The following is an 86,555-nucleotide window of genomic DNA, read 5'->3' as shown; positions in this document are numbered from 1 at the left end:
CCCACCCCCCGCCCCCCCCCCCCCCCCCTCCCACGGCCGTCACCCGGCGCGGGCGCGGCGGGCGGGGGGGCCGCCCGATCGCCCCGGGGGGTGGGGGGGGGGGGGGGGGGGGCGCCCCACCCCCCCCCCCCCCCCGGCCGTTTTCCGTGCGTACGTTTTCTCGGTTCCCGGACATGATGTCCGCCCGAGGGGCTACGGTATGCACCCACAAGGTGACATGCAGCAACGCCGGGAGAAGCCTTGAGCGTTCCGTACGAGACGGCAGCGTACGAGCCAGCCGAGTCGCCCGAGTCTCCGGAGGAGCATCTCGCGCGACTCCTCGGCCGTGCCCTGAACTCCTTCGAGCTGCCGGACGAGACGATACGGCGACTGGACCGGGCGCTGGCCCACGACAGTTCGCTGCACTCCGCGCACCACAGCGCGGGGCTGCACCGCGAGACGTACCGGCACACCTGGCTGCTGGCCGATGGGAGCGCGCTCACGCTCTGGGAGCTCGTCCACAACACCGCACCGAGCCGCGAGACGCAGCACGAGGTGTACGAGGACGAGGAGGAGCTGCGTACGGCGACGGGGCGGCTGCCGCTTCCGGCGGACGCACCGGACTTCGAACTGCCGGTGCTGGTGCGGGTGTCGCACGTCCCCGAGCCTCTGCACGCGTACGTTCCCGACGACTCCGCGGATCACGGGCGGCGGCTGCTGCGGCGCGCGGAGAACTCGGACCGGCCGGGCGAGGACATGGCCGGTCTGCTGCGGACTGCGTTCGCGCACCAGATCACCCAGGCCTTCGGGCGGCCGTGCCGGGCCGGTGAGCGGGGGATGTGTTTCTCGCTCTACGAGCACGCGTTTCTGCTCCACGACGGGCGGGAGCTGTCTCTGTGGGAGGTCGAGCACACGGCTACGCCCGATGGGCGGCACATGTGTGAGGTGTATCCGTCCGAGGAGGATGCGCGGGATGCGATGGAGCGGCGCGCGTCTGCCTCCGGCGGTTAGACGGGATTCGGCCTGTGGGTGATCTGCGGGTTCGTTGTGGCTTGTCGCGCAGTTCCCCGCGCCCCTAAAAGGGGCACGACGGTGGGCCGGGACTTCACAAGTCCCGGCCCACCGTCGTTTTCGTTCCTCAGCGGAGCGTTCAGGCTGCTATCGGTTCCTTCTTCTGGGTGGGCGTCGGGGCCTCGGGGGTCTTGTCCTCGCTGCCGTCCAGGGGTGTCTTGCGCATGCCCTTCAGGACGATGACCAGGCCTGCCGTTACTGCTGTGCCGATGGCGATGGCGAGCAGGTAGAGGAAGGGCTTGCCGATCAGGAAGGTGACCCAGATGCCGCCGTGCGGGGCGCGCAGGGTCGAGCCGAAGGCCATGGTCAGAGCGCCGGTGACCGCGCCGCCCGCCATCGAGGCCGGGATGACCCGCAGGGGGTCGGCCGCCGCGAACGGGATCGCGCCCTCGGAGATGAAGGAGGCGCCCAGGACCCAGGCCGCCTTGCCGTTCTCCCGCTCCGCCGTGGTGAACAGCTTCTTGCGGATCGTGGTCGCCAGGGCCATGCCCAGCGGCGGGACCATGCCGGCCGCCATGACGGTCGCCATGATCTTCATCGCGGACCCGCTCGGGTCCTGGACGGCGATACCGCCCGTGGCGAAGGCGTACGCGACCTTGTTGACCGGGCCGCCGAGGTCGAAGCACATCATCAGGCCCAGCAGCACACCGAGCAGGACGGCGTTGGTGCCGGAGAGGCCGGAGAGCCAGTCCGTCATGGCCTTCTGCGCCTCGGCGATGGGCTTGCCGATGACGATGAACATCAGGAAGCCGACGATGATCGAGGAGACCAGCGGGATCACGACCACCGGCATGATGCCGCGCAGCACCGGTGGGATCTTGATCCGCTGGATGGCGAGGACGACACCACCGGCCAGCAGACCCGCGGCCAGACCGCCGAGGAAGCCCGCGGCGATGTTGGCGGAGATCATGCCGCCGACGAAGCCGGGCACGAGACCTGGCCGGTCCGCCATGCCGTACGCGATGTAACCGGCGAGGACGGGGATCAGGAAGCCGAAGGCGACGCCGCCGATCTGGAAGAGCAGCGCTGCCCAGCTGTCGACCTGGCCCCAGTTGAAGACCTCGGTGACCGGCTTGGCCTCGTTGATCTGGTAGCCGCCGATCGCGAACCCGAGCGCGATCAGCAGACCGCCCGCGGCCACGAACGGGACCATGTAACTCACGCCGGACATCAGCCACTTGCGGAGCTTGGTGCCGTAGCCCTCACCGGGCTCGCCGGCCCGCTGCACCGGCGTACCGCCGCGGGGCCCGGCGGCCGCGGTGACCTCGCCGCGCTCCGCCTTGCCGCGCACCTGGGCGATCAGCTCGGCGGGCTTGTTGATGCCCGCCTTCACGCCGACGTCCACGGTGGGCTTCCCGGCGAACCGGTCCTTCTCCCGTACGGGCATGTCGTGCGCGAAGATCACGCCGTCCGCGGCGGCGATGACGGCCGGGTCGAGCCGGCTGAAACCGGCTGAGCCCTGCGTCTCGACGACGATCTCGACGTCACCGGCGTCGCGCCCCGCGTTCTCCAGCGACTCGGCCGCCATGTAGGTGTGCGCGATTCCGGTGGGGCAGGAGGTGACGGCGACGATACGGAACGGTCGCCCGCCCTTGCCTTCGGCGGCACCCTCGTCGCCGGTACCGGCGGAGGCGGGGGCCGGGGCAGGCTCAGAGGCGGGTTCGGAGACAGGGGCAGGGGCAGTCCTGGACGCCGTTCCGGAGTCGGCCGAGGGGGCACCGGAACCCTCAGAGTCCTCGACACCCGGCTCGGCAGCCGCAGTTGCGGCCGCGGTGGCGGGTGCGTCTGCGGCGGCGGGCTCGTCGCCGCGGATCAGGGCGGCTGCCCCCGCCGCGTCGCCCACCGACCGCAGCGCCGAGGTGAACTCGGCGTTCATCAGCTGGCGGGCCAGTGACGACAGGATCGTGAGGTGGGCGTCGTCCGCGCCGGCCGGGGCGGCGATCAGGAAGATCAGGTCGGCGGGGCCGTCCGGCGCGCCGAAGTCGATCCCGGCAGCGCTGCGCCCGAAGGCCAGCGTCGGCTCGGTGACGTGCTCGCTGCGGCAGTGCGGGATGCCGATGCCGCCGTCGAGGCCGGTCGGCATCTGGGCCTCGCGGGCGGCCACGTCGGCAAGGAAGCCGTCCAGGTCGGTCACCCGGCCAAGGGACACCATGCGCTCGGCGAGGGCGCGCGCCGCCGCTTCCTTCGTATCGGCGGACAGGTCGAGATCGACCAGGTCCGCGGTGATCATCTCGCTCATCGCGGGCTCCTTCGCACGCGTATCGCCCGGGGAACGTTGTGGGCGAGGGTGGGGACGGGGGTGCCACGGTCGAGAACCGCGACGTTTACGGGGACTTCGGGAACTTCGGGAACTGCGGGAACTACGGGGTGTGCCGGGACGGGGCCGGGACTTCGGCCGGGGCCGGGGAGGCGCCGCCTCCGTGCGGCGGCGGCTGCGGCGGGTAAGGGGAGTCCCCGCCGCATCAGGGCCGGTTCATGGGTTGCGCGGAAGTCCGCGCGCGGGAGTGGACAGCCCGTACGCGGACGTGAAGAGCCCGTACGCGGGAGTCGGCGGCCGGTCATGACGCCGGCTCCGTCAGTACGCGGTCCACGGGGATCTCGGAGGTGACGGTCACCGCGGACGGGTCGAGGTCCGCCGGGCTCGGCATCACGCTGCCCGGAAGCTGGACGGCGGCCGCGCCATGGGCCACCGCGGAGGCGAGCGCGCCGGGACCGCTGCCGCCGGCGATGAGGAAACCGGCGAGGGAGGAGTCGCCCGCGCCCACATTGCTGCGTACGACGTCGACGCGCGCCCCCGCGAACCACGCGCCCTCCTCGCTGACGAGCAGTTGCCCGTCGGCGCCGAGGGAGGCGAGCACGGCACGGGCGCCCAGCTCGCGCAGTTCCTCGGCGGCCTTGACCGCGTCGCCGACCGTGGTGAGGGGGCGGCCGACGGCCCCGGCGAGTTCCTCGGCGTTGGGCTTGACGACGTCGGGCCGCTCCCGGAGGGCCGCGAGGAGCGCCGGGCCGGAGGTGTCGAGCGCAATACGGGCGCCCGCCCGGTGGGCGCGGGCGACGATCTCGGCGTACCAGGAGGGGGCGAGGCCGCGCGGCAGGCTGCCGCAGCAGGCGATCCAGTCGGCGTCGCCGGACTGCTCGCGCACGGTCTCCAGGAGCAACTCCTCCTCGGCGGAGGTGAGTTCGGGCCCGGGCGCGTTGATCTTCGTCAGTACGCCGTCGGCCTCGGCGAGCGCGATGTTCGAGCGGGTCGCTCCGGCGACCGGGACCGGTGCGACCTCGATGCCCTGGGCGTCGAGGAGGTCGGCGACGAGCGCGCCGGGCGCTCCGCCGAGCGGCAGCACGGCGACGGTGCGCCGGCCGGCCGCGGCGACGGCCCGCGAGACGTTGACGCCCTTGCCGCCCGGGTCCATGCGCTCGCCGGTGGCCCGTATGACCTCGCCGCGGTCGAGCGAGGGGACCTCGTACGTACGGTCCAGGGACGGGTTCGGGGTGACGGTGAGGATCATGCGCGCACTACTTCCGTGCCGCCGCGCTCGATGGCGGTCGCGTCTTCGGGGCTCAGCCCGCTGTCGGTGATCAACAGGTCCACTTCGCCGAGGTCGCCGAAGCGCGCGAAGTGTTCCTGGCCGTGCTTGGCCGAGTCGGCGAGCAGCACCACGCGGCGCGCGGCGGCGAGGGCTGCCCGCTTCACGGCGGCCTCGGCGAGGTCCGGGGTGGTCAGGCCGTGCTCGGCGGAGAAGCCGTTCGCCGCGAGGAAGACGACGTCCGCACGGATCTCTCCGTACGCCCGCAGCGCCCAGGCGTCGACCGCGGCGCGCGTACGGTGCCGGACGCGGCCTCCGATGAGATGGAGCTGCATGCCGGGGTGGTCGGCGAGGCGGGCCGCGATGGGGAGGCTGTGCGTCACGACGGTGAGCGTCGCCTCCAGGGGGAGGGCCCCGGCGAGGCGGGCGACGGTCGTGCCCGCGTCGAGGATCATCGTGCCCTTGTCCGGCAGTTCGGCCAGGGCCGCCTTGGCGATGCGGTCCTTCTCGTCGGCCGCGGTGGTCTCGCGCTCGGCGAGGTCGGGCTCGAAGTCGAGCCGCCCGGCCGGGATGGCACCGCCGTGGACCCGGCGCAGCAGACCCGCCCGGTCGAGGGCCTTGAGGTCCCGCCGGATCGTCTCCGCCGTGACCTGGAACTCCTCGGCCAGCGAGACGACATCCACACGGCCGCCGTCACGTGCGAGTCGGAGGATCTCCTGCTGTCGCTCCGGTGCGTACATGTCCGTTCGCCTCCGCTCTGTGCCCGAACCTGTGGTTTCAGCGTGAGGCTACGCCCAGATTTCCGCAAAGTAAACAGGTTCGGGCATGGATGTGGGCATGAACGGACATCGGACCGGGCATGGCCGGGCATGCGGCGAGGCCCGACCCCCTGAGGGGCCGGGCCTCGCGATGCCGGATCCGGTCGGCCGCTGTCGTCAGCCGCTGCCGTGAACGGTGTCGTCGGCCACCGTCGTCAGCCGACGAGTTCGGGTGCCTTGTCGAGCGGTGTGATCCCCGGAGTCTCGGCGGTCTCCGTTCCCTCCACGTGCTGGGCGGGCCGCTTCGGAAGGGCGAACATCAGCAGGAAGATGGCCGTCATCACCACGGCGACCCAGATCAGCGCGTTCTGGAAGGCGTCGACGAAGGCGGGACCCACCTCGGGTCGAGGCAGGTGGTCGGACATCGAGCCGAAGAAAACGACGGAGACCAGGCCGAGGCCGAGGGCGTTGCCCATCTGCTGGACCGTGTTGATCAGGCCGGACGCCGAACCGGAGTGCTCACGCGGCACCTCGGAGAGGATCGCGTCCGTCAGCGGGGCCACGATCAGGCCCATGCCGGCTCCCATGACGACCAGCGGAAGCGCCATCTGCCAGGAGGCGATGGACATGCCGTACCGCTCGGCCTCCCAGATGTAGATCACGACACCGGCCGCCATGGTCAGCGCGCCCGCCTGGAGCACCTTCCGCCCGAACCTCGGCACCAGCATCTGCACCGACATGCCCGCCGCCACCGAGACCGCGATCGAGAAGGGAACACCGGTCAGACCGGCCCGCAGCACGCTCCAGCCGAGGCCCACCTGCATGTAGAGCGTCCAGACCAGGAAGAAGATGCCGAGGCTGACCCCGAAGACTGTCTGCACGGCGATGCCCGCGGCGAAGCTCTTCACCTTGAAGAGGGAGAGCTCGACGAGCGGGGATCCGTCACGCGCCGCCTTCCTCTTCTCGTACGCCACCAGCGCCGCGAAGACCACGAGGGAGCCGGCCATCACGACGTACCCCCACGTCGGCCAGCCCAGCTCACGGCCGCGGGTCAGCGGGTAGAGGAGCATCAGCAGACCGAGGGTGACGAGCACGACGCCGACGAGGTCGAGCTTGAGGGCGTGCGGGGCCTTGGACTCGGTGATGAACTTCCGGCCGAGGATGAGGCCCGCGATGCCGACCGGCAGGTTGATGAGGAAGATCGGCCGCCACTCCAGGCCGAACAGGTTCCACTCGGTGAGCAGCGCGCCCAGGATCGGGCCCGAGACCGCGCCGAGTCCCACGATCGCGCCGAACATCCCGAAGACCTTGCCCCGCTCGTGCGCCGGGAACGTGGCGTGCACGATCGACAGGACCTGCGGCACCATCAGCGCGGCCATGGCTCCCTGGAGGATGCGGGAGGCGACGAGCATGTCCGGATTCACCGCGAAGCCGCAGAGCGCGGAGGCGAGCGTGAATCCGCCGATGCCGATGAGGAACAGCCGCTTGCGGCCGTGGATGTCACCGAGCCTGCCGCCGGTGATCAGGCCGGCCGCGAAGGCCAGCGCGTAGCCGGCCGTTATCCACTGGATGTGGCTGAAGGACGCGCCCTCGTCCCGCTGGATCGACGGGATCGCGACGTTGACGATCGTGACGTCGACCAGGTCCATGAAGGCCGCGGTCATCACGATGGCGAGCGCGAACCAGCGCCGGCGGTCGGCCTCCGGCCGGGGGGACGGGAGAGTGCTGCTGGAAGAGGTCATGTTTTGAAGGTAGGGGGGATGTAGGTCAGGTCATGTCCTAGTGCTGAGGCATTCTCGGAGTAACGAGAAACCACTAGAGGGAGACCCCATGAGTACCGACACCCCTGCTCGGCTCCTTCAGTTGCTGTCTCTTCTTCAGACTCCGCGGGAGTGGCCCGGCGTAGAGCTTTCCGAACGGCTGGGTGTCTCGCGGCGGACCGTGCGGCGGGATGTGGACCGGCTGCGGGAGCTGGGATATCCGGTGCAGGCGACGATGGGCGCGGAAGGCGGGTATCGGCTGGTGGCCGGGAAGGCCATGCCGCCGCTGGTCCTCGACGACGAGGAGGCGGTGGCGATCGCGGTCGGGCTGCGGGCCGGTGCGGGGCACGCCGTGGAGGGCGTGGACGAGGCCTCCGTACGGGCGTTGGCCAAGCTCGAACAGGTCCTGCCGAGCCGTCTCCGCCATCGAGTCTCCACCCTCCAGGCCGCGACCACTCCCCTGACCAGCGGCGACGGTGCGAGCATCGCGCCCGAGACGCTGACCGTGATGGCCTCGACGATCGCGGGGCGGGAGTTGCTGCGGTTCGCGTACCAGGCGAAGGACGGGGCGGAGAGCCGGCGCCGGACCGAGCCGTACCGGCTCGTGTCGACCGGCCGCCGCTGGTACCTCGTCGCGTACGACCTCGACCGCGAGGACTGGCGTACGTTCCGGGTCGACCGGGTGGCCGACCCGTTCGCGACCGGGGCCCGTTTCACGCCGCGCGAGATGCCGACGGGGAGTGCGGCCGAGTATCTGCGGCAGTCGATGCACCGGCGGCAGGAGACGTACGAGTTCGCGGTGACGTTCGCCGCCCCCGCCGAGTTCATCGCCGCGCGGCTGCCGGGGTGGCTCGGGGTGCCCGAGCCGGTCGACGACCGGAGCTGTCGGCTGCGGAGTTCCTCCGGGGATGCCGTGGAGTGGCTTGCGGTGCGGCTCGCGATGGTGGACTGCGAGTTCACTGTGCATGAGCCAGTCGAACTCGTGGAGTATGTACGGCAGTTGGGCGGCCGCCTGAGCCGGGCGACTGCGTCGGGCTGAGCGGGTTCGTGTTCGGGGTGCGTGTTCGGGGTGCGGGTGCGTTGTGGCTGGTCGCGCAGTTCCCCGCGCCCCTAAAAGCCAAAAGATTGCGCAGTTCCCCGCGCCCCTTTTAAGGGGCGCGGGGAACTGCGCAATCTTTTGCGGGGGTTCGGGGGCGGAGCCCCTGAGTAGGGATGGGAATGGGTAGGGGCGGCGGGGGCGAAAGAAGCCCCTGTCGGCACCCGTGAGGGCAAGGTTTGCCCGGGTGGCACAATGTGCCACCCGGGTCACCCCGGGGTTCAGGTCCGGGGTGGCCCGGGCAACCATGCCCACGCACCCCCAAAGATGGAGCCGAGCCCCGGCGCCAGGGGGGGGGAGGCGCCGGAGCTCGGCTCTGGGAGAGTCCCGGCGCCGGGGGGGTGTGCGTCGGGACTCGGCTCTGTGGGCCCTGGAGTCTTGTGCCCCGGGGCCGATGTGTTGAAGCGGCGGTAAACGGACTTCTGTACGACTGCGTTCGAGACGTGCCCCGACCGCCCGGCGAGGCACGATCGCCCCGGTCCGTCCGAGGACACATGGCCGGGCAGGGCCCGCCTGCCCCGGCCGAGCGAGGCCAATCCTCCCGACGGCAGTGAGTTTCACCGCCTGACACTGCCAGGTACCGCCCCGGCACTGCCCGGTACCGCCCGTCCGGAACGGGTCCCGCTGCCGTCGCGGGAGGCGTCCCGCCCGCTTCCGGCAGACAGTACACACCCGCCCCCGCGAAACCGGTCACAACCGCCCGGCGCGCGATACGCGCCCCCGGCCGGAGGCCCACCCACCACGGGCAGGCCGCCGGCGGCCGGAGCACCCGGCCGCCAGGGGCGGCCTACGCGGCGGCGTCGAAGCCCGTGTCGCGGGCCAGCTTCTTCAGTTCCAGCAGGGCGTGCTTCTCGATCTGGCGGATGCGCTCGCGCGTGAGGCCGTGCTCCTTGCCGACCTCGGTGAGCGTGCGCTCCCGACCGTCCTCGATGCCGTACCGCATCTTGATGATCGAGGCCGTGCGCTGGTCGAGGCGGCCGATGAGGTCGTCCAGCTCCTCGCTGCGCAGCAGCGTGAGCACGGACTGCTCGGGCGAGACGGCCGAGGTGTCCTCCAGCAGGTCACCGAACTGCGTGTCGCCGTCGTCGTCCACCGACATGTTCAGCGAGACCGGATCACGGGCCCAGTCCAGCACGTCCACGACGCGCTCCGGCTTCGTGTCCAGCTCCGCGGCGATCTCCGAGGGCTCCGGCTCACGGCCGTGCTCGCGGTTGAACTCGCGCTGCACACGGCGGATCCGACCCAGCTCCTCCACCAGGTGGACGGGGAGGCGGATGGTGCGCGACTGGTCGGCGATGGAACGGGTGATGGCCTGACGGATCCACCAGGTCGCGTACGTCGAGAACTTGAAGCCCTTGCGGTAGTCGAACTTCTCGACGGCTCGGACCAGGCCCGCGTTCCCCTCCTGGATCAGGTCAAGGAGCGGCAGGCCGCTGCGCGGGTAGCGGCGGGCGACCGCCACGACCAGGCGGAGGTTCGACCGGATGAAGATGTCCTTGGCCCGCTCGGCGTCGGCGATCAGCGCTTCCAGCTCCTCGCGGGAGGCCTTCACCTTTGTGTCGGTGACCTCGCCGTCGAGGATCTGCTGGGCGTACACGCCCGCCTCGATGGTCTGGGAGAGGTCCACTTCCTTGGCGGCGTCGAGCAGCGGTGTGCGCGCGATCTCGTCGAGATACATGCCGACCAGGTCGCGGTCGGCGATCTCGCCGCCTACGACGCGAACACTGCGTGCCGCGTCGGTCCCGCCCGAGGCGGACTTACGACGGGCGACGGCACGGGTTGCCATGCGTGCTCCCTTGCGATGGTGGGCTTGCGGGTCCTAGTGGTTCTGGTGGTGGCTCGGACACCCTCCCGGGTGCCCTGCATCCGATGGAAACAACGACTGGAATCCGGACAGAATTCCCAACGCGCTACTCGATTTTTCTGATCTTGCAGTACCCTGTGCGGCCACCGAGGGAGGGCAGATGCCGTCGGAACGTACAGAGGTGCAGGTCAGACCGGGAGTCGAGAGCGACCTCGACGCCCTCACGGACATCTACAACCACTACGTGCGTGAGACGCCGATCACGTTCGACACAGCGACCTTCACCCCGGTGGAGCGCCGCCCTTGGCTGCTCTCCCACCCTGAAGACGGCCCGCATCGGCTGATGGTTGCCACGGCCGGGGACTCACAGCGGATTCTGGGCTACGCCACATCCAGCGCTTTCCGGCCCAAGCCCGCGTACGAGACGTCCGTGGAGGTGACGATCTACCTCGCCCCGGACGCCGGCGGCCGGGGTGTCGGCACGCTGCTCTACAAGGCCCTTTTCGCGGCTCTCGCGGACGAGGACCTGCACCGGGCCTACGCGGGGATCGCCCAGCCCAACGAGGCGTCCGTGCGGCTGCACGAGCGGTTCGGCTTCCGGTACGTCGGTACGTACCGGGAGGTGGGCCGGAAGTTCGGGCGGTACTGGGATGTGGCCTGGTACGAGAAGGAGCTCTGAGGGCTCCGCGCCATGGCCCGGGGGCCTGGGGTCCGAGGGCCCCGTGATCGCCCCCGGAGCCCGCCGGGCTCAGCCGAACTGCACCGACCGCTTCGCCAGGCCCAGCCAGAAGCCGTCGATCACCGAGCGCTGGGCGTCAAGTTCGCCGGAGGCGTCCGCGGCGCCCATCGTCACGAAGAGCGGGGCGAAGTGCTCGGTGCGTGGGTGGGCCAGCTGTCCCGCCGGGGACTTGTGGAGGAAGTCGAGGAGGCCGTCCACGTCACCGGAGTCCAGGGCCCGGTGGCCCCACTCGTCGAACTCCGCCGACCAGCCGGGGATCCCGCCCTGCCGTAGGGCCGCCAGGTTGTGGGTGAAGAACCCGGACCCGACGATGAGGACGCCCTCGTCGCGCAGCGGTGCCAGCTTGCGGCCGATCTCCATGAGGCGGACCGGGTCGAGCGTGGGCATCGAGACCTGGAGGACCGGGATGTCGGCCGCCGGGAACATCTCCACCAGCGGGACATACGCGCCGTGGTCCAGGCCGCGGTCCGGGATGTCCTGGACGGGCATGCCGGGGGCGCGCAGCAACTTGCGTACGGACTCGGCGAGTTCGGGTGCGCCGGGGGCCTCGTACCGCACCCTGTAGTAGTGCTCGGGGAAGCCCCAGAAGTCGTAGACGAGGGGGACGGTCTCGGTGGCGCCGAGGGCGAGCGGGGCCTCCTCCCAGTGGGCGGAGATCATGAGGATCGCCTTGGGGCGCGGCAGGTCCTTGGACCAGGCGGCGAGCTGGCCGGGCCAGACCGGGTCGTCCGCCAGCGGCGGGGCGCCGTGGGAGAGGTAGAGGGCGGGCATGCGCTCCACGACGGCACGTTCCTCGGTGGCGGCGGACATGGCGGCGGCTCCCTTGGGGACTCGTTCGGCCCGTTCGACCGATTGTGTTCGACCCCGGCCGAAGGCACTTGCTTGAAGTGTCAACCTCTACAAAGTGAGGATACTCCCCATTTGTTTAACGTTCAAGGAGGGGTCTCGTACAGTAGATGCATGAACATGGCATCCGCTGACGAGCCGCGCTGGCTCAGTGACGAGGAACAGCGCACGTGGCGTGCGTACATTCATGCCACCACCCTTCTTGACGACCATCTCGACCGCCAGTTGCAGCGTGACGCGGGCATGCCTCACATCTATTACGGCCTGCTCGTCGGTCTCGCCGAGGCGCCGCGTCGGCGGCTGCGGATGACCGAGCTGGCGATGAAGGCGAAGATCACCCGGTCCCGGCTCTCGCATGCGATCGCGCGGCTGGAGAAGAACGGGTGGGTGCGGCGGGAGGACTGTCCTTCGGACAAGCGGGGGCAGTTCGCGGTGCTGACGGATGAGGGGTACGAGGTTCTGATGCGGAGTGCGCCCGGGCATGTGGCGGCGGTTCGGCAGGCGTTCTTCGACCGGCTCACGGTTGATCAGCAGAAGGCGCTCGGGGAGGCGTTGCTGATCATCGCGGAGGGGTTGCAGCCGGAGGGGGCCGGTGCGGACCTGCCCTGGCTTCGGTAGGGATTCGCGGGGTTCGTTTTCGGGTGCGGGTGCGTTGTGGCTGGTCGCGCAGTTCCCCGCGCCCCTAAAAGATTGCGCCGTTCCCCGCGCCCCTGAAAGCTGCGCCGTTCCCCGCGCCCCTGAAAGCTGCGCTGCTCCCCGCGCCCCAAAGGACTGCGCAGGTCCCCGCGCCCCTAAAGGTCCCCCCGCACCCTTGAAGGCTGGGCAGGTCCCCGCGCCCCCGAAAGACTGTGCCGTTCCCCGCGCCCCTTGCGGGGCGCTCATGCGGCCCCGGGCATGGATCTGCCCCGGCTCCACCGCTCTCGGAGCCGGGGCAGATCCCGGTTCGTACGTATGAAGGCGTCCCCACCCCTGCATACGTACGAGGTCAGTGGGTGACCCCATGCGGGTCCGGTCTCGCGCCACGCGATTCGCTGGGGGCGCGCCCCTTAGGGGCGCGGGGAACTGCGCGACCAGCCACAGCGGACCCGCAGTCTCATGACCGCGCCCCCAGCGGAGCGCCTGGGCGGAGCGCCTAGTGGGCGATGACCGGGACCTTCACGTCGTCCTCCGCGCCTTCGAGGGCGTCGGAGGCGCTCATGTCGGGGCGGCCGACGTTGATGAAGGTGAAGGCGATCACCGCGGCCAGGACGAGGATGCCGACGGCGAACCAGATCGCGTTGGTGTAGCCGTGCACCTGGGCCTGCAGCTGGACGAGCTGCTGCTGGGGCTGGGTGGTGGCACCGGCGATGTGGTCCTTGATGTACGCGGTGGTGGCCGACGCGGCGATCGTGTTCAGCAGGGCTGTACCGATCGCGCCGCCCACCTGCTGCGAGGTATTGACCATCGCGGAGGCGACACCGGCGTCACGCGGCTCGACACCCGTGGTGGCCAGCGACATGGCCGGCATGAAGGCCGTACCCATACCGAGGCCGAGCAGCACCATCGACGGCAGGATCGTGCTGGCGTACGAGGAGCCGATCTCCAGCTGGGTGAGGAGCAGCATTCCGAGTCCGGCGACCAGGAAGCCGGGAGCCATCAGCAGACGCGGCGCGACCCGGGTCATCAGGCGCGTGCCGATCTGCGTGGAGCCCACGATCATGCCCGCGATCATCGGCAGGAAGGCGAAGCCGGTCTTGACCGGCGAGTAGCCCTTGACGAGCTGCAGGTAGTAGGTGAGGAAGAGGAACAGGCCGAACATCGCGATGATCGCGAGACCGAGGGAGAGGTAGACACCGCCGCGGTTGCGCTCCGTGATGACGCGCAGCGGCAGGAGCGGGGCCTTGACCTTGGACTCGGTGACGACGAACGCGGCGAGCAGCACCGCCGAGGCGACGAACAGGCCGACCGTCACGGAGTCGCCCCAGCCCTCGGACTCGGCACGGGTGAAGGCGTAGACGAGAGTGACCAGACCGAGGGTGGACAGGACGACGCCCGGGATGTCGAGCGGCGAGCGGTTGCGGCCCTCGGCCGGCTCACGGATGACGAAGTACGCACCGGCGGCGGCGACGATCGCGAACGGGATGTTCACGAAGAACGTCCAGCGCCAGTCCATGTACTCGGTGAGAACACCGCCGAGGATGAAGCCCACGGCGCCGCCACCACCGGCGATCGCGCCGTAGATGCCGAACGCCTTGGCGCGTTCCTTGGCGTCGGTGAACATCACCGCGAGCAGGGAGAGAGCGGCGGGCGCGAGGAGGGCGCCGAAAGCACCCTGCAGGGCGCGGGCGCCGAGCATCATCGCCTCGTTGGTGGCCGCGCCGCCCAGGGCGGAGGCACCGGCGAAACCGATGAGACCGGCGACGAAGGCGCGCTTGCGGCCCCAGAGGTCGGCTATCCGGCCGCCGAAGAGGAGGAGTCCGCCGAAGGCGAGGGCATAGGCCGTGATGACCCACTGCCGGTTGCCGTCGGAGATGCCCAGGTCCTGCTGGGCCGAGGGCAGCGCGATGTTCACGATGGTCGCGTCGAGCACGACCATGAGCTGGGCGAGCGCGATGAAGGTCAGCGCTTTCCAGCGGTTGGAATCGGGGGCCTGCGCCGTACCGGCGGTGGCCTGGGCTGTTTCAGACATGGAGATACCCACTTCGGGACTTCGAATCGAAAAAGGCAGTGAGAGGGCGCGGCACGTCGTCGGTGACGGCCGGGAGGTTCGGTGAGTTCGGTGCGTAAGTGGGGTTACGCGAGTTCTGGTCGGGTCATCGCTGGTAGGGACCGCCGCGAGGGGCGGAAGTCATCGGTCAGCCTTTGCGCAGGTCCTCCATGGTCGCGGTCATGCCCGGCAGTTCGGATCGGGCCGGAGCCCGCAGACCGTCGAGGAACAGCTGCAGGTGGCGGTGGACGAACCGGTCGAAGCACAGGGCCGCGGTGCCGGCCGGGGGCCTGCTGAGCTGGGCCACGGCGATCATGAGGTCGCCGACGCCCACGTCGGGCCGGAGCTGTCCGGCCTCGCGGGCGCGCGCCATCAGCCGCTCGGTCAGTTCCTCGATCCGCTCACGCGCCGCTTCCATGTCCGGGTGGTGCTGGTCGAAGGTGCTGGACATCATCGGGCAGAGGGCCGAGAGCCGCTCGTCGGCACAGGCGTGCACGAAGCGCGAGAGCGCCTCGAACGCGTCGCCCGTCTCGGCGAGCGCCAGTTCCGCCGCCTCCGACGTACGGTTCATGACCGAGCAGACGACCTCCCGCACCAGCGCGTCCCGGTCCGGGAAGTTTCGGTACACCGTGGCATTGCCGACGCCGGCCCGGCGAGCGACCTCGTCGAGCGGCACGTCGGGGCCGAACTCCACGAACATCTCGCGGGCGGCGGTGACGATCCGCTCCCGGTTGCGCAGGGCGTCGGCGCGCGGCCGGGTCACCTTGTGCTGTACGCGGACTGCGGTCTCCACGGCGTACTCCTTGAGCCGGTGGCTTGCGATCCGGGGATCCACTCCCCGTTTCGCTCGGACACATGGCTAAACGGGGAAACGATCCCCGGTTATTTCCCAACCTCGAAGAGATTCCATGTGACCCGCGTCACACCTGCTCAGGGGTCCCGCGAGCGAGAAACCCACGATCGGGCTCCTCCAGCGCGCGCCCGCGCATCCGGCGGCACAGGGTGATCGAACAGGGTGCAGCCACACCGGCCGGCTGCCTGGAGCGAAGGGCGCCCGTATGCAGCCGACCAGCCGTCGGATATCCCCGCGCCGCCGCGCCGCAGCCCTCGCCTCGGTCACCGCCCTCACCCTGGCGGTCAGCACCTCGGCCGGGACCGGACATCTGACGACCGGTTCCACCACGGCTGCGGGACCCATCGCGCTGGCGCGCTCCTCCCCCCTCGGTCCCTGCATGATCAGCGGCTCGATGGGCGTGCAGATGTCCGAGGGCATCCCCACCCCGGCCGGCTACTCGCGCTCCACCGGCACCGTCCGCGCCCTGAACCTGATGGTCGACTTCTCCGACGCGACCGGCGAGGGCAGCGCGCTCGACCGCTTCGGCGAGTTCTTCCCGCAGACCACCGACTGGTTCCGCACCAGTTCGTACGGCCGCCTCGACTACCGCCCCGAGGCCCCGATACCCGGCTGGCTGCGGATGCCCAAGTCCTTCGAGGAGTACGGAATAGAACGCGGGGCCCCCTTCGACCCCGGCTACCGCGAGCTGGTCCAGGACCTCGTGGCCGCGGCCGATCCGAAGGTGGACTTCAGGGAGTACGACCTGCTGAACGTCCTGATGACCCCGAACGCCGGCCCCTCCGCCCTGGACACGGTCCTGTCGGTGACCTTCGCGGGCAACACGGAGGCGCCGATCGCGGACGGGGTGCCCGTCGCGAACGCGTCCTTCGTCTACAGCCGCCAGGACGACGGCTCCGGCTCGTACGAGGAGACCGGCTACCGCGTACTCCCCCACGAGAACGGCCATGTCTTCGGGCTGCCCGACCTCTACACCCAGGACGGGGGCGCCGCGGTCGGGCACTGGGACATCATGAGCGAGGACTGGGGGGCCGACAACGACCTGCTGGGCTGGCACAAGTGGAAGCTCGGCTGGCTCGACGACGCCCAGGTCGGCTGCGCGGCCGCGGCCGGCACCACCGAGCACGTCCTGACCCCGCTGGCCGAGCCCGGCACCGGCGGCAAGCTGGTCTTCGTCCCGGTCGACTCGAAGACGGGGTACGCGGTCGAGCTGCGCACCCAGGCCGGCAACGACGACGCGGTCTGCAAGACGGGCGTGCTCATCTACAAGGTCGACGCGAACGTCGACACCGGCCGGGGCCCGATCACGGTGATCGACTCCACCAAGGACAGCGGCGGCTGCACCCGCAGCCCGAACGTCCACGCCGAACTCTCCGACGCGACCTTCTCCCCCGGCCAGTACTTCAAGGACCTCAGAACCGGCATCCGCATCACCGTCGCGGGCACCGACACCACGGGCAACCACCAGGTGTACGTGACCCGAGACCGCCAGGCGCCCCTTTAGGGGCGCGGGGCTGTGACATGTGCGGCTCCGCCGCGTGGGCGCGACCAGCCACAGCGGGCCCGCAGCTTCGACACGACCGTCCGCCCCCATTCACTACCGTGGTCCGCACACCGTAATGGGGAGCCATGCCACCGACCCACCTCACTCCGACCCACCTCACCCCCGCCAAGCCCGACGCAGTCGTACCCGTCGAGGCAGTGGCCCCACTGATGCGAGGCATCACCGTGCTGCAACGGCTCACCGACGCAGGCGGCACATCGAGCCTCAGCGCCCTGGAGAGGGCCACCGGCCTCGCCAGATCCACGGTGGACCGCATCGCGGCAACACTGACCCGCATGGGATACGTACGTCTCGACGGCCGGGACGCCGTGCTCACGCCGCGCCTGATGGAGCTGGGCAACGCCTACCTGGCCGCCCTGCGGCTCCCCCGGCTGCTGGACGGGCGGGCCGACGCGCTCGCCGACGAGCTGGACGAGTCGGTGTCGCTGGCGGTCGGCGACCGGGACGGCATCCGCTTCATCCACCAGGCGACCCGGCGCCGCGCGATGTCGCTGAGCTTCCGCATCGGCGATCTGCTCCCGGCCGAACGGACCGCGCCGGGCCCGCTGTTCGCCACGGAGTGGACCGAGGAGGACTGGACGAGCTGGCGCGAACGGCGGGCCGATGATCCCGAGGACCACGGCTTTCCCGCCGTGCCGCCCCGCGAACACCCCACCGGGGACGAGGAGTTCGAGGAGCGGACGCGTGAGGCGGCAGCGCGCGGCTGGGCGCTCGACGACCAGTTGATCGAGCCGGGCCTGGTCGCGGTCTCCGTGCCCGTACGGGATCGCGGTGGGCGTATCGCCTGTGTGGTGAGCGTGGTGAGCCACACCAGCAGGCACACCGCCGGCTCACTGCGGGACACCCTGCTGCCCCGGCTGCGGGCGACCGTGCGCGCGATGGAACGGGATCTGCGGGACGCCCCCGCCCAGCAGCCCGCCCCGCGCGCCACGCCCGCCGGACTCGCCACCTGGACCGGAGCCTCGAAGAATGAACTGGGCCGGGAGTTCATCGAGTCGCTGGCCCGCGGGCTGACCGTGATCACGGCGTTCGGCGAGGGCCGGGCCGAGCTGACGCTCACCGAGGTCGCGCAGGCCACCGGGCTCCCGCGGGCGACGGCCCGGCGTGCGCTGATCACGCTGGAGCACCTGGGCCAAGTGACCGCCCACGGACGGACGTTCAGGCTGACGCCGCGCGTTCTCGCCCTCGGCTTCCCGCCCCTCTCCCGTACGGCGCTTCCGCAGATCGCGGCCCCGCACCTCGCCGAACTCGCCGACCGGCTGCACGACTCGGCGTCCCTCGCGGTCCTCGCGGGCGACGAGATCCAGTACACGGCACGCGTCGCCACCAGCCGCATCATGAGCGTCAACATCACTGTCGGCACGCGCTTCCCCGCCTACGCGACCTCGCTGGGCCGGGTGATGCTCGCCGACCTCACCGAGGCCGAGCGGGGCCCGCTCCTGACCGGCCTGCACGCGCTGACCCCGCACACGGTCACCGACCCGGGTGCTCTCGCGACCACCCTCGACCGCGTCCGGGAGGCCGGATACGCCCTCGTGGACGGGGAGTTGGAGGAGGGGCTGCGGTCGATCGCGGTCCCGGTGCGGGATCGTACGGGGCGGGTCGTGGCGGCCGTGAACGTGGCGATGCACAGTTCCCGGCGGACCGTTGAGCAGTGTGTGGGTGAGGTGTTGCCCGACTTGACCGCGACGGCCGGGCGGATCGAGGGGGATCTTCGGGTGGCGGGGCGGTTCGCTCGGGTTCCGGTCGCCTAGCCTGCGGGGCGGTTCGCTCGGGTTCCGGTCGCCTAGCCTGCGGGGCGATGACGGCGGCGGAGCCGCACATGTTGCTGCCCCGCGCCCCTGAAGGGCGCCGGCTCTGCCTTCGCCGACGCCGTCACGCCCCCGAGCGGGCCGTGACGCGGAACGGCGGGGGTACGCCGTCGACCCCCGCCGTTCCCTCCCGCCGCCCAGAGGCCACCAGCCCCTTGAGCGCCGCCTCCGTGGCGAGCCGCGGCAGCAGCAGCGCCCAGAAGCGGGTCAGCATGGACTGCGACAGCCACTGCGCGTTCCTGCTGCCCAGGGCCCCGAAGCCCACGGTGGCGGCGACCACGGCATGGGCCGCGTCCTGCGGCGACACGTCACGGGCCAGCGCGCCCTCCCGGGCCGCCTCGGTCAGTACGCCCTCCACCCACGTCTGCCACCGCCGCCGCAGGTCCGCCCCGGCCGCCACCGGCGCCGGGCTCTCGCTCAGGTCGAACCCGGCCCGCAGGATCACGTCGTGCCGCAGGCCCCGGAGCAGCGCGTGCGTGGTGTCGACCAGCACCTGCAAGGACCCGCCGGAACCGATGACCCCACTGCCCCCGGCGGTCGCGGCGGCCTCGCTCCTCGCCCGGCCCTCCAGCGTGATGCGCCGCAGCCGCTGGGCCGCCGCCTCCCACACGGCCGAGGCCAGTGCCGCCTTGCTGGCGAAGTGGAAGTGCAGCGCGCCGTTGCTGACCCCGGCCCGCGTGCTGATCGTGGACAGGGACACGACGTCGAAGCCGTCCTTGCTGAAGAGCTCGGCCGCCGACTCGATCAACGCGTTGCGCGTACGTACCGCGCGTTCCTGCTGGGCCATCAGAGCGCTCCGTTGCTGCGGTGGGCGTGCCAGAGAGGCGTCTTCACGATAACAAACCGCACGTGCGGTTTCTATTGTCGTGCCATTGCTTTTGCTATTGCCACGACTCCTGCCACCGTCACGGCCGCAACTCCCGCTACCGCTCCTGCTGGGCGCGGAGCACGGGCAGCGAGCCGTAGCCGTTGACGATGAAGGACTCCACCGGCTCGATGCCGTCCACCGGGGCCGCCAGGGACAGCCCGGGGAAGCGGTCGAACAGCCCCGCCAGCGCCACGCTCGCCTCGATCCGCGCGAGCGGCGCCCCCAGGCACCGGTGCACCCCGAACCCGAAGGCCAGGTCCTCGCGGCGGCCGGGGCGCAGCAGGTCGAAGACGGCGACGTCGTCCCCGTACGCCTCCGGATCCCCGGACGCGGCGGCGAAGGAGACCAGGATCGGGTCGCCCTTGCGAATCAGCACGCCGTCGGACTTGGCGTCGGACTCGGTGTCGGGCGCGCCGTCGGCCGGTGCGGGGTTTCCCAGCGCGATGTCGTCCACCGCGAACCGCATCGGGGAGTACGCCGCCGGGCTGTGCACGCGCAGCGTCTCGTCCACCACGTCCATCCAGGTGGCCCGGCCGGCGCGGACGTGCGCGAGCTGTTCCGGGTGGGCGAGCAGGGCCCCGACGGCGTTGGTGATGAGCGTGCAGGTCGTCTCCTGGCCCGCTGCGATCATGAGGTAGAGGGTGCCGAGGAGTTCTTCCTCGGTGAGGCCGCCGTCCTCGTCCTGGTCACGGGCCTCGATCAGCGCGGACGTCAGATCGCCGCCCGGTTCGGCGCGCTTCTCGGCGACCAGCCGGGCGAGCATCCCGAAGACCTCGATCTGCGCGGCGGCCATCCGCTCGGCGGACACGGCCGTGCCGAACACCAACTCCAGTGCGGCGCACAGGGGTTCGCGGGCGTCCTCCGCCACCCCGAAGAGTTCGCAGATGACGCGCATCGGCAGCGGCTTGGCGAACTCCGCCCGCAGATCGATCCGTTCACCGGCGGGGACGGCGGCCAGGTCGTCCAGCAGCCCGGCCGTGATCTCCTCGATCCGCGGCCGCAGGGCCTCGCTCCGGCGCGTGGTGAACGCGCCCGCGACCAGCCGCCGCAGCCGGGAGTGGTGATCCCCGTAGGCGAACAGCATGTTCTCATTGGCGACCCACGGGTACAGCGGCCACTCGGGGCCTATCCGCCCCTCGACGAAGGCGGGCCAGTGCTGCCGGGCATCCTTCGACACCCTTGGATCCAGCAGGAGTTGCTTGACGTACTTCTGCCGTACGGCCGCCCAGGCGACCACCCCGCCCGGCAGTTCCACCTCGGCCACCGGTCCTCGCGAGCGCAGCTTCTCGGCCTCCGAGGCGAGATCGCGCCCCGTCACGTCCAGCGCGTACGGGCAAGCAGGCATGTCCATCCGTGCACTCCGTTCGGTCGGTCGTCGACGCGCCCCCGACGGGAGGGCGCTTCACTGAGCGGCGGTCGCGACCCCCGCGGGCGCCCCGGCCTCGGCACCGGCACCGGCCCGCGGGCTGGCCGCGATGTCCGCCTCCGGCCCGCCCTCCAGGTCGCCCTCGGCCTCGCCCTCGGCCGCCTCCGCCTCGCGCAGTTCCATGGCCTCGCGGTGGATCCGCGCCGCCCGCTCCGGTGTGAAGTCCAGCCGGACGAGCACGCCGGGCACCGCGATCGACGGCATCAGATGCCGGTAGAGGTCGGCCACCCGCTCCGCCAGGTCCGCGCGGCCGGTCATGATCCGTGACAGCACCTGTACGCCGGTGAAGGCGCCGACGAACAGCTTCGCGAGCGAGTCCACATCGGCGTGCGGCAGGACCTCGCCCTTGGCCTTGGCCTCCTGGAAGAGGGCCTGGGTGTGGTCCTGCCAGGCCCGCATCGGCACGCGCCGGTTCAAGTGGTCCTTGGGCGACCCCTGGTCGACGGTCAGCCGCACGCTGCCCTGGACGATCGGATCACCCGTGTCCCGCTTGAGCAGATACGCGAGCAGCAGCGCCTCGTCCAGCGACTGCTGGAGCTTCAGCTCCTGCTCGGGCACGCGCGGCAGGGCCTCGACCTGCGCCGCGAGGACCGCCTGGGCGAGCTCCTCCTTGGACGTGAAGTGGAAGTAGAGGGCGCCCTTGGTCATGCCCGACTTCTTGAGGACGTCCGAGATGGTCGCCGCCTCGTATCCGACCTCGTCGAACACCTCGGCCGCCGCGACGAGAAGCGCCCGCCGCGTCCGAATGGCCCGCTCTTGCCGCGCCACGAACAACCTCCGTACCATCCCGCACATCGGGAAAAGAGACCATGAGGTCTGTACCGGGCAGCTGCGACCTCGCGGCCCAGAATAAAACCAGCCGAACGGTTTCTCAAGGATTCACCCACATGGAAGTCGCGGCCCCCGCGATGAGCTGCACCAACGTGTCGGCCGCGCCGTGAGCGCCCCCTCGGGCTTCCCCAGTGAGCGCCTCCGCCTCCCTGAGCACCCTTGAAAACAAAACCGGTTGGTACGTATCTTCGGTGCGCAGTGGTTCGTACCTGACCGGTTCCCACACCCAGGGGAGTTCGATGGCCGTGCCCGCACACACCAAGACCCACCCCGTCGCCGACGAGCTGGCCCAGCTGCTCTTCGAGGGCGCCGATCGCGAACGCGTGCACGGGGCCTGGCGTCGGCTCGTCTCCGGCAAGGAGTTCGCGTACCGCCCGGGGCTGCCGCCCGAGGAGCGGACGGCCCTCTCGTACGAGCGGCTGCGACTTCTCAACGACGCGGCCGGTGATCCGGTGGAGCTGGCGGCCGATCCGTACCGCCTCGCCGGGCTGCACGAGTGGACGGGACCGGTGGACGGCGGGCTGACCACGCTCGCGAGCATCCACTACAACCTGTTCCTCGGCAGCGTCCTCGACCACGACGGCGGCCGGAACAGGGACCTGTCCGCGTTCACCTCGCTCCGGCGTACAGGAACGTTTCTCTGCACGGAGCTTGAGCACGGGAACGATGTCGCGTCGATGGAGACGGTCGCGGTGTTCGACCGCACGACGGGCGGCTTCCACCTCACCACCCCCACGCCGGGCGCGCGGAAGTTCATGCCCAACACCAGCCTGACCGGCGGCCCCAAGACGGCGGTGGTCGCCGCCCGCCTCGTCGTCGACGACGAGGACCAGGGCACCTTCCTCTTCCTGACCCCGCTCAGCGACGAGAACGGCCACCTTCCCGGCGTACGGGTCCGGCCGCTCCCCCGGCGCACGGGCACCCCGGTCGACCACTGCCTCACCTCGTTCGACCGGGTGTGGCTGCCGCGCGAGGCGCTCCTTGAGGCCGAGCACGGGCGGCTCGGCGCCGACGGAACGCTGGCCAGCACCCTCGGCAACAGGCGCAAGCGGCTGCTGCGTTCCATCAACCGCGTCACCATGGGCAAGCTGTGCATGAGCGCCGGCACGCTGGGCATGTCACGGGCCGCGCTGACCATCGCGGTGCGGTACGCCCACAGCCGCTTCCTGGCCGGGCCGAAGGCGGGCGAGCGCATTCCGCTGGCCGCCCACCGCAGCCACCACGGCCGGCTGCTGCACGCGCTGGCGACGGCGTACGCGATGACGTTCCTGCACCGCTCGCTGGTGAGCCGTTTCGCCGTGCACGCGGGCACGGGAGAGCGGGACTCGCGTCCATCGGCCGGCGAGGACCGGGCCGAGGTGGAGCGCGAGGTGGCCGTGGCCAAGGGCTGGATCACCTGGCAGGCCCGCGCGATCACCACCGAGTGCCGCGAACGCTGCGGCGCCCAGGGCCTGTTCCCCGCCAACGGCCTGGCCGACCTGCCCCTCAACATCGAGGGCGGCATCACCGCCGAGGGCGACAACCTGGTGATCTGGGTGAAGGCCGCCTCCGAGATGGTCTTCGGCCACCAGGGCGTACAGGCGGGTGAGTCCGGCGATCCCGAGGGCCGGGAGCTGACGGAACTCCCCTTCCTGCGCGGCCTGTTGGCCGAGGCCGAGCGCATCTGGCAGGACCGTGCGCGCACCGCCCTGCGCGAGGGCCCCTCGGGCGACCCGGTCGGCCGCTGGAACGTCACCTCCGACGCCGCCCTCGAGATGGTCTCCGCACACGCCCGCCTCCAGGCCGCCGACGCGTTCCTCGCCGCGGCCGCCCGGGCGGAGGACCCCCGGGCAGGCTTCCTGATGCGGAGCCTGTGCCGGCTGTTCCTGCTGCGCCAACTCGGCGAGCACACGGGGGATCTGCTCGCCGAGGGGCGGCTGACACCGGATCACGTACGGGCCCTGCCGAAGGCCGTCGACACGGTTGTCGGGGAGCTTGCTCCCCATCTCATGACTCTGGTGGACGCGTTCGATCTGCCTGCGGAGGTGTTGTCGGGGATTCCGATAGCGAGTGGGGGGTCTGTGGGCGGGAGCGGGGACGGGGGCGAGGTCGACTGGGTGGAGGTGGCGGAGGTGGGGGCCGGGGTTTCGGTACGGGTGTGAGTCTGCGGGTGATGTGAGGCTGCGGGTGAGTGGGGGCTGATCGCGCAGTTCCCCGCGCCCCTGAAAGACGGGGCTGCGCCCCTGTCTTTGGGGGCGTCCCAAGCTGCGCGATCAGCCACAACGTTTTTAGGGGCGCGGGGAACTGCGCGACCAGCCACAGCGGGCCCGCACACATACGACGAGCCCGCCCTTGGCACTACCGGACCAGGCAAGGTCGCTTGGGATCGAACTGCCAGTTGGGGATGAGGTATCGCATGCCGGAGGCATCGTCCCTCGCACCGAGGGCCTTCTCCTTGTAGAGGGCGTGCGCGGCGAGGAGGCGGTCCATGTCCAGGTCGAGGCCCAGGCCGGGAGCGTCGGGGACGGAGATCTCGCCGCCGGTGATGCGGGGCGGGGCGACCGTGAGGCGTTCCAGGCCCTCCTGCCAGATCCAGTGGGTGTCGAGGGCGTTGTAGTCGCCGGGCGCCGCGGCCCCGCAGTGGGTGACCATGGCGAGCGAGATGTCGAAGTGGTTGTTGGAGTGGCAGCCCCAGGTCAGCCCCATGGCGTTGCACAGCTGGGCCACCCGCACCGACCCCTGCATCGTCCAGAAGTGCGGGTCGGCCAAGGGGATGGAGACCGACTGGAGGGCGAGGGCGTGGGTCATCTGACGCCAGTCCGTGGCGATCATGTTCGTCGCGGTCGGCAGGCCGGTGGCGCGGCGGAACTCGGCCAGGATCTCGCGCCCCGAGTAGCCGCCCTCCGCCCCGCAGGGGTCCTCGGCGTAGGCGAGGGTTCCCAGCAGCGGCGTACACAGCTCGATCGCCTCGCGCAGCGACCACGCACCGTTGGGGTCGAGGGTGATGCGGGCCTCGGGGAAGCGGGCCTTGAGCGCGCGTACGGCGTCGACCTCCTCCGGGCCCGCCAGAACCCCGCCCTTGAGCTTGAAGTCCCGGAAGCCGTAGAGGTCGTAGGCGGCCTCGGCCTGCCGGACGATCGCCTCCGGCGTCAGGGCCTCCTCGTGCCGGACGCGGTACCAGTCGACGTCCGAGTCGGGCTCGCGGACGTACTCCAGGTCGGTGCGGTCGGGGTCGCCGACGTAGAAGAGATAGCCCAACACCCGTACGGAGTCACGCTGTTGGCCGTCGCCGAGGAGGGCCGCGACCGGTACGTCGAGGTGCTGCCCGAGGAGGTCGAGGAGCGCCGACTCGACGGCCGTGACCGCGTGGACGGTGGTGCGCAGGTCGAAGGTCTGGGCGCCGCGGCCGCCCGAGTCGCGGTCGGAGAAGCGGTCGCCGATCTCGCGCAGGACGCGTTTGTAGTCGCCCACCTTCGCACCGAGGACGAGGGCTTCGGCGTCACGGAGGGTCTGGGTGATCTTCTCGCCGCCGGGGACCTCACCGAGTCCCGTACGGCCCTCGGAGTCCTTGAGGACGACCACGTTGCGGGTGAAGTAGGGGCCGTGGGCACCGGAGAGGTTCAGCTCCATGCAGTCACGGCCGGCGACGGGATAGACGGCGAACTGGGTGACGGTCGGCTGGCTCTGGAAACTCATGCGGGTCGAAGTCCCTTGTGTGTGAGGGCGGTTGAGGCGCCAGTGGTCGAAGACTTCACAGGCTGAGGACGTCCAGGGCCCACTCCAGCGCCAGGACGCCGCCCAGGCCGATGATCGCGAGCACAGTCGTATAGGTCGTACGGACCTTGATCGCCTCGATGACCGAGAGGTTGAAGTACTCCTTGAACAGCCAGAATCCCGGGTCGTTGACGTGGGAGAAGGCGATCGACCCGCACGACACGGCGAGCACCATGATCTCGGGGTGGACGCCGCTGCCCGCGAGGAGCGGGAGGACCACGCCGGAGGCCGTGACGACCGCGACCGTCGCCGAGCCGAGGGCCACTCGGAGGATGACCGCGATCAGCCACGCCAGGATGATCGGCGATATGGACCAGCCGTCGGTGGCGTCCTTGATGTAGTCCGAGATGCCGCCCTCGACGAGGACATTCTTGAAGGCGCCGCCCGCCCCGATGACCAGCAGGATCATCGCCATCGCCTTGGCGGCGGAGGTGCAGGAGGCGCTGACCTCCTCCATGCTGCGGCCGATCCGCGGTCCGAACGCCCAGATCGCCAGCAGCAGGGTCAGCATGAGCGCGATCGGTGCCGATCCGATGAACGCGACGAAGTTCAGGAACGGGCTCTCGCCGGACGTGGCCATGTCGGTCACGGCGGCGCCCGCGATGAGCACCACGGGGAAGAGGGCCACGAACAGCGACCAGCCCATACCGGGCATCTCCTCGTCGGCGAACTCCCGCTCGCTGACCAGGCCGTGGGGGATGGACGGGTTCATCCGCTTGATGAACGGCAGCCGCGGCCAGGCGAGTGCGATGAGCGCACCGGCCGGTACGGCGATGAAGAGGCCGTAGAAGAGGGTGTGGCCGACGGACGCGTGGAAGGTCGCGGCCACGGCGGTGGGGCCGGGGTGCGGCGGCAGGAAGCTGTGCATCGTGGACAGCGCGATCGACATCGGCAGGCCGACCCAGAGGAGGTTCGCGCCGGTGACCCTGACCAGGGTGAACGCGATCGGCACGATGATGATGAACGCGACCTCGTAGAACATGGTCACGCCGATGAGCATCGACGTGACCACCATGGCGACCTGGACCCAGCGGGGGCCGAAGGCGTCCAGCAGCTTGCCCGCGATGCGTTGGGCGGCGCCCGAGTCGCCCATGACCCGGCCGACCATCGCGCCGAGGCCGATGGTGAGCATCGTGTCGCCGATCTGGTCGCCGATGCCGGTGGAGAGGACGTCCGGGATGTCGGCGACCGGTATCCCGCGGACCACGGCTACGCCTATCGCCACGAGGAGGAGTGCGGCGAAGCCGTTGAGTTTCAGGCGGGTCATCAGGAGCAGCAGGATCAGGACGCTGATCCCTACTACGAGGAGAGGCATGGCAGTTCCCCTTTGAACTGTTGGCTCTTGTTGCGGGGTGGCTCCGCCGGTTCGGGGTCGGGTGCGGGTGCCGAGTGGGCAGGCTTGGGTGGATTGCTGGTGCGGGTGGGTGGGGGCTGAGTGCGCGGTTCCTCGCGCCCCTGAAAGAGCCTGGTCAGCGGGCGTCTGCCAGGGTCAGGCCCGTCGTGAGGATCTTCTCCAGGGCTGCCAGATCCGTCCGATCCGGGTCCGTCAAGGGGGCTCGGGCCGGGCCCACCGGGAGGTTGCGTAGGCGGGCGGCTGCCTTGATGAGGGTGACGGCGTAGCCGGGGACGCGGTCTCGGAGGTCTACGAGGGGGACGTAGAAGTCGCGCAGGAGCTTGGTCGTTGTCGCGTGGTCGTCGGTGTGCAGGGCCGTGAAGAAGGCGTTCGCGATCTCGGGGGCGAAGGCGTGGACGGCCGACGAGTAGGCGGGGACGCCGACGGTGGCGTACGCGCGGGCCTGGATCTCGGCGGTCGAGGCGCCGTTGAAGAAGAGGAAGCCGTCGGGCGCGGCGAGGGTGAGGCGTTGGAGCCGGTCCAGGTCGCTGTGGCCGTCCTTGAGGCCGATGACGGTCGGGATCTCGGCGATCCGGCGCAGGCCCTCGGCGGTGAAGGCGACCTGGCCGCGCTGGTACGCGATGAGCGGGAGCGCGGTGCCGTCGGCGATCCGGCGCAGCTGCTCGACCAGTCCGTCCTGCGGGGCGGCGACCAGATAGTGCGGGAGCACGAGGAGGGCGTCGGCGCCCGCTTCCTCGGCGATCCGGGCGAACCGGCGGGCCTGCGCCCACCCGTAGCCGATACCCGCGACCACCGGCAGCCGGCCGGCGGCGACCTCGACCGTGGCCCGGACGACCTCGCGGTACTCGTCCTCGTCGAGCGAGAAGAACTCACCGGTGCCGCAGGCGGGGAAGACCGCGCCCGGGGCAATCGTGTCCTCCTCGGCGGCCAACTGGCCGGTCAGGTACGTCCGGTACGAGTCGAGGTCGAGGCCGCCGTCGCTGTGGAAGCTCGTGAGCGGGAAGGACAGCACCCCGCCCGCCATTCCGTCACGTAGCCGCCGGACAGTGCCTTCGGCCTCCGCGCTGATCCCTGTCATGAACTCTGTCTCCATATGCAGATGCCGTCTACGTATGGAGATGGAGGCTAAGTTGGTGAACGCGCGGGGTCAATGGGTGCGACACCGCGGATTTACGATGAGCCCCATGCCGGAGAGCGAAGAGGTGCGGGGCGGAGGCCCCCAGGACGCAGGCCCTCTTGCGCGGACCCGGGTCCGTACAGGGGGCTCGGGTGTCCGTGAGGTGAAGTCCGCGGCCCGTACCGTCGCGCTGCTCGAACTGCTCGCCGCGCGCGGCGACCGGCCCGCCCGCCTGGACGAGCTCGCCGAGGAGCTGGGCGTACCGCGCAGCAGCATGTACCAGCTGCTGCAGACCCTCGTCGACCGCGGCTGGGTGCGCTCCGACACCACCGGATCCCTGTACGGCATCGGGATCAGCGCGCTGCACACCGGTACGAGCTACCTCGACAGTGATCCGCACGTACGCACGGTCCGTCCCTATCTCGACGAGGCCTCGGACGCGCTCGGCGAGACGATCCACCTGGCGCGGCTGGACGGCCCGAACGTCGTCTACCTCGCGACCCGCGAGTCCCACGAGTACCTGCGCACCATCAGCCGGGTCGGCCGCCGGATCCCGGCCCACGCGGGCGCCCTCGGCAAGGCGCTCCTCGCCGAGCGCCCCGACGACGAACTCCCGCTCCCCGAGGGACCGTTGGCCGCCCTCACGGAGAACACCCACACCGACCGCGCCACCCTGCTCGCCGACCTCGCGGAGGTGCGGGAGCGCGGCCACTCCATCGACCGCGAGGAGACGGTGACCGGTATCGCGGGTTTCGGCTTCGCCCTGCGGTACGACTCACCGGCCACGGACGCCATCAGCTGCTCGGTACCGGTGGCCCGGCTCGACGCGGAGCACGAGGCCCGGGTCGTCGCGGTCATGCGGGAGATCCGGACGAAGATCGAGGGTGTTCTGTCGCCGGCGCCGGGCGCGCCCGACTGGCGCTGAGCGATCGTCGGCGCCGATCGCCGATCGCCGACGCCGACCGCTGGCGCCGTTCCCCGGCGATCGAGTTCGGTGCCGGATACGTACGGGCCGAGGGCCGCCCCCTGCGTAACGGGCGGCCCTCGGTGGGTGGTGATAGGTCAGACGGAGGTGAACTCCGGCCTTGTGTCCTCCCCGGCGGGTCCCTCGGTGGGAGCCTGCGTGTGTGTCGCATCCTTCGTGACCTGCGGGGCCTGCGGGGCCGACGGGGTCGCGGCCCGGTGGCTGAGGGCCGCGCCCTCCACGTCCACGCGGGGCAGGATTCGGTCCAGCCGGCGGGGCATCCACCAGGCGGCCTTGCCGAGGAGGGCGAGGACGGCCGGGACGAGGGCCATGCGGACGACGAAGGCGTCGAAGAGGACGGCGATGGCGAGCCCGAAGCCGATCATCTTGATCATCGATTCACCGGCCCCGATGAACCCGGAGAACACCGCCATCATGATCAGCGCGGCGGCCACCACGACCCGGGCGCTGTAGCGGAACCCGGTCCGGATCGCCTGGCTCGGGCTGTCCCCGTGGACGTACGCCTCCCGCATCCGGGCGACCAGGAACACCTCGTAGTCCATGGCCAGTCCGAAGACGATGCCCACCAGGAAGATCGGCATCATGCTCATGATCGGGCCGGTCGTCTCGACCCCGAGGAGTCCGGCGCCCCAGCCCCACTGGAAGACCGCGACGACGGAACCGAGGGCCGCGAGCACGGAGAGGAGGAAGCCGACGGCCGCCTTGACCGGGACGAGGACGGACCGGAAGACGATCATCAGCAGCAGGATGGCCAGGCCCACGACCAGGATCAGGTACGGGATCAGCGCGTCCTGGGTCTTCTGGGCGACGTCGATGTTCAGTGCGGTGGTGCCGGTGACCTCGAACTCCGCACCGGTGGCGGCCTCGGTCGCGGGGCGGTCGGCCCTGATGCTCTTGACCAGGTCCACGGTCCGCTCGCTGGTGGGTGCCGTGGACGGGATCGCGGAGAACACGGCCGTGTCCCCGGCGGAGTTGAACCGGGCCGGCGAGACGGACACGATCCCGTCGGTGGCACCGATCCGCTCCTCGATCGTACGGACGGCGGTCTTCGGGTTCTCGGCGTTCCTGGCGTCCACGACGACGGTGAGGGGCCCGTTGAAGCCGGGGCCGAAACCTTGGGCGAGGTCGTCGTAGGCACGGCGTTCGGTGGTGGAGGTGGGCTTGGCCTCGGCTCCCGGCATGCCCAGTTGGAGGTCCATGACGGGTATCGCGAGGGCGCCGAGTCCGACGACGGAGGCGATCAGGACGGGGACGGGTCGGCGCAGCACGAAGCGGGCCCAGCGGCTGCCGCCGTTGTTCTCACCGCCCTCCTCGATACGTCCGATACATCCGATACATCCGCTCCGGCGGGCCCTGCGCGAGAGAACGGCTTTGGGCCAGAAACCGAGGACGGCCGGGACGAGGGTCAGCGCGATGAGCACCCCGACGACGACCGCGCCCGCGGCGGCAAGACCCATCTTGGTGAGCATCGGGATGCCGACCACCGAGAGCCCGGCCAGCGCGATGACGACGGTGAGCCCGGCGAAGACGACGGCGGATCCGGCGGTACCGGTGGCGAGCCCCGCCGCTTCCTGCGGGGAGTGGCCCTTGGCGCGCTCCTCGCGGTAGCGGGAGACGATGAACACGGCGTAGTCGATGCCGCAGGCGAGGCCCAGCATGGTGGCGAGGGTGCCGGTCGTGGACGACAGACCGAACGCACTGGCCAGCGCCATGATCGACGCCATGCTGACACCGACGCCGAGGATCGCGGTGAGCAGCGGAAGCCCGGCGGCGGCGAGCGACCCGAAGGTGATCAGCAGTACGAAGGCGGCGATGGCGACACCGATCGCCTCCGCCGAACCGCCGGCCGAGGGCTGGGTCTCCAGGGCGGTCCCGCCGACCTCGACGGTGAGGCCCGTGTCCCGGGCCTGCTCGATGGCACTCTCCAGCCGGTGCTTGGCGGCGTCGGTGAGATCGTCGGCGTCGGCCTTGTAGATCACGGTGGCGTACGCGGTCGTAGCGTCCTTGCTGACGGCCTTGGCCTCGGCCTGGAAGGGGTTGACGGCGCTGGCGACCTGCGGTCCGTCGGCCGCGCGCTCGACCAGCGTGTCGACGGCCTTCCGGTGGTCGGCGGCGGTGATCTTCTGCCCGTCGGGCGCGACGAACACGATGCGGGCGGTCGCGCCGTCGGCGTCGGTCCCGGGGAAACGCTGTTCCATCAGGTCGAAGGCCTTCTGGGACTCGATCCCCGGCATGCTGTTCGTCGCCTCGGGGGCGGCGGGCGCTTTGGCGGCCCCAAATCCGACGGCGGCGAGGACCGCGACCCACAGGAGGGTCACGTACCAGCGCCTTCGAAAGGCCAGCCGGCCGAGTCGGTAGAGGAAAGTGGCCACGGGGTCTCCAAGAGTCGCGTACGTCGAGGGGTGTGGGCGGCGTGCGGGGGTACGGCGGCGGTGCGAGGTGTGGGGGCGAGCGAGGTAGGGGTGCTTCGAGCGATGGGCCACGGGCGGTGGGGCGGTGCTTGAAGGGGTGGGGCGGTGCTTGAAGGGGTGGGCCGGGGTTGGCCCGTGGCCCGGCTCCCGCCGGGGCCGTCAACGCCCTCCGGGGGCCGTCGACTTCCGAGATCAACGATCCCGGCGGCGGCCCGCCGCCACGAGAGAGCGGGCTCCCGAACCGTGGTGTAGCGGGCTACACCATGAGGACGGGGCCCCCGCTCCCGCGCGGCACACCCCGCGGCTCCGAACCCGAACGACACGAGGAAGACGACGAGGCGGCAGACGGCCAGGGCAACGATCCAACCGGCCAGGGCCGCGGTCCTGACCTTCGGCACGGTGCTCGTCCTCACGGCCCTGCTGATCACGACCACAGTCACGGCCACCCTCGCGGTGGTGGACGCGGGGCTGCTCCCCGAGACGGTGACGCTGGTACTCCGGATCGCCGGATCGCCGGGGCCAAGCGCCGCCGGGTGACCGAGTGGACGGGCGAGCGAGCGGATCCCGGAGGCCCACCTCCCCCCTGGACGACGGCCCGCTCCGCGCCCGCCTGCGCACCGCGGTCCACGCCCCCGGCACGCTCATGGACCTGCGCTGGATGTTCGCCCAGTACGGCTACGGCAGCGTGCTGCCGATCCTGATGCTCCCGCTGTGGCTGGCGGCACTGCTGGTGGACGGAGTGCGCTGTGCTGGTGGACGGAGTGCGCTGGGGACTCCTGAACCGCGCCCCGCTCGTCCTCCCCCTGATCACCCGCCTGGCGAACCTTGAGGCCAGGTGGTCCGCCGCCTGCTGAAGCCCTCCCCCAGGGCACGTCTGAGCGAGCGGGTCGAGGAACTGACCGCGACGAGGGCGGGTGTGGTCACCGCCCACGAGGCCGAACTGCGCCGCATGAAACAGGACTTGCAGGACGGCACCCAGGCCCGCCCGGTTTCCCTCTCCATGCGCCTCGGCCTGGCGAACCGCGCGTACGAACACGACGCCGCCTCCGCCCGCGAACTCCTGGACGACGCCCAGGACCAGGCGGAGGAGGCCCTGACGGAACTCCGCCACGTCGTCCGCGGGATCCACCCACCGATCCTCACCGACCGCGGGCCGGCGGGCGCCGTACGGGCACCACACAGACAGCACACCGACACCGCACCGACACCGAGCCCGACCACAGGCCACCCCCGGACCACTGCCCACCCGGCCCCCACGCTCGTCCGCTACGCTGTTCCCGGTACCTCTCCCTGCCACCAGGCGGAGGGCTGGGGACATGCACGACACCCCACCCCCACCTAAGCCCAGGAACAGGCACCACGCCTCGCCTTCGTAGCTCAGGGGATAGAGCACCGCTCTCCTAAAGCGGGTGTCGCAGGTTCGAATCCTGCCGGGGGCACCACCTGCACCGCAGGTAAGAGAGATCGCGGCCCCTCGTTCCATTCGAACGGGGGGCCTTCCTCACGTCTGGAGTCCACAAGAGTCCACATCCCCATGCGAGCCCCAGACGCGCTTCTCGCAGACCTGCGCGGTATCCGTCGGGAGGGGTGGTATCCGTCGGGAGGGCGGCGCGGGCAGGTGAGGACCCCGAGGAGGCCAGGCCGCACCGGACGAGACCTGGCATACTTGAAGTATGGCAACTAGGAAGATCACCATCACCGTGCCGGAAGAGCTGGTGGAATCAATCAAGGAACGCGTCGACGCGCGCGGGGTGTCCGGCTACATCGCGGCCGCCGCCGCTCATCAGGACGCCATGGATCGACTGCGCGAGTTGGCCGAACGTCTCGAAGAAGAGCACGGCGTCGTGACGGAAGACGAGCAGCAAGCAGCGCTGGACCGCATCGCCGCGATTGACGGCTGGCATGACGAGCAGCGATCACACTCGGACGAGGCCGCGTGAGCGGCACCGCCCGAGCGAAGCTGCACCGGCCGCGACAGCGCGTCTTCGTCTTCGACTCCGAGGCTCTCTCCAAAGCGGTTCAGGGCGATCGGGAGATGGCTGCGCTGATCAAGACGGCTCCGCGGCTGGACATCCCGATCGTCACCTCGGCGCTCACGACCTTGGAGGCATGGGACCCTCGCGAAACGTCGAGGCAGGCACTGTGGAACTGGACGCTGTCCCGGATCCGCATCGTGCACACGGACGACCAGGTGATCGCCATGGCGCGCGACATGTTGAAGGCAGCCGGCCTGCATGGGCACAAGTACGCCATCGACGCCATTCTGGCGGCCGTAGCCGGGCGGGAAGCCGTGCAGGGAGCTGAGGCAACCGTCTTCACCTCCGACACCGACGACATGAATCAACTCCTCGCGGGGCACGCCGTGCGAGTAGAGAAGGTCTGACGATGACGAGACGCCGCCTGCACCTCACTCCGGCCACTCGCCGGCTCCCCTGAGCAACCCGTGCCCTCGCCGGACAGCATGCACCGGCACGTATGCAGCACACGGGGGAACGGGAAACGCCGCGAAGACGTGAGAACTGCGGAGGAGTGTTTCCCCAGTACAGACACGCTGTAGTCCATATTTTCGCAGGTCAAAGCCCTGCCCAAGGAAAACTCCTAAAGCGGGTGTCGCAGGTTCGAATCCTGCCGGGGCACCACACGGCTCACACTCCAACAACCGGGCTCATGGTCGGCGAAGGTCGGCAACTGGATGACGTCGGTTGGATGCTGCTGTGCGACGCGCGGGCGATGGGTTATCGGCCGTGCGGGCGCTGCGGTTCTCCCGAGAGGTAGAAGGAACAGAAGGCTTCCGGCATCCACGGCTGACATCAACGGCGCCGGACGGGGACAACAGCGGTAGACGACGGTGGCTGGCAGGCACGTACACCCCCAGCACACCTGCCAAGGAAGCGGCAGGTCACCGGCTGGTAGCCCAGCCTCTCTCCTGAAGCGTGCGTTGGTGATCCGGATCGAGACCCGTCAGTCGAAAAGCGTCGACAGCGGACGACCATTCGAGAGCTGCCGGATTGCGCCCACCTGGGCCGAGACAGGCGAGGCGGGCGGGGCGGCCGGGTTGGTCAAGGGTGGGGTCGTGGTTCGTCGAACAGGGCCAGTTCGTCGCTGGTCGGGGTTTCGAAGAGTTCTGCGTACTCCTCGAGCATCTCGCGAGTGATCCGGGCCGTGCCCGACGCGCCCTCCCCGTTGCGGGCGTCGAGGCGGCGGCACAATTCGTCGATCGGCGCCGTTAGATAGTGCAGTTCGACGTGAGCGCCGAGGGCGCGGGCGCCGAGGCGTTTCTCGTTCCGCTCGGAGTGCGACCAGAAGCCGAACTCCAGGATGACGCTCTGGCCGAGCCTCAACAGCTCCTGGGCATGTCGGGAGAACCGCCCCTCGAGCCGGATGCGCGTCTGCGCGTCGAACAGGTCGACGCCGAGGTCCGCCATCCATTCGTCCGGGCACAGACGTACGGCCGGAATCGCATCCGCCAGGCGCTTGGCCAGCGTCGTCTTCCCGGAACCCGGAAGTCCGCACAGCAGAATCAGGCTCGGCTCGTGTCTCGCGTCCACCAGGTTCCTCCACAGCGCCTCAGGATCGTCAACGCCGCACATGCTGACGCAGCCGAGCCGAACCATGGAACCGGATTTCAGCGACACGGACGCTCAGTCCTTCAGCCTGGTGTCTGGTGTTTGGTGTCTGGTGTCTGGTGTCTGGTGTCTGGTGAGGTCGGCGCCTCTCGCCGTTCAGCGCGTTGCTGATCTCCAGAAGACGCCCCCCGGGCATGGCGAAGGTGTTGTGGGGGTTCCGGTAGGAATGACCGCCGTCGTTGATCCGGACGCCGTCTGCCAACCTCCAGTGCGCAGGCGCCCATTGCCCCTGCTTCTCAAGAAGCATCCTCGCCACTTCGGCGGGCTCCTCGATCAAGGTGAGAGCGGCAAGAGCGGCTGTCAGGGCAACGGCCGCGTCGTCAGGGAGCCGCGCATCCCCGAGGGTCGGGAAGAGCAGCAGGAGACGGGCGTCCGAATCGTCGACGCCCTCTGTGCCCGACTGTCGAGCCGCGGACAGCAGTTCCGGCCACGCCGTTCCGGGCCCCATGAAGTGACCGTCGTCCACGGCGAGGTGTTCCGCCGCGGACCAGGCCGGGTGGTGAATGAGGTAGTCCACCCCTTGGTCGCCCTCGAAGTTGCGGTAGACGACGTGGATGGTGTGGCCGGAGCACAGGGGCAGGCTGAACACCGGCCACTCACGCGCGGCGGAGAGCCTGCGGGAGAGTTCCGTGGCCGCGTCCCAGTCGGCGCCGAACGCTGCTCGCTGTGCGTCCTCTCCACGCAGACAGGAACCGAGGTGCACGGGCCAGAACAACGGATCGTCCAGGTAGGCGCTGCCATCGACCAGATGGCCATGTTCGTATCCGGGGATCTTCAGCACGCGAGGATGATGGCACGAGGCACAGACACCGCCTCCGGGTTCGGGAGTCGGCCCCGCCCCAGCTCAGTTTCGGTCTCCGCCGCGGAGTGCTCGACCGCTGCTTACGCGTGGCCGTGGCCGTGGAGCCTCCCCTCCCGTACGTACTGGCCGACGGCCGTGCCCCGCGGCGCCCACCGTCATCGCCCGCCTCCGCCCTCCGCCCTCAGCCCTCAGCCCTCAGCCCTCAGCCCTCAACCAGGTGCGGCACGGCTCAGACCAGTTCAGGTTGCCGTTCCGGCTGTCGCGCCGGGGCAGCCCTCGGCTCCCACAGTGCCGCGGTCCTCACGTAGCCATAGATCACCGACGTCATCGCCAGGATGAGGAGAGGTCCGTACAGCCACGGATGCCGGGCCATCTCCAGCGGCAGGTAGCGGTACGACACCAGGAGTGCGGCGAAGACAGTCGTACCGTAAGCGACCAGTCGGAGCCCCGATCGGTCCCAGCCGCGGTCGAACGTGCGCAGAGCCGCCTCGACCGTGAGGGTGAACACCACGCCGGCGATGAGGTCCACGCCGTAGTGGTAGCCGAATCCCAGCGTTGCGCCGAGTGTGGCCACCAGCCAGAACGTTCCTGCGAGGCGCAGAACCCGCGGACCCTTCCGGGAGTGGATGAAGATCGCGGTGGCCCACGCCGTGTGCAGGCTGGGCATGCAGTTGCGTGGGGTGATCTCGTCGAACGGCATGGGGTGCGGGGTACTGATCGGCGGCAGCGTCCGCGGCCACAGGTCGGCGACCGCCCACTGCCCGCTGGGCGGCGCTTCCGGCCACAGGCCGACCGACGACCAGTGCTCGACGCCGGTGCCGTAGGCGAAGACCGGTCCGACCACCGGGAAGATCATGTAGATGGTGGGCCCGAGGAGGCCGATCACCAGGAACGTACGCACCAGATGGTGGCGCGGGAAGCGGCGCTCGGCCGCCACGTGGCGCAGTTGGTACAGCGCGACGACGACCGCGGCCACCGCGAGCTGGCCGTAGACGATGTTGAGGAGATTGGAGCCGATCTGGCCGGTGGCCGCGACCATCCGGCCCAGCAGCCACGACGGGTTGCCCAGTGCGTGATCGGCGGTTGCCACGTACTGGTCGAGCACCCCGGGGCGGGTCTTGGAGGTGATGAGCAGCCAGGTGTCGCCGGTCTTGCGGCCGGCCACCAGCAGCAGGCCCATCCCGACACCCTTCAGCAGCAGGACGCGTTCCCGGCCGGTACGGCGGGTGACGGCGACGACCGCGCCGCCCAGGATCACCCACAACGCGCCGTTTCCGAAGGGGTGGCCGTCGGTCACCCTGGCGTCGACCGCCCATCGGACCGCCGAGAAGGCGATGTCGATACCGATCGCGGCGCCGGCGGCCATGAACCGTTGCCGCCAGGTGAGTACCACCATCATCAACGCCATACCGGCGTACAACAGAAAGCCGGATTTGGGGGCGAATATCGCCTCTCGCGCCTGGTTGGTGATCGGCCCCGGCTCGCCGTAGTGACGTGCGGCGAGCTCCAGCGCGACAAGGAATGCGAGGCCTACGACACCCGCCGTGACCCAGAGTCCCGCCCGAGGCCCACGCCGCTCGGAGAGCGTGATTCTGCTTCTTGTCCGCGCAGAATCACGCCAAGTTATGTATCTCAATTTTCAGCCGATTTAATAGATTCCGGTCAACGGGCAGAGTGAGTTCCGTCCACCGCCTTCCCGTCGTGGCCGCGTCCTCCCTCATGAAGAACAACCCGCCCGACGAGGGAAGACGGAAAGATCACGGTCCGGGTTCCGCAGAACCGCGCTGAAGATCGAGCCTCAGCGGCTCACCACGTCGTGCCCAGCCACGCGGCCCCCGGCCACCCCGGCGAGCGCGACGAGAGTGACGTTGAGGCCCGTCTCCTGCACCTCTCCGCGGGACAGGTGCAGGGCGGTCGCCAGGATCTGGAGTACGAGGAAGCCGAGTGCGGCGAGTATCGCGAGGGCGGGGGCCGTCCCGGTGAGGGGCGGCAGTACGAGGGCGGCGGCGCCGAGGATCTCGATGGTCCCGATGGCCCGGACCGCCCCCATCGGAACCGTGTCCACCCAGCCCATCATGGGCGCCGGTTGCTCCTTGCTCTGCGCGACCTTCCTGCCACCCGCGTACAGGTAGAAGGCGGCGAGCAGCCCGGCGATGATCCAGCTGCAGCCGCGCGTCCCAGGCATCGCGCAGCGCATGCTCACCCGCACGGTCCGGCACCTGGAGCGCGACGGCCTCGTGTCCCGCACGGCGTACGCCGAGGTCCCGCACGGCGTACGCCGAGGTCCCGCCCCGCGTCGCGTACGAACTCACCGCGATGGGGCGGACCTTGATCGAGCCCGCCGTGGCCCTGGCCGAACGGGCCGTCGACAACAACGCCGACATCGAGCGGAACCAGACGGCGTACGACACGGAGCGTCCCTGAGCAGGGCCCGGCGTACGGTCAGCGGGCCCTTCGGCCGTTCACTGGCCCAGCGGTGCCGGTGGTGTGGCGTCCGGGACGTGGGCGGTCGGGGTCGGTGGGTGCGCGGTTTTCGTCCGTTCCTTTGTGAGGGCGGCGGTGAGGGTGCGGGCCAGGAGGGGGTCGGCCGGGAGGACGTGGGAGGCGAACCAGCGGGCGGACGACGGGTCCGGGGACGGTTCGACGAACTCCGCGCCCGCGTAGTCGTCGAGCGGCGGATCATAGATGTAGCCCGCGACCACTCCGTGTCTCACCAGGCGCCGCACGAGGGCGTCGCGGTTGTGGACCAGGAGCGGGACCCGGAAGAGCGGGAGCGGGCCGCCCCGTGCCGCGCGGTCGCGGAGTGCCGGTGAGGCCCAGGCCGTGCCGGAGAGGACGCTGACGCCTGCTCGGCGGCGGGTGAGGTTCTCGTCGAGCAGCGCCATGCGGAGCCTCAACTGCCCGCGCACCAGGGTTCCGTGGCGCGTCCGGAAGTCGTGGAGGTCGACGCGTATCCATGGCTCGTACGCGGTGACGCTCGGCGCCCGGAGTGCGCTGGCGGCGAGCCGGGGCGCGTGCAGGGCCATGCGGAAGTCGTCGCGTTCGAGGAGGCCGAGGCGTTGCATCGTCCGCCAGGCCGGGCGCACCAGGTGCAGGGTGCGGACGGCCGAACGCGCCAGTGGGCGCAGGGCGGTGGCCAGGTCGCCGGCCAGGCGGCCCGGGACCAGGAGGTCGTCCCGCAGCAGCTCCAGCTCCCGGCGGGTGCGCGCGTCCTCCACGGCCAGGAAGCCGCCCGCCATCGCGGCCACGTGCTTGGAGAGGCTGAAGGCCGCCGCCGTTCCGAACGTGCCGATCGGCTGCCCGTCGAGGTGCGTGCCGATCGCGTGCGCGGCGTCCTCGATCAGGGGTATCCCCAACTCCTCGCAGCGCAGGCGCAGTTCGACGACCCGGTCCGGCATGCCGTACAGGTTCGTGGTGAGGACGGCGTCCACGCCGCGCCAGGTGGACTCCGGTACGGCGGCCGGGTCGATGTTGCCGTCCCAGACCGACACGGGGGCCAGCACCGGGCGCAGTCCGGCCGCGAGGACGACGAAGAGGATCACGTCGTCGTTCACCGGTGACATCAGTACCCGTGCGCCCGGCCGGCACCAGCGCCGCAGTGCCAGGTACAGGGCCAGGCGTGCCGAGGGGGTGTAGACGCACTCGCGTCCGAGTCGGCGTGCCATCGTCGCGGCGAGCCGCGATCCGTACGGCATCGTCACCTCTTCCGCCGCGGGGCCGCGGGGCCCGGCGCGTTCGTGTTCGTGTTCGCGTTCCACTGTTGGGCGGCAGTGCCCTGCGGGTTTGCGTTGCGCTGCGGGTTCGCGTCGCCCTGCGGGTTCGCCGTGCCCCGCCGGTCCGCGTTCCGTCGCGGCGCGGTGCCGGAACCTGTGCCCATGCCCGCGCCCATGCCCACGCCCATGCGGCCCGTCGTACGCAGCGTGCCTGCCGTCTTCAGCAGCCGGTCGGCCGGTTCCCGCAGGCGCGGATGGGCCAGGACCGTGTTCCGCAGCCCGCGCACCGGTCTGCGCCACAGCCGGTGGGCGGTGGCCACCGGGTGGGGGCGGACCGCGAAGCCCTCGCCGACGCGCAGTTCGCGGGTCTTGAGCCAGTCCTTCCACTCCTTGTCGCCGCGCCCCAGATCCATGAGGCGCACGCCGTCCCGGCCGGCGGCCTCGGCCATGCGGAGGTGCATGATCAGGCCGGGCGAGTAGTAGTGGAGGTCGGGGTCGTACGCGGTGAACCACGGCGCGAACACCGTGCGCGACCTCGGCCCGAAGTGCGCGGCCACCGGCCGGTCCCCCGCGTACACCACGGACAGCACACCGGTGAAGTGCTCCTCGCGGACCTGGAAAAGCTGGTCCACCAGCTCCACGATCCACGGCCGCGCGAACCGGTCCATCCGTCCCGTTCTGCGGTACTGGGCGGACTTCCACCGCATGAGCGTGCGCAGCGCCGCCGGATCGCGCTCGTCGAAGACGAACCGCATCTCGCCCAGGTCGCGCGCCAGTCGGCGTTCCTTCTTCAGCGTCGTCTTGGCCAGCCCCGGGTACGCGCCGCGCAGCCACTCCGCGTAGCCCGCGTCGTCGCCGTCCTTCAGGTCGATGGCCGGTGAGGCGAACGTCCCCGTGACGTAGGGCCCGAAAGGTTTCTGCTCCTCGACGAGGTGGTCGAACTCGAAGACCGAGAGACCGCAGGCCCGCAGCAGTTCCCGGGTGTCCCAGGTGACGCCGGGCCGGTGCACCAGGGCCTGGGCGTCGGAGAGACCGAGCCCGATGGCCCGGCCCACCCCTAAGGCGTTGCGCTCGTACGGGAGGAAGCCGACGGCCTCTTCGCCCTCGTGCAGGACCGCCACCCGCGCCCCGCCGCGGTGCCGGCCGATCCCCGCCGCGAACTCCGGTGCCAGGAAGGGGTTCGCGTAGTCCGGTGACTCGTCCATCGCGCGGTGCCAGGCCCGGCGCAGCGGGATGCTCAGTTCCTCGGGTCTGTGGATCGTGATGGTGCTCATGGACCGCACGGGCGCCCCCCATTCCCCCATGACGCGCTCTCCGCGTCCTGCCCCCGCCTCGAACTGTTCCGCGGGGCTCAAACGTCGCGAAACAGTACGCACGCTGTCAAGGGTGGTGTGAGTAATGGAAGCGTCACGGATCGGACTGCCCCGCCCGTACTCAGTCCGGACCCCGTCCACACCTGGGACGAGCCGCCGCCGGCCGCCACCCGCCTCAGGTGAATCGGTGCCCCGATTGCCCTACAGTGAGAGGATCTTGTGACATCACAAGCCGGTCCGCGCACCCGGTTCAGAAGACCGGATTCGCACATCCGGTTCAGCAGACCGGATGCGCACATCCGGTTCCACACATCCAACGGGGGCACATCATGGCGCTGTTCGGAAACGCGCACACCGTCGATCCGGCGAAGGCCCAGCACGACTACGCGCGGCTGCTCGGGCAGGACGAGCAGGTGTACGCGGCGTACCTGCTGATACGCGACACCATCCTCTTCACCGACCGCCGTCTCATCCTGGTCGACAAGCAGGGCATCACCGGCAAGAAGACGGAGTACCACTCCGTCCCCTACCGCAGCATCACCCACTTCTCCGTCGAGACCGCGGGCCACTTCGACCTCGACGCCGAGCTGAAGATCTGGATCTCCGGCACCCCGGCGCCGATCGAGAAGACCTTCACCAAGGGCGTGGACATCTACGAAGTGCAGGCGATCCTCACGCAGTTCGTGGCGCGCTAGCCGCGCGGGGTGCGGGGCGCAGTCCCGGTACGAGGCTCACCGTCACGGCGATCGACGCCAGCGCCATCACCGTCATCGCCGTGCCCGGTGACGTCAGTTGGGCCGTAGCGCCCGCCAGGGCCGCTCCCACCCCCTGCATCGTCAGCATGCCGGACGAGTGCAACCCCAGCGCGTGGCCGGACAGTTCGGGCGGGGTCGCGGCCATGAGGCGCTCCTGCTGCAGAAGGCTCGCCGCGAACCCGGCCGAGGCCAGGGCGGCGAGGCCCGCCGCCAGGAACGGCCCCGGGCGCAGGACGAACAGCACGTACGGGGCCGCCAGCAGCAGAAGCAGCGGTACGCCGAGTCGCGGGCGCAGGCGCGGCGGCGCGAAGCGGGCCACCGCCACATCGCCGGCCAGCATGCCCAGAGCCGCGCAGGCGAAGAGCAGGCCCGCGTGGTCGGGGGCGTACGAGACATAGAGGGACTCGCAGCCGACGATCAGGCCGTTGGGGATCCACAGGGCCAGGAACAGGTGGCGGCGGGGGCGGGAGGCGAGCAGGGCCGCGTTCGTGCGCCGGGTCTCGCGCACCGACGGGCGGCCCGTGGCTCTCGGCGGGCGGGGTGTCAGGGCGAGGCGGGACACCGCGGCGGCCGTCACGTACAGGGCGGCCGCCGTGAGCAGCGTGCCGCGCGGGGACAGGAACGTGATGAGGACGCCTCCCGTCGCGAACCCCGCGACCTGGGTGACGCCGTTCGCCATGTTGAACACCGAGCGGCCGAGGATGTAGCCGTGCTTGATGTAGCCGTCCTCGCGCAGGATCTCGTTCAGCAGGCCCCAGCGGACCCCGCCGCCCAGGGACGCCACCAGGCCCAGTACGAGGATCAGGGCGAAGATCCCCCACAGGGGCGGCGGGGCCGCGAGTGCCGCCGTACCCGCCGCGAACGCCAGCGCGGTGCCCGTCAGCGTGGCTCGGGGCGGCAGGCGGTCGGCCGCCGACAGGAGCGTGGTCGCGCCCAGCACCTGGGCCAGTGACGGGCCGAACATGCTCAGCGCCGACAGCAGCGGCGAGTCCGTGGCCCGGTAGACCAGCGTGCCGAGTGCGAGGCCGCTCATCGTCTGGGCGGCCACCTGTGCCGAGGAGGCCAGGAAGAGGGGGGTGAACTCGGGGGTACGGAAGAGGGACCGGTACGACGTCATGGGCATGACCGGAGTCTCGGACCGGCGTCGAAGCGGCCGGTAGAGTTTCGCGCCTGCGCGAAACAGACAGCGCACCGGACAATCGGACAGCTGCCGGGGAGGCCGCCGACATGGGCTGGTGGCAGGTCAACGCCGACACCCTCGCGGGCAGCCGGTTCGTGCTCTCGCCGCTCGCCGAGACGTTCGCCTGTCTGAAGGCGCTGCGGGCGGGGACGGCCACGCACCCGGGCGAGCGGACCTGGCTGGAGGCCCACCTGCCGGACTACGACGAACAACTGGCGGCCGATCCCGTCACCGCCGCCCTCGTCCGGGCCGGTCTCGGGCCCGAGTGGATCGCCGACTTCCTGACGCCGACCCCACGCGGCGAGGAGGACTTCGACACCGAGGTCGCCCGAGTGCGCGAGACCTCTCCGGAGGCCGCCCGCGCCCACCTCGCCGTCGCCCTGCGCGGCCCGCTCCCCCGCATCCTCCAGGACCGCGACGACCTCCCCGGCCGCGCCGCCGACCTGCTCACCCACGTGTGGACCGAGGCCGTACGCCCCTACTGGCCCCGTCGCCGTCGCGTGCTCGAAGCCGATGTGGTCGCCCGCACCGCCCAGTTGAGCCAGGGCGGCTGGGCCGCGGCCCTCGACGCGATGCGGCCCGGCATGCGCTGGCTCGGCGAGAACCGGCTGCAGATCAACCTCCACGAGTACCCGCCCCGCGAGATCTCCGGCGCCCAGCTCATCTTCGTACCCGTGACACCGCAGCGGCAGGGGTGGGTGTCGTGGGAGGAGCCCGACCGGTACGCGGTCGTGTACCCGTGCTCGGGCGCGCTCGCGGACACCGGACCGACGGCGGCGGGCGCCCCCGAGAGCCTCAGCCGGTTGCTCGGGGCGGCACGGGCGGGCGTTCTCGTCCTGCTCGACTCCCCCATGAGCACGAGCCAGGTGGTCGCCGTCACCGGCCAGGGGCTCGGCTCGGTCGGCCGCCACCTCAAGGTCCTGCTCGATGCCCGGCTCGTCGAGCGGCGGCGCTCCGGGCGGTCGGTCCTCTACTACCGCACCCCCGCGGGCGAGGTTCTCGTCGGGGTCCAGGGCGACCGGGGCGCCGCCCGTGCCCCTTCGGACCGGAGTTAGCATCCGTTTATGACTACTGACTCAGTTCTCGACGTCGACATCGATGCCCTGCAGGGCGGTTCCGCGGACCTCGGCCAGTACAAGGGCCGGGCCGTGCTCATCGTCAACGTGGCCTCCAAGTGCGGGCTCACTCCCCAGTACGGGGGCCTGGAGCGGCTGCAGGAGCGGTACGCGGCCCAGGGCTTCACCGTGCTCGGCGTGCCCTGCAACCAGTTCATGGGCCAGGAGCCCGGCACGTCCGAGGAGATCGCGGAGTTCTGCTCGGCGACGTACGGCGTGACCTTCCCGATGACCGAGAAGGTCGACGTGAACGGGGACGGACGGCACGCCCTGTACGAGCGGCTCACCGGTTTCGCGGACGGCGAGGGGCACAGCGGCGACATCCGCTGGAACTTCGAGAAGTTCCTGATCGGCCGCGACGGCACCGTGGTCGCCCGCTTCTCCCCGCAGACCGAGCCGGACTCGCCCGAGGTCGTGGCGGCCGTGGAGGCACTGGTCGCCTGACGCGGCGACTCCCACCGGTTTCACCGGTTCACCGGTTCACCGGTTCACCAGTTCACCGGTTGACCTTGCCCCTGGGGCAAGGAGCACCGTCCTCCCCGCCGGGCGGCAGTCGCCCGGTGACGGAGGATGGGCCCGTGGAACCCGTGACCGACACGACCGACGCGTTGCCCCCGGCCGAGGGCCTGCTCACGATCGGCGCGTTCGCCGCCCGTGCGCGGCTCTCGCCGAAGGCGCTGCGGCTGTACGACCGGCTGGGCCTGCTGCGCCCCGCGCACGTCGACGACACGACCGGCTACCGCTACTACCGCGCCGCCCAGGTCGAACCGGCCCGCCTGGTCTCCCTGCTGCGCGGCCTCGACATGCCGCTCGCCCGGATCGCCGAGGTCGTGGAGCGGCAGGAGACCGACGGGCAGGCGGCCGCGGACCTCGTGACCGCCTACTGGGCGGAAGTCGAGGAGCGCCTGGCCGGGCAGCGGACACTCGCGCACTACCTCCGTGGACGGCTTTCCGGAAGGAGTTCCGAGTTGTACGCGACATTCGAGGTCCACACCGTGGACGTACCGGAGCAGTGGGTCATCACCGAGAAGCGGCACACCCTCGTGGAGGAGCTGCCCGTCTGGATCCCGGCGTCACTGGGCCGGCTGGAGGCGGCCGCGAAGGAGTACGGCGGCACGACGGGCGCGCCCTTCGTCGTCTACCACTCCGAGGTCTCCCAGGAGAGCGACGGCCCCGTCGAGTCCTGCGTCCCCGTGGCCGACCCGGAGGCCGCCCGCACCTGGGCCGCCCGGCACGCCCGCACCTGGAACACCACAGCCCGCCTCGAACCCGCCCGCCGCCTCGCCTACACCCGCATCACCAAGGCCCAGGTCGCCAACCCCCAGATCCACGCCGCCTACGAGGCGGTGGAGACCTGGCTGACCAAAAAAGGCCTCCCCTACGCCGGCCCCTGCCGAGAGATCTACTTCACCGACTGGGACGACTCGGGCCCGGAGGACCAGGTCTGCGACGTGGCGTTCCCTTTCTAGGGGCGCGGGGAACGGCGCAGTCTTTTGTCTTTCAGGGGCGCGGGCAACGACGTGGCCTTCCGGCTTCAGGGGCGCGGGGAACGGCGCAATCTTTTCGCTTTTAGGGGCGCGGGGAACTGCGCGACCAGCCCAATCGAACCCGCACCCGACAACGAAACCCGCGGAAGCGCTACCCGGTCCCCCGGACAGCCTCCCTCATCTCCTCAGGACACCCCGTCCCCCGCGGCAACTGATAAGGCGCAGCCAACCGATACGTGCCGGCCCGCGGAGCGAGAAGCTCCGTCCACTTGTCCCCGTTGACATCCTCCTCCGTCTCCATCAGACACCCGTTGACGTTCTCGTACGCCTTCGGCATCTCGTCGTCGTCCTCCCGCAGCCGCTTCGACTCCTCGGTCTCCTGGGGCGGCTTGACGCTCTTCCCCTCCGCGTCGACGAGCCCGAGCCACGGTGAGTACGGGATCCGGATGAGCACCCGCCCCGCCCGCTTCACCTCGATGGTCAGCTCACCCTGCTCGGCCCGGTCGACGACGGCGGGCGGGTCGGCCATCGGGGTGGGGTCGGTGACCTGGAAGAGCTGCCAGTTGGCGTCGCCCCAGACCTGCTTCAGATACGGCATCCCGCGCTGCACAAGCTCCCGCTCGCGCTCACCGCCGTCGCCGTCGGGCTCGCCCTTGGGGACGACGACGAAGTGGACGGCCCAGCGCCGCAGCCACTCGTGGTAGTTCGCGGAGTTGAGGGTGTCGTCGTAGAAGAGGGGGTTGCGCTCCATGTCCGCCTGCCGGTTCCAGCCGCGGGCGAGGTTGACGTACGGGGCGAGGGCGGACGCCTCCCGGTGGGAGCGGGCCGGTACGACCTCGACGCGGCCCTTCTCGGCGCCGGCGACCTGGAGCTGGTTGACGAGCGGGGCCAATTCGCGGGCCCAGGAGGCCGCGGGCGTCGTATGCACTATGTCGTCGACGGCCTTGAAGCCGATCCAGGCGTTCATGCCCACGAAGGTCACGAGGACCGCGTACCACTTGCGCGAGCGCGGCACGGTGAAGGGCAGCGCGGCGATCAGCACGACGCCCGCCAGGAGCATGGGCAGGCGGCTGATGTTGGAGCCGATCTGCGAGCTGATCAGCCAGACGAGGAGGACGGAGAGGCCGTACACCGCCGCCGTTATCCGGACCGTCTTCCACTCCTTGGGGACGAGGAGGAAGACGAACACCGAGTACGAGAAGGGCAGCAGGACCGAGGCGAACAGCATCGGCTGCGTGCCGGAGAAGGGGAACAGCCAGGCGGAGACGCCCACGACGGCGGCGGGCGCGAGGCCCAGCGCGTACGCGCCCGGGCGGCGCTTCTGCAGGAAGAGCGCCACCGCGACGAAGCCCACGAAGAGCCCGGCCACGGGTGAGGCGGCGGTCGCGAGCGCGGCGAGCGGGGCGGCGCACAGGGCCTTGGCCCAGCGTTTGTAGCGCCAGCGGTACGGCCAGCAGAACACGACGGCGGTCGCACCGAGCGCGAAGACCATGCCGAGGCCGAAGGTCACGCGCCCCGAGGCCGCGTTGCACAGCAGCGCGAACACTCCGGCGAGCGACGGCCACACCGGGTTCCGTACGGCCCTGGTGCGCATCAGGATCAGCGTGAGCAGCCCGGCGGAGATCGTCCCCGCGATCATCAGGGTCGTACGCACGCCGAGCACGGCCATCAGATACGGCGACACCACGCTGTACGACACCGGGTGCATCCCGCCGTACCAGGCCAGGTTGTACGCCGAACCCGGGTTCCGCCCGACGAACTCGGCCCACGCGTCCTGCGCCGCGAGGTCGCCCCCACTGTTCGCGAACGTGAAGAACCAGATGACGTGCAGGATGCCGGAGAGCGCGGTGGCGAGGGTCGCGGGGTGCCGCAGGAAGCGGTGGAGACGAGTGGTCTCGTGAACGCCGTCGGGGTCCCGGTCCGCGCGATGCTCGCCGTCCTCGCCGTCCTCGGAGTCGGAGGCGTCGGGGAGTTCGACGGACCCGGAGTTCTCCGGAGCCTCGGCCGACTCGGTGGATTCGGAGGCCTCAGAGACGTCAGAAGCGTCGGAGGCGCCAGAAGCGTCAGAGGCGTCTCGGGCTTCGTCCGATCCGGGGCGTTCAACGTTCCGCGTACGCAGGCGTATTCGCTGGCCGGCTTCTTGGCCCGGCTCGGCGTCGTCGGCGTGCGTCGGCTCCGCTGTCGCCACGTGAAGGCACTCCCGTGTCCCGTTGTCTCACTGCTCGGCCGGGCCCCGCGGCGGGCGACCTTGCCCTTCTCGCGACGCTAGCACGCACCCCGGCCCAGAGCGCCGGGGCGGTACTCCGTCGGCGGGGTGCGACCGTTTCGGCACGGCTTGGGAGCATCACGCCCCCAAGCCGCCACGGCTCCGTATGCCCGTACGCCCGTACGCCCGTACGTCCGTCAGCTCACGCGGGTGAGCTTGGACCCGTAGCCCGGTTCGACGAGGTCCGACTGGAGGGCGACCGGCACCTCGACCGCGTTGCCGCTCGTGCCGTCACCGACGCTCAGGGAGCCGACCTTGGTTCCCGCCTTGGCCTCGTGCGGGATGACCGTGCCGTCCTCGCCCAGCTTCAGCTTGACGGTCTGTCCGGCCCAGCCCACCGCGGAGACGTCCTTCGTGGCGACGACCGACGTGCGACCGCCGAGCCCGTCGTCCACGTACCCCACGACGTCACCCTTCTTGAGGATCTTCCGCGAGGTCAGCGCCTCCTGGGCGGCGATCATCGCCTCCTTGCTGACCGCGTTGACCGTGTCGATGATCGGCGGCTGGTGCTGGCCGAGGATCGCGCCGACGACGATGACGTTCTCGCCGCCGACCTCCTGGGTGGCGGCGAACAGCAGGTTGCCGCCGGCCTTGGTGGTGGAGCCGGTCTTGATGCCGATGGCGTTGTTGTAGGGCACGAGGCGGTTGTAGTTGTCCCACTTCTTGCCCGAGGGGTCCACCCAGGTCGGCAGCTTGGTGATGTCCACCAGCGCCTGCATCCGCACCAGTTCGTTGCCGAGCTTCACCTGGTCCTCGGCGGTGGAGACGGTGGTCTCCTTCAGGCCCGAGGGGTCGGTGTACGTCGTGTTGGTCATCCCGAGGTCCTTGGCGGCGTCGTTCATCTTCTTGACGAACGCCTCCTCGGAACCGTTCGAGTCCCAACGGGCCAGCAGCCGGGCGATGTTGTTCGCGGAGGGGATCATGATGGCCGCGATGGCGTCCTTCTCGGTGAGGGTGTCGCCCTCCTTGACGGTGTTGAGCGTCGACTCGCCCTGCGCGTCGTAGCCGCCCTCCGTCTCCGCCTTCGCGTCGACGGGGATCTTCGCGCCGTCCTCGCCGCGCTTCAGCGGGTGCTCCTTGAGGATCACGTACGCCGTCATGGCCTTGGCGACCGAGCCGATGGCGACGGGCTTCTGCTCGCCGAACGTGTCGACCGTGCCGATGCCGTTCACGTCCATCCAGCCCTGACCCTCGCCGGGCCACGGGAGGGAGACCTTGTTCCCCTCGAAGGCGTACGACTCGTCGGCGGTCAGCGCGAGCGTGGGGGTGGGCAGCGGGCGTACGGCCTGTACGACTGCAAACACCACGGCCAGCAGCAGCACCAGTGGGGTCCAGATCTTGACCCGCCGTACGACGGTCCGCACCGGGGTCTGCCGGGGCGGCGGCGTGTTCGTCAGCTCCGCCAGCAGGTCCAACGGGGGCTTCGGCGGCAGGGGTTGCTGGGTCGTCCGCTCGGGGCCGACCTGCGGGATGGCGGTCGTCTCGGCGGCCGGCGGAACCGGCGGCGGCGCGAGGGGCCGCACCTTCGGCGGCGCGGGCTCGTCGAGCGGCTTGAGGGCTACGAATTTGCTGGTGCGCTCTGCCTCCGGCTCGGCGGGCGAAGCCGAGGGCGCGGAGGGCTTGGCGGCCCAGGCCGGAGCGGGCTTGCCCTCGGCGGCGCGCTCGGCACCCTTGCCGGGCTCGGCACCCTTGTCCCGGTCGGCATCCTTGCCGGGGTCGGTCGCCGTGCCCTTGTCCGTCCCGGAATCGGCTCCGGATTCCGCTCCGGTCCTGGGCTTGTCATCGGTCCCGGCACCCGGCTTGGCGCCGCCCAGCTTGAGCATGGTGGTGGGCTGGTCCACGGCACGCTTCGGCATCTTGAAGATGGCGGTGGGCTGGTCTACGGGGGGCTTGCGATCGTCGTCGGAGCCCGCATCCGATCCGGCGTCACCGTCACCGTCACCGTCACCGACGGCTACCGCGTCGGACTGGTCCGCGCCGGAGCCGGAGGCAAGCTTCGCGTCAGCATCGGCGCCGCCCTCACCGGAGGCTTCGTCGGCGGGTTCACCCGCATCGGCGACAGCACCGACCGCAGGCACCGCATCGCCCTTCGCAGCGTCGACCTTGCCCGCACCGGGGACCTCGTCGGCGGGTTCGTCCACGCCGGAGGCAGCGTCGGCCTCCGGCACCGCGTCGCCCTTCGCAGCGTCAGCCTTGGCATCAGCGGAAGCTTCGTCAGCGGGTTCGTCCCCATCGGGAGCAGCACCGGTCCGAGACGCGTCCTCGCCCTTGGCAGCGTCAGCCTTGGCCTCAGCGGGGACCTCGTCCGCGGGCTCGCCCGCACCGGAGGCAGCGCCGGCCTCAGGCACCGCATCGCCCTTCGCGTCCGCGTCGCCGTCACCGTCTCCGGAGCCTTCGCCCTCGGACTCGGACTCGGACTCGTCGGACGTGTCGGACCCGACCGTCTCGGGCGCCGCGTCCGCCTTCGCGTCGGCGTCGGCTTCCGGCCGATCCTTCGCCTCGTGGGTCGTCTCGCTCCGCGACTCGCTCCCGGTGTCGGCGTCGGCGTCACCAGCAGACTCCGCGTCGTCACCGTCGGTCCCGGTGGCAGAGTCGGTCCTGGCGGGCGCGTCTTCCGCAGCCCGGGCCTCCGCGGCAGCGGCACCCTCCGGCTCGGCGTCCTCATCGGCGTCACCGTCACCGGCACCGGGCTCGGACTCGGCCCCAGCCGTCCCGCCCTCCGCCCCGGACTCACCCTCGCCATCCGAGTCACCGCCACCGGTGGCACCCTCGGCGTCGCCCCCGGCCGAAACAACCGAACCGGCCGAACCCGACGTGTCCGATTCCGGACCGTCGGCCCCCTCGGCGGCACCGGAAACTTCAGCGTCATCGGAGCCATCGGAGCCGTCGGCGTCAGAGGCGCCCTCAGGCGCCTCGTCGTCCGCGGTCGCGACCCACGCGGCCACCACGTCCCGCAGACGCGCGTCACCGCCCTCGGTGCCCTTGGCGGGGCCCTTCCCGGCGGACTCCCGGTCCGCAGAACCGTCACTCCCCTGGGAACTCCCGGCGGCGGACCCCTCCGAGCCGTCCAGTCCCGCCGAACCCGCAGAACCCGCGGAGCGCTTCGTCGAGAACACCGCCGTGGCCGTGTCCACCCGGGCAGCCGCCGTCACGGCCTCCCTGGCGACGGCCAGCCGCGGATCCGGAACCGGAGCCTTGCTCCCCGACGTCGGTTCTGCCGACGACTCGTGCTGCTTCGACCTGTCGGGGGACTCGCCCGCCACCGATGCCTCCTCCATGCGCCACACTCCGTGCGGCCAACCGAACCATGAACCCGCCAAGTCGTGCACACACGCCCGGACATCCCGTGTCCGAACCATGTACCAGTGTCCTGTGTGCGGGCTTAACCCCCGTGGTAGACGAGAACGACATACCTATCGGTTCCACTACATTCCGGTCACGCACTCTCGACAGACCAATGTGAGAGGGGTCACCCTGTCATTCATCCACGCGGGGAGGCATGGATGGGCAGGAGCCGCAGAACACTTCCGGAGGAGCTTCTGCTGCTGGCGCTGGACCCGACCACGGGTACCACCGCACAGCCGCAGTCGCTCGACCTAGGTCTGGCCGGAGCGCAGCTAGTGGAGCTGGCGCTGGCCGGACGGATAGCCCCAGACGGGGATCGTATCGCCGTGGTGGCACCACGGCCGACCGGAGATCCGACCTTGGACTGTGCGCTGGAACTACTCCGCAGGCGGGGTGCTCCAGTACGCGCTGTGAACTGGATCGGCGGACCCCGACTGGGGCTGCGCCAGACCTATCTCTCGCATCTGGAGCGGTGCGGCATGGTGCATGCCGTGGCGGGACAGATGTGCGGGGTGCTTCCGACGACTCGCTATCAGGCGACGGACACGGAGATCAGCCGGGAGATCAGGGCCCGGCTGGACAGCGCGATCCGCACCGGCGTACCGCCGGACCCGCGGACCGCCGCGCTGGCCGCGCTGGCGCACGCCGTCGGCCTGGGCAAGCACCTCTACCCGGGGAACGAAGGGCGTTCGTCGCGCTCCCGCCTCCGGGATCTGATCAGGCACGACCCCATGGGCGGTCTCGTGGCACACGCCGTGATGGACGTCCAGAACGGTGTGGCCGCTCAGCCACGCCGCAGCCCGGCACCGGCCGGCCGTCAGGCCGCCCCCGGAGCCAGGCCCGCACCGGAGCCCGCCAGGGGCGTCCCGATGCAACCGCGCCGCGGTTCGATGGCGCGTGCCGTGGCTCACTGAGCCGCAGTCCCACGGCACCCGTCGGCACGACCGCGACACGGCAGTACCCGTAGGACCAGCAGGACAGCAGGACCCGACAACCGCAGCACCGTGCGGCACGCCTCGCGTGTCACGCACGTCAGCGCCGCACCGACGTCCCCAAGACCCGGTCCGGGAGCCGCTGGGCCGCGCGGGGCGGTGGGCCGTACGTCCGGACGACGACACGGCCCGCCGCCCCGCGCGTCCGCATGTGGTCCCTATGTCTCGTCCCTGTGTCTCGTCCGCATGTCATCCCTTGTGCCGCCAAGTCGCACGTATCGCAACGTCCCGTATCTCCACGCACAACCGCGCGTCTCATCACACTTCTCACCACTCTTCCACGCAAGGTGGCGCGAGGTGGCGACAAGTGGCGTGTACGCACGGCATATCCGCTGTTTCCCAGCGGTAGCAAGCACCTTGGTGGCAATCTGCTCAACAGCAGATACGCAAAGTACAGACAGTACGCAGCCGGAGGTGCACGTCCCGTGGCGTCCAATGTCAATCCCACCGTCAGGCGGCGCCGGTTGGGCCAGGAGCTGCGCCGGCTCCGCGAGCTCAAGGGCATGACGGCAGAAGAGGTGGCCGAGCGGCTGCTTGTCTCGCAGTCGAAGATCAGCCGCCTGGAGAACGGGCGGCGCAGCATCAGCCAGCGCGACGTCCGCGATCTGTGCGGGGTGTACGAGGTCGAGGACGTGCGGATCGTCGATTCGCTGATGCAGATGGCCAAGGACTCGCGCCAGCAGGGCTGGTGGCACTCCTTCGGCGACATCCCGTACAGCGTCTACATCGGGCTGGAGACGGACGCGGCGAGCCTGCGCGTGTACGACCCGCTGGTCGTCCCGGGCCTGCTGCAGACCCGTCCGTACGCCGAGTCCCTGATCCAGGGCGCGCTCCCGGAGGCGGCTCCCGGCGACATCGAGAAGCGCGTACAGGTACGGCTGCGACGACAGGAACGTATCTCCGACCTGGAGAACCCGCTGCGGCTGTGGGCCGTGCTCGACGAGGCCGCGCTGCGCCGGACCGTGGGCAACAAGCAGGTGATGATCGAGCAGTTGGAGCATCTCGTCGAGATGTCCCACGTGCCGCATGTGACGGTGCAGGTCATCCCGTTCACCATGGGCGCCCATCCCGGGGTCAGCGGGCAGTACGCGATCCTGGAGTTCCCGGACGCGGCCGACTCCAGCGTGGTCTACATCGAGGGCGTCACAAGCGACCTGTATCTGGAGAAGGCGAACGACGTCCAGAAGTACAGCGTCATGTACGAGCATCTGCGGGCGCAGGCCCTGAACGCGGACCAGTCCCGGGAGTTCATCGCGGACGTCGCCAAGGACTACGCCACCGAAGCGGTGTCCTGAGTCAGGGCCTGAGACAGGGGGGCACTGGTGGGACGGGACGTCAACGGGCGGCACACGAGGCGGTGTTGGTCCGTTTTCCACCGCCCCCGGCGAGAGGGTGCCGGACAATACACCCTCGCGGTATCTCGACGGAAGACTCCGCTGGTATATGCCACCCGGTCGAGTGAATAGTCGCTTCGTACGCCGATGTTGGCGAGTAGCGTCGATCACGCCAAGGAGCAACAACCTTGGCGCAATCCGAACCGTGGGTTCCGGAACGAACCCGCAGTGCGGTGACAGCGACTCAGCAACTGGCTACCGGAGCGAACATGGCAATCAAGCAAGGCGCCACGGATACGTGGACGAAGTCCTCGTACTCCCAGGGCAACGGCGCGTGCGTCGAGGTCAAGTCCCCCGTCACGACGGCGCTGGCCGTCCGCGACTCCAAGGTCCACGAGGGCCCGACGCTGGCCTTCGCGGCCGGCTCGTGGAACGCCTTCGTCTCAGAGGTGAGCCGGGGCACCGTCTGACCTCACCACAACCGCATCAACAACTGAACAAGCACCACGAAAGAGCCCTCTCGACCGGCCCGCCGTCCTGGCCGAGGGGGCTCGGCCTTTTTCCGGACTTCCCATCCTTCAAGGCCTTCACATTCTTTCAATGCCTGCAAATGTGATCAGTTCTCCCACTGTTCGCAAACCGCTCCGACCTTCAACCGACCGTTCCCGTTCGATTACAGTGCTGGACTGTCGGCCGTACCGACGGAATCGGCACGGGATCGGATCGGGATCTGTAGGAGGCCTCGGTGGGTGCGACAGCCGGTGCCGTCTGGGGCCGTGCCGAACAGCAGGACTTCCGCAGCCGGGTGCGTGGCACGCTCCTCGGCGCGGCCGTCGGGGACGTGCTGGGCTCGCCCGTCGCGGAACTCTCGATGGAGGGGATCCGCGAGGCGCACGGGGCTCAGGGGCTCACCGATCTGGCCTTCGGCCATGGCAGACGCGGGGCGGTCTCCCACCTCACCCAGCTGACGCTGTTCTCCATGGACGGGCTGATACGGGCCCAGGTGCGCCGGGACACGGGAGCCTGGCATCCGCCGACGGACCTGCACCAGGCATATCTGCGGTGGGCCGCCACACAGCGCGACTGGGGTCCCGACGAGCGGCGCAAGGAGGACGGCTGGCTGGCCCGCGAGGAGTGGCTGTACGCCCGGCGCGAGCCCGCGCGTGCCTGTCTGGTGGGGCTGGGCGACGCGATGATGGGGACGCTGGACGCCCCGAAGAACCCCGAGGAGCGGGGCCCCGAGGCAGCGGTACGCTCCGCGCCCTTCGGCCTGCTCGTCGGGTGGGAGCCACAGCTCGTGATGCAGCTCGCGGTGGAGTGCGCGGCGCAGACCCACGGGCATCCGACGGCCTATCTGTCGGCGGGGGCGTACGCCGTCGTGGTGCACGGTCTGGCGCGCGGTGAGAGCCTCGACGCGGCCGTCCAGCGGGCCCTGCAGCTGCTGGCCGCGCGCCCCGGGCACCAGCCCGTCTCGGACGCGCTGCAACAGGCGCTGGGGGCCGTACGGCAGGGCATGCCCACGCCCGCCCGTGTCGAGGACCTGGCCGGGGGCGGTACGGCGGAGGGGCTGCTCTCGGTCGCCGTCTACTGTGCCCTGGTGGGCGAGGACACCCGCCACGGTCTCTGTCTGTCGGTGAACCACGGCGGCGACTCGGCGGCCGCCGGCGCGCTCACGGGCGCCCTGCTCGGCTCGCTCCACGGCGAGACGGCCCTGCCGCCGGCCTGGCTGGCCGAGCTGGAGGGCCGCCCGACCATGCTGGTCCTCGCCGACGACTTCGCGATGGAGATGACCCAGGGCCCGGCCCTGCACGGCCCGGCAGGCTCCTCACCGGGCTGGCTGGCCCGCTACCCACGCGGCTACGCGGCACTGGCGGGCGCCACCCCGGTACCGGCGGGCTGACCACCGGACTCCTGCCCTCTCCCACCTGTTGCCCGGCGCAAAACGTCCCTCAACGCGAAGGGTGGCCGCTCGTCAGGAAGCGGCCACCCTCGCGGTCCCACGGGCGGGCAGGGTCGTACCGGCGGGCCGGTCAGTCCTTGACCGGTGTGCCCACCACTCCGTCCGCCGCCCCCGCGGGAGCCGGCACCGCCGCGGCGGCCGAGCCCCGGCCGTCGTCGTCGTTGTTGATCTTCGCGATGATGGCGTCGCGTTCCGGGGTGTCCTCCGGCTTCACGTAGCCGATGAGGATGTAGAGGACGAGCGACACCGCGAGCGGGATCGACACCTGGTACTGCAGGGGTACGCCGCCGTCGACGTTCCAGCTGATCGGGTAGTTGACCAGCCAGAAGGTGAACAGGCCGAGCCCCCAGCTGATCAGCGCGGCCGTCGGACCGCTCTTGCGGAACCAGGGCAGCAGGCCCAGCATCAGCGGGATCGCGATCGGGCCCATGAGCCCCGCGACCCACTTGATGACGACGGTGATGATGTCGTCGAAGAAGCCGGAGTTGACCTGCGTCGCGATGGCCATCGAAAGTCCGAGGAAGAGCAGCGTGGCCCAGCGCGCGGCCAGCAGCCCCATCCGGGTGTCCCACTCGCGCACCTTGCGCGACACGGCGGGCATGATGTCGCGGGTCACGACGGCCGCGATCGCGTTGGCGTCGGACGAGCACATCGCCATCGTGTGGGAGAAGAACCCGACGATGACGAGGCCCAACAGCCCGTGCGGCAGCAGCTGTTCGGCCATCAGCGCGTACGAGTCGGCCGGCACGTCCGTCTTGATGATCAGCGGCGCGACCCACATGGGGAAGAACAGCACGAGCGGCCAGACCAGCCACAGCACGGCGGACAGGGTGGCCGACCGTGTGGCGGACCTCGCGGAGTCCGTGGCCATGTAGCGCTGGGCCTGGTTCCACATGCCGCCGTTGTACTCGAAGGTCTTGATGAAGAGATAGGCGATCAGGAAGACCATCATGTACGGGCCGGCCAGCGGCTTGGTGTGACCGTCGAGCGCGGGTTCGTCCCAGACGCTCCACAGCGTGCTGAAGCCGTTCAGCTCGGCCATGACCGCGACGAGCATTGCGATACCGGCGATGAACTGGATGATGAACTGGCCCAGTTCGGTGAGCGCGTCGGCCCAGAGCCCGCCGACCGTGCAGTAGACGGCCGTCACGGCGCCGGTGATCAGGATGCCCATGTTGAGCGAGACACCGGTGAAGACGGACAACAGGGTCGCGATGGCGGCCCACTTGGCGCCCACGTCCACGATCTTCAGCAGCACGCCGGACCAGGCGAGCGCCTGCTGGGTGGGCAGGTTGTAGCGGTTCTTCAGGTACTCCAGCGGCGAGGCCACGTGCAGCCGTGAGCGCACTCGGTTGAGCCGGGGCGCGAACAGCTTCGCGCCGATCGCGATGCCGATGGCGATGGGGAAGGACCAGGTGACATAGGACGTGACGCCGTACGTGTAGGCGATGGCGGCGTAGCCGGTGAACATCACCGCGCTGTAGCCGGACATGTGGTGGGAGATGCCCGACAGCCACCACGGCATCTTGCCGCCGGCCGTGAAGAAGTCGCTGACGTTGTCGACCCGTTTGTGGGACCAGACACCGATCGCGACCATCACACCGAAGTAGCCGATGAGCACGGCCCAGTCGAGACCGTTCATATGCCCCCTCCCAGGGTCGTGTGACGCCCGCTCATCCTGGGTTCGATGGCATGACTCCGACAACAGCCCGTACTGTCAAGAGGAGGTAAAATAGTTCTGCTCACTGACCTCGATTCATGTCCATGAACGAGGCTGGATGGGACTACCGCATCAGCTCACCCGCATTGACCAGCAACGACTGCCCGGTGATCGCGCGCGCCCGGTCCGACACCAGGAAGGCCGCCGCGTCCGCCACGTCCGAGTCCGTGGCCAGCTCCGGCAGCGCCATCCGGGAGGTGAGCCGCTCCAGCACCTCGGCCTCCGGCACGCCCTCGGTGTGCGCGGTGAAGTGCACGTACGCCTCCACGGGCGGCCCCCACATCCAGCCCGGCAGCACGGTGTTCACCCGGATCCGGTGCGGGCCCAGCTCCCGGGCCATGGAGTACATCGCGCTGGTCAGCGCGCCCTTCGAGGCCGCGTACGCCGCCTGCCGCACCTGGGACGGGGCGGCGACGGACGACTGCGTGCCGATGACGACGACGGATCCGCCGCGCTCCTTCAGCGCGGGCAGACAGGCGCGGGTCATCCGCAGGGTGCCGAGCAGGTTCACGTCGAGGACGGACTGCCAGGTGGTGAAGTCGGCGTCCTCCAGACCGCCGAAGTAGCTGTCCCAGGCGGCCACATGGACGACGGCGTCGACCCGCCCGAACCGCTCCTTCGCGAGCGCGGCGAGCGCCTCGCACTGCCCCTCTTCGGTGATGTCGGTGGCCCGGTACGCCGTGTGCGCGCCGTCCGGGTCGAGTTCGGCGGCGGACTTGGCGAGATTGGCCTCGGTGCGGGCGCCGAGCACGGCGTTCCCGCCGTCCCGCACGACGGCCGCCGCGACCTGGTGACCGAGCCCGGCCCCGACCCCCGAGACGACGACGGTCTTGCCCTGGAGCAGTGACATTGCAGGCCTCCCGGCTCTGGCGGTTGATCTGACGGTCCGTCAGAGTAGGTCCGTCCGGAGGAGGAAGGAAGCCCGGACGAGGAAGGAAGGCCGGAGGAAGGAAGGGGAGTGCCATGCTCGATGACACGCCGAACGACACCCGTAGCGAGGTGTACGCGGAACTGGCCGCCGTCGGCCCGTACGGCGTTCACCCCGGCCATGCCCTGATCACGATGGTGGAGCCGCATCCGGGCCACGAGTACGCGTACAACCGCTGGTACGAGGACGACCACTACTACGCGGGCGCGATGGCGATGCCCTGGATGTTCACGGGCCGCCGCTGGGTCGCGACCCGTGACCTCCAACTCCTGCGCTACCCCGAGAAGTCGGCGGTCGCCCAGCCGGTCACCGTCGGCTGCTACATCTCGACGTACTGGGTCACCGACGGCCGCTACGACGACCACATGAAGTGGACCGTCGGCATCAACAAACGGCTGAATCGGGACGGCCGGGTCTACCAGGACCGCACGCACGTCTTCACCGCGTTCCAGGACCACGAGGCGACGGTCTACCGGGACGGGGCGGCCGGACCGCGCGACTTTCATGCGCTGGACCACCCGTACGCGGGCCTGGTGGTGGAGGTCATCGACGCCGAATCCCCCGCCCGGCGAGCCGAGTTGCTGGAGTGGCTGCGCTCCCGCCACCTGCCCAAACGCCTCGCCGGCTCCCCCGCCGCCATGGTCACGGTCTTCCGCCCGACCCCGCTCCCCGGCGACCGCATGACGTACGTGAAGCAGGTCGAGGGCGTCGATACGCGACTGACGCTGCTGTGGTTCCTGGAGGCGGATCCGCGCGAGTGCTGGGACCCGTACTTCACGGGGCTCGACGGTCCGGTGGCCGAAACCGGCCTGGGGCGCGTCGAGTTGGTGGCACCTTTCATCCCGACGGTTCCGGGTACGGACCGGTACGTCGACCGCTTGCGGTGACCCGTCGAGCGGCATACCCGCAGGTCCCTCGCGGTTGACCAACACACCTACGCGAAAGGGGACTTGAAGAATGGCCGCAGCACGCGCGCTTCCGCTCACCGCGACCCTGCTCACCGGCACGGTCGCGCTCTACATCACGCTCGTGGCGTTCGGGAACATCACCGACTTCGGCACCAACCAGCAGTTCGTCCAGCACGTCCTGTCCATGGACACCACCTTCAAGGACGACGACCTGATGTGGCGGGCCGTCGAGTCCAAGGGGCTCCAGGACGCCGCGTACGTCGCGATCATCGTGTGGGAGACGATCGCCGCGCTCGTCCTGATCCTGGGCACGGTGCAGTGGCTTCGCCACGACCATCTCCGGGCGCGGCGGACGTCCACGCTCGGGCTGTTGATGCTGATGCTGCTCTTCGGGGCCGGGTTTCTCGCCATCGGTGGCGAGTGGTTCGCGATGTGGCAGTCGGAGGACTGGAACGGGCTTGATGCGGCGATGCGGGTGTTTTTGTTGAGTGGGGTTGTGCTGGTGGTGATTCATCTGCCGGTGGAGCGGGCCGGGGAGTCGTCCGGCTCGGGGGCCGAGGGCTAGGTCCGCTCCGCGGAGGGGGTGGGGGCGGGGGTTGTTCTGTGGGTGCGGGCCGGCCGTGGCTGGTCGCGCAGTTCCCCGCGCCCCTGAGAAAGCGGGGCCGCGCCCCAAAGGCGGGACGCGGCCCCGTTGTTCGTCATCAGGCGTAACGCGCCCGGATCGCATCGCGGGCCGTTGTGACCTCCGTCAGGCGGGCGGTGAGGCGGTCTCGGTCCGAGCCGGGGCTCTCCAGTACGTCGGTGAGGAGGGCGGCCAGGTCCGCCAGGTCGTCCCAGTCGGGGGTCATGGCCAGGAACTCGGCCAGGCCCCGGTCCGCGGCGGGCCAGTCGGCGAGGGCGCAGCTGACGAAGCAGCGTCCCTGCGCTCGCTCGGTGTCGTCCAGTCCGCTGCCCTCCTGGATCATCCGGGCCAGCTCTCGCCAGAGGGGTTCCCCGGTCGGCAGTCCCTCGGATCTGCTGACGGTCACGGCCAGTTGGAAGGTGCCGGAGATCGGTTCCGTCTCGCGTATCCGCTCGGCCAGTCGGCGGGCTTCCGTCCACCGCCCCGCGCGCCGGTGTGCCTCGACGCGGAGGTCGTCCAGGTCGTCGTCGGGTGTCGGCGCCCGGTCGGCGTCGGCCAGGCGGGCCAACGCCTCGTCCCAGCGGTCGCACAGCATCAGCAACTCGATGGCCGTACGGCGGGCCCAGTCCTCCTCCGTCGCCAACTCGACGCACCGGTCCAGGTCGGCCAGCGCCCGCTCGGTCCGGCCGGTGGCCAGGCCTGCCCGGGCGCGTGAGGCGTAGGCCCATCCGTAGTCCGGGCTCAGCTCCAGGGCGCGGTCCAGATGGCGGAGGGCTTGCTGGTAGTCCTGCATGGCGCGGTAGGTCGCGCCGAGACTGGCCAGTGTGGCGTGGTCGTCCGGGCTGCGTTCCAGGATGCGGCGGAAGACGGTGACCGCCTCCTCGTACAGGCCCGCGTCGCGGTACGCCTCGCCAAGTTCGTGACTGGTCCAGTCGACGTGGGGATCCGTGTCCACGGCTCGCCGCAGGTCCTCGAACTTGCCTGCCCGGTCGCCCAGTTCGTGCTTCGCGTGGGCCCGCATCACCAGCGCCCAGGAGTAGTCGGGCTCCAGCTCGACCGCACGGTCCAGGTCGGCCAACGCCTCCTCGTACCTGCCCAGTTCGTGGAGGGACTGACCGCGGCTCGCCAGGGCCGAGGCGTAGTCCGGTTCGAGGGAGACGGCCCGGCCCAGCTCGGCGACGGCTTCCTCGTAGCGGTGGACGCGGCGGTAGGAGTCACCCCGCTCCGACGCGACCCAGGCCTCGTCGGGCGCGAGCGCGACCGCGCGGTCGAAGTCGGCGAACGCCTCGTCCGGCTCCCCTCTGTCGCGGCGCAGCCGGGCCCTGCGCACCAGCGCCCACACGTACTCCCCGTCGATGCTCAGCGCACGGTCGAAGTCGGCGAGCGCCTCGTCGTAGCGCCCGAGAGCCTGTCGGCAGACGGCACGCCCGGTCAGGGTCTCGTCATTGGTCGGGTCGAGGGCGACGGCCCGGTCGAAATCGGCGATGGCCTCCTCGAAGCGGGCCGCGAGCCGATAGGTCTCGGCGCGTTCGGAGATGATCCACCCGGTGTCGGGGGCCAGTTCGTCCGCCCGGTCGAAGGCGGCCAGCGCGGCCGGGAGATCGTTCATCAGCCGGTGGGTGTAGCCGCGGCCGTAGTGGGCCCAGGCCAGCTCCGGATCGAGTTCGAGCGCCCGGGCGTACTCCTCCAGTGCCCGCCCGTGCTCCCCGCCGTTGCGCAGCTCCCTGCCCCGCATGGTGTGCGCCATCGCTCGGCCGCCGGTGTCCAGTCCCTGCCGGGTCAGGAGCAGGGTCATCGCTCCCGCCACCCCGGTCCCACCGTCCGCGAGCGCCTCGCTCAGCTCCCGGCCCATGTCCCTGAGGGCCGCGTTGTCCGTCGCGTCGCCCGCCTCCGCCAGCATCCGCGCCCAGCGGCGGCCGGCGACCGCGTCCTCACGGCAGGTCTTCACCAGCGACCGCAGTGCCTCGCCGAGCGCCGCGGGCGGCCGGGCGCAGAGCAGGTGGTACGTCTCCTCCAGGCGCAGCCCGCGCCACTCCTCGTCCTCCCACAGGTCCTCGGGCTCCCGGCCGGCCCCGACGTCGTCGCCCCACCGGGCGAACGCCTCCGCCAGCCGCCGGTGCCGCCCGGCCCACTCGCGCGGGGACCTGCGTCGCTCCATGCGCAGCATCGGCGCCCGTACGACGTCGTGGTACTGCACCCGCTCGCCCCGTTCCCCGACGAACGGCAGCCCGGTCAACCAGTCGTACAGCGCGTCCAGTTCGTCGTCCGGGCGGTCGACGACCAGGACCCGGAAGACGTCGGCGTCGAGCCACCGGGGCAGGGCGCAGATGCGGGCGACCTTGCGGCGGACGACCGGTTCCGACTTCAGGAACAGTTCCACGGCGCCGGCGGTCGGGTCGCTCACGGCGTCCGGGTCGCCGGGGCGCTTGTTCGCGAGCGTCGACACGAGGACGGGCAGGCCGCCGGTGAGGCGCAGCACCTCCTCGACGACCGGCTCGGCGACGACGCCCTTCCCCGCGAGCAGCCTGCGCGACTCGGTCTCGGTGAACGGCGCGAGCGGCACGTCCGCGACCGGGTCCAGGCCTCGCCAGCGGGCGAGGTCCAGTGGGCGTTGCCCGGCGGTGACCACGACAACGGTGGCGGGCAGCCCGCCGTCCACCGTGCCGCGGGTGATCATCTCGTGCAGCCACGGGTCGAGATACAGGCCTGTCCGCTCGTACGTGTCGAAGAACAGGACGATCCACTCGGAGGCGGAGGAGGAGGCGGAGGAGGAAGCGGAGGAGGAAGCGGAGGAGGAAGCGGCGGCGGCAGCGCGCAGTTCGCGGAGCAGGATCGGCGTGAGCACCTTCTCGGGCGACGTCACGAGTTCGATGTCGTCGGGGTTGCGGAAGCGGGCCCCGAGGCCTGCCCGCAGACGGTCGGCGCCCAGCGCGAGCCGGTCGGCCGGGAGGGCGCCCGTGAGGAGGCCCCCGCCCGGCAGGGTGGCCTCCACGGCGGCGAGGCCGAACCCGACCGCGGCCCTGCTGCCGGCCGACGCCACCTCCGGCTCCGGCGCGGGGCCGCCGGCGAGCGCGGCCAGGGCCGCCGCCTCCGCCTCGTGCCGCCGCTCCTGGTAGGCGGTCAGCCGCCGCTCCAGGTCCTTCAACCGCCGTCCCTGGTACGCGAATTGGTCGCAGATCTCCGACAGCGCCTCCGGGATGCTGCCGACGTGCTCGTCGACGTACGCGGTGAGCGCCCCGCGTTCGCGTGCCAGGTGCCGCAACTCCTGTACCAGGAAGGTCTTTCCGACGCCCGCGGTGCCGTGCACATGGAAGCGGAAGCGCTGTCCGGGGTCGCCGGGCCGGAGGTCGAAGTTCCGCAGGAACGCGGCCCGTTCGGTGTCCCGGCCGACGAATCCGGCGCGGTTGCCCTGCTGGATCAGCTCCTGCCTCGACGGCCCTGCCTGCGCCACCCGTCCGCCTCCTTGCCGCTTCTGGTCCTGCTTCTGGTCCGGCTCCCGGTCCGGTCCGGGTCCCGTTTCTGGTCCTGCTTCTGGTCCCGCTCCCGGTCCGGTCCGGGTCCCAGTCTGGCTCAGGCTGCCGGAGTTGACCTAGGAGTTGGCAGGCGGGGTCGCCCTTCCGTCGTCCGCCGCCCGCCGTCCGGTCATCCGTCGTCCGATGGAGGAGGGCCCGCGCGCCGGTCCGTCCCGAGTACCGCCGGCCGGGACCGAGTGGTACGCGCGATGGACTTTTCCCCCGGGACGCAACTGTCCGCCTGACCACTCACGTCCCTGAGGAGGTACCAACTTCCGTCTCTGCAAAGCGAGTTCGCGGGGAACTGCTGTCATCTCCAGGGGGAGACTTGAACAGACAGATGAAGAGGGCGTACGTCACCACGGTCGCCGCGGCGGCCGCGGTGGCGCTGACGGCGGGCATGACCGGCCCGGCGTCGGCGGACGGATCCACGGCGGCCGGGGAGGCCGGGAGGGTCGGGAAGGCGGGGAAGGCCACGACGGTCGGGGCGAGCCCGGCCGCCAAGGGACCGGCCGCGAAGGGACCGGTCGCGCATCGCGTCACGCTCATCACCGGTGACCGGGTCGCCGTCGACGCGAAGGGCCGCGTACTCGGCGTCGAGCGCGCGGAAGGCCGTGAGCACATCGCGATCCGTACGCTCACGGATTCTCAGTCCGGCCACTCGCTGGTCGTACCGGCCGACGCACAGCGGCTGATCGCCTCGGGCAGGCTCGACCGGCGGCTCTTCGACATCACCGAGCTGAGCCGGAAGGCGGTCCGGGCCTCCCACGGGCGGGGCCTGAAGGTGATCGTCGGCTACCAGGGCGCGGCGAGGACCGCTAAGGCGGACGTACGCGCGGCGGACGACACCGAGGTGCGCCGCACGCTCAAGTCGCTGAACGCCGAGGCCGTCAGCACGCGGGACCCGGCCGAACTGTGGGCGGCGGTCACCGACGCACCCGCGCGGGGCGGCAATACGCGGACCGCGTCCGGCATCGCCCACATCTGGCTGGACGGTGTGCGCAGGGCGAGCCTCGACAAGTCCGTCCCCCAGATCGGCGCGGACAAGGCCTGGGCGTCCGGGTACGACGGCGAGGGCGTCCGGATCGCCGTCCTCGACACGGGTGTCGACGCGACCCACCCAGACCTGAAGGACCGGGTGGTGGCAGCCAGGAACTTCACCCAGTCCCCCGACCCGACCGACCGCTACGGCCACGGCACGCACGTCGCGTCCACCGCCGCCGGTACGGGCACTGCGTCTCCCGCGGGGTCCGCCGGGGCCTTCAAGGGCGTCGCGCCCGGCGCCGAGCTGCTGAACGGCAAAGTGCTCGACGACGAGGGTTCCGGTGACGACTCGGGCATCCTCGCGGGCATCGAGTGGGCCGCCGAACAGGGCGCCGACGTGGTGAACCTCAGCCTGGGCGGCGGCGACAGCCCCGGGCTCGACCCCCTGGAAACGGCGATCAACGCACTCTCCGCCGACAAGGGCATCCTCTTCGCCGTGTCGGCGGGCAACGACGGCGAGTCCGGTGAGCAGACCATCGGCTCCCCCGGCAGCGCGGAGGCCGCGCTCACGGTGGGCGCGGTGGACAGCGACGACAGGCTCGCCGAGTTCTCCAGCCGGGGCCCGCGCGTCGGCGACGGCGGCATCAAGCCGGATGTCACAGCGCCCGGCGTCGACATCACGGCCGCGGCGGCACCGGGCAGCGTCATCGAGCAGGAGGTCGGCCAGAATCCGGAGGGCTACCTGACGATCTCCGGTACGTCGATGGCAGCCCCGCATGTGGCGGGCGCCGCCGCGATCCTGAAGCAGCGGCACCCGGACTGGACGTACGCCGAACTCAAGGGCGCACTGACCGCCTCGACGCTCGGCGGCGCCAACTACCGTCCGTACCAACAGGGTTCGGGGCGGGTGACGGTCGACCGGGCCCTCGCGCAGACGGTGGTCGCCGAGCCGGTGTCCGTGAACTTCGGCGAGCAGCAGTGGCCGCACACCGACGACACCCCGGTCGCGAAGAAGATCACGTACAGGAATCTCGGTACGACGGACATCACGCTCGATCTCGCGGTGACGGCGACCGACCCGAAGGGCGACCCGGCCCCGGCGGGCTTCTTCACGCTCGGGGCGAGGACGCTGACCGTCCCGGCGGGCAGCAGGGCTTCGGTGAGCCTGACGACGGACACGAGGCTGGGCGGGACGCTGGACGGCACGTATTCGGCGTACGTAGTGGCGACGGACGGCGGCCAATCCGTACGCACGGCAGCCGTGGTGAAGCGAGAGGCCGAGGCGTACGACGTGACGCTGAAGTTCGTGGGCCGGGACGGGCGGCCGACGCCCGACTACTGGTCGCACCTCTCCGGCATCACCGGTGACGGGCGGGGCAGCTACCGCGAACCGCACGACGCGTCCGGCACCGTCAAGGTCCGCCTCCCGAAGGGCACTTACCTCTTCGACACCACGATCTCCGAGGTCCCGGAGGACTCCCGCGCGGGCACGGACTGGCTGGTCCAGCCGCGGCTGGACGTCGCCGGCGACATGACGGTGACGGTGGACGCGCGCGTGGCGAAGCCGGTCGACATCACCGTGCCGGACAGCGCGGCGAAGCCGACGTGGTTGGCGCCGAGGTACTGGTACGCGGGTGAGGGCTACAACATCGAGACGGGCGTGGACGTCGACACGTTCGACAGCCTCCGTACGGCGCACCTGGGTCCGGAGGTCACCACGGGCTCGCTGAACCAGCAGTGGATCGGCGTCTGGGCGACGGGCTCGGACACCGAGTACGACGTAATGCTCGGCGGCAACACCCGGAAGCTCGCGACCGGTTACCGCAAGCACCTCCGCCCGGCCGACCTCGCCACGGTCAAGGTCGGCATGGGCGCATCGGCGCCGGGCAAGCAGGGCCGCCTCTACGTGGCCGGCTACTTCCCTGAACTCGGCGGCATCTCCCCGATCACCGACCCGCTGGACCTCCCCCGCACCCGCACGGTCCACCTCTCCACACCGGACAACACCAAGTGGGACATCGCCTTCGAGCAGTCCGGCACCCCTGACGAGGAGGGCACCGCCCCTACCGAGTCGTACTACGCCTTCGACCAGCCCCGAGCCTTCAAGGGCGGAGCCACGTACGAGACGCGCTTCAACGCGGGCGTACTGGGCCCGCGCCTCAGCTCAACCGAGGGCATCTCCAGGGACGGCGACACGATCACCGGCGAACTTCCCCTGCACGCGGACGGCGACGGGCATGCAGGCTGGACGAGATACTCCGCCGTCACGACGACCCTCTACCGCAACGGCGTCAAACTCACGGAGAACTCCGACGCGCTGGACGGCAACGGGGAGGGCTTCACGGTCCCGTCCGACGCGGCCGACTACCGCCTGACGACGTCGGTCCGCAGGGACCCGGCCCTCGCCACGACGTCCACCCGCGTCGACGCGAGCTGGACGTTCCGCTCCTCGAAAACCACAACCCGATCCCAACTGCCCATCTCCACGGCCCGCTTCACAGCCAAGACGGACCTGACGAGCCGGGCCCCCGCCGACAGGCGGTCGGTCGTACCGGTGACGATCCAGGGCGCTGCGGCGGGCGACAACCTCAAGTCGCTTGCGGTGTACGTGTCCTACGACCGGGGCGCCACTTGGAAGAAGACCCCGGTGAAGAACAACCGCATCACGATCACGAACCCGGCCAAGGGCAAGTCCATCTCCCTCCGGGCCAACATCACCGACAAGCAGGGCGACAGATCGTCTGTGACGGTGTACGACGCATACTTCGGCCAGTAGCAAGAACGCGGCGTGCCATGAATGGTCCGCCGGTGCTCAACGCTCCGGCGGACCATTGATGTCCGTTCGCACTTTCGTTGCCCTTTGACTGAAGGCACAGCGCCAGGCCTAGAGATCGACACGCCCCGGACGGGCATCCTCGCGTCCGTACGCCAGCACCTGCACAAGCGCCTCCCGCAGCCGCTCGATGTCCTTTTCCGAAGCGTCGAGCAATGCCTCGATCTCCGCGTTCTCCAACTCCAGGTCATCCAGCGAAGCAGGGTCCAGCGACACAGTGAGCACGTTGTCCGACAGGGCCACCTCGCGGACACAGCCGTAGGCCGTGCCCTGGTCTCGAGTCACCAGGCAGTAGGTGTCGAGGCCGAGCAACGCGTTCTGACGAGACGCTTCGCCGATGTTGCTCATGAACAGGAGAAAGAAGCCCTCGCCGCTGTCGTCCTCGGCGACACCAGCCTGCATGACGTCGTTGGCGTGGTCGACTTCTGCGGCTATCGCGCGAGCCTTGAATCTATGAGCCATGCCTGGGTTCTAGCAGGGGCCCCGAACTCGGCCGGATCCGGGAGGGCCACCAACAGAAGCGGCATCTCACTTGTTGTTGTCCAGGTCCAGGGAGGGCGGGTGCGGCATGCCGTTGTCCATCGTCGTGGTCTCCGACTCCGACGTGGGCTCACTGGGCATGTGGTTGTCGAGCGTGGTGATGGTCTCGTCCGTCGGGGACGGCATGTGGTTGTCGAGCACACGGACCTCATCGCGTCGCGGCTCAGACCTGAGGGCGTCCAGGCCGTCGGCCTGGGCTGCCGGGGCTTGGGCGCGGAGCCTGCTCTCGGGTGCCGAATCTCCCGGTCCCTCTGCGTGCCGCCGTTCCGTGGGCCTGGTTTGGGCAGTGGTACTCCGAATCGGCGTCACCGTCGAGTTGGGACGGGCACCGGTGATGGCTGCCAGACCAACGGCCGTATCGAGTGCGCCCTTGACGCTCTCCAGAATCCGGTCATCTGCCGAGTGCAGTAAGGCGTCCAGTTCGCGATCGCTGTCGAAGTGAGTCACTGCTTGCCTCCTTCCGCTATTCCAAGACTCTGCTTGAGCTGTTTCCGTGCGCGCTCCAGGTTTTTCCTCACGGCTTCCTGGGTTATGCCCAACTCTTCAGCAATCTCCTTGGTTTTGTATTTGTCCAGGTGCCAAGCCATCACCCGCCTTTGGGTCGGGGACAGTTCGGAGAGTGCAGCAAGAACGCGCTCCTCTTCCTGGCGTATCTCTACATTCCGTACTGGACAGTGGGGTGACGCCATATCCGGGAGCTCTCCGGACAACACTTCGCGTATGGGCTGGCGTAAGAGGAGACGGAAGGCAACACGTCGCAGCCATGGACCGGGACGCTCGATCTTTCTCCACGTCGCGTAGGCCTCCACGAATGCCGCCTGCGCCGCCTCCGCAGCCTCATGCGGTTCTGCTCCTTGCCGCATGAGGTGACGGATCAATTTGCCCATGTGCGCTGCGTAGTACATGGAGAAGTCCTGTTGCTTCTCCACATCCGGCTCTTCCGGCTTCGCATCCGGCACGTGGGGTGGTGCTAACCCCTGCGCGGCTGTCGTGCGCGTCTGCTGCAACTCATCCACGTCCACCTCCACCGATCTCGATACGCACTTCTTCGCCTTCGCGCAGTTCGTTGAGGACGCTTCCCGGAGGGAGCACACGCACCCGGTCACTGGTTCCCTCCTGCCGGGCGCGCACCAACTGGATGCGACTCCGCTCGATCAGCCATCGATGCAGCAATCGCAACAGCCCCGCGGCCACCATGCCCGCAGCCACGATGAGTGCCTCTTGCATCGCATCCCCTTGTCGACTCCTCCGTGGTGCTCATGCACCGCAGCACTAGATAGGTGCGTCGAGCCCTTCAAAGCGTGACATCGGGGTGGGACGCCGTGCTCGCTGCGGCGGCCGCCTCGGCCTCGGCCGCCGCCCTGATCGCGCAGATCTCGGCGACGGCCTCGGCCGGCTCCTGGTCCCCCGCGTCCACGATCCGCTCCAGTTCGTCGAGGCGGGCGGCGCGCTGCGGGTGCCGTTCGACCGCGACGAAGACGGCCCACGAGTGCACGAAGGCATGGAGTGGGGCGAGGCTCTGGGTCTGCTGTGCGTTCGTCGTGGCCTCGAAGAGGTGTTGGGTGAGCGCCGGAAGCCGACTGGGGGCGATTCGGGCGACGGCGGCCCGTAGCGCGTCGGGGGTGGGCTCGGGCATCGGGGTCAGGGGCCCGTCACGGTCGTTCACTTCCTACGCCGCTACCGCTAGGGCCTGGTGGGCCGTGTTGCAGCCCCGGCAGCGGCCCGGTGCGGAGGCTCGGAAGGCTCGGTCGCAGTCGTCGCAGTTCTGGAGGGGGGCCGGGCGGGGTGGCCCTGGGCGGGCGGCCGGGAGGGGTGGGGGAAGGAGGGCCGTGAGGCGGTGGGCGAGGAAGCCTGCTGGGTGGCGTACGCCTTCCTTTGGCATCCCTGCGGCGAGCGTTCGCTGTACGTCGTCCGGGGCTACGCCTCGTTCCAGCCAGGTGGCCACCGCGGGGGCGAGGCGGCGTACGTCCTGCTCGCTGAGGTGGAGTCGGGGGTCGTGGGTGCGGAGGCCTGCGAGGACGTCGCGTGCAGGGGCGGGGGGCTGCTCTGGCTGCGGGGGTGTCGTCGGCACCGCCGGGGTGGAGGGCGGGGGCGGAGTCGTGGGCCGGCTCGGGGCGCTGTGCGGCTTCGGTGGTTGCGGGGCGGCCGTGTGCGTTCTCGGCTTGTTGTACGAGATCGTGCGCGTCACGATGCGGCCCGATGGAAGGCGTTCCTTGATGCGGGCCAGGTAGCCGTGGGTCTCCAGCTCCCGCAGGGCCGAGGCGATCCTCGTCTCTCCCTCGGGAAACCTCGCCGCCAGCGCCTTGATGCCGACGAGCGTGCCGCTGCGGAGCGAGTGGATGTGGACCGCCAGACCGATGGCCGTCAGGGACAGCTCGGAGTGCTGGGCGAGGTGGTTTCCGACCACGGTGAACCGCTCGTCGTGGTGCTCGTCGACGTGCCCCACTCCTTGGTGGGAACTGCCGGTCCGGGCGCGTGCGTGCGCGCTAAAGTGCTGCTCAGTCATCGGGAAGGCTGCTACTTCCTAGGTGGTGAGGCCCTCGTTCGGGATGCCAGTCCCGGCGGGGGCCGTTTCACGTTCGCGGTTGTGTGTCCGCGCTGACGCTGCCCGACCAATCCGCCTTTCCGCCAGCCGAATTGGCCGCGATCACCCGACCGAGTGATCAGCAGTCAGAAATGCGGGATTGCTAGCGGTGCGGTGGATGACGGGCTCGGTTGGGTGGGTTGGGTTCTATCCCCGGTTCTTTCTCTTTGGCGTCGGGCCCTACCGGGTCCCGTCGGTTCACGATCCGGCGTCACGCCGGTCCGTGATCCAGCGTCACCTCCGCCCAGACCGTCTTGCAGCCCGGCCCTGGGCCGTCCACCACGCCCCACCCGTCCGCGTACGCCTCCACCAGCAACAGGCCGCGCCCCGACTCCTCGCCGTCACCGACCGGATCCTTGATACGCGGGTGCCGGTCGCCCCGGGCGTCGGTCATCTCGACACGCAGAGTGTCCGGAGGCTCGGCGCCCAGGACGAGCGTCAGTCGAAAGTCCCGGCCGGGGACGCGTCCATGGAGTACGGCGTTCGCGGCCAGTTCGGCCACCACGTGCAGCGCGGGCTCGGACTCGACCCCCCACTCCACGAGTTGGCGCTCCGCGAGCAGGCGGGCGAGGCGGGCGCCTCGGCGGGTCGCGGACAGCAGGAGCGTGAAGTGCAGGGCGGCGGCGACCTGTTGAGCGGGGGCATCGATTGCGTTGTTCACGTCACTCAGCGTGGCCGCCTGCATCTACCCTGAACAGCGGCGAAGCCGGTACGCAGCGTGACTGTCCGGGTGCGGTACGGATGCGGTCCGCGGTTGTCCGGCCTGTTGTCGGCCGGTCCGTGCGCGGGAGAGGTGAGCTTGTGGAGGACGAGGAGGCTACGGCCGTACTCAAGGCTGTCGGGCGTCAGATCAAGGCCTGGCGGGAGGCCGCCGGGATGCGGCAGTCGGAGTTCGGGGCGGCCATCGGGTACGGCGAGGAGATGGTCTCGTCGGTGGAGCGGGGGCGGCGGGTGCCCCAGCCCGAGTTCCTCGACAAGGCGGATGAGGTCCTCGACGCGGGCGGCAAGCTCTCGGCGATGAAGAAGGACGTGACCGAGGCCAGGTACCCGAAGAAGGTCCGGGATCTGACGAAACTGGAGGACGAGGCGGTCGAACTCGGAGCGTACGCCAACCACAACATGCACGGTCTGCTGCAGACGGAGACCTACGCGCGGTCGCTGTTCGCGATGAGGCGGCCGGCGTACACCGAGGACGAGATCGACCGCCAGGTCGCCGCGCGTATGGCCCGCCAGTCCGTCTTCGAACGCGTACCCGCGCCACTGCTCACCTTTGTCCAGGAAGAGGTGACGCTACAGCGGCCTGTCGGAGGCACAATGGTGCTGCGGAAACAGCTCGAACATCTGTTGGAGATCGGCAAGTTGCGACACGTCGAGATCCAGGTGATGCCGACCGATCGAGATGACCACGCAGGCATGAGCGGGCCTTTCCGCCTGCTGAAACTCCGTGACGGAAAATCGTTGGGGCACTCGGAGGCGCAGCTCCACAGTCGCCTGATCAGCGATCCCAAGGAAGTTCAGATCCTTGAGATGCGCTATGGAATGATCCGGGCGCAGGCTCTCACGCCCCGGGAGTCACTGACCTTCATCGAGAAAATCCTGGAGGAAACATGATCCCCGCTGTGCCGTCCGCCAGGACCGGCTCCACGCTGGCCTGGTTCAAGAGCAGCTACAGCAGCAACGACGGCCCTGATTGCGTCGAAGTCGCCATAGCCCACGCCACCACCACCGCCACCATCCATGTCCGCGACTCCAAGGACAAGCAGCGCTCACAACTCACGTTCACGGGCGCCGCGTGGACCGAGTTCGTCGGCCACGCCCGCCGCTCAGCGTGACTGGAGGGCGTCCAGGGCCACCGCCTGGGCGATGGCCAGGCGGCGGTCGAGGTCGGGGGACGTAATGTCCAGTACGTAGCGGTCGCGCAGGCCGAACCTCTTGTCGACCGACATCACCCGCTTGTCGCCCTCGGTGAAGTCGAAGTGGTACGGCCATGCGAACGGTATGAAATCGATGAGCGGCAGGAACTCCCAGACCCGGCGCAGTACGGCCACCACCCTGTTGCGCTCGCGGCCTGTCAGTCGTGTCGTGCCCGGTTGATCCAGGCTCCATGTCGAGCGGAGCAAGGAGGCGGCGAACTCCTTGCGGAACGTGCCGATGGGGGTGCCCGTCTCGTCGCGTACGTCGTAGGTGGCGCCCACGTCGAGGACCTGCTGGGCCTTGAAGGTGAACAGGACACGGTTCTTGGAATCGTCGGAGTAGACGGTCACCTGCTCCTTGAACGTCATCCGTTTCTGCTGGGCGAAGGCGACGACCTCACCCTCCGAGCCGTCCGGACGGGCCACGGTCACCACGTACCGGTTGGCCATGAGGGTCATCTTCTGCCGGACGTTGAACCGCTCGTGCGCCTGCAGTTGTGCCTTGTCCACGTGACGTCTCCCGTTTTCGTCTCCTGCGCTGTGTCCTGCCGAGCCATCGTCGCCGCGACGGCCTGCCCGGATCAGTCCTCGGAAGTCGCGGCCCGCAGCGACCTTCGAAGACGGCGGATACGGCACCGGCGGCCCCCAACAGCGCCCTCCCCGGCCGTAGTCGTCCCCTGGTCGTCTGTGGTCGTCGACTTTCGTCGTTCGGTGGCGCGACGCAGGGATGATGCGGGCGCTCCCGGCCACTGCCTATCGTCGGGCCGTGGAACTGGACGAAGCGAAGACCGCCCGCAGCACATGGCCGCTCCGACGCCGGCTTGTCGCCGCGTCGCCCTGGAGCCGGGGGCGGATCGTCGGCGAGACCGTACTCACCGTTGTGCTCGCCGGACTCGCCGGGCTGATCGATGCCGCGGGGGCCGGGTTCGGTGTACGGACCTTCGTCGTCGTCGCGGGCGTCGCCCTGCTGTCGCTGGTCCGGCGCTCGCTGCCGGCGACGGTGCTGGTCGTCTCGGCGGCCGCGGCCGGGGATCTGGCCGGCGCGGCACCGCTGCTGATCTACGCGAGCTGGTCGGCGGGCAGCCGCATCCTGAAACCCTGGCGGGTGGTCGCCGCCTTCGCCGGGGCGTTCGTACTGCATGCCGCGGTGTCGTTCCGCGGCGAGTTCAGCGCGGGTTCCGACCTGCCGCTGGCCTTCACGTTCGGGCTGAGCGCGGGCCTGTTCCTCACGCTGTCGATCGTGCCGGGGCTGGCTTCCCGCTATCGGGCTCAGCGCCACTCCCTGCTGGACGCACTGCAGCGGAACAACGTCCAACTCGTGCGCGAGCAGACGATGGTGGCACGCCAGGCGCGCCTGCTGGAGCGCGGCCGCATAGCCCGCGACATGCACGACAGCCTCGGCCACCAGCTCGCCCTGATCGCCGTGCACGCGGGCGCCCTCCAGGTCGATCCGGACCTCACCGACCGACAGCGGGAAGGCGTACGGATCCTGCGGGACGCCTCCGTGACCGCGATGGGCGAGCTGCGCGAGGCCGTCGGCATCCTCCACGAGGATCGGGAGGACCACCGGAACTGGCCCGACGTGCGCACCACCGAGCCAGGGCACACCAAACCCGGACACACAGAGCGCACCGAGCACGCCGAGCGGACCGAGGCCGCCGACACGGACGGCGGGCGTCCCGGGTCCCGCGCGGTCGCCGCCATCGACGGCCTGGTCGAGTCGTCCCGGGCCGCGGGCGCGGCCGTGGAGCTGCTCCGGTCCGGCGCCTTCCGGCAGTTGGCGCCCGCCGCGGGCCACACGGCGTACCGCATAGCCCAGGAGGGGCTGACCAACGCCCACAAGCACGCCCCGGGCGCCCCGATCACCCTCGCCCTGCGCTACGAACCGGACAGCCTGGTGGTGGAGGTCGCCAACGGGCCCGCGCCCGCCGGGGCACCGGACGCCCCGGCGGTGATCAGCGGCGGCCAGGGGCTCAGGGGTCTTCAGGAGCGGGCGCGGCTCATCGGCGGCATGGTGCACACCGGTCCCACCGCGGACGGCGGCTTCCGCATCGCGGGCATGCTGCCCTACAGCACAGGCGCCGGTGCCTCCCCCGGTACCGGCGCCGACAAACCCGAGCCCCGCCACCCCCACAACGCGACCTCCGTCGGCCCGTACAACGACTTTGTGGGGCAGCCCGGCACCGGCGCCGCGGACAACAGTGGAGCGGTCATCAACCGGTCCGATCCACAAGGGGAGTTCGCCGCCACCATGAGCAGGAAGAAGAACGTGGCCATCGGCTGCGCCGTCACCGCCGTCGTCCTCGTCGTGGGCGTTGTCGCCCTGGGAATCTGGGGGGTGAGCGCGCTGATGGACGAGATGAACAAGGCCACGATCCCGCCGAGGGTGTACGAGTCGGCGAAGGTCGGCGACTCCGAGACCGCCGTGCAGGACAAGCTGCCCGACGAGGACTCGGTACTGACCTCGGCCTGGGCGGACCAGGGCCCGCGGATGCCCAAGGACGCGACCTGCCGCCACTTCGCGTCCGACGACCCCGACGACACCACGACCGTCTTCCGGTTCTGCTTCCGCGACGGAAAGCTGGTCGAGAAGCAGACCTTCAAGGACGAGAGCTGACCCGACAAGGCTCCTGAATGACCGTAGGGCCGGATCAGGGCATGATGGCGAGGCCATGCCATCCGCTCCCGACCGAACCGCGCAGGAGGCCGTGTGATCCGGGTCCTCGTCGCCGACGACGAGCCGCTCATCCGGGCCGGCATCAGGATGATCCTCACCTCGGCCGACGACATCGACGTGGTCGCCGAGGCGGGTGACGGCCACGAGGCCGTGGAGAACGCCCGGGGCACCGCCGTCGACGTGGCCCTGCTGGACATCCAGATGCCGGTGATGGACGGGCTCACGGCCCTGGCCGAACTGGGGCGGGTCGCACCGAACGTACGGGTGCTGATCCTCACCACGTTCGGCGAGCGCGACAACGTACTGCGCGCACTCGGCCACGGCGGCGCGGGCTTCCTGCTCAAGGACTCCGCGCCCGACGAGCTGATCCACGCGGTGCGGGCGGCCGCGGCCGGGAACGCCTACCTCTCGCCCGCGGCCACCCGGCACGTGGTGGACGCCCTCTCCTCCCCCGGTGCCACGGCCCGCGCGGAGCAGGCCAGGAACCGCCTCGACGGGCTGACCGCGCGGGAGCGCGATGTGCTCGCCCTGCTCGGCGAGGGTCTGTCCAACGCGGACGCGGGCAGGCGGCTGCACATGAGCGAGGCCACCGTGAAGACGTACGTCAGCCGCATCCTGACCAAGCTCGACTGCGACAACCGGGTCCAGGCGGCCCTCCTCGCCCGCGACGCCGGCCTGCACCCGGGCGACGTCTGACCGGTCCGGCCCTCGGACGCGACGCCGGGTTCTGGCTCCGCGGCACCGGCATCCGCGCCCTGAGGAACCCCGGCCGCCGCACGGCGAGGGTGCGCATCGTCACCCCCACGGCCAGGACCGTCACACGCCAGTCGACACACCCCGTACGCCAGTTGCCGAACGACGGAGGAACGACATGAACAGCACGAATGACACCGGGGCCGTCGCAGGTCCGGCATCGGGCCCAACCAGCCACACCCACCGTCGCCGCGGCGCTTGCTCAGGTCGTCGGCGTCGACTTCCAGGTCCCCACCCTGGCGCGAAGCTCCGCAGCGGGCATCTTGCGGGCTGAGGGCCCGGCGGGGCAGGGACCGCTGTTTGTGACGTGGGAGGTTGGAAAGGGCTCACTGGGCGAGGGCACCACGGAATCCCTGGGTCTGCCAAGACCGGTCCGTCACAGACTCGCCCCGAGTCCTTGCCGCCCTGCGCGCCGCAGCCTCATCGGGAGACCACCACCATGGAAAACAACGCACGCGCGACGGCCGTGCCCGGCTGGGTCCTGAAGTTCATGGACGCCATCGACACCCTGGAGTTCGGCGAGGGCTTCGCGCCGCTGACCGAGGACACCGACATGTTCTTCGGCACCGAGCACATCCACGGCGCCGATGCCATCAAGGCGTTCTTCGTCAAGATCGACGAGCCGCTGATCATCAAGCACGAGGTCCTGGAATTCTGGACCGCGGGCGACGGCGTCCGCCTGCTGCGCGGCGAGGCGACCATGGCCAAGAAGAGCGAACCGGACCAGGTGGTGCGGGCCCCGTTCATGCACATCTTCTACCTCGACCGGGAAGAGCCGGTCCGCGTCCGGACACTGCGCGTCACTGCGGGCCCGCTCCAGACCGACGCCGTGATGTGACCTCGTTCCGGGCCCCGCCGCGGGAGTTCCACCGCAGGGCGGCCGTCCCTCAGCGTTCCGGCGGACCGCCCAGGTTGTCGGTCGTGGCGCCCGCCGCGCGCAGGGTTTCGATGATCTGGGCGTACGTCTCGTGGCGGTCCCGATGCCGTGTCGCGCAGGTCAGGGCCTGAGGTGTCGGGGTGGCTCCTCGGGTGAGGAGATGGTGGACCATGCGGGGGTATCCGAATCAGGCCGCCCACTCCAGTGAGGTTCTGTTCCTCAGCGTCGCCTCGATGTCGGCTCCGCGGTCCAAGAGCAGGTCCACGGTCCGGGGGTGGCCCTCGGGCACGGACGTGGCCGCCAGTACCAGCGGCGGCTGCCGCATTCTGTCCAGGGTGCCGGGGTGGACGCCGGCGTCGAGAAGGGCCTCGGCGATGTCCGTGTGGCCGCGTGTCGCCGCCAGGCAGAGCGGGTTCGTCTCGTGGTACTCGCCCGCCCGCTGTTCCGGGTCGGCGCCCGCCTCGATGAGCAGGCGGACAACATCGAGATGGCCTCGGTGCACTGCCAGGTCCAGTGGCGTACGCCAGGCACGGTTCGGGTCGTCCACCGCCGTGCCCTCCGTCAGCAGCCGGGCCACCAGGGTCACGTCGCCGTCCGCCGCCGCCTGAGTCAGCCAGCCATCCCCTCTCCCCATGACGTGATCATTTCACCTGCCCGCCCACACCCACCTCACGTTTTCGTGGGCCGTCTCGTCATAGGGGCATGAACACGAAAATCCGGTACGCCAATCTCGGCTTTCTGGCCGTGACCGCGCTGTACACAGGCGCCTGGGCCTACTTCTCACCGCAGGAGTGGCACGCCAGCTTTCCCGGCTTCGGGCTGAGCTGGCTGCCCCAGCTGGGCCCGTACAACGAGCACCTCGCCAAGGACGCCGGGGCCATGTTCCTGGCGCTGGCGATTCTCACCGCCATCACCCTGGGTTCCGTACGGAACACCCGGCTCGTGCAGACCACGGGCGCGGTGTGGCTGGTCTTCAACGTGCTGCACCTCAGCTACCACATGCAGCATCTCGGGATGTACGGGACGCGCGACCAGGTGCTCAACGTCGTCCTGCTGACGGCGCTGGTGCTGTCATCCGCCCTTCTCCTCGTGCCGGTGCTCCCCGGACGGCGAGGGGACACATGATGACGTGCGGGATCAGGATGGACAGGGACAAGGCGGACAGGAACACGGCTGACGAAGGAGGTCCGTCATGCGGATCGCGGTAGCGGGCGGGACCGGGCTGGTCGGGCGGTACGTGGTCGACGAACTGGTCGCCGCAGGGCACGAGCCGGTGGTACTGGCCAGGTCGCGGGGTGTGGACCTCGTCTCCGGTGCCGGACTCGACGCCACCATGACGGGCGTGGAGGCCGTCGTCGACGTCAGCAACCTGCAGACCACCAGCGGCAAGAAGGCGATCTCGTTCTTCGAGAGCGTCGGCCGGAACCTCCTGGGCGCCGAGGCCCGGGCCGGCGTACGGCACCACGTGGCCCTGTCGATCGTCGGCCTCGAACGGGTCGGCCTCGGCTACTACAAGGGGAAGCTGCGGCAGGAGGAGGTCGTGGCCAAGGACGGCTCGACGCCCTGGACGATCATGCGGGCCACGCAGTTCCTGGAGTTCCCGCAGCAGGTACTCGACCGGATGCCGGGGCCGATCGCGATGGTGCCCCGGATGCGTACGCAGCCGGTGGCGGCCCGCGAGGTCGCCCAGCATCTCGTACGGCTCGTCCTCGGGCCGCCCCAGGGCATGGCGCCCGAGCTCGCCGGACCGCGCGTCGAGGAACTCGTCGACATGGTGCGCAAGGTGCTGCGGGCCGGGGGCCGGCGCAAGCTGCTGGTGCCGGTCACGCTCCCCGGCGCCGTCGGGCAGGCCATGAAGGGCGGCGGCAACCTGCCGACCGGACCGGGCTCCCGCGGCGCCCAGACCTTCGACGAGTGGCTCACCGAGAACATCCGGCACGTCGCACACAACGGGCCCGGCGGGCACGACGGGCACGGGCACGACGGGCGCCCCGGAGAGGGCGGCTGAGCGGCCCGTGCCCACACCGCCCGACTTCGACTCCGGCAGCGACCAAGGCCCCGGCTCAGACCAGAGCCCCGATTCCGAGCAGAGCAGCCCCGACCATGACCCAGGTCCCAGTCTCGGTTCCCTCATGGCCGAGCGGCGCCGGCTGCTCAACCTCGGCTACCGGATGCTCGGTTCGGTGCAGGACGCCGAGGACGTCGTACAGGAGACGTACGCCCGCTGGTACGCCCTGTCCGAACCGCAGCAGCGGGCGATCGTCACCCCGCTGGCGTGGCTGACCCGGGTCGCCTCGCGGATCTGTCTCGACCAGCTCGCCTCCGCACGGGTCCGCCGTGAGCGTTACACCGGGGAGTGGCTGCCCGAGCCGGTCAGGGGCGGCACCACCTGGACCAGCGCGGCCGGGGCGGGGCGGACGAGTGGGACGGGCGGGGACGATCCCGCCGACCGGATCACGCTCGACGAGTCGGTCAGCATGGGCATGCTCGTGGTCCTGGACTCGGTCACGCCCGCGGAACGGGTCGCCTTCGTCCTGCACGACGTCTTCGGCACGCCCTTCACCGAGATCGCCGAGACGGTGGGACGCTCCCCCGCGGCCTGCCGCCAACTCGCCTCCTCGGCCCGGCGGCGCCTCGCCGAGCGGCGGCCCGTCGGCGGTACGACGACGGAACACCGGCAGGTCGTCTCCGCGTTCCGCGAGGCGTGCGAGACCGGTGACCTCGACTCGCTGGTCGCCCTGCTCGACCCCGCCGTCGAGTCGCGCAGCGACGGAGGCGGCAAGGTGCGCGCGGCGCTGCGCCCGATCACCGGCGCGGACAAGGTGGCGCGCTTCCTCCTCGGCCTGCTGCGCAGGGAGCCGGACGTGGAACTCGTCGAGGACGACATCAACGGCACCCCCGGCGTCACGGTCCGCATCGCCGGTACGACCATCGCCGTCCTCGCCGCCGACGTCAGCGACGGCCTGATCACCGATCTGTGGCTCGTGGTCAACCCGGACAAACTCCACGCGTGGACCGATAGGCCGGCCGATACACCGACCGATACACCGACCGCCCGATGACTTTGCCTGCTCTTTACAACCCGGTCCGCCGCTGTCTCGTCTCTCCGCTCGATCCGTACCCCAGTCCGCCTGGTCACCGGGCGGGCGGGCCGACGAAAGAGAGCGATTCATGCGCCGAACTGTCCTCAGCGCCATAGCACTTGCCTGCACCGCGGTGCTGGCGAGCACGGTGCCCGCGTTCGCCGACGGGACGACCCCGACCGTGGCTCCGAGCGCCGCCCCGAGCCAGGCCACGGACGACACGGACCCGACGCCGGCTCCGAGCGAGCCCGCCGAGACGGCCCCGACGGTGGCTCCCACCCCCGCGCCGACCCAGGCGCCGGGCGACGAGGTCTCCGTCGTACCGAGCGGAGCCCCCGACACCGGTGAGGTGTCGACGTCGACGCAGTCCGGATCCGACGGCGGGATGATCGCCGGGGGCGCCGCCGCGGCGTTCGCCGTCGGCGGGGCGGCGTTCTTCGTCGTACGTCGTCGGCGGGCCACCGGGGAATGACCCTGCCCTCCAGGCACACGCTCTCCCGGCGCGCGTTCGTCACCGCGGCGGTGGCCTCGCTGCTCGTGAGCTGCGACGGCCAGCAGGCCGACCGGACCACGGACGACCGGTCCACGGACGACCGGTCCACGGACGACCGGACCACGGACGACCGGGCCGGAGCCGAGAAGACCGGGAGCTCGCGACCTCCCGCGAAGGCGGCGAAGGCGCTGGGTCGTTCGGTCCCGGTCAGGCTGCAGGTCCCGGCCATCCAGGTCGACACCCCGGTCATGCGGCTGGGCCTGGCCTCGGACGGCACCGTCGAGGTGCCCCCGATCGCGGCGGACGACAAGGCGGGCTGGTACCAGCACTCGCCGACGCCCGGCCAGGTCGGCCCGTCGGTGATCCTCGGCCATGTCACGGTCGGCTCCTACGGTGACGGGGTCTTCCATCACCTCTCGCGGCTGCGCCGCGGCGACCGGATCGTGGCGCGCCTGGAGAACGGCAAGGCGGCGGAGTTCGCGGTCACCGACGTACGGACGGTCGCCCAGGCGGAGTTCCCGACGAAAGAGGTCTACGGGAACGTGGGCCGTCCCGAACTGCGTCTCATCACCTGCGGCGGCCCCCGCACCGGTGACGGGTACCGCGACAGCGTGATCGTCTTCGCCGCGCTGAGCTCCGACAGCACGCAGTAACCCGTAGCTCCAGGATCCTGGGCCGAGGCACCGTACGTCGACGGACGGACGGTACGCCGACGGCCCGGGATCCTTCCTACGAGTCCGTCACGACCATGGAGAGCGTTGAAACGGTCCCGCGAGAAGGCAGCGTCCGAGCTGTTCGCCGCCCTCTACCCGCGCCTGGCCGGCTGGTGCCGCCGCCTGGTCGACGACGACGAGACGGCCCACGAGATCGCCTCGGAGGCGTTCACCCGGCTCTGGGCCCGCTGGACGAACGTGGCGGAGCCGCGAGGCTTCCTCTACGTCACCGCCGCCAACCTCGTCCGGGACCACTGGCGCAAACTGGAGCGCGAGCGCAGAGCCGTACGCCGTGTCAGCGACGAGGTCGCCGTCCGGCCGCGGAACGAACAGGCCGACCCGTCGGTGCGCCTGCTCGTACAGTCGCTGCCGGAACGACTGCGCGTACCGATCCTGCTGCACTACTACGCTGACATGCCGATCCGGGAGGTGTCCGCGCTGACCGGGCGCAAGGAAGGAACCGTCAAGGCCGACCTCCACGCGGCCCGAGAAATGCTCCGCGCCCACCTGAGGAGAAGCCTTGATCACACCCTCTGAGGACGGTCCGGACCTGGAGCCCGACGACCCCCTCGCCGTCATCCTGCGGCCGGCCTCCGGCTATCTCGCACCACCCCCGGGCGGCTACGAGGCGATCCGCCGCGACGCCTCCCGCCGCCGGGTGCTGCGCGCCGCGGCCGGGGTCGGTATTTCCTGCGTCGCCGCCGCCCTCATCGCGCTGCCGTTCCGCCTGGCCGCACCCGACGCGCCCGTCTCCCCGACGGTCCCGCTCGCCCCGCCGCCCGCGAGCAGCCCCTCGACGCCGCCCACCCCGTCGCCGTCGGCCTCCGAGCCCGCGACTCCCAGCCCCAGCCGCAACCCCAGTGACTCGGCACCGAGCGCCGGCCCCGGCGTCCCGGGCGACTCCACCGCCACGACCGAGCCGACCGCCCCCGACAGCGTCCCGACACCGACGCCGACACAGGCCCCGCCGTCCTTGGAACCGTCCGAACCGTCGACGGCTCCGGACCAGGTCGGTACCACGCCCGAGAGCAGCGTCCGGCCGTAAGGACCCGTCCCGCCGGTCGCTAGTCGACGACCGCGACCTTCGTCCCCGCCGTGCCGAACTTCCAGACCGCGTCACCGTCGGCGGCACGCATACGGATCCCGCCGGTCGGTACGCCGGACGCGGGCGGCGGCGGAGAAGAGCCGTCCACGGCGTTCGAGAAGGCGATGTTGGTGCCCGAACTGACGGTGAAGAAGACGATGTTCTCGATCTCCACGCCGTCGCTGCCCGTGCTCGTCTCGCGCCGGGTGCCGACCGTGTACGAGCCGGGTGCCGGGTTCACCGTCCCGGGCCACACCTTGAAGCTGCGCCGGGACGCGTCGCTCGCGTCGACGAGCCATACGCGGCGCTGGTCGAGGGAGTAGACGATGCGCCGTCCGGTGCCGGAGCCGTCCGGCACCGCGACCGGCTTGGACTCGTCAGGGCCGGCGGAGGGCTTGGCGGTCGCCGAGGTGGAGGGCTTCGGCGACGCCGAGGCCGTGGGCTGCGGGCCCTTGTCGGCCTTGACGGCCAGGAACGTCACCGCCACCAGAGCAGCCGCGGTCAGACCGGAGACCCAGACCCACGAGGGAAGCCGTCGGGCAGGCACGCGTACGCATCTCCTCAGCTCTGATTCACCCCGTCGGAGGGTCGGATCATCTTACTCCGACGGGCCCCTCGGCCGATCCTGGCCCACCCGGCTCACTCACCCGCCTCCGCCCGTCACTCCAGCACGGGCAGCAGTTCCGGCAGATGTCCGTCCGAGGCCGCCGCGGCCCGCTGCCGCTCCTGAGGCACCTCGCCGTACAGGGTGGTGCGGGGCCGGGACGGCCGTCCTGCCGCCTCCGCCACCGCGATCAGCTCCTTGACGGACTTGTACGAGCCGTACGACGAGCCCGCCATCCGGGAGATGGTCTCCTCCATCAGCGTCCCGCCGAGGTCGTTGGCGCCCGAGCGGAGCATCTCCGCCGCGCCCTCCGTCCCCAGCTTCACCCAGCTGGTCTGGATGTTGGGGATGTGGGGGTGGAGCAGGAGCCGCGCCATCGCCATCACCGCGCGGTTGTCCCGGGTCGTCGGGCCCGGGCGGGCGATCCCCGCGAGGTACACCGGCGCGTTCGTGTGGATGAAGGGGAGCGTCACGAACTCCGTGAAGCCGCCGGTCTGTTGCTGGATCCTGGAGAGCGTGCGGAAGTGGCCGAGCCAGTGGCGGGGCTGGTCCACATGCCCGTACATCATCGTGGACGAGGAGCGGATGCCCAGCTCGTGCGCGGTCGTGATCACCTCGATCCAGGTCGCCGTGGGCAGCTTGCCCTTCGTCAGGACCCAGCGGACCTCGTCGTCGAGGATCTCGGCGGCCGTGCCGGGGATCGAGTCGAGGCCCGCCTCCTTGGCCGCGGTCAGCCACTCGCGGATCGACAGGCCGGTGCGGGTCGCGCCGTTCACGACCTCCATCGGTGAGAAGGCGTGGACGTGCATGCCGGGTACCCGCTCCTTCACCGCGCGGGCGATGTCGAAGTAGGCCGTCCCCGGCAGGTCCGGGTGGATGCCGCCCTGCATGCAGACCTCGACGGCCCCCAGGTCCCACGCCTGCTGGGCCCGGTCGGCGACCTGGTCCAGGGAGAGCGTGTACGCGTCGGCGTCCGTGCGGCGCTGGGCGAAGGCGCAGAAACGGCAGCCGGTGTAGCAGACGTTGGTGAAGTTGATGTTCCGCGTGACGATGTACGTGACGTCGTCGCCGACCGCCGACCTGCGCACGTCGTCCGCGATCCGGCAGAGCGCGTCCAGCGCCGGTCCGTCCGCGTGCAGCAGCGCGAGCGCCTCGTCGTCGGTGAGGCGGGTCGGGTCGTCGGCGGCCGTCGCCAGCGCCGCCCGGATGTCCGTGTCGATCCGCGAGGGCACCATGCCGGGCGCCGCGGCCTCCCGAAGCGCGTCCCAGTCGCCGTACACGTGGTCGTAGTCCTCGCGCCGGTCGGACGTACGCCCCTCGGTGTCGATCGTGGTGTGCAGATCCGTGCGGCCCGACGAGGTGAACGCCTCCTCGGGCTCCTGCCAGGGGTGGCCCTCCACGACCGCGTCCGGCACGGCGAGCCCAGTCTCCGGGTCGGCGAGCGCCCGTACGTGCGGGAGCAGCCGCGGGTCCAGCCACGGCTCGCCGCGCTGCACGAACTCCGGGTAGACGCAGAGCCGTTCGCGCAGTTCGAAGCCCGCCTCGGCCGACTGCTCGCGCAGCAGGTCGATCTGCGGCCAGGGGCGCTCGGGGTTGACGTGGTCGATGGTGAGCGGCGAGACTCCGCCCCAGTCGTCGATGCCGGCGCCGATCAGCCGCCCGTACTCGGAGTCCACGAGGTTCGGCGGTGCCTGGAGGCAGGCCGAGGGGCCCATGATGTGCCGGGCCACGGCGACCGTCGCGACCAGTTCGTCGAGCTCGGCGTCCGGCATGCCGCGCATCGCCGTGTCCGGCTTGGCGCGGAAGTTCTGGATGATCAGCTCCTGGATGCCGTGGTAGGAGCGCGACACCCGCCGAAGCGCGAACAGCGAGTCCGCGCGCTCCTCGTACGTCTCGCCGATGCCGATCAGCACACCGCTGGTGAAGGGGACCGACGAACGGCCCGCGTCCTCCAGGACGCGCAGGCGGACGGCCGGCTCCTTGTCCGGGGAGCCGTAGTGCGGGCCGCCCGGCTCGCTCCACAGCCGCGTCGCCGTCGTCTCCAGCATCATGCCCATGCTCGGCGCGACGGGCTTGAGCCGCTGGAAGTCGGTCCACGACATGACACCCGGGTTGAGGTGGGGCAGCAGGCCCGTCTCCTCCAGAATGCGGATCGAGATGGCCCGTACGTACGCGATCGTGTCGTCGTAGCCGTGCGCGTCGAGCCATTCGCGGGCCTCGGGCCAGCGGTCCTCGGGCTTGTCGCCGAGGGTGATCAGGGCTTCCTTGCAGCCCAGTTCGGCACCCTTGCGGGCGATGTCGAGGACCTCGTCCGGGGACATGAACATCCCGTGGCCCGCCCGGCGGAGCTTGCCGGGGACCGTGACGAACGTGCAGTAGTGGCACTTGTCCCGGCAGAGCCGGGTGAGCGGGATGAAGACGCTCTTCGAGTACGTGATGACGCCGGGGCGGCCCGCCGCGTCCAGGCCCGCGTCACGCACCCGGGCGGCGGACGCCGTCAGGTCGTCCAGGTCGGCGCCGCGTGCCTGGAGAAGGACGGCTGCCTCGGTGACGTCGAGGGCGACGCCGTCGCGGGCGCGTTTGAGGGCGCGACGCATGGCGTTCGCGGTAGGCCCGGTTCCGGAGGTCGCGGAAGTCGTCATCCTTCGAGCATACGATCGCATTGATCAGGCCCCGTTACGGATGGGCCGCGTCACGAGCGGCACACCAGCGGCGCACCAGTGACACAGCAGCGGCCGACTACAGGTACTTGGCGTATTCGTCCAGTACGCGCAGTACGTCCCCCTCCCCGGCCGGCGGCAGCTGGAGGACGACCTCCTCGATGCCGAGGTCCGCGTAGTGCGTGAGCTTGCCGGGGGTGGGCAGCACGGCGTACGGCACGAGCTGGAGGGCCTCGGGGTCGCGGCCGGCCTCGGCCCAGGCGGCCCGCAGCACGGGGACGGACTCCGTGAGCCCTCGGCCGCCGATCGGCATCCAGCCGTCCGCGTACTCGCTGATGTGCGCGAACAGCTTCGGCCCAGCCGCTCCCCCGACGAGCGTGCGCGGTCCGACGACGGGTCCGCGCGGCTTCTGTACGGGCTTGGGGTGGGCGTGGCTCGGCCGTACCGAGCCGAACTCGCCCTGGTAGCCGGTCGGTTCGGCGGACCACAGCGCCCGCATCAGGGCCATCCGGTCCCGGACCAGTTCCCGTCGCGTGCGCCACTCGACGCCGTGGTCGGCGGCCTCCTCGACGTTCCAGCCGAAGCCGAGGCCGAGCGTGAAGCGGCCCCCGGAGAGATGGTCGAGGGTCGCGATCTGCTTGGCGAGGCCGACCGGGTCGTGCTGGGCGACGAGGGTGATCCCGGTGCCGAGCGCGAGCGACTCGGCGACCGCCGCGGCCTGGCCGAGGGCGACGAAGGGGTCGAGGGTCCTGCCGTACTCGGGCGGCAGCTCACCGCCCGCCGGGTACGGGGTGACGCGCTCCACGGGTATGTGCGTGTGCTCGGGCAGATAGAGCCCGGCGAAGCCGCGCTCCTCCAGCTCACGGGCGAGCAGCGTGGGGGTGATCGTCTCGTCGGTGAGGAAGATCGTCACGGAGATGCGCATGGCATCTCCTTACCGGCACGAGCCTCAACTGTCCATACCGACCGGTAGGGATTCCGCCGTCTTCTCACGATTGGTTCTCACGATTGCTTCTTATGAGTGCTCCATACCGGAAAGCTGCCGACCCCCTTCCCTTGCACCGCAGTTCACGGCTGAATACCAGGGTTGTCGTACGACCCCCCGCAGCACCTGAACCGCGACGTGCCACTCAGTCACTCACGAGACCCGGGAGCAGCAGACATGTGCGAGGACGACCACAGCGCAGACCGCAGCGGTGACCACGGCATCGGCAGACGCGCGCTGTTCGTGACGGGAGCCGCCGCCGCGCTTACGTTGGGAAGCGTGAGCTTTCCGAGCGAGGCCGCCGACGCGGCACACGCGTCCGAGACCCGGACGGTCCGCGGCACCCTGCCCACCGGTTCGCCGGACTTCGTGTACCTCCCCGTCGAAGTCCCGGACGGCGTACGGGAGATCAAGGTCGCGTACACCTACGAGAAGCCCTCCGTACCGGCGGGCACCGCGGGCAACGCGCTCGACATCGGCATCTTCGACCAGCGCGGCACCGAGCTGGGCGGCAAGGGATTCCGCGGCTGGTCGGGCGGGGCACGCACGGAGTTCTTCATCCGCGCGGACGACGCGACGCCGGGTTACATCCCGGGCCCGGTCGGGGCGGGAACGTGGCACATCGCCCTTGGCCCGTACACCGTGGCCCCGCAGGGACTCCCGTACGAGGTCACCATCACGCTGACGTACGGCGAGCCGGGCGCGGTCGTGAAGCCGGTGTACCCGCCGTCGCGGGCCAAGGGGCGCGGGCGTGCCTGGTACCGGGGCGACTGCCATCTGCACTCCTGGTACTCCGACGGCCGCCGCACCCCGGCCGAGATCGCGGCCCTCGCGCGGGCGGCGGGCCTGGACTTCATCAACTCGTCCGAGCACAACACGCACTCCGCGCACGCCCATTGGGCCTCGGAGGCCGGTGACGACCTGCTGATCATGCTGGGCGAGGAGGTGACGACGAGGA

Annotated in this window: 78 protein-coding genes, 1 tRNA gene and 1 pseudogene (1 of these 80 only partly in view); 40 read left to right on the top strand and 40 right to left on the bottom strand. The window is 70.5% G+C overall.

From position 1 onward, the window contains the following. The first annotated feature begins 240 nt into the window (after window positions 1-240). A complete protein-coding gene (locus tag ACIBEI_RS27485) occupies window positions 241-990 on the top strand; it encodes a DUF6227 family protein (protein ID WP_398892904.1) in 750 nt (249 codons plus the stop codon). A gap of 139 nt (window positions 991-1,129) precedes the next feature. Here ACIBEI_RS27485 and ACIBEI_RS27480 read toward each other — a convergent pair whose 3' ends face one another. The 4 genes from ACIBEI_RS27480 to ACIBEI_RS27465 form a co-directional block, all read right to left on the bottom strand. Beyond that, entirely contained in the window at window positions 1,130-3,289 is a 2,160-nt protein-coding gene (locus ACIBEI_RS27480) for a fructose-specific PTS transporter subunit EIIC (RefSeq protein ID WP_398892903.1), read from the bottom strand. 319 nt (window positions 3,290-3,608) lie between these two features. Then, window positions 3,609-4,556, bottom strand: coding sequence for a 1-phosphofructokinase (pfkB, locus tag ACIBEI_RS27475; RefSeq protein ID WP_398892902.1), 948 nt, complete (start codon window positions 4,554-4,556; stop codon window positions 3,609-3,611). Continuing rightward, window positions 4,553-5,314, bottom strand: coding sequence for a DeoR/GlpR family DNA-binding transcription regulator (locus ACIBEI_RS27470; RefSeq protein WP_398892901.1), 762 nt, complete (start codon window positions 5,312-5,314; stop codon window positions 4,553-4,555). Before ACIBEI_RS27470 ends, pfkB begins: the two co-directional genes overlap by 4 nt. A 233-nt stretch (window positions 5,315-5,547) precedes the next feature. Continuing rightward, window positions 5,548-7,074: an MFS transporter gene (locus ACIBEI_RS27465; RefSeq protein WP_398892900.1), complete on the bottom strand. Its 1,527-nt coding sequence runs from the start codon at window positions 7,072-7,074 to the stop codon at window positions 5,548-5,550. 88 nt (window positions 7,075-7,162) lie between these two features. Here ACIBEI_RS27465 and ACIBEI_RS27460 point away from each other — a divergent pair, with 88 nt between their 5' ends. Then, window positions 7,163-8,131, top strand: a complete 969-nt coding sequence (locus tag ACIBEI_RS27460) for a helix-turn-helix transcriptional regulator (RefSeq protein WP_398892899.1) — start codon at window positions 7,163-7,165, stop codon at window positions 8,129-8,131. 844 nt (window positions 8,132-8,975) lie between these two features. Here the strand turns inward: ACIBEI_RS27460 and ACIBEI_RS27455 are convergent. Beyond that, window positions 8,976-9,974 carry an RNA polymerase sigma factor RpoD/SigA gene (locus ACIBEI_RS27455; RefSeq protein ID WP_398892898.1) on the bottom strand — a complete coding sequence of 333 codons (999 nt, stop codon included), beginning with the start codon at window positions 9,972-9,974 and terminating at the stop codon, window positions 8,976-8,978. A 178-nt stretch (window positions 9,975-10,152) separates the two neighbouring features. Here ACIBEI_RS27455 and ACIBEI_RS27450 point away from each other — a divergent pair, with 178 nt between their 5' ends. After that, complete coding sequence (locus ACIBEI_RS27450; RefSeq protein ID WP_398892897.1) at window positions 10,153-10,671, top strand: GNAT family N-acetyltransferase; 519 nt, start codon at window positions 10,153-10,155, stop codon at window positions 10,669-10,671. Between the two features lie 69 nt (window positions 10,672-10,740). Here ACIBEI_RS27450 and ACIBEI_RS27445 read toward each other — a convergent pair whose 3' ends face one another. Then, a complete protein-coding gene (locus ACIBEI_RS27445) occupies window positions 10,741-11,541 on the bottom strand; it encodes a dioxygenase (protein ID WP_398892896.1) in 801 nt (266 codons plus the stop codon). Window positions 11,542-11,691: 150 nt separating this feature from the next. Here ACIBEI_RS27445 and ACIBEI_RS27440 point away from each other — a divergent pair, with 150 nt between their 5' ends. After that, window positions 11,692-12,195, top strand: a complete 504-nt coding sequence (locus tag ACIBEI_RS27440) for a MarR family winged helix-turn-helix transcriptional regulator (protein ID WP_398892895.1) — start codon at window positions 11,692-11,694, stop codon at window positions 12,193-12,195. A gap of 514 nt (window positions 12,196-12,709) precedes the next feature. Here the strand turns inward: ACIBEI_RS27440 and ACIBEI_RS27435 are convergent. Next, a complete protein-coding gene (locus tag ACIBEI_RS27435) occupies window positions 12,710-14,245 on the bottom strand; it encodes an MFS transporter (RefSeq protein WP_398892894.1) in 1,536 nt (511 codons plus the stop codon). Between the two features lie 166 nt (window positions 14,246-14,411). Then, window positions 14,412-15,056, bottom strand: coding sequence for a TetR/AcrR family transcriptional regulator (locus tag ACIBEI_RS27430; protein ID WP_398892893.1), 645 nt, complete (start codon window positions 15,054-15,056; stop codon window positions 14,412-14,414). A 265-nt stretch (window positions 15,057-15,321) separates the two neighbouring features. Here ACIBEI_RS27430 and ACIBEI_RS27425 point away from each other — a divergent pair, with 265 nt between their 5' ends. Both ACIBEI_RS27425 and ACIBEI_RS27420 read left to right on the top strand, forming a co-directional pair. Further along, window positions 15,322-16,620 (top strand): M6 family metalloprotease domain-containing protein, encoded by a 1,299-nt coding sequence (locus tag ACIBEI_RS27425; RefSeq protein WP_398892892.1) that lies wholly within the window; start codon window positions 15,322-15,324, stop codon window positions 16,618-16,620. A gap of 125 nt (window positions 16,621-16,745) precedes the next feature. Further along, window positions 16,746-18,434 (top strand): IclR family transcriptional regulator C-terminal domain-containing protein, encoded by a 1,689-nt coding sequence (locus tag ACIBEI_RS27420; RefSeq protein WP_398892891.1) that lies wholly within the window; start codon window positions 16,746-16,748, stop codon window positions 18,432-18,434. A 121-nt stretch (window positions 18,435-18,555) separates the two neighbouring features. Here the strand turns inward: ACIBEI_RS27420 and ACIBEI_RS27415 are convergent, their stop codons facing one another. The 3 genes from ACIBEI_RS27415 to ACIBEI_RS27405 all read right to left on the bottom strand — a co-directional run bounded on the left by ACIBEI_RS27415 (window position 18,556) and on the right by ACIBEI_RS27405 (window position 21,553). After that, window positions 18,556-19,278, bottom strand: a complete 723-nt coding sequence (locus tag ACIBEI_RS27415; RefSeq protein WP_398892890.1) for a ScbR family autoregulator-binding transcription factor — start codon at window positions 19,276-19,278, stop codon at window positions 18,556-18,558. Window positions 19,279-19,414: 136 nt separating this feature from the next. After that, complete coding sequence (locus ACIBEI_RS27410; RefSeq protein WP_398892889.1) at window positions 19,415-20,710, bottom strand: cytochrome P450; 1,296 nt, start codon at window positions 20,708-20,710, stop codon at window positions 19,415-19,417. 51 nt (window positions 20,711-20,761) lie between these two features. Then, window positions 20,762-21,553 (bottom strand): ScbR family autoregulator-binding transcription factor, encoded by a 792-nt coding sequence (locus tag ACIBEI_RS27405; RefSeq protein WP_398892888.1) that lies wholly within the window; start codon window positions 21,551-21,553, stop codon window positions 20,762-20,764. A gap of 254 nt (window positions 21,554-21,807) precedes the next feature. On the opposite strand from ACIBEI_RS27405, the gene ACIBEI_RS27400 reads away from it, so the two are divergent. Next, the gene (locus tag ACIBEI_RS27400; protein WP_398892887.1) at window positions 21,808-23,757 is read left to right on the top strand and encodes an acyl-CoA dehydrogenase; all 1,950 of its coding nucleotides are present in this window, start codon (window positions 21,808-21,810) and stop codon (window positions 23,755-23,757) included. A gap of 196 nt (window positions 23,758-23,953) precedes the next feature. Here the strand turns inward: ACIBEI_RS27400 and ACIBEI_RS27395 are convergent, their stop codons facing one another. The 3 genes from ACIBEI_RS27395 to ACIBEI_RS27385 all read right to left on the bottom strand — a co-directional run bounded on the left by ACIBEI_RS27395 (window position 23,954) and on the right by ACIBEI_RS27385 (window position 27,801). Beyond that, entirely contained in the window at window positions 23,954-25,291 is a 1,338-nt protein-coding gene (locus ACIBEI_RS27395) for an enolase C-terminal domain-like protein (protein ID WP_398892886.1), read from the bottom strand. Window positions 25,292-25,346: 55 nt separating this feature from the next. Continuing rightward, a complete protein-coding gene (locus ACIBEI_RS27390) occupies window positions 25,347-26,684 on the bottom strand; it encodes a gluconate:H+ symporter (RefSeq protein WP_398892885.1) in 1,338 nt (445 codons plus the stop codon). A 154-nt stretch (window positions 26,685-26,838) separates the two neighbouring features. Next, a complete protein-coding gene (locus ACIBEI_RS27385) occupies window positions 26,839-27,801 on the bottom strand; it encodes a 5-dehydro-4-deoxyglucarate dehydratase (RefSeq protein ID WP_398892884.1) in 963 nt (320 codons plus the stop codon). 202 nt (window positions 27,802-28,003) lie between these two features. Between ACIBEI_RS27385 and ACIBEI_RS27380 the strand changes: the two genes are divergently transcribed. Continuing rightward, the gene (locus ACIBEI_RS27380) at window positions 28,004-28,765 is read left to right on the top strand and encodes an IclR family transcriptional regulator (RefSeq protein WP_398892919.1); all 762 of its coding nucleotides are present in this window, start codon (window positions 28,004-28,006) and stop codon (window positions 28,763-28,765) included. A 137-nt stretch (window positions 28,766-28,902) separates the two neighbouring features. Here the strand turns inward: ACIBEI_RS27380 and ACIBEI_RS27375 are convergent, their stop codons facing one another. Next, window positions 28,903-31,197: an MMPL family transporter gene (locus tag ACIBEI_RS27375; RefSeq protein ID WP_398892883.1), complete on the bottom strand. Its 2,295-nt coding sequence runs from the start codon at window positions 31,195-31,197 to the stop codon at window positions 28,903-28,905. 438 nt (window positions 31,198-31,635) lie between these two features. Here ACIBEI_RS27375 and ACIBEI_RS27370 point away from each other — a divergent pair, with 438 nt between their 5' ends. The 6 genes from ACIBEI_RS27370 (at window position 31,636) to ACIBEI_RS27345 (ending at window position 33,619) form a co-directional block, all read left to right on the top strand. Next, window positions 31,636-31,773 (top strand): hypothetical protein, encoded by a 138-nt coding sequence (locus tag ACIBEI_RS27370; protein WP_398892882.1) that lies wholly within the window; start codon window positions 31,636-31,638, stop codon window positions 31,771-31,773. 4 nt (window positions 31,774-31,777) lie between these two features. Further along, the gene (locus ACIBEI_RS27365; protein WP_398892881.1) at window positions 31,778-32,065 is read left to right on the top strand and encodes a hypothetical protein; all 288 of its coding nucleotides are present in this window, start codon (window positions 31,778-31,780) and stop codon (window positions 32,063-32,065) included. Window positions 32,066-32,071: 6 nt separating this feature from the next. After that, on the top strand, window positions 32,072-32,578 hold the full coding sequence (locus ACIBEI_RS27360) for a histidine kinase (RefSeq protein WP_398892880.1): 507 nt from the start codon (window positions 32,072-32,074) through the stop codon (window positions 32,576-32,578). Window positions 32,579-32,602: 24 nt separating this feature from the next. Then, window positions 32,603-32,678, top strand: a tRNA-Arg gene (locus ACIBEI_RS27355). 231 nt (window positions 32,679-32,909) lie between these two features. Then, window positions 32,910-33,176, top strand: a complete 267-nt coding sequence (locus ACIBEI_RS27350) for a hypothetical protein (RefSeq protein ID WP_248503946.1) — start codon at window positions 32,910-32,912, stop codon at window positions 33,174-33,176. Continuing rightward, a complete protein-coding gene (locus ACIBEI_RS27345; RefSeq protein WP_398892879.1) occupies window positions 33,173-33,619 on the top strand; it encodes a hypothetical protein in 447 nt (148 codons plus the stop codon). Before ACIBEI_RS27350 ends, ACIBEI_RS27345 begins: the two co-directional genes overlap by 4 nt. A 676-nt stretch (window positions 33,620-34,295) precedes the next feature. On the opposite strand, the gene ACIBEI_RS27340 is transcribed toward ACIBEI_RS27345, so the two are convergent. The 4 genes from ACIBEI_RS27340 to ACIBEI_RS27325 all read right to left on the bottom strand — a co-directional run bounded on the left by ACIBEI_RS27340 (window position 34,296) and on the right by ACIBEI_RS27325 (window position 37,849). Further along, window positions 34,296-34,871, bottom strand: a complete 576-nt coding sequence (locus ACIBEI_RS27340; RefSeq protein WP_398892878.1) for an AAA family ATPase — start codon at window positions 34,869-34,871, stop codon at window positions 34,296-34,298. Continuing rightward, complete coding sequence (locus ACIBEI_RS27335) at window positions 34,813-35,643, bottom strand: hypothetical protein (protein WP_398892877.1); 831 nt, start codon at window positions 35,641-35,643, stop codon at window positions 34,813-34,815. Before ACIBEI_RS27335 ends, ACIBEI_RS27340 begins: the two co-directional genes overlap by 59 nt. Window positions 35,644-35,893: 250 nt before the next feature. Continuing rightward, on the bottom strand, window positions 35,894-37,255 hold the full coding sequence (locus tag ACIBEI_RS27330) for a phosphatase PAP2 family protein (RefSeq protein ID WP_398892918.1): 1,362 nt from the start codon (window positions 37,253-37,255) through the stop codon (window positions 35,894-35,896). Between the two features lie 207 nt (window positions 37,256-37,462). Next, on the bottom strand, window positions 37,463-37,849 hold the full coding sequence (locus ACIBEI_RS27325; RefSeq protein WP_398892876.1) for a DoxX family protein: 387 nt from the start codon (window positions 37,847-37,849) through the stop codon (window positions 37,463-37,465). Here ACIBEI_RS27325 and ACIBEI_RS27320 point away from each other — a divergent pair. Continuing rightward, window positions 37,818-37,883, top strand: a pseudogene (locus ACIBEI_RS27320) (hypothetical protein); the annotation flags it as partial. The gene ACIBEI_RS27325 and the pseudogene ACIBEI_RS27320 sit on opposite strands and share 32 nt — an antisense overlap. 97 nt (window positions 37,884-37,980) lie before the next feature. Further along, window positions 37,981-38,088, top strand: coding sequence for a hypothetical protein (locus ACIBEI_RS27315; protein WP_398892875.1), 108 nt, complete (start codon window positions 37,981-37,983; stop codon window positions 38,086-38,088). A gap of 38 nt (window positions 38,089-38,126) precedes the next feature. Here the strand turns inward: ACIBEI_RS27315 and ACIBEI_RS27310 are convergent, their stop codons facing one another. Further along, complete coding sequence (locus ACIBEI_RS27310) at window positions 38,127-39,359, bottom strand: DegT/DnrJ/EryC1/StrS family aminotransferase (protein WP_398892874.1); 1,233 nt, start codon at window positions 39,357-39,359, stop codon at window positions 38,127-38,129. A gap of 2 nt (window positions 39,360-39,361) precedes the next feature. Continuing rightward, the gene (locus ACIBEI_RS27305; protein ID WP_398892873.1) at window positions 39,362-40,651 is read right to left on the bottom strand and encodes a GNAT family N-acetyltransferase; all 1,290 of its coding nucleotides are present in this window, start codon (window positions 40,649-40,651) and stop codon (window positions 39,362-39,364) included. 368 nt (window positions 40,652-41,019) lie between these two features. Here ACIBEI_RS27305 and ACIBEI_RS27300 point away from each other — a divergent pair, with 368 nt between their 5' ends. Beyond that, entirely contained in the window at window positions 41,020-41,385 is a 366-nt protein-coding gene (locus tag ACIBEI_RS27300; RefSeq protein ID WP_398892872.1) for a PH domain-containing protein, read from the top strand. On the opposite strand, the gene ACIBEI_RS27295 is transcribed toward ACIBEI_RS27300, so the two are convergent. Next, window positions 41,363-42,562 carry an MFS transporter gene (locus tag ACIBEI_RS27295; RefSeq protein ID WP_398892917.1) on the bottom strand — a complete coding sequence of 400 codons (1,200 nt, stop codon included), beginning with the start codon at window positions 42,560-42,562 and terminating at the stop codon, window positions 41,363-41,365. The genes ACIBEI_RS27300 and ACIBEI_RS27295 overlap by 23 nt on opposite strands. Before the next feature lie 110 nt (window positions 42,563-42,672). On the opposite strand from ACIBEI_RS27295, the gene ACIBEI_RS27290 reads away from it, so the two are divergent. The 3 genes from ACIBEI_RS27290 (at window position 42,673) to ACIBEI_RS27280 (ending at window position 45,209) form a co-directional block, all read left to right on the top strand. After that, window positions 42,673-43,680 (top strand): transcriptional regulator, encoded by a 1,008-nt coding sequence (locus tag ACIBEI_RS27290; RefSeq protein WP_398892871.1) that lies wholly within the window; start codon window positions 42,673-42,675, stop codon window positions 43,678-43,680. Window positions 43,681-43,689: 9 nt separating this feature from the next. Continuing rightward, complete coding sequence (locus ACIBEI_RS27285) at window positions 43,690-44,184, top strand: glutathione peroxidase (RefSeq protein ID WP_398892870.1); 495 nt, start codon at window positions 43,690-43,692, stop codon at window positions 44,182-44,184. 134 nt (window positions 44,185-44,318) lie between these two features. After that, on the top strand, window positions 44,319-45,209 hold the full coding sequence (locus ACIBEI_RS27280) for a MerR family transcriptional regulator (RefSeq protein ID WP_398892869.1): 891 nt from the start codon (window positions 44,319-44,321) through the stop codon (window positions 45,207-45,209). A gap of 169 nt (window positions 45,210-45,378) precedes the next feature. On the opposite strand, the gene ACIBEI_RS27275 is transcribed toward ACIBEI_RS27280, so the two are convergent. Further along, entirely contained in the window at window positions 45,379-47,415 is a 2,037-nt protein-coding gene (locus ACIBEI_RS27275) for an MFS transporter (protein ID WP_398892868.1), read from the bottom strand. 215 nt (window positions 47,416-47,630) lie between these two features. Continuing rightward, the gene (locus ACIBEI_RS27270; RefSeq protein WP_398892867.1) at window positions 47,631-50,771 is read right to left on the bottom strand and encodes a D-alanyl-D-alanine carboxypeptidase; all 3,141 of its coding nucleotides are present in this window, start codon (window positions 50,769-50,771) and stop codon (window positions 47,631-47,633) included. Between the two features lie 225 nt (window positions 50,772-50,996). On the opposite strand from ACIBEI_RS27270, the gene ACIBEI_RS27265 reads away from it, so the two are divergent. The 4 genes from ACIBEI_RS27265 (at window position 50,997) to ACIBEI_RS27250 (ending at window position 55,064) form a co-directional block, all read left to right on the top strand. Then, window positions 50,997-51,752 carry a GPP34 family phosphoprotein gene (locus ACIBEI_RS27265; protein WP_055615874.1) on the top strand — a complete coding sequence of 252 codons (756 nt, stop codon included), beginning with the start codon at window positions 50,997-50,999 and terminating at the stop codon, window positions 51,750-51,752. 503 nt (window positions 51,753-52,255) lie between these two features. Further along, window positions 52,256-53,125 carry a helix-turn-helix transcriptional regulator gene (locus ACIBEI_RS27260; protein ID WP_055615875.1) on the top strand — a complete coding sequence of 290 codons (870 nt, stop codon included), beginning with the start codon at window positions 52,256-52,258 and terminating at the stop codon, window positions 53,123-53,125. 308 nt (window positions 53,126-53,433) lie between these two features. Next, a complete protein-coding gene (locus tag ACIBEI_RS27255; protein ID WP_398892866.1) occupies window positions 53,434-53,634 on the top strand; it encodes a DUF397 domain-containing protein in 201 nt (66 codons plus the stop codon). Window positions 53,635-53,909: 275 nt separating this feature from the next. After that, window positions 53,910-55,064 carry an ADP-ribosylglycohydrolase family protein gene (locus tag ACIBEI_RS27250; protein WP_398892865.1) on the top strand — a complete coding sequence of 385 codons (1,155 nt, stop codon included), beginning with the start codon at window positions 53,910-53,912 and terminating at the stop codon, window positions 55,062-55,064. Window positions 55,065-55,194: 130 nt separating this feature from the next. Here ACIBEI_RS27250 and ACIBEI_RS27245 read toward each other — a convergent pair whose 3' ends face one another. Both ACIBEI_RS27245 and ACIBEI_RS27240 read right to left on the bottom strand, forming a co-directional pair. Beyond that, window positions 55,195-56,766 (bottom strand): sodium:solute symporter family protein, encoded by a 1,572-nt coding sequence (locus ACIBEI_RS27245; protein WP_398892864.1) that lies wholly within the window; start codon window positions 56,764-56,766, stop codon window positions 55,195-55,197. Between the two features lie 142 nt (window positions 56,767-56,908). Next, entirely contained in the window at window positions 56,909-57,694 is a 786-nt protein-coding gene (locus ACIBEI_RS27240) for an SDR family oxidoreductase (protein ID WP_398892863.1), read from the bottom strand. A 113-nt stretch (window positions 57,695-57,807) separates the two neighbouring features. Here ACIBEI_RS27240 and ACIBEI_RS27235 point away from each other — a divergent pair, with 113 nt between their 5' ends. Beyond that, window positions 57,808-58,659 carry a hypothetical protein gene (locus ACIBEI_RS27235; RefSeq protein WP_398892862.1) on the top strand — a complete coding sequence of 284 codons (852 nt, stop codon included), beginning with the start codon at window positions 57,808-57,810 and terminating at the stop codon, window positions 58,657-58,659. 70 nt (window positions 58,660-58,729) lie between these two features. Beyond that, window positions 58,730-59,245 carry a DUF2165 domain-containing protein gene (locus ACIBEI_RS27230; protein ID WP_398892861.1) on the top strand — a complete coding sequence of 172 codons (516 nt, stop codon included), beginning with the start codon at window positions 58,730-58,732 and terminating at the stop codon, window positions 59,243-59,245. 136 nt (window positions 59,246-59,381) lie between these two features. Here the strand turns inward: ACIBEI_RS27230 and ACIBEI_RS27225 are convergent, their stop codons facing one another. Next, a complete protein-coding gene (locus tag ACIBEI_RS27225; protein WP_398892860.1) occupies window positions 59,382-62,753 on the bottom strand; it encodes a tetratricopeptide repeat protein in 3,372 nt (1,123 codons plus the stop codon). Between the two features lie 401 nt (window positions 62,754-63,154). Between ACIBEI_RS27225 and ACIBEI_RS27220 the strand changes: the two genes are divergently transcribed. Further along, on the top strand, window positions 63,155-66,574 hold the full coding sequence (locus ACIBEI_RS27220) for a S8 family peptidase (RefSeq protein WP_398892916.1): 3,420 nt from the start codon (window positions 63,155-63,157) through the stop codon (window positions 66,572-66,574). Window positions 66,575-66,682: 108 nt separating this feature from the next. On the opposite strand, the gene ACIBEI_RS27215 is transcribed toward ACIBEI_RS27220, so the two are convergent. From ACIBEI_RS27215 to ACIBEI_RS27185, 7 genes are all read right to left on the bottom strand, one after another. Continuing rightward, window positions 66,683-67,093: an Imm10 family immunity protein gene (locus ACIBEI_RS27215; RefSeq protein WP_398892859.1), complete on the bottom strand. Its 411-nt coding sequence runs from the start codon at window positions 67,091-67,093 to the stop codon at window positions 66,683-66,685. A gap of 66 nt (window positions 67,094-67,159) precedes the next feature. Continuing rightward, window positions 67,160-67,312 (bottom strand): hypothetical protein, encoded by a 153-nt coding sequence (locus ACIBEI_RS27210; RefSeq protein WP_398892858.1) that lies wholly within the window; start codon window positions 67,310-67,312, stop codon window positions 67,160-67,162. Between the two features lie 302 nt (window positions 67,313-67,614). Next, window positions 67,615-68,187: a sigma-70 family RNA polymerase sigma factor gene (locus ACIBEI_RS27205; protein ID WP_398892857.1), complete on the bottom strand. Its 573-nt coding sequence runs from the start codon at window positions 68,185-68,187 to the stop codon at window positions 67,615-67,617. Further along, window positions 68,180-68,398 carry a hypothetical protein gene (locus tag ACIBEI_RS27200; protein ID WP_200396542.1) on the bottom strand — a complete coding sequence of 73 codons (219 nt, stop codon included), beginning with the start codon at window positions 68,396-68,398 and terminating at the stop codon, window positions 68,180-68,182. The genes ACIBEI_RS27205 and ACIBEI_RS27200 overlap by 8 nt, the downstream gene beginning before the upstream one ends. A 67-nt stretch (window positions 68,399-68,465) precedes the next feature. Further along, window positions 68,466-68,807 (bottom strand): DUF6247 family protein, encoded by a 342-nt coding sequence (locus tag ACIBEI_RS27195; RefSeq protein WP_398892856.1) that lies wholly within the window; start codon window positions 68,805-68,807, stop codon window positions 68,466-68,468. A 33-nt stretch (window positions 68,808-68,840) separates the two neighbouring features. Further along, window positions 68,841-69,677, bottom strand: a complete 837-nt coding sequence (locus ACIBEI_RS27190; protein WP_398892855.1) for a helix-turn-helix domain-containing protein — start codon at window positions 69,675-69,677, stop codon at window positions 68,841-68,843. 289 nt (window positions 69,678-69,966) lie between these two features. Next, window positions 69,967-70,440, bottom strand: a complete 474-nt coding sequence (locus tag ACIBEI_RS27185) for an ATP-binding protein (RefSeq protein WP_398892854.1) — start codon at window positions 70,438-70,440, stop codon at window positions 69,967-69,969. A gap of 116 nt (window positions 70,441-70,556) precedes the next feature. Between ACIBEI_RS27185 and ACIBEI_RS27180 the strand changes: the two genes are divergently transcribed. Continuing rightward, the gene (locus tag ACIBEI_RS27180) at window positions 70,557-71,366 is read left to right on the top strand and encodes a helix-turn-helix transcriptional regulator (protein ID WP_398892853.1); all 810 of its coding nucleotides are present in this window, start codon (window positions 70,557-70,559) and stop codon (window positions 71,364-71,366) included. Further along, window positions 71,363-71,587 (top strand): DUF397 domain-containing protein, encoded by a 225-nt coding sequence (locus tag ACIBEI_RS27175; RefSeq protein WP_398892852.1) that lies wholly within the window; start codon window positions 71,363-71,365, stop codon window positions 71,585-71,587. The genes ACIBEI_RS27180 and ACIBEI_RS27175 overlap by 4 nt, the downstream gene beginning before the upstream one ends. Here ACIBEI_RS27175 and ACIBEI_RS27170 read toward each other — a convergent pair. Beyond that, on the bottom strand, window positions 71,579-72,127 hold the full coding sequence (locus tag ACIBEI_RS27170; protein ID WP_398892915.1) for a hypothetical protein: 549 nt from the start codon (window positions 72,125-72,127) through the stop codon (window positions 71,579-71,581). The two genes, ACIBEI_RS27175 and ACIBEI_RS27170, sit on opposite strands and share 9 nt — an antisense overlap. Window positions 72,128-72,440: 313 nt before the next feature. On the opposite strand from ACIBEI_RS27170, the gene ACIBEI_RS27165 reads away from it, so the two are divergent. From ACIBEI_RS27165 to ACIBEI_RS27155, 3 genes are all read left to right on the top strand, one after another. Then, entirely contained in the window at window positions 72,441-74,285 is a 1,845-nt protein-coding gene (locus ACIBEI_RS27165; protein ID WP_398892914.1) for a sensor histidine kinase, read from the top strand. 93 nt (window positions 74,286-74,378) lie between these two features. After that, a complete protein-coding gene (locus ACIBEI_RS27160) occupies window positions 74,379-75,041 on the top strand; it encodes a response regulator (RefSeq protein WP_398892851.1) in 663 nt (220 codons plus the stop codon). 496 nt (window positions 75,042-75,537) lie between these two features. Beyond that, window positions 75,538-75,936 (top strand): nuclear transport factor 2 family protein, encoded by a 399-nt coding sequence (locus ACIBEI_RS27155; protein ID WP_398892850.1) that lies wholly within the window; start codon window positions 75,538-75,540, stop codon window positions 75,934-75,936. Between the two features lie 49 nt (window positions 75,937-75,985). On the opposite strand, the gene ACIBEI_RS27150 is transcribed toward ACIBEI_RS27155, so the two are convergent. Further along, complete coding sequence (locus ACIBEI_RS27150) at window positions 75,986-76,147, bottom strand: hypothetical protein (RefSeq protein ID WP_398892849.1); 162 nt, start codon at window positions 76,145-76,147, stop codon at window positions 75,986-75,988. A gap of 15 nt (window positions 76,148-76,162) precedes the next feature. Further along, the gene (locus ACIBEI_RS27145; protein WP_398892848.1) at window positions 76,163-76,609 is read right to left on the bottom strand and encodes an ankyrin repeat domain-containing protein; all 447 of its coding nucleotides are present in this window, start codon (window positions 76,607-76,609) and stop codon (window positions 76,163-76,165) included. Between the two features lie 68 nt (window positions 76,610-76,677). On the opposite strand from ACIBEI_RS27145, the gene ACIBEI_RS27140 reads away from it, so the two are divergent. The 7 genes from ACIBEI_RS27140 (at window position 76,678) to ACIBEI_RS27110 (ending at window position 81,309) form a co-directional block, all read left to right on the top strand. Next, window positions 76,678-77,100, top strand: a complete 423-nt coding sequence (locus ACIBEI_RS27140; protein WP_398892847.1) for a hypothetical protein — start codon at window positions 76,678-76,680, stop codon at window positions 77,098-77,100. A gap of 67 nt (window positions 77,101-77,167) precedes the next feature. Then, on the top strand, window positions 77,168-77,983 hold the full coding sequence (locus tag ACIBEI_RS27135) for an SDR family oxidoreductase (protein ID WP_398892846.1): 816 nt from the start codon (window positions 77,168-77,170) through the stop codon (window positions 77,981-77,983). A gap of 124 nt (window positions 77,984-78,107) precedes the next feature. After that, the gene (gene sigJ, locus ACIBEI_RS27130; RefSeq protein WP_398892845.1) at window positions 78,108-79,037 is read left to right on the top strand and encodes an RNA polymerase sigma factor SigJ; all 930 of its coding nucleotides are present in this window, start codon (window positions 78,108-78,110) and stop codon (window positions 79,035-79,037) included. A gap of 109 nt (window positions 79,038-79,146) precedes the next feature. Then, window positions 79,147-79,530 (top strand): sortase-dependent protein, encoded by a 384-nt coding sequence (locus ACIBEI_RS27125; RefSeq protein ID WP_398892844.1) that lies wholly within the window; start codon window positions 79,147-79,149, stop codon window positions 79,528-79,530. After that, the gene (locus tag ACIBEI_RS27120; protein ID WP_398892843.1) at window positions 79,527-80,204 is read left to right on the top strand and encodes a class F sortase; all 678 of its coding nucleotides are present in this window, start codon (window positions 79,527-79,529) and stop codon (window positions 80,202-80,204) included. The genes ACIBEI_RS27125 and ACIBEI_RS27120 overlap by 4 nt, the downstream gene beginning before the upstream one ends. Before the next feature lie 105 nt (window positions 80,205-80,309). Next, on the top strand, window positions 80,310-80,801 hold the full coding sequence (locus ACIBEI_RS27115; protein WP_200396553.1) for an RNA polymerase sigma factor: 492 nt from the start codon (window positions 80,310-80,312) through the stop codon (window positions 80,799-80,801). Beyond that, window positions 80,785-81,309: a hypothetical protein gene (locus ACIBEI_RS27110; protein WP_398892842.1), complete on the top strand. Its 525-nt coding sequence runs from the start codon at window positions 80,785-80,787 to the stop codon at window positions 81,307-81,309. Before ACIBEI_RS27115 ends, ACIBEI_RS27110 begins: the two co-directional genes overlap by 17 nt. A gap of 19 nt (window positions 81,310-81,328) precedes the next feature. Here ACIBEI_RS27110 and ACIBEI_RS27105 read toward each other — a convergent pair whose 3' ends face one another. The 3 genes from ACIBEI_RS27105 to ACIBEI_RS27095 all read right to left on the bottom strand — a co-directional run bounded on the left by ACIBEI_RS27105 (window position 81,329) and on the right by ACIBEI_RS27095 (window position 85,537). Further along, entirely contained in the window at window positions 81,329-81,895 is a 567-nt protein-coding gene (locus ACIBEI_RS27105) for a hypothetical protein (RefSeq protein WP_398892841.1), read from the bottom strand. Between the two features lie 113 nt (window positions 81,896-82,008). Then, a complete protein-coding gene (locus tag ACIBEI_RS27100; RefSeq protein WP_398892840.1) occupies window positions 82,009-84,594 on the bottom strand; it encodes a bifunctional FO biosynthesis protein CofGH in 2,586 nt (861 codons plus the stop codon). Between the two features lie 97 nt (window positions 84,595-84,691). Then, window positions 84,692-85,537 carry an LLM class F420-dependent oxidoreductase gene (locus ACIBEI_RS27095; protein WP_398892839.1) on the bottom strand — a complete coding sequence of 282 codons (846 nt, stop codon included), beginning with the start codon at window positions 85,535-85,537 and terminating at the stop codon, window positions 84,692-84,694. 237 nt (window positions 85,538-85,774) lie between these two features. On the opposite strand from ACIBEI_RS27095, the gene ACIBEI_RS27090 reads away from it, so the two are divergent. After that, window positions 85,775-86,555: the 5' end (the start) of a CehA/McbA family metallohydrolase gene (locus ACIBEI_RS27090; RefSeq protein WP_398892838.1), read on the top strand. The gene runs 785 nt beyond the window's last position; 781 of the gene's 1,566 nt are visible here — the first part of the coding sequence; it begins with the start codon at window positions 85,775-85,777; the stop codon falls past the right edge of the window.

It is taken from the genome of Streptomyces sp. NPDC050988 (assembly GCF_044456225.1).
In the GTDB taxonomy this organism is placed as follows: Bacteria; Actinomycetota; Actinomycetes; order Streptomycetales; family Streptomycetaceae; genus Streptomyces.
Note: the sequence above shows the minus strand (reverse complement) of the source record. Positions and strands in the feature narration are given on the sequence as shown.

Coding starts and splice junctions, on each gene's coding strand:
- ACIBEI_RS27315 (WP_398892875.1), top strand. CDS start 37,981: ATGGGGCGGACCTTGATCGAGCCCGCCGTGGCCCTGGCCGAACGGGCC.
- ACIBEI_RS27240 (WP_398892863.1), bottom strand. CDS start 57,694: ATGTCACTGCTCCAGGGCAAGACCGTCGTCGTCTCGGGGGTCGGGGCC.
- ACIBEI_RS27215 (WP_398892859.1), bottom strand. CDS start 67,093: ATGGCTCATAGATTCAAGGCTCGCGCGATAGCCGCAGAAGTCGACCAC.
- ACIBEI_RS27255 (WP_398892866.1), top strand. CDS start 53,434: ATGGCAATCAAGCAAGGCGCCACGGATACGTGGACGAAGTCCTCGTAC.
- ACIBEI_RS27395 (WP_398892886.1), bottom strand. CDS start 25,291: ATGAGTTTCCAGAGCCAGCCGACCGTCACCCAGTTCGCCGTCTATCCC.
- ACIBEI_RS27285 (WP_398892870.1), top strand. CDS start 43,690: ATGACTACTGACTCAGTTCTCGACGTCGACATCGATGCCCTGCAGGGC.
- sigJ (WP_398892845.1), top strand. CDS start 78,108: ATGGCCGAGCGGCGCCGGCTGCTCAACCTCGGCTACCGGATGCTCGGT.
- ACIBEI_RS27220 (WP_398892916.1), top strand. CDS start 63,155: ATGAAGAGGGCGTACGTCACCACGGTCGCCGCGGCGGCCGCGGTGGCG.
- ACIBEI_RS27425 (WP_398892892.1), top strand. CDS start 15,322: ATGCAGCCGACCAGCCGTCGGATATCCCCGCGCCGCCGCGCCGCAGCC.
- ACIBEI_RS27170 (WP_398892915.1), bottom strand. CDS start 72,127: ATGACCCTCATGGCCAACCGGTACGTGGTGACCGTGGCCCGTCCGGAC.
- ACIBEI_RS27195 (WP_398892856.1), bottom strand. CDS start 68,807: ATGCCCGAGCCCACCCCCGACGCGCTACGGGCCGCCGTCGCCCGAATC.
- ACIBEI_RS27420 (WP_398892891.1), top strand. CDS start 16,746: ATGCCACCGACCCACCTCACTCCGACCCACCTCACCCCCGCCAAGCCC.
- ACIBEI_RS27235 (WP_398892862.1), top strand. CDS start 57,808: ATGCTCGATGACACGCCGAACGACACCCGTAGCGAGGTGTACGCGGAA.
- ACIBEI_RS27175 (WP_398892852.1), top strand. CDS start 71,363: ATGATCCCCGCTGTGCCGTCCGCCAGGACCGGCTCCACGCTGGCCTGG.
- ACIBEI_RS27295 (WP_398892917.1), bottom strand. CDS start 42,562: ATGACGTCGTACCGGTCCCTCTTCCGTACCCCCGAGTTCACCCCCCTC.
- pfkB (WP_398892902.1), bottom strand. CDS start 4,556: ATGATCCTCACCGTCACCCCGAACCCGTCCCTGGACCGTACGTACGAG.
- ACIBEI_RS27245 (WP_398892864.1), bottom strand. CDS start 56,766: ATGAACGGTCTCGACTGGGCCGTGCTCATCGGCTACTTCGGTGTGATG.
- ACIBEI_RS27270 (WP_398892867.1), bottom strand. CDS start 50,771: ATGGAGGAGGCATCGGTGGCGGGCGAGTCCCCCGACAGGTCGAAGCAG.
- ACIBEI_RS27125 (WP_398892844.1), top strand. CDS start 79,147: ATGCGCCGAACTGTCCTCAGCGCCATAGCACTTGCCTGCACCGCGGTG.
- ACIBEI_RS27325 (WP_398892876.1), bottom strand. CDS start 37,849: ATGCCTGGGACGCGCGGCTGCAGCTGGATCATCGCCGGGCTGCTCGCC.
- ACIBEI_RS27145 (WP_398892848.1), bottom strand. CDS start 76,609: ATGGGGAGAGGGGATGGCTGGCTGACTCAGGCGGCGGCGGACGGCGAC.
- ACIBEI_RS27390 (WP_398892885.1), bottom strand. CDS start 26,684: ATGCCTCTCCTCGTAGTAGGGATCAGCGTCCTGATCCTGCTGCTCCTG.
- ACIBEI_RS27440 (WP_398892895.1), top strand. CDS start 11,692: ATGAACATGGCATCCGCTGACGAGCCGCGCTGGCTCAGTGACGAGGAA.
- ACIBEI_RS27435 (WP_398892894.1), bottom strand. CDS start 14,245: ATGTCTGAAACAGCCCAGGCCACCGCCGGTACGGCGCAGGCCCCCGAT.
- ACIBEI_RS27445 (WP_398892896.1), bottom strand. CDS start 11,541: ATGTCCGCCGCCACCGAGGAACGTGCCGTCGTGGAGCGCATGCCCGCC.
- ACIBEI_RS27305 (WP_398892873.1), bottom strand. CDS start 40,651: ATGAGCACCATCACGATCCACAGACCCGAGGAACTGAGCATCCCGCTG.
- ACIBEI_RS27385 (WP_398892884.1), bottom strand. CDS start 27,801: ATGACAGGGATCAGCGCGGAGGCCGAAGGCACTGTCCGGCGGCTACGT.
- ACIBEI_RS27185 (WP_398892854.1), bottom strand. CDS start 70,440: ATGCAGGCGGCCACGCTGAGTGACGTGAACAACGCAATCGATGCCCCC.
- ACIBEI_RS27230 (WP_398892861.1), top strand. CDS start 58,730: ATGGCCGCAGCACGCGCGCTTCCGCTCACCGCGACCCTGCTCACCGGC.
- ACIBEI_RS27190 (WP_398892855.1), bottom strand. CDS start 69,677: ATGACTGAGCAGCACTTTAGCGCGCACGCACGCGCCCGGACCGGCAGT.
- ACIBEI_RS27150 (WP_398892849.1), bottom strand. CDS start 76,147: ATGGTCCACCATCTCCTCACCCGAGGAGCCACCCCGACACCTCAGGCC.
- ACIBEI_RS27265 (WP_055615874.1), top strand. CDS start 50,997: ATGGGCAGGAGCCGCAGAACACTTCCGGAGGAGCTTCTGCTGCTGGCG.
- ACIBEI_RS27410 (WP_398892889.1), bottom strand. CDS start 20,710: ATGGACATGCCTGCTTGCCCGTACGCGCTGGACGTGACGGGGCGCGAT.
- ACIBEI_RS27480 (WP_398892903.1), bottom strand. CDS start 3,289: ATGAGCGAGATGATCACCGCGGACCTGGTCGATCTCGACCTGTCCGCC.
- ACIBEI_RS27095 (WP_398892839.1), bottom strand. CDS start 85,537: ATGCGCATCTCCGTGACGATCTTCCTCACCGACGAGACGATCACCCCC.
- ACIBEI_RS27300 (WP_398892872.1), top strand. CDS start 41,020: ATGGCGCTGTTCGGAAACGCGCACACCGTCGATCCGGCGAAGGCCCAG.
- ACIBEI_RS27450 (WP_398892897.1), top strand. CDS start 10,153: ATGCCGTCGGAACGTACAGAGGTGCAGGTCAGACCGGGAGTCGAGAGC.
- ACIBEI_RS27470 (WP_398892901.1), bottom strand. CDS start 5,314: ATGTACGCACCGGAGCGACAGCAGGAGATCCTCCGACTCGCACGTGAC.
- ACIBEI_RS27135 (WP_398892846.1), top strand. CDS start 77,168: ATGCGGATCGCGGTAGCGGGCGGGACCGGGCTGGTCGGGCGGTACGTG.
- ACIBEI_RS27155 (WP_398892850.1), top strand. CDS start 75,538: ATGGAAAACAACGCACGCGCGACGGCCGTGCCCGGCTGGGTCCTGAAG.
- ACIBEI_RS27100 (WP_398892840.1), bottom strand. CDS start 84,594: ATGACGACTTCCGCGACCTCCGGAACCGGGCCTACCGCGAACGCCATG.
- ACIBEI_RS27120 (WP_398892843.1), top strand. CDS start 79,527: ATGACCCTGCCCTCCAGGCACACGCTCTCCCGGCGCGCGTTCGTCACC.
- ACIBEI_RS27140 (WP_398892847.1), top strand. CDS start 76,678: ATGAACACGAAAATCCGGTACGCCAATCTCGGCTTTCTGGCCGTGACC.
- ACIBEI_RS27290 (WP_398892871.1), top strand. CDS start 42,673: ATGGGCTGGTGGCAGGTCAACGCCGACACCCTCGCGGGCAGCCGGTTC.
- ACIBEI_RS27460 (WP_398892899.1), top strand. CDS start 7,163: ATGAGTACCGACACCCCTGCTCGGCTCCTTCAGTTGCTGTCTCTTCTT.
- ACIBEI_RS27455 (WP_398892898.1), bottom strand. CDS start 9,974: ATGGCAACCCGTGCCGTCGCCCGTCGTAAGTCCGCCTCGGGCGGGACC.
- ACIBEI_RS27465 (WP_398892900.1), bottom strand. CDS start 7,074: ATGACCTCTTCCAGCAGCACTCTCCCGTCCCCCCGGCCGGAGGCCGAC.
- ACIBEI_RS27310 (WP_398892874.1), bottom strand. CDS start 39,359: ATGCCGTACGGATCGCGGCTCGCCGCGACGATGGCACGCCGACTCGGA.
- ACIBEI_RS27350 (WP_248503946.1), top strand. CDS start 32,910: ATGGCAACTAGGAAGATCACCATCACCGTGCCGGAAGAGCTGGTGGAA.
- ACIBEI_RS27415 (WP_398892890.1), bottom strand. CDS start 19,278: ATGGCCCAGCAGGAACGCGCGGTACGTACGCGCAACGCGTTGATCGAG.
- ACIBEI_RS27200 (WP_200396542.1), bottom strand. CDS start 68,398: ATGCAAGAGGCACTCATCGTGGCTGCGGGCATGGTGGCCGCGGGGCTG.